Annotated in this window: 118 protein-coding genes and 1 tRNA gene (2 of these 119 only partly in view); 99 read left to right on the top strand and 20 right to left on the bottom strand. The window is 72.5% G+C overall.

Annotation, left to right across the window (positions count from 1 at the left end; genetic code table 11):
• Together ACP7BI_RS03865 and ACP7BI_RS03870 are read left to right on the top strand one after the other, a co-directional pair.
• A protein-coding gene (locus tag ACP7BI_RS03865) for a lysine--tRNA ligase (protein ID WP_425843872.1) crosses the window boundary here: on the top strand, positions 1–528 show its end. 1,218 nt of this gene lie to the left of the window's left edge; 528 of the gene's 1,746 nt are visible here — the last part of the coding sequence; its start codon lies off the left edge, out of view; its stop codon occupies positions 526–528.
• A 116-nt stretch (positions 529–644) separates the two neighbouring features.
• Entirely contained in the window at positions 645–908 is a 264-nt protein-coding gene (locus tag ACP7BI_RS03870; RefSeq protein WP_425843873.1) for a hypothetical protein, read from the top strand.
• Positions 909–950: 42 nt separating this feature from the next.
• On the opposite strand, the gene ACP7BI_RS03875 is transcribed toward ACP7BI_RS03870, so the two are convergent.
• From ACP7BI_RS03875 to ACP7BI_RS03885, 3 genes are read right to left on the bottom strand one after another with little or no spacing between them, the layout of a single operon-like run.
• Complete coding sequence (locus tag ACP7BI_RS03875) at positions 951–2,225, bottom strand: CPBP family glutamic-type intramembrane protease (protein WP_425843874.1); 1,275 nt, start codon at positions 2,223–2,225, stop codon at positions 951–953.
• A gap of 26 nt (positions 2,226–2,251) precedes the next feature.
• A complete protein-coding gene (locus ACP7BI_RS03880; RefSeq protein WP_425843876.1) occupies positions 2,252–2,500 on the bottom strand; it encodes a helix-turn-helix domain-containing protein in 249 nt (82 codons plus the stop codon).
• The gene (locus tag ACP7BI_RS03885; RefSeq protein WP_425843877.1) at positions 2,500–3,072 is read right to left on the bottom strand and encodes a hypothetical protein; all 573 of its coding nucleotides are present in this window, start codon (positions 3,070–3,072) and stop codon (positions 2,500–2,502) included. The genes ACP7BI_RS03880 and ACP7BI_RS03885 overlap by 1 nt, the downstream gene beginning before the upstream one ends.
• A gap of 82 nt (positions 3,073–3,154) precedes the next feature.
• On the opposite strand from ACP7BI_RS03885, the gene ACP7BI_RS03890 reads away from it, so the two are divergent.
• The 4 genes from ACP7BI_RS03890 to ACP7BI_RS03905 all read left to right on the top strand — a co-directional run bounded on the left by ACP7BI_RS03890 (position 3,155) and on the right by ACP7BI_RS03905 (position 7,694).
• Entirely contained in the window at positions 3,155–5,635 is a 2,481-nt protein-coding gene (locus ACP7BI_RS03890) for an ATP-dependent Clp protease ATP-binding subunit (RefSeq protein WP_425843879.1), read from the top strand.
• Between the two features lie 240 nt (positions 5,636–5,875).
• On the top strand, positions 5,876–6,427 hold the full coding sequence (locus ACP7BI_RS03895; RefSeq protein WP_425843880.1) for a dihydrofolate reductase family protein: 552 nt from the start codon (positions 5,876–5,878) through the stop codon (positions 6,425–6,427).
• Between the two features lie 51 nt (positions 6,428–6,478).
• Positions 6,479–7,009 carry an amino-acid N-acetyltransferase gene (locus tag ACP7BI_RS03900; RefSeq protein ID WP_425843882.1) on the top strand — a complete coding sequence of 177 codons (531 nt, stop codon included), beginning with the start codon at positions 6,479–6,481 and terminating at the stop codon, positions 7,007–7,009.
• A gap of 28 nt (positions 7,010–7,037) precedes the next feature.
• The gene (locus ACP7BI_RS03905) at positions 7,038–7,694 is read left to right on the top strand and encodes a hypothetical protein (protein WP_425843883.1); all 657 of its coding nucleotides are present in this window, start codon (positions 7,038–7,040) and stop codon (positions 7,692–7,694) included.
• 10 nt (positions 7,695–7,704) lie between these two features.
• On the opposite strand, the gene radA is transcribed toward ACP7BI_RS03905, so the two are convergent.
• Positions 7,705–9,063, bottom strand: a complete 1,359-nt coding sequence (gene radA / locus ACP7BI_RS03910) for a DNA repair protein RadA (RefSeq protein ID WP_425843884.1) — start codon at positions 9,061–9,063, stop codon at positions 7,705–7,707.
• Between the two features lie 103 nt (positions 9,064–9,166).
• On the opposite strand from radA, the gene ACP7BI_RS03915 reads away from it, so the two are divergent.
• The 3 genes from ACP7BI_RS03915 (at position 9,167) to ACP7BI_RS03925 (ending at position 10,186) form a co-directional block, all read left to right on the top strand.
• Positions 9,167–9,535, top strand: a complete 369-nt coding sequence (locus tag ACP7BI_RS03915) for a VOC family protein (RefSeq protein WP_425843886.1) — start codon at positions 9,167–9,169, stop codon at positions 9,533–9,535.
• The gene (locus ACP7BI_RS03920; RefSeq protein WP_425843888.1) at positions 9,532–10,044 is read left to right on the top strand and encodes a GNAT family N-acetyltransferase; all 513 of its coding nucleotides are present in this window, start codon (positions 9,532–9,534) and stop codon (positions 10,042–10,044) included. Before ACP7BI_RS03915 ends, ACP7BI_RS03920 begins: the two co-directional genes overlap by 4 nt.
• Positions 10,045–10,095: 51 nt before the next feature.
• A tRNA-Ser gene (locus ACP7BI_RS03925) sits at positions 10,096–10,186 on the top strand.
• Positions 10,187–10,340: 154 nt separating this feature from the next.
• Here the strand turns inward: ACP7BI_RS03925 and ACP7BI_RS03930 are convergent.
• Positions 10,341–11,027, bottom strand: a complete 687-nt coding sequence (locus ACP7BI_RS03930) for a LysR substrate-binding domain-containing protein (RefSeq protein ID WP_425843890.1) — start codon at positions 11,025–11,027, stop codon at positions 10,341–10,343.
• A gap of 52 nt (positions 11,028–11,079) precedes the next feature.
• Positions 11,080–11,694 (bottom strand): alpha/beta hydrolase, encoded by a 615-nt coding sequence (locus ACP7BI_RS03935; protein ID WP_425843891.1) that lies wholly within the window; start codon positions 11,692–11,694, stop codon positions 11,080–11,082.
• A gap of 70 nt (positions 11,695–11,764) precedes the next feature.
• On the opposite strand from ACP7BI_RS03935, the gene ACP7BI_RS03940 reads away from it, so the two are divergent.
• From ACP7BI_RS03940 to mgrA, 4 genes are read left to right on the top strand one after another with little or no spacing between them, the layout of a single operon-like run.
• On the top strand, positions 11,765–13,000 hold the full coding sequence (locus ACP7BI_RS03940; RefSeq protein WP_425843893.1) for a hypothetical protein: 1,236 nt from the start codon (positions 11,765–11,767) through the stop codon (positions 12,998–13,000).
• A gap of 60 nt (positions 13,001–13,060) precedes the next feature.
• Complete coding sequence (locus ACP7BI_RS03945) at positions 13,061–13,600, top strand: NUDIX hydrolase family protein (protein WP_211446748.1); 540 nt, start codon at positions 13,061–13,063, stop codon at positions 13,598–13,600.
• Between the two features lie 52 nt (positions 13,601–13,652).
• Positions 13,653–14,120: a 2-phosphosulfolactate phosphatase gene (locus ACP7BI_RS03950; RefSeq protein ID WP_425843894.1), complete on the top strand. Its 468-nt coding sequence runs from the start codon at positions 13,653–13,655 to the stop codon at positions 14,118–14,120.
• Positions 14,117–15,175: an L-glyceraldehyde 3-phosphate reductase gene (gene mgrA, locus ACP7BI_RS03955; protein WP_425843896.1), complete on the top strand. Its 1,059-nt coding sequence runs from the start codon at positions 14,117–14,119 to the stop codon at positions 15,173–15,175. The genes ACP7BI_RS03950 and mgrA overlap by 4 nt, the downstream gene beginning before the upstream one ends.
• A gap of 271 nt (positions 15,176–15,446) precedes the next feature.
• Here mgrA and ACP7BI_RS03960 read toward each other — a convergent pair whose 3' ends face one another.
• Entirely contained in the window at positions 15,447–16,370 is a 924-nt protein-coding gene (locus ACP7BI_RS03960) for an endonuclease domain-containing protein (RefSeq protein ID WP_425843898.1), read from the bottom strand.
• A 224-nt stretch (positions 16,371–16,594) separates the two neighbouring features.
• On the opposite strand from ACP7BI_RS03960, the gene ACP7BI_RS03965 reads away from it, so the two are divergent.
• Positions 16,595–18,067 (top strand): MFS transporter, encoded by a 1,473-nt coding sequence (locus ACP7BI_RS03965; RefSeq protein ID WP_425843900.1) that lies wholly within the window; start codon positions 16,595–16,597, stop codon positions 18,065–18,067.
• Here the strand turns inward: ACP7BI_RS03965 and ACP7BI_RS03970 are convergent.
• The 4 genes from ACP7BI_RS03970 to ACP7BI_RS03985 form a co-directional block, all read right to left on the bottom strand.
• Entirely contained in the window at positions 18,013–18,867 is an 855-nt protein-coding gene (locus tag ACP7BI_RS03970) for a spermidine synthase (RefSeq protein WP_425843901.1), read from the bottom strand. The genes ACP7BI_RS03965 and ACP7BI_RS03970 overlap by 55 nt on opposite strands.
• Positions 18,864–19,322 carry a SprT-like domain-containing protein gene (locus ACP7BI_RS03975; protein WP_425843903.1) on the bottom strand — a complete coding sequence of 153 codons (459 nt, stop codon included), beginning with the start codon at positions 19,320–19,322 and terminating at the stop codon, positions 18,864–18,866. The genes ACP7BI_RS03970 and ACP7BI_RS03975 overlap by 4 nt, the downstream gene beginning before the upstream one ends.
• Positions 19,323–19,399: 77 nt before the next feature.
• Positions 19,400–19,972 (bottom strand): hypothetical protein, encoded by a 573-nt coding sequence (locus ACP7BI_RS03980; protein WP_211446742.1) that lies wholly within the window; start codon positions 19,970–19,972, stop codon positions 19,400–19,402.
• Between the two features lie 196 nt (positions 19,973–20,168).
• The gene (locus ACP7BI_RS03985) at positions 20,169–20,966 is read right to left on the bottom strand and encodes a spermidine synthase (RefSeq protein ID WP_425844073.1); all 798 of its coding nucleotides are present in this window, start codon (positions 20,964–20,966) and stop codon (positions 20,169–20,171) included.
• 300 nt (positions 20,967–21,266) lie between these two features.
• Between ACP7BI_RS03985 and rpoB the strand changes: the two genes are divergently transcribed.
• The 30 genes from rpoB to ACP7BI_RS04135 all read left to right on the top strand — a co-directional run bounded on the left by rpoB (position 21,267) and on the right by ACP7BI_RS04135 (position 64,429).
• Positions 21,267–24,737, top strand: coding sequence for a DNA-directed RNA polymerase subunit beta (gene rpoB / locus ACP7BI_RS03990; protein ID WP_211446740.1), 3,471 nt, complete (start codon positions 21,267–21,269; stop codon positions 24,735–24,737).
• A 43-nt stretch (positions 24,738–24,780) separates the two neighbouring features.
• Complete coding sequence (gene rpoC / locus ACP7BI_RS03995) at positions 24,781–28,665, top strand: DNA-directed RNA polymerase subunit beta' (protein WP_425843904.1); 3,885 nt, start codon at positions 24,781–24,783, stop codon at positions 28,663–28,665.
• A 239-nt stretch (positions 28,666–28,904) separates the two neighbouring features.
• Positions 28,905–30,344: a hypothetical protein gene (locus tag ACP7BI_RS04000; protein ID WP_425843905.1), complete on the top strand. Its 1,440-nt coding sequence runs from the start codon at positions 28,905–28,907 to the stop codon at positions 30,342–30,344.
• Positions 30,345–30,520: 176 nt separating this feature from the next.
• Positions 30,521–36,673: an Ig-like domain-containing protein gene (locus ACP7BI_RS04005; protein ID WP_425843907.1), complete on the top strand. Its 6,153-nt coding sequence runs from the start codon at positions 30,521–30,523 to the stop codon at positions 36,671–36,673.
• 16 nt (positions 36,674–36,689) lie between these two features.
• Positions 36,690–37,670 carry an AAA family ATPase gene (locus ACP7BI_RS04010; RefSeq protein ID WP_425843909.1) on the top strand — a complete coding sequence of 327 codons (981 nt, stop codon included), beginning with the start codon at positions 36,690–36,692 and terminating at the stop codon, positions 37,668–37,670.
• Positions 37,667–39,043 carry a DUF58 domain-containing protein gene (locus ACP7BI_RS04015; RefSeq protein WP_425843910.1) on the top strand — a complete coding sequence of 459 codons (1,377 nt, stop codon included), beginning with the start codon at positions 37,667–37,669 and terminating at the stop codon, positions 39,041–39,043. Before ACP7BI_RS04010 ends, ACP7BI_RS04015 begins: the two co-directional genes overlap by 4 nt.
• Positions 39,040–41,346 carry a transglutaminase TgpA family protein gene (locus ACP7BI_RS04020; RefSeq protein WP_425843911.1) on the top strand — a complete coding sequence of 769 codons (2,307 nt, stop codon included), beginning with the start codon at positions 39,040–39,042 and terminating at the stop codon, positions 41,344–41,346. Before ACP7BI_RS04015 ends, ACP7BI_RS04020 begins: the two co-directional genes overlap by 4 nt.
• The gene (locus ACP7BI_RS04025) at positions 41,343–42,857 is read left to right on the top strand and encodes an RDD family protein (protein ID WP_425843913.1); all 1,515 of its coding nucleotides are present in this window, start codon (positions 41,343–41,345) and stop codon (positions 42,855–42,857) included. The genes ACP7BI_RS04020 and ACP7BI_RS04025 overlap by 4 nt, the downstream gene beginning before the upstream one ends.
• On the top strand, positions 42,854–43,681 hold the full coding sequence (locus ACP7BI_RS04030) for a PP2C family protein-serine/threonine phosphatase (protein WP_425843914.1): 828 nt from the start codon (positions 42,854–42,856) through the stop codon (positions 43,679–43,681). Before ACP7BI_RS04025 ends, ACP7BI_RS04030 begins: the two co-directional genes overlap by 4 nt.
• Positions 43,678–45,132 (top strand): FHA domain-containing protein, encoded by a 1,455-nt coding sequence (locus ACP7BI_RS04035; RefSeq protein ID WP_425843916.1) that lies wholly within the window; start codon positions 43,678–43,680, stop codon positions 45,130–45,132. The genes ACP7BI_RS04030 and ACP7BI_RS04035 overlap by 4 nt, the downstream gene beginning before the upstream one ends.
• Positions 45,129–46,619 (top strand): serine/threonine-protein kinase, encoded by a 1,491-nt coding sequence (locus ACP7BI_RS04040; RefSeq protein ID WP_425843917.1) that lies wholly within the window; start codon positions 45,129–45,131, stop codon positions 46,617–46,619. Before ACP7BI_RS04035 ends, ACP7BI_RS04040 begins: the two co-directional genes overlap by 4 nt.
• On the top strand, positions 46,612–47,352 hold the full coding sequence (locus ACP7BI_RS04045) for a hypothetical protein (protein ID WP_211446721.1): 741 nt from the start codon (positions 46,612–46,614) through the stop codon (positions 47,350–47,352). Before ACP7BI_RS04040 ends, ACP7BI_RS04045 begins: the two co-directional genes overlap by 8 nt.
• A 9-nt stretch (positions 47,353–47,361) precedes the next feature.
• On the top strand, positions 47,362–51,960 hold the full coding sequence (locus ACP7BI_RS04050) for an FtsK/SpoIIIE domain-containing protein (RefSeq protein ID WP_425843919.1): 4,599 nt from the start codon (positions 47,362–47,364) through the stop codon (positions 51,958–51,960).
• 105 nt (positions 51,961–52,065) lie between these two features.
• Positions 52,066–52,353 carry a WXG100 family type VII secretion target gene (locus ACP7BI_RS04055; protein WP_425843579.1) on the top strand — a complete coding sequence of 96 codons (288 nt, stop codon included), beginning with the start codon at positions 52,066–52,068 and terminating at the stop codon, positions 52,351–52,353.
• A gap of 159 nt (positions 52,354–52,512) precedes the next feature.
• Positions 52,513–52,821: a hypothetical protein gene (locus ACP7BI_RS04060; protein ID WP_425843920.1), complete on the top strand. Its 309-nt coding sequence runs from the start codon at positions 52,513–52,515 to the stop codon at positions 52,819–52,821.
• A 22-nt stretch (positions 52,822–52,843) separates the two neighbouring features.
• A complete protein-coding gene (locus ACP7BI_RS04065) occupies positions 52,844–54,061 on the top strand; it encodes a hypothetical protein (protein WP_425843922.1) in 1,218 nt (405 codons plus the stop codon).
• Between the two features lie 34 nt (positions 54,062–54,095).
• The gene (locus ACP7BI_RS04070) at positions 54,096–54,707 is read left to right on the top strand and encodes a hypothetical protein (RefSeq protein WP_425843923.1); all 612 of its coding nucleotides are present in this window, start codon (positions 54,096–54,098) and stop codon (positions 54,705–54,707) included.
• Complete coding sequence (locus ACP7BI_RS04075; protein WP_425843924.1) at positions 54,704–55,495, top strand: hypothetical protein; 792 nt, start codon at positions 54,704–54,706, stop codon at positions 55,493–55,495. Before ACP7BI_RS04070 ends, ACP7BI_RS04075 begins: the two co-directional genes overlap by 4 nt.
• Positions 55,496–55,544: 49 nt before the next feature.
• Positions 55,545–56,168, top strand: coding sequence for a hypothetical protein (locus ACP7BI_RS04080; protein WP_425843926.1), 624 nt, complete (start codon positions 55,545–55,547; stop codon positions 56,166–56,168).
• 262 nt (positions 56,169–56,430) lie between these two features.
• Positions 56,431–56,805 (top strand): 30S ribosomal protein S12, encoded by a 375-nt coding sequence (gene rpsL, locus ACP7BI_RS04085; protein ID WP_021010916.1) that lies wholly within the window; start codon positions 56,431–56,433, stop codon positions 56,803–56,805.
• A complete protein-coding gene (rpsG, locus tag ACP7BI_RS04090) occupies positions 56,805–57,275 on the top strand; it encodes a 30S ribosomal protein S7 (RefSeq protein ID WP_021010915.1) in 471 nt (156 codons plus the stop codon). Before rpsL ends, rpsG begins: the two co-directional genes overlap by 1 nt.
• Before the next feature lie 85 nt (positions 57,276–57,360).
• Entirely contained in the window at positions 57,361–59,475 is a 2,115-nt protein-coding gene (fusA, locus tag ACP7BI_RS04095) for an elongation factor G (RefSeq protein WP_425843928.1), read from the top strand.
• Between the two features lie 146 nt (positions 59,476–59,621).
• Complete coding sequence (gene tuf, locus ACP7BI_RS04100) at positions 59,622–60,815, top strand: elongation factor Tu (protein WP_026374192.1); 1,194 nt, start codon at positions 59,622–59,624, stop codon at positions 60,813–60,815.
• Positions 60,816–60,928: 113 nt separating this feature from the next.
• Positions 60,929–61,708 (top strand): hypothetical protein, encoded by a 780-nt coding sequence (locus tag ACP7BI_RS04105; protein ID WP_425843929.1) that lies wholly within the window; start codon positions 60,929–60,931, stop codon positions 61,706–61,708.
• Between the two features lie 39 nt (positions 61,709–61,747).
• Positions 61,748–62,173, top strand: a complete 426-nt coding sequence (locus tag ACP7BI_RS04110; RefSeq protein WP_425843931.1) for a DUF1801 domain-containing protein — start codon at positions 61,748–61,750, stop codon at positions 62,171–62,173.
• Positions 62,166–62,396 carry an SCO4848 family membrane protein gene (locus ACP7BI_RS04115; RefSeq protein ID WP_425843932.1) on the top strand — a complete coding sequence of 77 codons (231 nt, stop codon included), beginning with the start codon at positions 62,166–62,168 and terminating at the stop codon, positions 62,394–62,396. Before ACP7BI_RS04110 ends, ACP7BI_RS04115 begins: the two co-directional genes overlap by 8 nt.
• Positions 62,397–62,495: 99 nt before the next feature.
• Positions 62,496–62,849: a hypothetical protein gene (locus ACP7BI_RS04120; protein ID WP_425843933.1), complete on the top strand. Its 354-nt coding sequence runs from the start codon at positions 62,496–62,498 to the stop codon at positions 62,847–62,849.
• 81 nt (positions 62,850–62,930) lie between these two features.
• The gene (locus ACP7BI_RS04125) at positions 62,931–63,491 is read left to right on the top strand and encodes a hypothetical protein (RefSeq protein WP_425843934.1); all 561 of its coding nucleotides are present in this window, start codon (positions 62,931–62,933) and stop codon (positions 63,489–63,491) included.
• An 11-nt stretch (positions 63,492–63,502) separates the two neighbouring features.
• Positions 63,503–63,793: a hypothetical protein gene (locus ACP7BI_RS04130; protein WP_425843935.1), complete on the top strand. Its 291-nt coding sequence runs from the start codon at positions 63,503–63,505 to the stop codon at positions 63,791–63,793.
• A gap of 96 nt (positions 63,794–63,889) precedes the next feature.
• Positions 63,890–64,429 (top strand): OsmC family protein, encoded by a 540-nt coding sequence (locus ACP7BI_RS04135; RefSeq protein ID WP_425843936.1) that lies wholly within the window; start codon positions 63,890–63,892, stop codon positions 64,427–64,429.
• Between the two features lie 18 nt (positions 64,430–64,447).
• Here ACP7BI_RS04135 and ACP7BI_RS04140 read toward each other — a convergent pair whose 3' ends face one another.
• Complete coding sequence (locus ACP7BI_RS04140) at positions 64,448–65,248, bottom strand: IclR family transcriptional regulator (RefSeq protein ID WP_425843938.1); 801 nt, start codon at positions 65,246–65,248, stop codon at positions 64,448–64,450.
• 52 nt (positions 65,249–65,300) lie between these two features.
• Here ACP7BI_RS04140 and hutH point away from each other — a divergent pair, with 52 nt between their 5' ends.
• The 6 genes from hutH to ACP7BI_RS04170 all read left to right on the top strand — a co-directional run bounded on the left by hutH (position 65,301) and on the right by ACP7BI_RS04170 (position 72,855).
• Entirely contained in the window at positions 65,301–66,890 is a 1,590-nt protein-coding gene (gene hutH, locus ACP7BI_RS04145) for a histidine ammonia-lyase (RefSeq protein ID WP_425843939.1), read from the top strand.
• A gap of 103 nt (positions 66,891–66,993) precedes the next feature.
• Positions 66,994–68,652: a urocanate hydratase gene (gene hutU, locus ACP7BI_RS04150; protein ID WP_425843940.1), complete on the top strand. Its 1,659-nt coding sequence runs from the start codon at positions 66,994–66,996 to the stop codon at positions 68,650–68,652.
• Between the two features lie 2 nt (positions 68,653–68,654).
• A complete protein-coding gene (hutI, locus tag ACP7BI_RS04155) occupies positions 68,655–69,863 on the top strand; it encodes an imidazolonepropionase (RefSeq protein WP_425843941.1) in 1,209 nt (402 codons plus the stop codon).
• A gap of 33 nt (positions 69,864–69,896) precedes the next feature.
• Positions 69,897–71,042 (top strand): type III polyketide synthase, encoded by a 1,146-nt coding sequence (locus tag ACP7BI_RS04160; RefSeq protein WP_425843943.1) that lies wholly within the window; start codon positions 69,897–69,899, stop codon positions 71,040–71,042.
• A 2-nt stretch (positions 71,043–71,044) separates the two neighbouring features.
• Entirely contained in the window at positions 71,045–71,755 is a 711-nt protein-coding gene (locus tag ACP7BI_RS04165; protein ID WP_425843944.1) for a methyltransferase domain-containing protein, read from the top strand.
• Positions 71,752–72,855, top strand: a complete 1,104-nt coding sequence (locus ACP7BI_RS04170; protein WP_425843945.1) for an FAD-dependent oxidoreductase — start codon at positions 71,752–71,754, stop codon at positions 72,853–72,855. Before ACP7BI_RS04165 ends, ACP7BI_RS04170 begins: the two co-directional genes overlap by 4 nt.
• Here the strand turns inward: ACP7BI_RS04170 and ACP7BI_RS04175 are convergent.
• Positions 72,852–73,766, bottom strand: coding sequence for an arginase family protein (locus tag ACP7BI_RS04175; protein WP_425843946.1), 915 nt, complete (start codon positions 73,764–73,766; stop codon positions 72,852–72,854). The genes ACP7BI_RS04170 and ACP7BI_RS04175 overlap by 4 nt on opposite strands.
• 435 nt (positions 73,767–74,201) lie before the next feature.
• Here ACP7BI_RS04175 and rpsJ point away from each other — a divergent pair, with 435 nt between their 5' ends.
• The 23 genes from rpsJ to map all read left to right on the top strand — a co-directional run bounded on the left by rpsJ (position 74,202) and on the right by map (position 86,318).
• Positions 74,202–74,510 (top strand): 30S ribosomal protein S10, encoded by a 309-nt coding sequence (gene rpsJ / locus ACP7BI_RS04180; RefSeq protein ID WP_021010896.1) that lies wholly within the window; start codon positions 74,202–74,204, stop codon positions 74,508–74,510.
• 8 nt (positions 74,511–74,518) lie between these two features.
• A complete protein-coding gene (gene rplC, locus ACP7BI_RS04185; protein WP_211446675.1) occupies positions 74,519–75,169 on the top strand; it encodes a 50S ribosomal protein L3 in 651 nt (216 codons plus the stop codon).
• A gap of 2 nt (positions 75,170–75,171) precedes the next feature.
• Complete coding sequence (gene rplD / locus ACP7BI_RS04190; protein ID WP_425843947.1) at positions 75,172–75,855, top strand: 50S ribosomal protein L4; 684 nt, start codon at positions 75,172–75,174, stop codon at positions 75,853–75,855.
• Positions 75,852–76,148 (top strand): 50S ribosomal protein L23, encoded by a 297-nt coding sequence (gene rplW, locus ACP7BI_RS04195; RefSeq protein WP_021010893.1) that lies wholly within the window; start codon positions 75,852–75,854, stop codon positions 76,146–76,148. Before rplD ends, rplW begins: the two co-directional genes overlap by 4 nt.
• A 19-nt stretch (positions 76,149–76,167) precedes the next feature.
• The gene (rplB, locus tag ACP7BI_RS04200) at positions 76,168–77,007 is read left to right on the top strand and encodes a 50S ribosomal protein L2 (protein WP_021010892.1); all 840 of its coding nucleotides are present in this window, start codon (positions 76,168–76,170) and stop codon (positions 77,005–77,007) included.
• Positions 77,008–77,019: 12 nt separating this feature from the next.
• Positions 77,020–77,301, top strand: a complete 282-nt coding sequence (gene rpsS, locus ACP7BI_RS04205) for a 30S ribosomal protein S19 (protein ID WP_021010891.1) — start codon at positions 77,020–77,022, stop codon at positions 77,299–77,301.
• A 25-nt stretch (positions 77,302–77,326) separates the two neighbouring features.
• A complete protein-coding gene (gene rplV / locus ACP7BI_RS04210) occupies positions 77,327–77,695 on the top strand; it encodes a 50S ribosomal protein L22 (RefSeq protein WP_021010890.1) in 369 nt (122 codons plus the stop codon).
• Positions 77,695–78,429: a 30S ribosomal protein S3 gene (gene rpsC / locus ACP7BI_RS04215; RefSeq protein WP_021010889.1), complete on the top strand. Its 735-nt coding sequence runs from the start codon at positions 77,695–77,697 to the stop codon at positions 78,427–78,429. Before rplV ends, rpsC begins: the two co-directional genes overlap by 1 nt.
• Positions 78,430–78,431: 2 nt before the next feature.
• Complete coding sequence (rplP, locus tag ACP7BI_RS04220) at positions 78,432–78,851, top strand: 50S ribosomal protein L16 (RefSeq protein ID WP_211446671.1); 420 nt, start codon at positions 78,432–78,434, stop codon at positions 78,849–78,851.
• Positions 78,851–79,168 (top strand): 50S ribosomal protein L29, encoded by a 318-nt coding sequence (rpmC, locus tag ACP7BI_RS04225; protein WP_211446669.1) that lies wholly within the window; start codon positions 78,851–78,853, stop codon positions 79,166–79,168. Before rplP ends, rpmC begins: the two co-directional genes overlap by 1 nt.
• Positions 79,168–79,449: a 30S ribosomal protein S17 gene (rpsQ, locus tag ACP7BI_RS04230; protein WP_211446667.1), complete on the top strand. Its 282-nt coding sequence runs from the start codon at positions 79,168–79,170 to the stop codon at positions 79,447–79,449. Before rpmC ends, rpsQ begins: the two co-directional genes overlap by 1 nt.
• A gap of 25 nt (positions 79,450–79,474) precedes the next feature.
• Complete coding sequence (gene rplN / locus ACP7BI_RS04235; protein ID WP_425843948.1) at positions 79,475–79,843, top strand: 50S ribosomal protein L14; 369 nt, start codon at positions 79,475–79,477, stop codon at positions 79,841–79,843.
• Positions 79,844–79,846: 3 nt separating this feature from the next.
• Positions 79,847–80,218 carry a 50S ribosomal protein L24 gene (gene rplX / locus ACP7BI_RS04240; RefSeq protein WP_211446665.1) on the top strand — a complete coding sequence of 124 codons (372 nt, stop codon included), beginning with the start codon at positions 79,847–79,849 and terminating at the stop codon, positions 80,216–80,218.
• A complete protein-coding gene (rplE, locus tag ACP7BI_RS04245) occupies positions 80,211–80,771 on the top strand; it encodes a 50S ribosomal protein L5 (RefSeq protein WP_211446663.1) in 561 nt (186 codons plus the stop codon). Before rplX ends, rplE begins: the two co-directional genes overlap by 8 nt.
• A gap of 81 nt (positions 80,772–80,852) precedes the next feature.
• Positions 80,853–81,251 carry a 30S ribosomal protein S8 gene (gene rpsH / locus ACP7BI_RS04250; protein WP_425843950.1) on the top strand — a complete coding sequence of 133 codons (399 nt, stop codon included), beginning with the start codon at positions 80,853–80,855 and terminating at the stop codon, positions 81,249–81,251.
• Positions 81,252–81,257: 6 nt separating this feature from the next.
• A complete protein-coding gene (rplF, locus tag ACP7BI_RS04255; protein WP_211446660.1) occupies positions 81,258–81,794 on the top strand; it encodes a 50S ribosomal protein L6 in 537 nt (178 codons plus the stop codon).
• On the top strand, positions 81,794–82,165 hold the full coding sequence (gene rplR, locus ACP7BI_RS04260; RefSeq protein WP_021010881.1) for a 50S ribosomal protein L18: 372 nt from the start codon (positions 81,794–81,796) through the stop codon (positions 82,163–82,165). Before rplF ends, rplR begins: the two co-directional genes overlap by 1 nt.
• Entirely contained in the window at positions 82,162–82,872 is a 711-nt protein-coding gene (gene rpsE / locus ACP7BI_RS04265; protein WP_021010880.1) for a 30S ribosomal protein S5, read from the top strand. Before rplR ends, rpsE begins: the two co-directional genes overlap by 4 nt.
• A complete protein-coding gene (rpmD, locus tag ACP7BI_RS04270) occupies positions 82,869–83,057 on the top strand; it encodes a 50S ribosomal protein L30 (RefSeq protein ID WP_021010879.1) in 189 nt (62 codons plus the stop codon). Before rpsE ends, rpmD begins: the two co-directional genes overlap by 4 nt.
• Entirely contained in the window at positions 83,050–83,514 is a 465-nt protein-coding gene (rplO, locus tag ACP7BI_RS04275) for a 50S ribosomal protein L15 (RefSeq protein ID WP_425843951.1), read from the top strand. Before rpmD ends, rplO begins: the two co-directional genes overlap by 8 nt.
• A gap of 60 nt (positions 83,515–83,574) precedes the next feature.
• The gene (secY, locus tag ACP7BI_RS04280; RefSeq protein ID WP_208063914.1) at positions 83,575–84,906 is read left to right on the top strand and encodes a preprotein translocase subunit SecY; all 1,332 of its coding nucleotides are present in this window, start codon (positions 83,575–83,577) and stop codon (positions 84,904–84,906) included.
• On the top strand, positions 84,907–85,488 hold the full coding sequence (locus ACP7BI_RS04285; RefSeq protein ID WP_425843953.1) for an adenylate kinase: 582 nt from the start codon (positions 84,907–84,909) through the stop codon (positions 85,486–85,488).
• Positions 85,488–86,318, top strand: coding sequence for a type I methionyl aminopeptidase (map, locus tag ACP7BI_RS04290; RefSeq protein ID WP_425843954.1), 831 nt, complete (start codon positions 85,488–85,490; stop codon positions 86,316–86,318). Before ACP7BI_RS04285 ends, map begins: the two co-directional genes overlap by 1 nt.
• A 45-nt stretch (positions 86,319–86,363) precedes the next feature.
• On the opposite strand, the gene ACP7BI_RS04295 is transcribed toward map, so the two are convergent.
• Positions 86,364–86,783 carry an ImmA/IrrE family metallo-endopeptidase gene (locus ACP7BI_RS04295; RefSeq protein WP_425843956.1) on the bottom strand — a complete coding sequence of 140 codons (420 nt, stop codon included), beginning with the start codon at positions 86,781–86,783 and terminating at the stop codon, positions 86,364–86,366.
• Entirely contained in the window at positions 86,728–87,204 is a 477-nt protein-coding gene (locus tag ACP7BI_RS04300) for a helix-turn-helix domain-containing protein (RefSeq protein WP_425843957.1), read from the bottom strand. Before ACP7BI_RS04300 ends, ACP7BI_RS04295 begins: the two co-directional genes overlap by 56 nt.
• A gap of 156 nt (positions 87,205–87,360) precedes the next feature.
• Between ACP7BI_RS04300 and ACP7BI_RS04305 the strand changes: the two genes are divergently transcribed.
• The 20 genes from ACP7BI_RS04305 (at position 87,361) to rplQ (ending at position 100,796) form a co-directional block, all read left to right on the top strand.
• A complete protein-coding gene (locus ACP7BI_RS04305) occupies positions 87,361–87,564 on the top strand; it encodes a helix-turn-helix domain-containing protein (protein WP_425843959.1) in 204 nt (67 codons plus the stop codon).
• An 80-nt stretch (positions 87,565–87,644) separates the two neighbouring features.
• Positions 87,645–87,923 carry a hypothetical protein gene (locus ACP7BI_RS04310; protein WP_211446649.1) on the top strand — a complete coding sequence of 93 codons (279 nt, stop codon included), beginning with the start codon at positions 87,645–87,647 and terminating at the stop codon, positions 87,921–87,923.
• Positions 87,920–88,513 (top strand): stage II sporulation protein M, encoded by a 594-nt coding sequence (locus ACP7BI_RS04315; RefSeq protein ID WP_425843961.1) that lies wholly within the window; start codon positions 87,920–87,922, stop codon positions 88,511–88,513. Before ACP7BI_RS04310 ends, ACP7BI_RS04315 begins: the two co-directional genes overlap by 4 nt.
• A gap of 14 nt (positions 88,514–88,527) precedes the next feature.
• On the top strand, positions 88,528–89,088 hold the full coding sequence (locus ACP7BI_RS04320) for a hypothetical protein (protein WP_425843963.1): 561 nt from the start codon (positions 88,528–88,530) through the stop codon (positions 89,086–89,088).
• A complete protein-coding gene (locus tag ACP7BI_RS04325) occupies positions 89,085–89,486 on the top strand; it encodes a hypothetical protein (protein ID WP_425843965.1) in 402 nt (133 codons plus the stop codon). Before ACP7BI_RS04320 ends, ACP7BI_RS04325 begins: the two co-directional genes overlap by 4 nt.
• Positions 89,483–90,583 carry a hypothetical protein gene (locus tag ACP7BI_RS04330; RefSeq protein WP_425843966.1) on the top strand — a complete coding sequence of 367 codons (1,101 nt, stop codon included), beginning with the start codon at positions 89,483–89,485 and terminating at the stop codon, positions 90,581–90,583. Before ACP7BI_RS04325 ends, ACP7BI_RS04330 begins: the two co-directional genes overlap by 4 nt.
• Complete coding sequence (locus tag ACP7BI_RS04335) at positions 90,580–91,188, top strand: ABC transporter ATP-binding protein (RefSeq protein WP_425843968.1); 609 nt, start codon at positions 90,580–90,582, stop codon at positions 91,186–91,188. The genes ACP7BI_RS04330 and ACP7BI_RS04335 overlap by 4 nt, the downstream gene beginning before the upstream one ends.
• Entirely contained in the window at positions 91,185–92,075 is an 891-nt protein-coding gene (locus ACP7BI_RS04340) for an ABC transporter ATP-binding protein (protein WP_425843970.1), read from the top strand. Before ACP7BI_RS04335 ends, ACP7BI_RS04340 begins: the two co-directional genes overlap by 4 nt.
• Positions 92,072–92,836 carry a hypothetical protein gene (locus ACP7BI_RS04345; protein ID WP_425843971.1) on the top strand — a complete coding sequence of 255 codons (765 nt, stop codon included), beginning with the start codon at positions 92,072–92,074 and terminating at the stop codon, positions 92,834–92,836. The genes ACP7BI_RS04340 and ACP7BI_RS04345 overlap by 4 nt, the downstream gene beginning before the upstream one ends.
• A 90-nt stretch (positions 92,837–92,926) precedes the next feature.
• The gene (locus ACP7BI_RS04350; RefSeq protein WP_211446635.1) at positions 92,927–93,181 is read left to right on the top strand and encodes an HPr family phosphocarrier protein; all 255 of its coding nucleotides are present in this window, start codon (positions 92,927–92,929) and stop codon (positions 93,179–93,181) included.
• Between the two features lie 41 nt (positions 93,182–93,222).
• On the top strand, positions 93,223–94,821 hold the full coding sequence (locus tag ACP7BI_RS04355; RefSeq protein WP_425843973.1) for a PTS mannitol transporter subunit IICB: 1,599 nt from the start codon (positions 93,223–93,225) through the stop codon (positions 94,819–94,821).
• A gap of 8 nt (positions 94,822–94,829) precedes the next feature.
• On the top strand, positions 94,830–95,261 hold the full coding sequence (locus ACP7BI_RS04360) for a PTS sugar transporter subunit IIA (protein ID WP_425843974.1): 432 nt from the start codon (positions 94,830–94,832) through the stop codon (positions 95,259–95,261).
• Complete coding sequence (locus ACP7BI_RS04365) at positions 95,261–96,394, top strand: mannitol-1-phosphate 5-dehydrogenase (protein WP_425843976.1); 1,134 nt, start codon at positions 95,261–95,263, stop codon at positions 96,392–96,394. The genes ACP7BI_RS04360 and ACP7BI_RS04365 overlap by 1 nt, the downstream gene beginning before the upstream one ends.
• 120 nt (positions 96,395–96,514) lie before the next feature.
• On the top strand, positions 96,515–97,414 hold the full coding sequence (locus ACP7BI_RS04370; RefSeq protein WP_425843978.1) for a hypothetical protein: 900 nt from the start codon (positions 96,515–96,517) through the stop codon (positions 97,412–97,414).
• Between the two features lie 124 nt (positions 97,415–97,538).
• Positions 97,539–97,760, top strand: coding sequence for a translation initiation factor IF-1 (gene infA / locus ACP7BI_RS04375; RefSeq protein ID WP_021010861.1), 222 nt, complete (start codon positions 97,539–97,541; stop codon positions 97,758–97,760).
• Between the two features lie 67 nt (positions 97,761–97,827).
• Entirely contained in the window at positions 97,828–97,941 is a 114-nt protein-coding gene (gene rpmJ / locus ACP7BI_RS04380) for a 50S ribosomal protein L36 (RefSeq protein WP_211446625.1), read from the top strand.
• Between the two features lie 286 nt (positions 97,942–98,227).
• Positions 98,228–98,605: a 30S ribosomal protein S13 gene (rpsM, locus tag ACP7BI_RS04385; RefSeq protein ID WP_211446624.1), complete on the top strand. Its 378-nt coding sequence runs from the start codon at positions 98,228–98,230 to the stop codon at positions 98,603–98,605.
• A gap of 21 nt (positions 98,606–98,626) precedes the next feature.
• Positions 98,627–99,025, top strand: coding sequence for a 30S ribosomal protein S11 (rpsK, locus tag ACP7BI_RS04390; RefSeq protein WP_211446622.1), 399 nt, complete (start codon positions 98,627–98,629; stop codon positions 99,023–99,025).
• Between the two features lie 98 nt (positions 99,026–99,123).
• Entirely contained in the window at positions 99,124–100,113 is a 990-nt protein-coding gene (locus ACP7BI_RS04395) for a DNA-directed RNA polymerase subunit alpha (RefSeq protein WP_021010857.1), read from the top strand.
• Between the two features lie 35 nt (positions 100,114–100,148).
• Entirely contained in the window at positions 100,149–100,796 is a 648-nt protein-coding gene (rplQ, locus tag ACP7BI_RS04400; RefSeq protein ID WP_425843980.1) for a 50S ribosomal protein L17, read from the top strand.
• Positions 100,797–100,845: 49 nt separating this feature from the next.
• Here the strand turns inward: rplQ and ACP7BI_RS04405 are convergent, their stop codons facing one another.
• The gene (locus ACP7BI_RS04405; protein ID WP_425843982.1) at positions 100,846–102,642 is read right to left on the bottom strand and encodes a glycoside hydrolase family 15 protein; all 1,797 of its coding nucleotides are present in this window, start codon (positions 102,640–102,642) and stop codon (positions 100,846–100,848) included.
• An 87-nt stretch (positions 102,643–102,729) separates the two neighbouring features.
• On the opposite strand from ACP7BI_RS04405, the gene truA reads away from it, so the two are divergent.
• A complete protein-coding gene (truA, locus tag ACP7BI_RS04410) occupies positions 102,730–103,554 on the top strand; it encodes a tRNA pseudouridine(38-40) synthase TruA (protein ID WP_425843983.1) in 825 nt (274 codons plus the stop codon).
• Positions 103,555–103,566: 12 nt separating this feature from the next.
• Here the strand turns inward: truA and ACP7BI_RS04415 are convergent, their stop codons facing one another.
• Entirely contained in the window at positions 103,567–104,205 is a 639-nt protein-coding gene (locus tag ACP7BI_RS04415) for an HAD hydrolase-like protein (RefSeq protein ID WP_425843985.1), read from the bottom strand.
• Between the two features lie 104 nt (positions 104,206–104,309).
• On the opposite strand from ACP7BI_RS04415, the gene ACP7BI_RS04420 reads away from it, so the two are divergent.
• The 4 genes from ACP7BI_RS04420 (at position 104,310) to glmM (ending at position 108,202) form a co-directional block, all read left to right on the top strand.
• The gene (locus ACP7BI_RS04420; protein ID WP_425843986.1) at positions 104,310–105,707 is read left to right on the top strand and encodes a cell division initiation protein; all 1,398 of its coding nucleotides are present in this window, start codon (positions 104,310–104,312) and stop codon (positions 105,705–105,707) included.
• Between the two features lie 192 nt (positions 105,708–105,899).
• Entirely contained in the window at positions 105,900–106,346 is a 447-nt protein-coding gene (gene rplM / locus ACP7BI_RS04425) for a 50S ribosomal protein L13 (protein WP_211446613.1), read from the top strand.
• Positions 106,347–106,366: 20 nt separating this feature from the next.
• Complete coding sequence (gene rpsI, locus ACP7BI_RS04430) at positions 106,367–106,846, top strand: 30S ribosomal protein S9 (RefSeq protein WP_425843988.1); 480 nt, start codon at positions 106,367–106,369, stop codon at positions 106,844–106,846.
• 3 nt (positions 106,847–106,849) lie between these two features.
• A complete protein-coding gene (glmM, locus tag ACP7BI_RS04435; RefSeq protein WP_425843989.1) occupies positions 106,850–108,202 on the top strand; it encodes a phosphoglucosamine mutase in 1,353 nt (450 codons plus the stop codon).
• 22 nt (positions 108,203–108,224) lie between these two features.
• Here the strand turns inward: glmM and ACP7BI_RS04440 are convergent, their stop codons facing one another.
• Positions 108,225–109,616, bottom strand: a complete 1,392-nt coding sequence (locus tag ACP7BI_RS04440) for an APC family permease (protein ID WP_425843991.1) — start codon at positions 109,614–109,616, stop codon at positions 108,225–108,227.
• Between the two features lie 45 nt (positions 109,617–109,661).
• Positions 109,662–110,201, bottom strand: coding sequence for a CGNR zinc finger domain-containing protein (locus tag ACP7BI_RS04445; protein WP_425843992.1), 540 nt, complete (start codon positions 110,199–110,201; stop codon positions 109,662–109,664).
• Between the two features lie 68 nt (positions 110,202–110,269).
• Here ACP7BI_RS04445 and ACP7BI_RS04450 point away from each other — a divergent pair, with 68 nt between their 5' ends.
• Entirely contained in the window at positions 110,270–111,250 is a 981-nt protein-coding gene (locus ACP7BI_RS04450; RefSeq protein WP_425844075.1) for an EamA family transporter, read from the top strand.
• Positions 111,251–111,424: 174 nt separating this feature from the next.
• On the opposite strand, the gene coaA is transcribed toward ACP7BI_RS04450, so the two are convergent.
• A protein-coding gene (gene coaA / locus ACP7BI_RS04455) for a type I pantothenate kinase (RefSeq protein ID WP_425843994.1) crosses the window boundary here: on the bottom strand, positions 111,425–111,445 show its end. Its footprint extends 912 nt past the window's final position; 21 of the gene's 933 nt are visible here — the last part of the coding sequence; its start codon lies beyond the right edge, outside the window; the stop codon is at positions 111,425–111,427.

Here is a 111,445-nt window from a genome sequence, read left to right on the forward strand (position 1 = left end):
ACGCCGCGCCGGGTCGCCTACCGCACCCTCGCATCCGTGGTCGACATCACCTTCGGCGACGAGGCGCAGGTCCTGCGGATCCTGCGCGGCCTCGACGCCGACGACCCCATCACCGACCTCGACGAGCTGCGCCCGCGGCTCGACCGGGTCGAGGCGTGGGTCGCGACCCACATGCCCGCCGACGAGCACACGATCGTGCGCGGCGAGCCCGACCGCGAGGCGCTCGACGCGCTCACCGAGGGAGAGCGGGATGCGCTCCGGCTGCTGCTCGACGGCGGCGGGGGCCTGCCGCCGATCGAGGAGGCGTGGACGCTCGACGGGCTCACGAACCAGGCGTACGGCGTCGCGAAGGTGCAGCGCGGGCTCGAGCCCGACGCGATCGTGAAGGGCGACAAGGAGCTCTCGGGCGCGCAGCGCGCGTTCTTCGCGCTGCTCTACCGGCTGCTCGTCGGCCGCGAGACGGGCCCCCGCATCCCGACGCTCCTGCTCGCGATCGGCCGCGAGCGCGTGCGCGAGCTGCTCACGTAGCGGCCCCCGCCGCTATCCGTTTCGCAGGCGATCCGGGCCCGCCGAGGGGAATGCTCCCTCGACCGCCCCGGATCGCCTGCAGAACGGGTCGCGCGGCGGGCCGGTAGACTTGCCGCATGCCTGAGAGCTGGTGGGGGAACGCGATCTTCTCGCTCATCCCGACGATCGTGCTCGGGCTGCTGTTCTGGATGGTGCTGCGCTACATCATCCGCGGCGACCGCACCGCCCGGCTCGAGTACGACCGCATCGAGGCCGAGGAGCGCGCGAAGGCCGGTCTGCCGCCCCGGGGATCGGCGGATGCGTCCGCGTCCGCACCGAGCCCGGCTCCGGCCGAGCCGGCACCCGCGTCGACGCCGTCGCCCGACGACCCGGCCCGCTGACGCGCGGGCCGCGCCGCCGGCCACCGCCGACGTCGGACCGCGTCAGCGCATGACGGGTGCCGCGACCTGCGGCTCGAGCCGCGCTCGCGGCACGAGCAGCTCGGCCCCCGGCGCGCCCTTCGTCCAACGCTGCTCCTTGCGCAGGAAGAAGTGCACCGCGAGGTAGCTCGCGCCGAGCGCGAGCACGGCGATGCCGAGCGAGAGCCAGTCCTCGCCCGAGACGGGCTGCGACGAGAACGCCGACGTGCCGGTGAGCGCGAGCGGCACCATGATGAAGACGTTGTTCGCCGTGTGCAGCACCGACGCCGCCTCGAGGCCGCCGGTGCGGAACGTGAGCATCGAGCACGTGAAGCCGACGAGCGAGAGTTGCAGCGTCGCGGCGATCGACGCATGCATGTGCGCCGCGCCGAAGATGAGGCCCGTGAGCGCCCCGATGCCGATCGAGGCGACCCAGGGGTTCGCGATCCAGCCGCCGAGCATCTGGGTGAGGAAGCCGCGGAAGGCGAACTCCTCGCCCGTCGCCTGCAGCGGGGTCGTGAGCAGGATGATCGCGACGAGCCCCCAGTTGGGGTTCCACTGCCACTCGACGCTCGGGTCGAGCGTGAGCGTCGTGCCGATGTAGATCGCGAAGATCGGCAGGATGACGATCGCCGCGCGACCGACGGTGCCCCAGCGCCAGCGGCCGACGACGCTCGAGACGTAGCCGCCGGCGCCCTTGCCGAAGGCGGAGGCCGCGACGATCGCGCCTGGGATCATCGAGGCCCACGAGAGATTGACGCCCGCCATGCCGAGCGGCGAGCCGATGACCTCGAACAGCGCGTCGAAGGCCGCGGACTCCGGGTTGGTCGATGCCTCGGCGAGGTCGAGGTCCAGCAGCGCGTCGACGAGACCGGGCATGATGAGCGCGAGCATGACGATCTGCCCGGCGGCGAAGAAGCCGATCGCGATCGCCCAGGCGAGGAACCAGCGGCCGACGCGCTTGGTCAGCGGGCGGAACGCCGTCGCGTACGCCTGATCGGGCATCGGCAGCGCGGCCGGCAGCAGCGCCGGCTTCGAGGGCGGCGGAGCGTAGCCGTAGCCCTGCGGTGCGTAGCCGTAGCCCTGCGGCGGGTACGACGGCTGCCCGTAGCCCTGGGGTGCGGGCAGGCCGTAACCGCCGTAGCCGGGCTGGCCCAGTGGCGCCGGTGGGAGGACCGGCTGGCCGTACTGCGGCTGCGCAGCGCTCGGCTGCGGGTAGCCCTGCTGGGCAGGCTCGGGGCCGGTCTCGGGCTGGACGGGCTGCGGCTGCTCCCAGGGCTGGGCGGGCTGATCGTTCACCGGGCTCCTTCGACGTCGATCCGAGGCTATCGGGGCGAGCCAGGCGTTCCATGTGCGCGCACCTCGAACAGGTCGCCCGGCTGGCACTCGAGCGCATCGCACAGCGCGATGAGGGTGGAGAAGCGGATGGCCCGGGCGCGGTCGTTCTTGAGCACGGAGAGGTTGACGAGGCTCACGCCGACCGCCTCGGCGAGCGCGGTGAGCGTCATCCCGCGCGCCTCGAGCAGCTCGTCGAGGCGGCAGTGCAGGCGGGAGAGGTCCTCTTCCGCGGGCACTACACGAGCCCTTCGGTGTAGCGCCGCAGGCGGGCGCCGACGCCGAACGTGGTGACCGCGATCGCGACGACGAAGGCGATCGACAGGAGGGCGAGAGGCTCGACCGTGAACACGGCGCTGTCGAGGCCGTCCGCGGAGAGCTGGGCGATCGCATCGTTCGCGCCCACGGTCGAGCAGAGCGGCACGAGCCACGCGCCGAGGAGCGCGGCCGCGCCCGCGACGCCGACCAGCCTCGTGCTGGCGCGGCTGAAGACGCGGCCGCGCATGATGCTCGTCGCGATCGCGAGCAGGCAGCCGACGACAGCGAGCACGACGAGCCCGAGCAGCACCTGCCCGAGCACGAGCGGGACCACGGTCGTCATCGCCGGGTCGACGACGAGGAGATGCGCTGTCTCGACCTCGATCGGGAGCTCGGGTGCTCTCGCCTCGATGCGGGCGACCGCTTCGGTGCCCGCGAGCTGCGCGCGCACGCGCACCGGACCGCCCGCGACGAGCTCCGCGATCCGCCCGGCGGCCGTCCCGAGCGTCCAGCTCGCGATGCCCGCTCCGGTGAGCATGAGGAGCGCGCGCATCCGTCGTTCGTGCCCACAGCGAACACGGCCGCGGCGTCCCCCACCCCGCGGCTACGCTCGAGATCAACGAAGGGAGGCAGCGATGTTCGAGAGGTTCACCGACCGCGCTCGCCGAGTCGTGGTGCTCGCTCAGGAAGAGGCGAAGCTGCTCAACCACAACTACATCGGCACGGAGCACATCCTGCTCGGCCTCATCCACGAGGGCGACGGCGTCGCAGCCAAGGCCCTCGAGCAGCTCGGCATCTCGCTCGATGCCGTGCGCGCGCAGGTGCAGGACATGATCGGCACCGGCAGCCAGCAGACGACGGGCCACATCCCGTTCACGCCGCGCGCCAAGAAGGTGCTCGAGCTGAGCCTGCGCGAGGCGCTGCAGCTCGGCCACAACTACATCGGCACGGAGCACGTGCTCCTCGGCCTCATCCGCGAGGGCGAGGGCGTCGCCGCCCAGGTGCTCGTGAAGCTCGGCGCCGACCTCAACCGGGTGCGCCAGACCGTCAACCAGCTCCTCGCCGGCTACCAGGGCAAGGAGTCGACCACGGTCGGCGGTGACACGACGCAGCAGTCCGACGCCAAGGGCTCGCAGATCCTCGACCAGTTCGGGCGCAACCTCACGCAGGCCGCGCGCGACGGCAAGCTCGATCCCGTCATCGGCCGCGAGAAGGAGATCGAGCGGGTCATGCAGATCCTCTCGCGCCGCTCGAAGAACAACCCTGTGCTCATCGGCGAGCCCGGCGTCGGCAAGACGGCCGTCGTCGAGGGCCTCGCGCAGGCGATCATCAAGGGCGAGGTGCCCGAGACGCTCAAGGACAAGCAGGTCTACACGCTCGACCTCGGCAGCCTCATCGCCGGCAGCCGCTACCGCGGCGACTTCGAGGAGCGCCTCAAGAAGGTGACGAAGGAGATCCGCACGCGCGGCGACATCATCACCTTCATCGACGAGATCCACACGCTCGTCGGCGCGGGCGCCGCCGAGGGCGCGATCGACGCGGCCAACATCCTCAAGCCGCTCCTCGCGCGCGGTGAGCTGCAGACGATCGGCGCCACGACGCTCGACGAGTACCGCAAGCACTTCGAGAAGGATGCCGCGCTCGAGCGCCGCTTCCAGCCCATCCAGGTCAACGAGCCGTCGGTCGCCCACACGATCAACATCCTCAAGGGCCTGCGCGACCGCTACGAGTCGCACCACAAGGTGACGATCACCGACGGCGCGCTCGTCGCTGCGGCGAACCTCGCCGACCGCTACGTGCAGGACCGCTTCCTGCCCGACAAGGCGATCGACCTGATCGACGAGGGCGGCGCCCGCTTGCGGCTGTCGATCCTCTCGGCGCCGCCGGAGCTGCGCGAGTTCGACGAGCGCATCGCCGACGTCCGCTCCCGCAAGGAGGGTGCGATCGAGGGCCAGGACTTCGAGGCGGCTGCGCGCCTGCGCGACGAGGAGAAGGAGCTGCTCGGCGAGCGGCTGCGGCTCGAGAAGCACTGGCGCTCCGGCAACGGCGGCCACACGGGCATCCTCGACGAGGGCGTCATCGCAGAGGTGCTGGCGAACGCGACCGGCATCCCGGTGTTCAAGCTCACCGAGGAGGAGTCGGCTCGCCTCGTCTTCATGGAGAAGGCGCTGCACCAGCGCGTCATCGGCCAGGAGGAGGCCGTGAGCGTGCTCGCGAAGACGATCCGCCGGCAGCGCGCGGGCCTCAAGGACCCGCGTCGCCCCTCGGGGTCGTTCATCTTCGCCGGGCCCACGGGCGTCGGCAAGACCGAGCTCGCCAAGGCGCTCGCCGAGTTCCTGTTCGACGACGAGGACGCCCTCATCTCGCTCGACATGTCGGAGTTCAGCGAGAAGCACACCGTCTCGCGGCTCTTCGGCGCCCCTCCCGGCTTCGTCGGCTTCGAGGAGGGCGGCCAGCTCACCGAGAAGGTGCGGCGCAAGCCGTTCTCGGTCGTGCTCTTCGACGAGATCGAGAAGGCGCACGTCGACATCTTCAACTCGCTGCTGCAGATCCTCGAGGAGGGCCGCCTCACGGACGGCCAGGGCCGCGTGGTCGACTTCAAGAACACCGTCATCATCATGACCACGAACCTCGGCACGAAGGACATCTCGGGCGGGCCCGTCGGCTTCGTGCTCGAGGGCTCGAGCGAGAACGACTACGAGCGGATGCGCGGCAAGGTGCGCGACGAGCTGAAGAAGAACTTCAAGCCGGAGTTCCTCAACCGCGTCGACGAGATCATCGTCTTCCCGCAGCTCAGCCCGGACGAGCTGCTGCAGATCGTCGACCTGTTCGTCGGCCGCCTCGCAGAGCGACTGATGGACCGCGACATGACGATCGAGCTCACCGAGGCGGCCAAGCGCCGGCTCATCCACATCGGCCACGACCCGGCGCTCGGCGCTCGGCCGCTGCGCCGCGCGGTCCAGCACGAGGTCGAGGATGTGCTGAGCGAGAAGATCCTGCACGGCGAGCTGGGCTCGGGGGAGCACGTCACAGTCGACTTCGTCGACGACGAGTTCGTCTTCACCCACACGTCGCCGGAGCCGCACGAGCCGGAGCTCGCGCCCGCCGGGGCCTGACCCGTGCAGCGAGAGAGGGGATCCCGAGAGGGGTCCCCTCTTCCATGTCCGGATCGAGAACGGATGTTCACCGGACCTACACGGCCGTCGATCGTCGGTCGTCGCAAGGGGCTCGGGGGCGCTGCCGCACACGGCCGGGGAGGTCCCTCGCAAGCTGCGCAGGCGGCACGCTGCTGGTGCGCACAGGTGCAGCGCTGCTGCTCCGCCCGCGTGTGGGCGGTGCGCCCTAGCGTCCCGCGCATGGCACGCATCATCTTCGACACCGCGACGACCATCAACGGCTTCCTCGCCGACGACGAGCACTCGCTCGCGTGGCTCTTCGCCGTCGACGGCGGCACCGATCCCGACGACACCCTGCTGCCGGCCGACGCGACGGTGATGGTGCTCGGCTCACACACCTACGAGTGGCTGCTCCGCGAGTGGCACGCGACGTGGCGGGATCAGGAGTGGCGCGACTTCGCGGGCGCGCGGCCGGCGTTCGTCTTCACGAGCCGCGAGATGCCCGTGCCGGAGGGTTCCGACATCCGCTTCCTCCGGGGCTCGATCGCCGACGCGCTGCCGGAGCTGCGGGCGGCGGCCGGCGACGGCGACATCTGGGTCGTGGGCGGCGGCGACCTCGCCGGCCAGTTCCTCGACGCGGGCGCCCTCGACGAGGTCGCGATCTCGGTCGCGCCCGTCGCGCTCGCGAGCGGCGCGCCGCTCATGCCGCGCCGGGTCGAGTCCGACCGGCTCACGCTCGTCGAGGTGCGTCGGGTGGGGCAGTTCGCGCGGCTCGTCTATCGGGTCGCTTGAGCTCCAGCGCGCGGGTGGGCTCGAACGGGTAGGGGCGTAGGCTCGATCCCTATGGCCGACGCACCCGCTCCTGCCCCCGATCGCTCCGAGCTCACCGTGCGGGCCGCGCGCACGAGCGACGTGCGCGCGATGCGCGACCTCATCGAGCCCTACGTGCGCCGACGCATCCTGCTCGGCAAGGAGCTCGTGACGCTCTTCGAGGCCGTGCAGGAGTTCGTCGTCGCGGAGCGCGACGGGCACGTGGTGGGCTGCGGCGCGCTCCACGTCATGTGGGAGGACCTCGGCGAGGTGCGCACCATCGCCGTCGCGGAGGGGGCGCTCGGCAAGGGCGTCGGCCACGCGATGCTCGTCGACCTCGAGGAGCGCGCGCGGCAGCTGGGGCTCACGCGGCTGTTCTGCCTCACGTTCGAGACCGACTTCTTCGGCCGGCACGGCTACGAGGAGGTCGCCGAGCAGGTCGTCGAGCCCGAGGTCTTCGTCGAGCTGCTGCGCTCGGCCGACGGCGGCGTCGCCGAGTTCCTCGACCTCGCGCACGTGAAGCCCAACACCCTCGGCAACACACGCATGCTCAAGCGGCTGTGAGCCCGCGTCCGACGCCTACCCTGGATCGGTGAGCACGCCGATGACAGCCAAGCGCCGCGCCGCGGTGCGTCGGCGTCGCACGTTGCTCGGCCTCGTGCTCGTCATCGCGGTCGCCGCTGCCGCGCTGCTCGTCTGGCGGCCGTGGGCCGCGGACGAGGCCCCGCCGCCCGCGACCGCGCCGAGCGCGAGCGCGAGCGCCGCGCCCGCCGAGTCGGCGGCGCCCACGCCGACCCCGACGACGCCGTTCACGCCGATCGGTGGGAGTCCGAGCGCCGCGCCGGGTGAGCCGTGCGCGCCCGAGGCCGTGCGCATCACGCCGACGACCGATCACTCGACGTACGCGGCCGGCGAGCCCGTGCTGCTGTCGTTCACGATCGAGAACACCGGGGAGAGCGCGTGCTCGCTCAACGCCGGCACCGCCGTGCAGGAGTACGAGATCCGCACGGGCGATGAGGTCGTCTATCGCTACACCGACTGCGCCGCCGACGTGCAGGACAACATGGTGCAGCTCGAGCCCGCGACGCCGCAGTCAACCGTGCCGATCGAGTGGGACCGCACTCCGTCGTCGATCGAGACGTGCACGGCCGAGCGCTCGCAGGTGACGGCGGGCGGTGCCGCCTACAACCTCAACGTGCGGGTCGGCGACTACGCGAGCGCCGAGAGCCGGCAGTTCATCCTCGAGTGAGGCCCGCGGCTCAGAAGCCGGGGACCGCTTCGAGCGGGTCGTGCTGCCGCTGGCGGCGCCCTGCCGCGAGCGTCTCGGTGACGGCGCTGCGCACGAGTGCGACACCCTCGTCGACGACCCGCGCGTAGCCGAGCCTGCGCGCCTCGGCCGCTCGGCGCTTCGCCGCCGAGGCGGCCCGGATCTCGCCCGCGAGCGAGATCTCGCCGACCGCGGCGAGCTCGCGGGGCAGCGCGGTGTTGCGGAAGGCGCTCGCGATCGCGAGCGCGATCGCGAGGTCGGCGCCCGGCTCGGTGACGCGGATGCCGCCGACGGTCGAGACGTAGACGTCCTGGTTGCCGAGGGCGATGCCGGCGTGCCGCTCGAGCACCGCGATGACCATCGCGACGCGCGAGGAGTCGACGCCGTTCACGACCCTGCGGGGCTGGGCGGTCGACGCGGGCACGACGAGCGCCTGCATCTCGACCGGGAGCGCGCGGCGGCCCTCGAGCGCGATCGTCACGCACGTGCCGGCGAGCGGCGTCGCGGAGCGCGAGAGGAAGAGACCGGAGGGGTCGGGCACCTCGAGGATGCCCTCGCCGGTCATCTCGAAGCAGCCGACCTCGTCGGTCGGCCCGAAGCGGTTCTTCGACGTGCGCACGAAGCGCAGCGCCGTCTGCCGGTCGCCGTCGAAGTGCGCGACGACGTCGACGAGGTGCTCGAGCACGCGAGGCCCGGCGACCGAGCCGTCCTTCGTGACGTGACCGACGAGCAGCAGCGGCACGCCCGCATCCTTCGCCGCCCGCGTGAGCGCCGCGGCGACGTCGCGCACCTGGCTCGGCCCGCCCGCGAGCGATTCGTTCGCGGCGTTCGCGACCGTCTGCACGGAGTCGACGATCACGAGCTCCGGGGCGGTGTCGCGCAGCTGGCCGAGGATCGTCGCGAGGTCGGTCTCGCTCGCGAGGTAGAGCTGCGGCTCGAGCGCGCCCGTGCGCTCGGCGCGCAGCCGCACTTGCGCGATCGACTCCTCGCCCGAGACGTAGAGCACGCGGCGGCCGCTCGAGGCAGCGCGCGCGGCGACCGCGAGCAGCAGCGTCGACTTGCCGACGCCCGGTTCGCCCGAGCACAGCACGACCGCGCCCGGCACGATGCCGCCGCCGAGCACGCGGTCGAACTCGGCGATGCCCGTCGGCCAGCGCGGCGCCTCCGCCGTCTCGAGCGCGGTGATCGGCCGGGCCGCGCGAGACGCGGGCACCGAGGCCGCGGCGACGCCCTTCGCGGGCACGCCGACCTCCTCGACGGTGCCCCACTGCTGGCACTCCCCGCAGCGCCCGACCCACTTGAGGGTCGTCCACCCGCACTCGGAGCAGCGGAACGCGGGGGACTTGGCCATGCGATCGACGCTATCGGCCGCCGCCGACATGCCGTCGACGACGCGAGCGCGAGTGTGCACGATCGCGGGTCATGAGCCCCGTTCACCCACTACGCTCGCGGGCATGCTGACCGTCGGCTCGATCGTGATCCGGTGCAGCGACCTGGAGCGCCAGCTGCGCTTCTGGGCCGCGGCGCTCGACTACGAGCCGCGCGAGCCGATCGAGCCCGACTTCGCGCTGCTGCGACCGCGATCGGGAGGGGGACCCAACGTCTCCCTCGACGCGGTGCCGAGCGAGCGCATCCTGCCGCCGCGCATCCACCTCGACCTGTACGCCGACGACCAGCGGGCAGAGGTCGAGCGGCTCGAGGCGCTCGGCGCCCGTCGCGTCGAGTGGTCGAAGCGACCGCCGGACGCCGACTACGTGATCATGGAGGACCCCGAGGGCAACCGCTTCTGCGTCATCGACGCGGCACCGGAGGAGGCCGCATGACCGCGCACGTCCGCGACGCCACGATCGGCGACGCCGCAGGCATCGCGCGCGTGCGCATCGAGACCTGGCGAGCCGCCTACTCGGGGCTCGTGCCGAAGGAGGTGCTGGACCGCCTGGACGTGCAGCGCGAGACGGCGCACCGCGTCGAGCGGTGGGACGAGCACCACGCGGATGCTGGCAGCCACGACCTCGTCGCGGTCGCCGACGGCGAGGTGGTCGGGTGGGCGAGCGCCGGGAGGGCCCGCGAGCCGCTCGACGGCGTCACGGGCGAGCTCTACGCGATCTACGCGCACACCGAGCGCTGGTCGCGGGGCGTCGGCAAGGCGCTGCTCGCGGAGGTCGAGCGGCGGCTCATCGCCGATGGGCACCGCAGCGCCTACTTGTGGATGCTCGCGGGCAACGAGCGGGCCGCCGCGTTCTACGACGCGCGCGGCTGGCACCTCGACGGCGGGGAGAAGGTCGAGGAGGGGCTGCACGAGGTGCGCCGCGTGAAGGTGCTGCTGCCCTGACGGCAGGCGCCGGTTCGCGAGCGGCTCCGAGGCTGTGTACGATATCCCCTTGGTGACGTGTCCGAGCGGCCGAAGGTGCGACTCTCGAAAAGTCGTGTGGAGTAACCCTCCACCGTGGGTTCAAATCCCACCGTCACCGCCAGCGGGAGGCCCCGCGCTCAGCGAGAGCGCGGGGCCTTCGCCGTTCCTGCGCCGGGTGCCCGCAGAGTGCCGCCACTCTGCTGTTCTGCGGCGCTCAGCGCGCAGAGTGCCGGCACTCTGCGACGGCCCGGCGGGCGGGCGTCGCGCGGTTCGGGTCAGCGGCGGCCGCCGGGGCCCGGGCGACCGCCGCGGCCGTGGCCGCCGCGCTTGCGCGGGCGCTGGGCGGGCGAGGGCTTCGGCTTCGAGGGGCGGGGCTTCGCGCCGGTCGCGGCGTTGCCGGGCTCGACGCGGTGCTCGCGATCGCGGCCGCGGGAGGAGCCCGCGCGACGGCCCTTCGCGATGCCGATGAGCTCCTGGTGCAGCGCGGAGTCCGCGTGCTCGGGCCAGACGAGCGCGATCGTCGTGGTGGGCGCATCCGTCACCACCCGATGGCGGGTGTTCGGGCCGCCGACCGCTCGCGCGACCGACATCGGCACGATCGCGAGGCCGGCTCCGGCCGCGACGACCTCGAGCAGCTGCGCGGGGGAGAGGTCGCCCGACTCGAGCAGCCGCTCGCCCTCGAGGTCGGCGAGCGTGACGGTCTCGAACGCGACGATCGGGTGGCCGACGGGGGCGACGACGACGGCGAGCTCGTCGTAGAGCGGCACGCGGTGCATGCCCTCCGCCTCGACCGGCAGGCGCGCGAGGACGGCGTCGGCGCGGCCGTCCCGCAGCGCGGGCACCGCGTCGGCCTCGTCGAGCGCGACGAGCTCGATCGGCACGTCGGGCACGCGCTCGGCCCACACCCGCATCCACTTCGCGGGCGTCACGCCCGGCACGCCGCCCAGCCGGAACCGTTCCATGGCTCCATCCTGCCGCCCGCCGCCCGAGAGCCGGGACGCTCGATCGGCGCGCTCAGACCCGCCGCAGGAAGTCGACGACGTCGGCGAGCTCCTCGCCCACGATCGTGTGCGCGCGCCGATAGGTGCGCCGGTCGACGTCGAAGTGCGCGTCGAGCCACGGCGCCGAGCGGACGATCTTGTCCTTGTGGATGACGTCGTCGAGCTCGCCGATCGTCGCGAGCAGCGGCAGCCGCGGCTCGCGGGCAGCGAGCTCGGCGTCACCGGGCAGCTCGCCCGCGTGCACGAACGACGACAGGTGGGCGATCGACGCGAACCGATCCGGCGCGAGCCGCGCGAGCTGCACCGCCATGGCGCCGCCTTGCGAGAAGCCGAGCAGGTGCACGCGCGAGTAGCGCCGCTCGAGCCCGTCGAGCCACGCGAGCACGCCCTCGGCAGTGGCGTTGATGAGGGCGTCGTCGTCGCTGTCGATCGGCGAGAAGTCGAACCACGCGAATCCGCCGCCGTAGGGGATCGGCGCGCGCAGCGACGCGATCGTCAGCTCGGCCGGCAGGTGCGGGGCGAGCCCGAACAGGTCGCCCTCGTGCGAGCCGATGCCGTGCATGACCACGAGCAGCTCGTCACCGGTGCCGTCCCGCCACTGCACCGCATCCGCGTCGATCTGCTGCATCTCGCGCTCCTCTCGGGCGCCTGCCGCGCCGCTCCCCTCGACAGTAGCCTCGAAGCATGGAGGCGCACCCGTGACGAGCACATCGGCGACCACGCGCGTCATGCCCGCGGCCGGCGGGCGCGGCGGTCGCGGCCCTGCCCGGCGGCCGGCGCGCGGCAAGCGGATCGGCCGCGTCGTCTCGCTCGACGCCGCCCGCGGCCTCCTCGTGCTCGCGACCGTCGCGTGGCTCGCCGCGCCCCGGCGCCCGGTGCCCGCCTCGGAGCCGTGGGGCGCGATCGGGATCGACGCGCTCGCGATGCCGACGTTCGCGCTCATCGCGGGCTGCGCGTTCGCGATGGCGCAGCACCGCGACTGGACGTCGGGCGGCCGGGTCGCGCTGCGATCGCTGCTGCTCCTGGGCCTCGGCCTGCTGCTCTCGGCGCTCGCGGCGCTCATCGCCGGCGCCGCCGCGGGGGTGCCGTTCGACCCGGGCGCCGGCACCTTCGGCGGACTCGAGCGGATGCCCGTGACCGGCCCGCTCGTGCAGCTCGCGATCGCGATCGCGGCGCTCGGCTTCCTGGGGCGGCTCGCGCGCAGCTGGTCGGGGTGGGTCGCGGCGCTCGCGATCGTCGCGCTCATCGGCTCGGGCGCGCTGTGGCTCGCGAGCGGCATGTGCGGTGCGCTCAGCGACGTGTGCAGCCCCGCGACGCTCGTCGTCGGCGGTGTCGCGGCTGCCGCGGGCGCGTCCGCCGATCCGCTCGTCGTGCAAGCGGTCACGACGGTCGTCGCGGGCCTCGGCCTCGCGGTGCCCGCCGCGGCCGGCGCCGCGCTCGTGCACGGCTTCCTCCGCGCGCGCAGCGTCACGGGCCGCCAGCGGCCGCGCGTGATCGGCTTCGGGCTGCTCGCCGCGACGCTCTTCGCGGTGCTCGGCGTCATCGCCTACTTCACCCCCACGATGTGGGGGCAGCAGGCGCTCGAGCCGGCCGTCGCGGTCTGGACGCCGCCGCTCACCCTGGGCGTCGCGACGCTCGCCGCCGTGCTCGCGACGGTCGCGCATCCGGTCATCGACACCGACCTGCGCGGCGGCACCTCGACCCTCGGCGCCCTCGCCGAGCCCTTCGCGGCCGTCGGGCGCATCAGCCTGCTCGCGGTCGCGACGACGCTCGCGCTGCGCACGCTGCTCGAGGCGCTGCCCGACCCCGACCCGGTCGGCGCGTTCGCGCGGCTCGGCGACATCCCCTCGGTCGTGCTCGCGCTCGTCGTCGTCGCCGCCTGGTTCGCGCTCGCGCGCTGGGCCGACCGCTCGGGCCGGCGCCTGCGCCCGTAGCCGCCGACGCATCCGCCCCTCTCCGAGCGGCTGGAGGTCGGCCGGGGCACAATGGAGCGCATGGCCGTGCGCACTCCCGACCCCAACCCCGGATGGCTCAGCGACGAGGAGCTGCAGCACGCTCGCGAGCGCCTGCCGATCCTCTACGTCGAGGCGATCCCCGTGCGGCTCGACGGCATGGGGCAGGTGACGGAGGTCGGGCTGCTGCTGCGCATGAACGAGCAGGCCGTCATGACCCGCACGGTCGTCTCGGGGCGCGTGCTGCGCGGCGAGCGCGTGCGCGACGCGCTCTACCGGCACCTCGAGAAGGACCTCGGGCCGATGGCGTTCCCGCAGCTGCCCGCGAGCCCCGTGCCCTTCCACATCGCCGAGTACTTCCCGCTCCCGGGCGACGGCATCTTCTCGGACGAGCGCCAGCACGCGGTGTCGCTGTGCTACATCGTGCCCGTCACCGGCACGTGCGACCCCCGGCAGGACGCGCTCGAGCTCACGTGGCTGAGCCCCGAGGCCGCCGCGTCCGAGCTCGTCACGAGCGAGATGGAGGGCGGCCGCGGCAGCCTCGTGCGCGCGGCGCTCGCGCACTGCGGCGCGCTGCGCTGACTCGCGACCATTCCGAGCGGATGCGCAGGGTCGCGCTCCGTAGGCTGGGCGCATGAGCGCGCAGTACCAGGTGACCCTCGAGTGGGGCCCCGCCGGGATCGACGCGGCCGCGGCCGACGTCATCGTGATCGCGGACGCCGACCGGGGCCCCGAGTCGGCCGAGCTGCAGGATCGTGCGCCCCGCACGACGCTCGTGCTCGACGCGACGCTCGCGAACGCATCCGACATCGCCCAGGCGGCGCTCGACGAGCAGGTGCGGCTCGGCGACCGCGCCTCGATCGCGATCGTCGCGGCGGGGGACCGCTGGGGCGACGGCAGCCTGCGCCCGAACGCCGCCGACCTGCTCGTCGCGGGCCGCGTCGTCGACGCGCTCGCCGAGCTCGGCATCGACTTCCACAGCCCCGCGTGCGCGGCGGCGTGCGCGGCTGCCGTTGGCCTCCGCGGCGCGACGCGGTCGCTCGTCGCCGCCGAGACCGCCGCGCGCGCCGCGCTCGCCGAGCGCGAAGGAGCCGCACGATGAGCTGGCAGCCCGACCCCACCCGCTACGACACCGACGGACCCGGCGCGATGCAGTACCGCCGCGCCGGCTCCTCCGGCCTCAAGCTGCCGGCGCTCACGCTCGGCCTGTGGCACAACTTCGGCGACGACGTGCCGCTCGAGCGGCAGCGCGAGCTCATCCTCGGCGCCTTCGACCGCGGCGTGACGCACTTCGACCTCGCCAACAACTACGGCCCGCCCTACGGCGCCGCCGAGTCGAACTTCGGGCGCGTGCTCGCGAGCGACCTCGGCGCGCACCGCGACGAGATCCTCGTGACGACGAAGGCCGGCTGGGACATGTGGCCCGGGCCCTACGGCTTCGGCGGCAGCCGCAAGTACCTCGTCGCGAGCCTCGACCAGTCGCTGCAGCGCATGGGGCTCGACTACGTCGACATCTTCTACCACCACCGGCCCGACCCCGAGACGCCGCTCGAGGAGACGATGTCGGCCCTCGACCACATCGTCCGCACGGGCCGCGCCCTCTACGTCGGCGTCTCGAGCTACTCGGCCGACGAGACGCGCCGCGCGCACGCGATCCTCGGCTCGCTCGGCACGCCGCTCACGATCCACCAGCCGTCGTACTCGATGCTCAACCGCTGGATCGAGACGGATGGGCTGCTCGACGCCGCGGGCGAGCTCGGCATCGGGGTCATCGGCTTCACCGCGCTCGCGCAGGGCCTCCTGACGGGCAAGTACCTCGACGGGGTGCCCGAGGGGTCGCGGGCCGCGCTCGGCAGCGCGCGGGGATCGCTCGACGCGAGCCTCTCGCCCGAGGCGGCCGAGCGACTCCGCGGACTCGCCGGCATCGCCGAGTCGCGCGGGCAGTCGCTCGCGCAGCTCGCGCTCGCGTGGGCGCTGCGCGATGAGCGCATGACGTCGCTCACGATCGGCGCGTCGCGGCTCGAGCAGCTCGAGCAGAACATCGCGGCGCTCGGTGGCCTCTCGTTCAGCGCCGACGAGCTCGCGGCGATCGACGAGCTCGCGCGCGACGAGCCGGGCGTCGACCTGTGGGCGGGGGCGCGCGACTCGCGCGACTGACGCCGCGGCGGGCCGCCGCCGACCGGCCCCCTGCCGCGATGTGCACGCTCCTGCTGCTCGGCGGCGCCTCGAGCCGCAACAGCGTGCACATGCCTGCGGGGGTCGGTGGCGAAGTGCACGCTCTTGCTGCTCGGCGGCGTCTCGAGCCGCAACAGCGTGCACATGCATGGGCGCCACTCGGTGACTGCGGCCACGATGTGCACGCTCCTGCTGCTCGGCGGCGCCTCGAGCCGCAAGAGCGTGCATGTGGCTGCGTGGACACGGTCGAGCGCTACGCGCGACGGGCCAGCGCGGCGCGGACGCGCCTCGCGCAGCGGACTCCCGAGCCCGCGACATCGGCCTTCGTGATGCGGACCACGATCCAGCCGGCGGCTTCGAGCATCTCGTAGCGCAGGATGTCGTCGGCCCACCGCTTCGGGTCGAGGTGCCCCTCGCCCTCGTACTCGACGGCGATCCGCAGCGCGGGGTAGCCGAGGTCCGGGTGCAGTCGCACGCCGTCGATGACCACGAGCGGATGCACCTCGGGCTCCGGGAGCCCCGCGAGGACGATGACGCGGCGCGTGATGCTCTCGAAGCGGGAGTCGACGGCCGCGCGCGCATCGACAGCGGCGGCGCGCAGAGCGCGAGCGCCCCGCAGCCCGCGGCAGTCGTCGAGGAAGTCGAGCAGCGCCTCGATCGTCGCGTAGGGACGCTTCGGGAGGTCGAGGTCGGGGTAGCGCGTCGAGCCGGTCAGGAGCGCGTCGACGACGTGCACGAGCCGCTCGTGCGGGAGCTCGCGCGCGAGGGTGAGCGCGGTCGCCCCGGGAGCGAGGAGCCGCAGGCCGTGGTGCGACGCGCTCCGCAGCCGATCCGCGTCGATGGCGATGTGCCGCGTGCCGGCTGAGCGTCCGCGTGTGCTGCCGTTCGGCCGCGCGATCACGAGCGGCTCGTCGGCCGACCAGTCGTCGGGAAGCGGGAGCCCCCACAGCCGCGCGGCGGTCGTGCCGCCGTAGGAGTGGTGCGGCGGCATGCGCGTCGCGTAGGCGGCGGCGATCGACTGCAGGTCATCGGCGGCGTCGGCGCGCACGCCGCGGAACGGCGCGACGAGGTCGCGGGCGCGCACTCGCGCCGGGCTCACGCCCGCTCGCAGGGCGGCGCCGACGAGGAACGGTCGGCCGGCGAACGGCTCGGGGAGCGGCGCGGGCAGCGGCGGCATGCGCGCACTCTGCCTCGCCGCGGGTGCGCGCGCCGGCGGCGAGCGGCCGCCTGTGGAGAGCGCGCGCTTCATCGACGGCCACGTCGGCGCCCTCGCCACGAGCGATGTGCACGCCCCTGCGGCGCACCGCGGCGGGGAGCCGCAAGAGCGTGCACAAGCATGCGCGGCCCTCGCCGGCGACTCGCCGGTGTCGCGATGTGGGCGGCCGGGTCTAGCGTGCCCGCATGACCTCGATGACGAGGACGCAGGGCGAGCGCACGTTCCTCCACGTGCTGATCAACACCGCCCTCGCCAACCTGACCACGAGCTTCCTGTGGTTCGCGCTGACGTTCTGGGTCTACCTCGAGACCCGCTCCGTGCTCGCGACCGGCATCATCGGCGGCGCCTACATGCTGTTCGTCGCGTTCGGCAGCATGCTCTTCGGCACGATCGTCGACCACCACCGCAAGCTGCGCGTCATGCTGCTCTCGGGCACCGTCACGCTCGTCGCCTTCTCGGTGGCGGGCGTCTTGTACCTGCTGATGCCCGAGCCGATGCTGCTCGACCTCGGCGCCCCGTGGTTCTGGCTCTTCGGCGCGATCGTGCTCGGCGGCGCGGTCGTCGAGCAGATGCGCAACATCGCGCTCTCGACGACGGTCACGATGCTCGTGCCCGACGAGCGGCATGCGAACGCGAACGGCCTCGTCGGCACCGTGCAGGGCCTCGCCTTCATCGTCACGAGCGTGCTCTCGGGCCTCGCGATCGGGCAGCTCGGCATGGGCTGGACGATCGCGATCGCCGTCGCCCTCACGAGCGTGAGCCTCGCGCACCTGCTGACGCTCCGCATGCCGCAGGACGTCGTCGAGCTCGACGCCGACGACACCGCTCGGGGCGTCGACCTGCGCGGCTCGCTGCGCGCGGTGCTCGCGATCGGCGGCCTCTTCGCGCTCATCCTCTTCTCGACCTTCAACAACCTCATCGGCGGCCTCTACATGGCGCTCATGGACCCGTACGGACTCGAGCTGTTCTCGGTCGAGATGTGGGGCGTCGTCTTCGGCGCCGCCTCGACGGGCTTCATCGTCGGCGGCCTCGCGATCGCGCGCTTCGGCCTCGGCAAGCGCCCGATCCGCACGCTGCTCATCGTCGTGATGGCGATGGGCGCGCTCGGCGCGCTCTTCACGATCCGCGAGTGGTGGTGGCTCTACGCCAGCGGCATCTGGCTCTACATGTGCCTCATCCCGGCCGCCGAGGCCGCCGAGCAGACGATCATCCAGCGTGTCGTGCCGCTCTCGCGCCAAGGTCGCGTGTTCGGCTTCGCGATGGCGTTCGAGGCGGCGGCGGCACCGATCACCGCGTTCCTCATCGCACCGCTCGCCGAGTTCTGGATCCTCCCGTGGGCGCGCTCGAGCGAGGGCTCGGCGGCGCTCGAGCCGCTGCTCGGCACCGGCGTCGCGCGCGGCATCGCGCTCGTGTTCCTCATCGGCGGCGTCGTCATGATCATCGCCGCGGCGCTCGCGATGCTGTCGAAGTCGTACCGGCAGATCAGCGCCTCCTACGACGCCGCGGCGCCACCCGACGACGTGCCGCCCGCGGCGTCGAGCGCGGTCGACGTCGCGCCGGCCGAGGGTGCGGGGTGGGATGCGTCGGGCCGCCCCGAGCGGGATCAGTCGCCGTCGCGCTCGAGCAGCGACGGCGGCAGGGCGCCCGGCCCGAGGTAGGCCGAGCGGGACGGCGACGCGGAGTCGACCGCGGTCGCGTCGGTGATCGGCTCGGGCGCGGTGTCGGCGACGAACCGCTCGAGCCGCGACCAGGGGAGCACGGCGACGGGCGGAACCTCGCCGCGGAGCCGCTCGCGGATCGCGTCGAGGGGCAGCGGCGCGTCGCTCGCGAGCAGCACGACGTTGCCGAACCGCGCACCCGCGAGGGTCGAGCCGGTCGAGATGAGGGCGACGTGCGCGAAGACGGCCCGCACGGTCGCGAGCTGCGCGCGCACGAACGCGAGCGGCGGCCCGTCAGCGGAGTTGACGAGCAGCCCGCCGCCCGGCTCGAGCGCCGCGCGCGCGGCGGCGTAGAACTCGATCGACGTGAACGGTGCCGGCACGCTACCGCCGCCGAAGACATCCGAGAGCACGATCGAGACGGGCTCGGCCTGCGCCTCGAGCACGGCGCGGCCGTCACCGACCTCGAGCTCGACGCCGTCGGGCAGCGGCGCCTCGGCTCGCACGAGCTCGGCGAGCGCCGGCTCGAGCTCGACGACCCGCTGGGTGAGGTGCGGCAGCTCGTGCTGCAGCAGCCGCGGCAGGGTCGCCGCGCCGCCGCCGAGGTGCAGCGAGCGCCGCCCGCCGCCGGCGAGGCACTCGAGCGCCGCCGCGAGCATCCAGCGCGCCGAGGCGTGCCGAGGCGCGGTCCCGGGCGACGCGATGTGCGACTGCTCGATGCCGTCGATCACGAGCACGAGACCATCGTCAGCCGCCTCGAGCCGTGCCTCGCGGCCGCTCGAGAGCCGCCGCGACGTCACGCCGCCACCGGCCGGCGGCGCCAGCGGATCTCGACCACTCGCCGGGCCGAGCGCGAGCACGCCTTGCACGCGTAGCGCCCGCGTGGCGCGCGGAAGCGCACGTGCTCGTGGCCGCCCGGGCACTCGCCGAGCCAGCCGGCGCGCTCCGCCGCGATCTCGCCCTGGTGCGTGCGCCCGCCGACGTAGCCCAGCTCGCGGGCCGCGCGTCGCCACACCGGACCGTGGCCCGCGCCGGGCCCGACCATCGCGTGCGCCACCTCGTGCAGCAGCGTCTGGTGCACGTCGTCGTCATCCCAGCGGGCGGCGAGGTGCTTCGAGACGGAGATGCGCCGCGCGCGGAAGTCGGTGAGGCCCGCGCGCTTGACCGCGCGATCGAACTCGAAGCTCCACGACTCGTCGAGGTGCAGCCGGATGAGGGCCTCCGCCCACACCCGCACCCGCTCGAGCTCCGCCATCCGTCACCTCCCGCCGGCAGCGAGCATGCCAGCAGGGTGCCGCGCGGCGCGAACCGGCGAGGCGAGCCTGTGGAGGGTCAGCGCCCGCCCCAGATCGGGTGGCTCGCGCGCGGCACGTCCTGCTCGGCCCGCACCGCCTCGGTCTGCGCCCGGTCGGTCGCCACGAGCAGCGCGATCTCTGCGGCCTCGAGCTGCTCGGGCGGCAGGTCGGCCTCGCGGCACAGCTCGACGGCGACGGTGAAGTCGACGCACGCCTCCTGCCAGCGGCCGAGCGCGAAGTGCACGGTGCCGCGCTGCTGGAGCGCGTGCGCCCACAGCTCGACCCAGTCGTTCGAGCGCGCCTCGGCGATGATCGCGGTGCACTCGCGGAGCGCCGTCGAGAGGTCGCCGCGCGTCTGCACCACGGATGCGCGCAGCAGCCGGGCCTCGGCGGCGCGGTCGCGCGAGCCGGACGCGCGGGCGAGCGTCACCGCCTCGCTGGCGGCGGCGAGCGCCTCGTCGAGCCGCCCGATGCTCTCGAGCAGCCACGCGCGCTCCGAGACGGCGGCGAGCGAGCGCTCGCGCCCGAGCTCGCGGAGCCGGCGGGCGGCGGCCGCCACGTCGACGGCGTTGCGCAGCGCGGTCTGGTCGTAGCCGATCGACTCGCTCATCCCGACATCGTGCCGCAGGTTCGCGGATCCGCCGGGAGCCGCGCCGCGAACCGCTTCGCAGGCGATCGGGCGGGCCGAGGGAGCATTCCCCTCGAGCGGCCGAGATCGCCTGCAGAACGGGGTGCGCGGCGCGGCGCGCGTCGACACGTTCAGCGCGCTCCGCGCGCGGAGCGGCTCAGCGATCGGTGGGGGGCCGTCAGCCGAAGATGCCGCGGCTCGGTGCGGGGCTCGGCGTCGCGTCGGCGTCGCGCGCCGGTAGCGCGCCGCCGAGGAAGCGGCGGAGCTCCTCGCCCGCGACGACCTTCCCCGGCAGCGGGTCGCGGCGCAGCGCCCGGCCGATCGACTCGAGGTCGGGGAGCGTCGCGCCCGCGATGGCGACGACGTTGCCGAAGCGGCGGCCCTTGAGCATGCCGGGGTCGGCGAGCGCGGCCGCCTCGGCGTGCACCTCGAGCAGGGCCGCGAGCTGGCGCTTCGCGAACGCGAGCTGCCGGTCGTCGGCGATGTTCACCGCGACGACCCCCGCCGGGGCGAGCAGCTCGCGCGCGAGGGCGTGGAACTCCACGGTCGTCACGTGGGCCGGCGTCTGGGAGCCCGAGAACACATCCACGACCACGAGGTCGGCGGCGCCGACGAGCCCCTTCGGCAAGCGGGCGAGCTGCTCGCGCGCATCCCCGTAGCGCAGCCGCACGCTCGCGCCGCGGGGGAGCGGGGCGACCTCGCGCACGAGCTCGACGAGCGCCGGTTCGATCTCGATGACCTGCTGCCGGGAGCCCGGCCGGGTCGCGTCGACGTAGCGGGGGAGCGTCAGCGCGCCGGCGCCGAGGTGCACCGCGGTGATGGGGCCGGGCTCGAGCGCGTCGATGACGTGGCCGATCTGCTGCACGTACTCGTAGACGAGCAGCTGCGGGCGCTCGGGGTCGACGTGCGACTGCGGCGTGCCGTCGACGACGAGCTGCCAGCCGCCCGCCGAGGCGTAGCGCATCTCGGCGTGCATGCCGCTCGAGAGGCGGCGGCTCGGGGTCTCCACGCTCCCATCCTGTCGCTACCGCGAGCCGCCCGCGCGCCGCGCTAGCATCGACGTCCGGGCGAGCACCAGCCGACACGCCGCGGTGACTGGACACGCGGACGCGCGAGGCGTAGTGTGAATCCTTGCGCTCACAGACATCCCCTCTGCCTTCATATTGCGGTCGGCGCGCGCCCGGAGACCGGGCGCTTCAAGGGTGTTGACGAGTCTCTCACCGACGACACGATCCCGGGAAGACCCGCAACCCTTCCCGGCCCGGAGGTATCTGCCTTGGCTGAACTGAGCCCCAAGACCGGTCGGAACGCAAGCCGACTGAGCTTCTCCCGAATCCCGGAGACGCTCACCGTCCCCGACCTGCTGGCGCTGCAGACCGAGAGCTTCGAATGGCTCATCGGCGACGACGCGTGGAAGGCCCGCCTCGACGAGGCGACGGCCGCCGGCCGCGACGACATCCCCGCGCACTCGGGGCTCGAGGAGATCTTCGAGGAGATCTCCCCGATCGAGGACCTGAGCGAGAAGATGCAGCTCTCGTTCTCGGAGCCCGTCCTGGACGTGCCGAAGTACACGATCGACGAGTGCAAGGAGCGCGGCAAGACCTACGCCGCTCCGCTCTACGTCTCCGCTGAGTTCATGAACCACGAGACGGGCGAGATCAAGTCGCAGACCGTCTTCATGGGCGACTTCCCGCTCATGACCGAGAAGGGCACGTTCATCGTGAACGGCACCGAGCGCGTGGTCGTCTCGCAGCTCGTCCGCAGCCCCGGCGTCTACTTCGAGCGCACCCCCGAGAAGAACTCCGACAAGGACGTCTACTCGGCTCGCGTCATCCCGAGCCGCGGCGCGTGGCTCGAGTTCGAGGTCGACAAGCGCGACGCCGTCGGCGTGCGCATCGACCGCAAGCGCAAGCAGTCCGTCACGGTCTTCCTCAAGGCGCTCGGCCTCACCGCCGAGGACATCGCGCGCGAGTTCGCCGGCTACGAGTCGATCCTCGCGACGCTCGAGAAGGACGCGCCGATGACGAAGGAGGACGCCCTCCGCGACATCTACCGCAAGCTGCGTCCGGGCGAGCAGGTCGCCGCCGAGGCCGCCCGCGCGCTGCTCGACAACTTCTACTTCAACCCGAAGCGCTACGACCTCGCGAAGGTCGGCCGCTACAAGATCAACCGCAAGCTCGGCATCGACGTGCCCATGAGCGACTCGGTGCTCTCGGTCGACGACATCGTCGCGACCATCAAGTACCTCGTCGCGCTGCACAACGGCGACACGACCCTGCCGGGCGTCCGCAAGGGCGAGCCGGTCGACATCCGCCTCGACGTCGACGACATCGACCACTTCGGCAACCGCCGCATCCGCGCGGTCGGCGAGCTCATCCAGAACCAGGTCCGCACGGGCCTGGCTCGCATGGAGCGCGTCGTGCGCGAGCGCATGTCGACGCAGGACATCGAGGCGATCACGCCCCAGACGCTCATCAACGTGCGTCCGGTCTCGGCGGCGATCAAGGAGTTCTTCGGCACCTCGCAGCTGTCGCAGTTCATGGATCAGAACAACCCGCTCGCGGGCCTGACCCACAAGCGTCGCCTCTCGGCGCTCGGCCCCGGCGGCCTCTCGCGCGAGCGTGCAGGCGTCGAGGTGCGCGACGTGCACCCCTCGCACTACGGCCGCATGTGCCCGATCGAGACGCCTGAGGGCCCGAACATCGGCCTCATCGGCTCGCTCGCGACCTTCGCGCGCATCAACTCGTTCGGCTTCATCGAGACCCCGTACCGCCGGGTCGAGAACGGCGTCGTGAGCGAGAAGATCGACTACCTCACCGCCTCCGAGGAGGACGAGTTCGTCGTCGCCCACGCGAACAACCGCCTCGACTCGTCGCAGCGCTTCGTCGAGGAGCGCGTCGTCGCTCGTCGCAAGGGCGAGGAGGTCGAGCTCGTCGTCCCGACCGAGGTCGACTACATGGACGTCTCGCCGCGCCAGATGGTGTCGGTCGCGACGAGCCTCATCCCGTTCCTCGAGCACGACGACGCCAACCGCGCCCTCATGGGTGCGAACATGCAGCGCCAGGCCGTGCCGCTCGTCCGCTCCGAGTCGCCGTACGTCGGCACCGGCATGGAGGGCTTCGCCGCGATCGACTCCGGCGACGTCATCACGGCGGATGCGTCGGGCGTGGTCGCCGAGGTCTCGGCCGATCTGGTCACGGTGCAGCTCGACGAGGGCGGCACGCAGCAGTACTTCCTGCGCAAGTTCGACCGCTCGAACCAGGGCACGTCGTACAACCACCGCGTCATCGTCTCGGCGGGCGACCGCATCGAGGCCGGCGAGGTCATCGCCGACGGCCCCGCGACCGACCAGGGCGAGCTCGCCCTCGGCCGCAACCTGCTCGTGGCGTTCATGCCGTGGGAGGGCCACAACTACGAGGACGCCATCATCCTGAGCCAGAACCTGGTGAAGGAGGACGTGCTCTCGTCGATCCACATCGAGGAGTACGAGGTCGACGCCCGCGACACGAAGCTGGGCAAGGAGGAGATCACGCGTGACCTCCCCAACGTCGGTCCCGACCTGCTCGCCGACCTCGACGAGCGCGGCATCATCCGCATCGGCGCCGAGGTCGTGCCGGGCGACATCCTCGTCGGCAAGGTCACGCCGAAGGGCGAGACCGAGCTGAGCGCCGAGGAGCGCCTGCTGCGCGCGATCTTCAACGAGAAGAGCCGCGAGGTGCGCGACACGTCCCTCAAGGTGCCGCACGGCGAGCAGGGCACGGTCATCGCGGTCAAGCAGTTCCGCGCTGAGGACGGCGACGACGAGCTCGGCTCGGGCGTGCACGAGAAGGTCGTGGTCTACATCGCGCAGAAGCGCAAGATCACCGAGGGCGACAAGCTCGCCGGCCGTCACGGCAACAAGGGCGTCATCGCGAAGATCCTGCCCGAGGAGGACATGCCGTTCCTCGCGGACGGCACGCCGGTCGACATCGTGCTCAACCCGCTCGGCATCCCGAAGCGCATGAACTTCGGCCAGGTGCTCGAGACGCACCTCGGCTGGATCGCGAAGACGGGCTGGAAGGTCGAGGGCACCCCCGACTGGGCCGAGGGCCTCGACCCGCGCACGCTCGAGGCGCCCGCGAACACGAAGGTCGCGACCCCCGTGTTCGACGGCGCGACCGAGGAGGCCATCATCGGCCTGCTCGACGCGACGCTCCCGACGCGCGACGGCCAGCGGCTCGTCGACGGCTCCGGCAAGGCGGACCTCTTCGACGGCCGCTCGGGCGAGCCCTTCCCGTACCCGATCTCGGTCGGCTACATGTACATCCTCAAGCTCCACCACCTGGTCGACGACAAGATCCACGCGCGCTCGACCGGCCCCTACTCGATGATCACGCAGCAGCCCCTGGGCGGTAAGGCCCAGTTCGGCGGCCAGCGGTTCGGCGAGATGGAGGTCTGGGCGCTCGAGGCGTACGGCGCCGCCTACACCCTGCAGGAGCTGCTCACCATCAAGTCCGACGACATCGTCGGCCGCGTGAAGGTGTACGAGGCGATCGTCAAGGGCGAGAACATCCAGGAGCCCGGCATCCCCGAGTCCTTCAAGGTGCTCATGAAGGAGATGCAGTCGCTGTGCCTGAACGTCGAGGTGCTCAACGCCGCGGGTGACGTGGTCACCCTGCGCGACGACGAGGACGAGGCGCTCCGCACGGCCGAGGAGCTCGGCATCAACCTCTCGCGCCCCGAGATGTCGTCGATCGACGACATCTGATCCGGCAGCCGCAGAACAGAACTCGAAGACAAGAGGAAAAGCATTGATCGACGCAACCACGTTCGATGAGCTGCGGATCGGCCTCGCAACGGCCGACGACATCCGGGCATGGTCCTACGGCGAGGTGAAGAAGCCGGAGACCATCAACTACCGCACGCTGAAGCCGGAGAAGGACGGCCTGTTCGGCGAGCAGATCTTCGGTCCCAGCCGCGACTGGGAGTGCGCGTGCGGCAAGTACAAGCGCGTGCGCTTCAAGGGCATCGTCTGCGAGCGCTGCGGTGTCGAGGTCACGAAGTCGTCCGTGCGCCGCGAGCGCATGGGCCACATCGAGCTCGCCGCCCCGGTGACGCACATCTGGTACTTCAAGGGCGTGCCCAGCCGACTCGGCTACCTGCTCGACATGGCGCCGAAGGACCTCGAGAAGGTCATCTACTTCGCCGCGTACATGATCATCCGGGTCGACGACGAGGCTCGCCACGAGCGCCTGCCGGCGCTCGAGCAGGAGCTCCGCCTCAAGATCGGCGAGATCGAGAAGCGCCGCGACGCCGACATCGCCGAGCGCCTCGCGCAGCTCGAGACGGATGTCGCCGAGCTCGAGGAGGAGGGCGCGAAGGCCGACCAGAAGCGCAAGGTCCGCGACGCGGGTGAGCGCGAGATGGCGCAGCTGCGCAAGATCGCCGACGACCAGATCGCCCACATGGAGCGGGTCTTCGACGACTTCCGCTCGCTCAAGGTCGGCGACCTGAAGGCGGAGGACGCGGTCTACCACGACCTCGTCGACCTCTACGGGGAGTTCTTCGAGGGCCACATGGGCGCCGAGGCGATCAAGCTGCGCCTGCTCTCGTTCGACCTCGCGGCCGAGTCCGAGGACCTGCACCAGCAGATCGCCGAGGGCAAGGGCCAGCGCAAGATCCGCGCGATCAAGCGCCTCAAGGTCGTCAACTCGTTCCTGCAGACGGGCAACAGCCCGGCCGCGATGGTGCTCGACGTCGTCCCGGTCATCCCGCCGGAGCTGCGCCCGATGGTGCAGCTCGACGGTGGCCGGTTCGCGACGAGCGACCTGAACGACCTGTACCGCCGCGTCATCAACCGCAACAACCGACTCCGCCGCCTGCTCGACCTCGGTGCCCCCGAGATCATCGTGAACAACGAGAAGCGCATGCTGCAGGAGGCGGTCGACGCCCTGTTCGACAACGGCCGCCGCGGCCGCCCCGTCACGGGCACGGGCAACCGCGCGCTCAAGTCGCTCTCCGACATGCTGAAGGGAAAGCAGGGCCGGTTCCGCCAGAACCTGCTCGGCAAGCGCGTCGACTACTCGGGCCGCTCGGTCATCGTCGTGGGCCCGCAGCTGCAGCTGCACCAGTGCGGCCTGCCGAAGCAGATGGCGCTCGAGCTGTTCAAGCCGTTCGTCATCAAGCGCCTCATCGACCTGGGCCACTCGCAGAACATCAAGCACGCGAAGCGCATGGTCGAGCGGTCGAAGCCGCAGGTGTGGGACGTGCTCGAGGAGATCATCCGCGAGCGCCCCGTGCTGCTGAACCGCGCGCCCACGCTGCACCGCCTCGGCATCCAGGCGTTCGAGCCGCTCCTCGTCGAGGGCAAGGCCATCCAGCTGCACCCGCTCGTCTGCTCGGCGTTCAACGCCGACTTCGACGGCGACCAGATGGCTGTGCACCTGCCGCTCTCGGTCGAGGCGCAGGCCGAGGCCCGCGTGCTCATGCTCGCGTCGAACAACATCCTGAAGCCGTCCGACGGCCGACCGGTGACGCTCCCGACCCACGAGATCGTCTCGGGCCTCCACCACCTCACGTCCGTCAAGGCGGATGCGGTGGGCACGGGCCGCGCGTTCTCCTCGGTCGCCGAGGCCATCATGGCCATGGACCAGGGCACGCTCGACCTCAACGCCGTCGTGCGCATCCGCCTGTCGGGCCTCGTCTTCCGGGACCAGGACCGTCCGGAGGGCTTCGTCGACGGTGAGCCGTTCCTGCTCGAGACGACCCTCGGCCGCGCGCTCTTCAACGAGCTGCTGCCGGCGGACTTCCCGTTCGTCGCGGAGGTCGCGGCGAAGCCGGTCATCTCGCTCATCGTGAACGCGCTCGCCGAGCGCTACCCGAAGACCGTGGTGGCGGCGACGCTCGACAAGATCAAGGACGCGGGCTTCCACTGGGCGACCCGCTCCGGCATCACGGTCGCGCTCTCCGACGTCATCACCCCTGCGCGCAAGGACGAGATCGTCGGCGCCGCGGAGGAGGCGGCCCGGAAGATCCAGGACAAGTTCGAGAAGGGCCTGCTGACCGACGCCGAGCGTCGCAGCGACCTCACCGAGCTCTGGACCCGCGCCACGAACGACGTGCAGAAGGCCACCCAGGAGGCGTTCGACGAGGGCAACTCCATCTACCGGATGGTGACCGCCGGCGCGAACGGCAACTGGATCCAGGTGCGCAACATCACCGGCATGCGCGGTCTCGTGACGAACCCGAAGGGCGAGGTCATCCCGCGCCCGATCATCTCCTCGTACCGCGAGGGACTGACGGTCGCCGAGTACTTCATCGCCACGCACGGCGCGCGCAAGGGCTCGGCCGACACCGCGCTCCGCACGGCCGACTCGGGCTACCTCACGCGTCGCCTCGTCGACGTGTCGCAGGACGTCATCATCCGCGAGGACGACTGCGGCACCGAGCGCGGCCTCGACGTGCCGATTGCCGAGACGATCGACGGGCAGCTCGTGCTGCACGAGAACGTCGAGTCGGCCGCCTTCGCCCGCAACCTCGCGGTCGACGTCGTCGCCTCCGACGGCACGGTGCTCGCCACCGGCGGCTCCGACATCGGCGACCGCGAGATCCGCGCGTTCATCGGCGCCGGCGTCGAGACGGTCAAGGTGCGCTCGGTGCTCACGTGCGAGTCGGCGGTGGGCGTGTGCGCCCACTGCTACGGCCGCTCGCTCGCGACCGGCAAGCTCGTCGACATCGGCGAGGCGGTCGGCATCATCGCCGCCCAGTCGATCGGCGAGCCCGGCACGCAGCTCACGATGCGCACGTTCCACACCGGTGGATCGGTCGGTGCGAGCGACATCACGCAGGGTCTGCCCCGCGTGACGGAGCTCTTCGAGGCTCGCACCCCGAAGAACGCCTCGCCCATCGCGGAGGTCGCCGGTCGGGTGCGCATCGAGGAGGACGAGAAGTCGAAGCGCGTCGTCATCACGCCCGACAACGGCGACGAGGAGCTCACCTACCAGGTGCTGCGCCGCGCGACGCTCGAGGTCGGGGACGGCGACCACGTCGAGCAGGGCCAGCAGCTGCAGGTCGGCTCGATCGACCCCAAGGAGGTGCTGCGCGTGCGCGGCGTCCGCGAGGTGCAGAAGCACCTGGTCTCGGGCGTCCAGGACGTGTACCGCTCGCAGGGCGTGCCGATCCACGACAAGCACATCGAGGTCATCGTGCGGCAGATGCTGCGCAAGGTCACCGTCGTCGACCACGGCGAGACCGACCTGCTGCCCGGTGAGCTCGTCGACCGCTCGCGGTACAACGAGCTCAACCGCGCCGCGCTGACCGAGGGCAAGAAGACCGCTTCGGCCCGCCAGGAGGTCATGGGCATCACGAAGGCGTCGCTCGCGACGGAGTCGTGGCTCTCGGCCGCCTCCTTCCAGGAGACGACGAAGGTGCTCACCGAGGCGGCGCTCGCCGGCAAGCGCGACCCGCTGCTCGGCCTCAAGGAGAACGTCATCATCGGAAAGCTCATCCCGGCCGGCACCGGCCTGGCGCGGTACCGCGACGTCACGGTCGAGGCCACCGAGGAGGCGAAGGCGGAGCGCTACCCGAACCGCCTGTTCGCCGACGCCGGCGGCGTCGACGAGTCCGACCTGTCGTACCTCGACTTCGACGCCTTCACGGGCGGCGAGCTCGGCGAGGAGCCGGGTCAGTACGTCTGAGTGCGAAGCGCTCAATGCGACGCAGTCGCGTTGAGCGCGGAGCACTCAGGATCGAGTAGCGCGCGGCGAAGCCGCACGCGTATCGAGATCTCACACGAGGAGGGCCGTTCCCGAGGGGAGCGGCCCTCTCCGCGTCCCTGGGCGATTCGCCCGCTCGCGGTGCGCCGCCCGATCCCTGCCCCGCCTCGCCCCTAAGATCGCCCCGACCCGGCACCGTGCCGGCGCAGGAGGTTCCACCCATGAGCGACCAGCAGTCCACGTCGTGGCGCGACCGCTTCTTCGGCACCGCGCCGCTCGCCAAGGCGGCGCCCGACGAGCGCGCCGACGCGACCGGCGGCACCGACGCCGACGCGTCCGGGGTCTCTGAGGCGCACTCCGCGGAGCTCGCGCCCGACTCGACCGAGGCGGCGACGACGACGGTCGACGAGCACGACGCGCACCAGCCGCTCGTCGAGCACGAACCCGATGCCGACACCGCGGTGCTGGAGCGGCCCTCCGCGAGCGACAGCCCGATCGAGCCCACGGTCATCGCGCCCTCGACGCTCCGCGGACCCTCGCACTCCGCGGCGCACCCCGACGACTCCGCTCGCCCCACCCCCGAGCAGGTGCACGGCGACGCCGCATCGAGCTCGCTCGAGAGCGAGCCGGTCGCGGAGCCCACCGAGCCGCCCGCGCTCGTCGAGCCGCGCCGTCCCTCCTTCGGCCTCCGCCGCCTCGGCGACGAGGCCGCGCCCGGAGCGGGCATCGCCGGTCTCACCGAGGCGAGCGTCGCGGCCGGCGCCGCGAGCGGCGATGGCGACCGGCGTGAGTTCGTCGAGCCCGAGCCCACCCAGGCCCTCGACGCGCAGCGCCACGACGACGACGCCACTCGCGCGATCGACATGACCGACGAGCGCGACTCGACCCCGGCCGACGACGCACCCACCCGTGCGATGGATGCGCACGCGGAGGAGCCGACCCAGGCGCTCGAGCAGCAGCAGCCGCTCCGCGACCGCTCGAACCGCTTCGGCATCGTGCGCGACGACGTGCGCGACGAGGTGCCGGCCTCGGCGATCGGCGGGGACGCCGCGACGTCCGGCGCCGCTGCCGGCGGTTCGCCCATCGTGCTCGTGGAGGAGCCCGTGCCCCCGCGCCGCAAGGGCGCGCGCGGCGTCGGCGTCGCGGTCGTGCTGCTCGCGACGCTCGTCTTCGGGCTCCTGCACGCCGCCGCCTTCTTCGCCGTCGGTTACCTCTTCGACCGGCAGTTCGACGCCGCCGAGACGCTCCAGTCGCTCTGGCTGCGCCCCTCGTACCTGCTTCCCGTCGTCGTCTTCTTCGTCGGCTACCTCATCCTCAGCCTCATCGCGAACCGCGCCGGCTGGTGGGCCCACGTGCTGGGCGGCTTCGTCGTCGCGCTGCTCACCTACGCCGCCCACATCGCGGGCGCGTTCATGGAGTCGGAGGGCGGCTGGGGCAGCTTCACCGCCGTCCTCGGCATCGACGCCGCGTCGCTCGGGCAGCTCCTGCTCGCGCCGCTCTCGGTGCTCGCCTTCGTCATCGCCCGCGAGGTGCCCATCTGGATCGGCGGCATCCAGTCGCGTCGCGGCCGCCGGGCGAAGGAGCGCAACCGCCAGGCGATGGACGAGTTCAACAGCGAGCACGCCGAGCAGCTCGCCGCGTACGAGCGCGCACGCGGCTGAGTCGAGCGGCGCTGAGGGGCGGCCGGATCGGTCGCCCCTCGCTCGTATCCCGCGCCGATACCCAGCATTCGACGCCGTCGCTCATCAGGCGATTGGCGCTTGCTCAGGTCTGGCACAATGGGGCCGCCGTCCCCCAGCGGGGTACGGCTACCCGTGCCGTCGGAAGGGGCAGCCCTGTGCTCAGGTCTCTCTCGCGCCATCGCAAGTCGACGGCCGCCGGAGCCCTCATCACCGCCGTCTCCGTCGCACTGGGCATCGTCGCCTTCACGCACGAGGGATTCACGACGACCGATGTCGACCTGAACGACGGCGGCGTCTGGGTCACGAAGCAGTCGTCCCAGCAGCTCGGCCGCATCAATGTGCAGGCGGAGGAGCTCGACGCCGGGCTCATCTCGCCGACCGCGACGTTCGACGTGCTGCAGGACGGCGACGACGTCCTCCTCCACAACCAGGAGGCATCCGTCGCCCTGCTCGTCGACCCGACGCAGGTCGTCACCGGCACCGCGGTGCAGCTGCCCCCGCAAGCGGGCATCGCGCTCGGCGGCGGTGTCGTCGCGATCGTCGACCCCGCCGACGGCGCGCTGTGGGCGATGCGGTTCGCCGACATCGGCGGCTTCTCGCCCGAGCACACCGATCCCGTCGCGGAGCTCGGCGCGGGGGCGGCCGTCACGGTCGGCCGCGACGGCACGGTGCACGCGGTCTCGATCGCCGACGCGCAGGAGCTGACGCTCCCGCTCGTCGACGGCGCGATCGGCGAGGCGGAGCTGCGCGGTCGCGACGAGCTCGGCGCGATGGAGGAGCCGATCGTCACGACGGTGGGCGACCGCGCGGTCGTGCACGACGGGGCCACGTCGACGCTGCTGCTGCCGGGCGGCGCGGTCTCCACGCCCGAGGGCGCCGCGGTGCAGCTCGACGGCGACCGCTCCGACCGCGTCATCCTCGCCACGCCCGACAGCCTCATCCGCCAGCCGCTCGGCGGCGGCGACGCCGAGGTCGAGGGGATCGCGGGCGGCGGCGAGGCGGTGCGGCCCGTGCAGCTCGGCGGATGCGTCTACGGCGTCTGGCCCGGGAGTGCCCAGTTCGTGCGCGACTGCGACGACGACGCGCGCGACCTGCGCGCGCAAGTGCCCGAGATGGACGGCTCGCCCGCGAAGTTCCGCGTCAACCGCGACGCCGTCGTGCTCAACCAGTTCGTCGAGGGCGCATCGTGGTTGCTCTCGGACACGCTCATCCTCGTCGACAACTGGGAGGACCTCGTGCCGCCGCAGGACGAGAGCCGCTCCGACGAGGAGGACTCGGAGTCGACCGACGACCTGCTGACGAACCAGCCGCCGCCCATCAACGAGGAGAACACCGAGCCGAACGCCGAGGACGACCGCTTCGGCGCGCGCCCCGGCACCTCGACCCTTCTCCCGGTGCTCTGGAACGACGTCGACGCCGACGGTGACGTGCTCACGGCGCGCGTCGTCGGCGACCTGCCGACGGGCGTCTCGGTGGCGCCGGTCGCGAACGACTCCCAGCTGCAGGTGCAGCTGCCGCTCGACCAGGCGGCTGGCACCTTCACGTTCGGCTACGAGATCCACGACGGCCGCGAGGGCCGCGATCAGGCGACGGTCACGCTCACCGTGCGCGGCGAGGGCGAGAACGACGTGCCGGAGGCGCTCCGCGCGCAGGCGTTCGCCGTCGAGCAGGGCGGGGAGTACGAGTACCAGGTGCTCGCCGACTGGGTCGACCCCGACGGCGATGACATGTACCTCGTGGGTGCGACGACCGACTCCGGCGACACGATCCAGACCGACCCCTCGGGCAGGCTCGTCTACACCGCGACCGGCGAGATCGGCCTCCAGAGCGTGTCGATCACCGTCTCCGACGGGCGCTCCGAGACGACGGGCGAGATCACGGTCGACGTGCGTGAGCGCGGCACGGCGAACCCGCTCGCGAACGCCGACTTCATCACGACGATCGAGGGCCGCGAGGCCACGATCCGGCCGATGCTCAACGACTTCTCCCCGTCGGGGCGGCCGCTGCGCCTCGCGTCGGTCGAACCGGCCGCGAGCCTCGACATGACGTGGGACGCGACGACGGGCACGGTCAAGGTGCAGGGCGGGCCGGTCGGCACGCACTACTTCACCTACCTCGTCGCCGACGGCGCCCTCTCGAGCCAGGGCCGCGTGCGCGTCGACATCCGCACTCCCGACGAGGAGGCCCGGCCCGTCGCGGTGCGCGACATCGCGCTCGTGCCGCAGCAGGGCACGGCGCTCGTCGACCTGCTCGCCAACGACGTCGACCCTGCGGGCGGCGTGCTCGTCGTCCAGCAGTTCGAGATCGAGAACGGCGCGCCGATCAGCGTCGAGCTGCGCGACCGCCGGATCGTGAGCATCGTCGACAACCGCGGGCTCGAGTCGCCCTTCCAGTTCACCTACACCGTCTCGAACGGCCGCTTCTCCGAGACCGGCACGGTCGAGGTCATCCCCGTCGTGCCGCCCGCGCAGCCGCGCGCGCCGAAGGCCGTCGACGATGCGATGACCGTGCGCGCGGGCGACTACGGCACCATCGACGTCATCGACAACGACTTCTCGCCCGACGGCACGCCGTTCTGGGTCGCCGAGCGCGTCGTCTCGACGAGCTTCGCCTCCGAGGCGGAGGGCGTCGCGTTCATCTCCGAGGGCCGGCTGCGCGTGCACGCGCTCGAGGGCGGCCCGACGCGCGCGACGGTGGTCTACGAGGTCGAGGACGACTTCGGCAACCGCGACTCCGCGACGGTCGCGGTGACGATCGTGCCGCGCGACGCGGAGTCGAACTCCTCGCCCGCGCCGCAGACGGTCACGTCGCGCGTGCTCGCGGGCTCGACCGTGCGCATCCCGATCCCGCTCGACGGCATCGATCCGGACGGCGACGGCGTCGAGCTCGTCGGCTACGACACCGCGCCCGAGGGCGGCCGCATCCTGCCGACCGTCGGCCCCGACTACTTCGACTTCGAGGCCTTCCCCGACAGCGCCGGCACCGTCGAGTTCACCTATCGCGTGCGCGACCGCTGGGGCGCCGAAGGCACGGCGACCGCGATCATCGGCATCGCGCAGGCCGCCGACATCAACCAGACGCCCTTCGCCCAGCCGGACTACGTCGACGTGCGCCCCGACCGGCGGATCGCGATCCCGGTGCTCGAGAACGACTCCGATCCGGATCAGGATGCGCTGAGGCTCCTCGTCGACGGACTCGAGGGCACCGAGCAGCTGCCCGACGCCGAGGTCAACACCGAGCGCGACACCGTCGACCTCCGCTCGCCCTCGGAACCGGGCACCTACCAGTTCACCTACTCGGTCGTGGATGCGCGCGGCGCGAGCGCGACGGGCTCGGTCATGCTCACGGTCACCGAGGACGCGGAGCTGCTGGCGCCCATCGCGCGCGACGACCCGCTGCCGCGCGACCAGGTGGAGCTCGGCCAGGCGTTCGACGTGCCGGTGCTCGACAACGACCTCGACCTCGACGGCGACCCGAGCGAGCTCGAGCTCTCGATCGTGACGGGGGAGGCGGATGTCGTGCGCGGCACCGTGCAGGTCGTCCCGACCGAGGCGTTCCAGGTCGTCACCTATCGCGTGACCGACATCGACGGACTCACCGCCGAGGCGTTCGTCGCGGTGCCCCCCGTGCGCGACCGCGCGCCCTTCCTCTCGAAGACCGAGCCGGCGCAGATCGGCTCGGGGCTGCCGCTCGAGCTGCCGCTGCGCGACTACGTCACGACCTCGAACGGCGCGGCGCCCCGCATCACGACGGGTGACAGCGTCTCGGCGGTCAACCACGACGGCTCCGAGAGCATCGTCGACGAGCACACGCTGCGCTTCCAGTCCCCGCAGGGCTACGTCGGTCCCGCATCCATCACGTTCGAGGTGACGGACGGCACCGGCCCGGACGACCCGAACGGCAACACCGCGGTGCTCACGATCGCGATCGAGGTCACGCCCTCGAGCGTCGTCGCACCGACCTTCGCCGGCGCGATCCTCCGTCCCGAGGCGGGGGAGCAGGCGGCGGTCTTCGACCTCCGCGACGCGACGCGCGACCCCGACCCCGGTGACCTCGAGGCGATGGTCTTCGAGCAGCGCGGCGGGTCGATGGCCGGCGTCTCGGTGTCGCTGCAGGACGGCGTCTTCACCGCGACCGCTGACCTCACGACGCCGCCCGGCACGAGCGGCTCGTTCCAGATCGTCGCGATCGACCCGCACGGCAACGAGGCGCCCGGCACGGTCGTCGTCGAGGTCGTCGCCACGACGCGGCCGCTCGCCGAGGCGCGCCCCGACAGCGGCGAGGCGACGCAGGGCATCGCGCTCACGACCGACGTCATCGCCAACGACTTCAACCCCTTCGCCGATCGCGGCGAGCCGCTGCGCGTCATCTCCGCCGAGTCGGTCGCGGGGCAGGGGCAGGTCTCGCACAACGACCGGGAGGTGACCGTCACCCCGGGCGCCGACTTCCACGGCGTGCTCACCGTTCGCTACACGGTCGAGGATGCGACCGAGCTCACCGCGCGTCACGTGACGGGCACGCTGACGCTCAACGTCAAGGGCCGCCCCGACGCGCCGCCGCGCCCGAACGTCGACGCGACGGGCGACTCGCAAGTGACGCTCACGTGGGGTGCCCCGCCCTCGAACGGCGCGCCCATCACGGGCTACGTCGTCAAGTCGGTCGACGGCGCGATCAGCTTCCCGTGCCCCGCGACGACGTGCACGGTCACCGGCCTCACGAACAACGTGACCTATCGCTTCCAGGTCGTCGCGCAGAACGAAGTCGGCGACTCCGACCCCTCGGCGGCCTCGAACGAGGCGCGCCCCGACGTGCGCCCCGAGCAGCCGGCGCCGCCGGCGATCACGCGCGGTGACACCCAGGTATCGCTCGCGTGGGTGCCGCCGGCCAATCGCGGCTCGCCCATCCAGGAGTACCGCATCGAGATCTCCCCGCCCGCGCCGGGGGGCGTCGTGCAGCAGACCGTGAGCGGCGGCAGCTCCAGCTACACGTGGACGGGCCTCCTGAACGGCACGTCGTACACGTTCCGCATCCAGGCCGTGAACCTCGCCGACGAGCCGAGCGACTTCTCTGCATATTCGCAGGCTGTCACGCCCGCCGGCCCCCCGATGCAGATGGCGGCACCGAGGGCCGAGCGGAACGCCAGCATCCCTGGCGACGTTCAGATCGACGTCACGTGGAGTGCCCCGAACAACAACGGCGCTCCGATCGAGTACTACACAGTGACCCCTCACTACAACGGTGCGCCACAAACCGAGCGGGCGATCACTGTGCGGGGTGAAGGCAGCGCCCGCACTAGCTTCCGAGGTGGCGTCAACGCAGCATCCTCCGCCGGCAGCTACACATTCGTGGTGACGGCAACGAACGACGCGGGTACTTCCCAGCCCAGCGCGGCGTCCGCGGCGGTGCGCGACGCCACTACACCCGATCCGCCATCCATCGCTCACGTCAGCGACAACGATCGCTCAGTGACGATCGACGTCTCGCCCGGGTCCACCAACGGAGCGCGTGCCAACGAGATCCAGTACTTCGCGGTGGTCGACGGAAACCGAAGGGAAGCGCCCCTAGGGACTGGACGGCAGCAGATCGGGTCCCTCGCGAACTCAGATACGGGCTACAGCGTCAGCGTGGTCGCAATCTCGGTGGTGGACGGATTCACTTATTCGAGCTCCGCCTCGAACGTGGTGCGAGCACGGCCGTACGGGCCGATCGGGTCGCCGACTGCGGGAGCCGTTGCGGCCGTGGAGCAGGTGACGGTCAATTGGGACGCTCCTGCCGCGAATGGGCGCCCGATTTCAGTTCAGATCCAGATCAACGGAGGCGGCTGGCGGGATGTTGGCCGCTCGGGGCGCGAGACCCACCGGGTTGGAGGCGGACAGTCTGTCCGTATCGATGTGCGAGCGACAACGGGGCAACCAGGCGAGGGACAGACGACGACCGCGACCGCGCAGGCCACGGCGCAGGAGCGGCTGCGCCCGAGCGTCTCGCTCAGCGACGGCGGCGTCGCGCACGCCGGCTCGTGCCAGGGCGCGAACGGCGAGCAATGCCGGTGGTACCGCCTCAACTGGACCGACTTCGAGCCGGGCATCTACAGCTTCAGCTGCCACAACACCGGTTCCGGCAACGGTGCGGGGAACGCGTTCGAGAGCGGGCGCGTGAACATCACGAGCCGCAACGGCAGCACGATCAGCGAGTACCAGGGCGAGGCGGGCGACAACAACACCTGCTACTCCGGCTTCAGGGGCCAGGCGTGGATGCGCGTCTGGGGCAACGGGATCGACCTCGAGACCTCGAGGGTGAACTGGCCATGACCAAGATGGGAACACGATGACGAGCACCATGACCCGCGAGCAGGCCGCTTGGTTCGCCGAGACGTTCACGCGCCTCGTCGACAACGTCGGCAGCGTCGTCCTCGGCAAGGAGGACGTCATCCGGCTCGCCTTCACGGCGATGTTCTCCGAGGGGCACCTGCTGCTCGAGGACGCGCCGGGCACGGGCAAGACGCAGCTCGCCAAGTCGATGGGCGCGACGGTGCAGGGCACGAACCACCGCATCCAGTTCACGCCCGATCTGCTGCCCTCCGACGTCACGGGCGTCACCGTCTACGACCAGAAGACGGGCGAGTTCGAGTTCCACAAGGGCCCGATCTTCGCCTCGATCGTGCTCGCCGACGAGATCAACCGAGCGAGCCCGAAGACCCAGTCCGCACTCCTCGAGGTCATGGAGGAGGGCCGCGTCACGGTCGACGGCACGCCCTACTCGGTCGGGCGCCCCTTCATGGTCATCGCGACGCAGAACCCGATCGAGCAGGCCGGCACCTACCGGCTGCCCGAGGCGCAGCTGGACCGCTTCCTCATGAAGACCTCGATCGGCTACCCCGGCCGCGAGCAGACGGTGCGCATCCTCGCTGGCGCCTCGAACCGCAACGCCTCCTCGGGCGTGCAGCCCGTCATCACGACGAGCGCGATCGCCGAGATGATCGACCTCGCCGCGACCGTCCACGTCGACGACGCGGTGCTCGACTACGTCGCGCAGCTCTCGGAGCACACGCGCGACTCGAAGGACACGCGGCTCGGCGTCTCGGTGCGCGGCGCGATGGCGCTCATGCGCGCCGTCAAGGTGTGGGCCGCGTCGAAGGGTCGCGCGTTCGTGCTGCCCGACGACGTCAAGGAGCTCGTGCAGCCGGTGTGGGCGCACCGCGTCGTCATCGATCCCGAGGCGGAGTTCTCGGGCGTCACGGGCGACCGCATCATCGACCGCGCGCTCGCCGACACCTCGGCCCCGCAGGACCGGCAGCACGCTGCGTGACCACGGCGCCCGAGCGGGCGACCCCGACCCCCGCACCTGACCCAGACACCGGCTCGACGACCGGCACTCGCCCGGCGTCGGAGACGACGCGGCTGCGCCGTGCCGTCGAGCGCGAGCGCACGCCGTGGCAGCGCTTCGCCGCGCGCTTCGTCGGCGACGAGTCGGCTGCGGCCGACTGGCTGCGCCGAGCGGGCCGCGTGGTGCGCGAGCGCATCTGGCCGGCGATCGAGCCGATCACGGGCTTCGGCTGGGCCGTGCTCATCGCGACCGCGCTCGCGCTCGCGGCCGGGATCGCGCTCGGCTGGAAGGAGCTCATCGTCATGGGCATCGCCGGCGCGCTCCTGCTCGGCGCCGCGATCGCCTTCATCGTCGGGCGCAACCGCTACCGGATCGAGCTCGACCTCGCCTACACGCGCGTCGTCGTGGGGGAGCGGGCGCTCGGCCGCATCGAGATCCACGCCGCCTCGACGAAGCCACTGCTGCCCGCGACGATCGAGGTGCCCGTCGGCAAGGCGCTCGCCTCGTTCCACCTGCCGCGCATGCAGCCGGGCGACGTGCACGAGGACGTCTTCGCGATCCCCACGAGCCGCCGGACGATCCTGCAGGTCGGTCCCGTGCGCTCCGTGCGCGGCGACCCCGTCGGGCTCCTCCGGCGACAGGTGCGGTGGACGGATCCCGTCGAGCTCTACGTGCACCCGAAGACGGTGCAGCTCGACGAGACCGCGCCGGGCCTCATCCGCGACCTCGAGGGCATCACGACCCGCGACCTCACGAACAGCGACATCGCCTTCCACGCGCTGCGCGACTACGTCGCGGGCGACGACCGGCGCTACATCCACTGGAAGTCGTCGGCCCGCACGGGCCAGCTCATGGTGCGGCAGTTCGAGCAGACCCGCCGCAGCGTGCTCGCGCTCGGGCTCTCGACCTCGCCGGACGACTACGCCGACCCGTCGGAGTTCGAGACCGCCATCTCGATCCTCGGCTCGCTCGGTCTGCAGGCGATCCGCGACGAGATGGACGTCGCCGTGCAGACCTCGCGCAGGACCGTGCCCGCGAGCACCGGCAAGCGCCTGCTCGACGCGCTCTCGGGCGTCGAGTGGTCACCGCGCGACGACCGCTTCCTCGACCTCGCCGCGACGATCGCGCGCGACCACGCCGGCGCATCCGTCATCGTGCTCCACGCGGGCGCCCCGATCGACGCCGCCCTCGTGCGCCGCGCGCGCACCCTGCTGACGCCGCAAGCGCGGGTCATCGTCTTCTCGGTCGTGCAGGGCGCGAGCCCGCGGCTGCAGCCGATCGGCGACGTCTCGCTCGCGACGATCGGTACGGTGAGCGACCTCCCGCGCGTGATGCGAGGGGTGGCGCTGCAATGACCGACGAGCGCATGCTGCCCCGCACCCCGCGGCAGGCCGTGATCGACTGCGCGGCCGTCTTCGCGGTCATGCTCGCGGCGACCCTCTCCTTCGGCCCCGTCTTCGGCGGCACCGCCTACCTCGTCGCGGGGCTCGGCGGCGCGATCCTCGGGATCGCCGTCGGCGTCGCGACCTCGCTGCGGCCGCTGCGCGGCTGGCTCATGACGGCGGCGGGGTTCGTGCTCGCGCTCGTCGTGTTCGGCCCCGCGCTCGCGGTGCCGCGGCGGACGATCGGCGGCGTCATCCCGACCCTCGAGGGATGGCGCGAGCTGCTGCTCGGCGTCGTGTTCTCGTGGAAGGGCCTGCTGACGGCCGAGCCGCCGGCCGAGGGGTTCCCGAGCCTGCTCGTCGTGCCGTTCCTCACCACGCTGCTGTGCGCGACGATCGCGACGGTGCTCGCCCTGCGGCTCGACCGCGGCGCCCCCTTCGCGATGGTGCCCGGCATCGTCGCCCTCCTGGTCGGCATCGCCTTCGGCACGAAGATCGCCTTCTGGCCCGCTGCGCTCGGCGCGCTCGTCGCGGGCGTCATCCTGGCGTGGTGCGCGTGGCGGCGCGCGACGTGGCGCACGGGGCGGGGCGAAGAGGTCGAGGTCACGAACGACAGCCGCTTCCGCGTCAAGGCGCGCAAGCAGCGCGCTCGCGGCGCGATCGCGATGATCGCCGGCGCCATGCTCGTCGCGGGCCTCGTCAGCATCCCGGTGCAGCCGGCGAGCCGCGCGGTGCTGCGCGACGCCGTCGAGCCGCCGATCGAGCTCGCCGAGTACCCGAGCCCGCTCGCCGGCTTCCGCAACTGGCACAAGAACTTCGAGGACGAGACGCTCCTCACCGTCAGCGGCATGCCCGAGGGGTCGCGGCTGCGGCTCGCGACCTTCGACCACTACGACGGCAGCGTCTTCGCGGTCGCCGGCTCCCAGCAGTCGAGCGGCTCCGGCTCGTTCGCCCGTATCGGCGACGAGGTGCTCGTCGCGCAGTCGGGGCAGACCGCGTCGGTGCGGGTCGAGGTGCAGGACTACTCCGGCATCTGGGTGCCCGACGTCGGCTACATGCAATCGCTCGCCTTCGAGGGCGAGCGCGCCCCGGGTCTGCAAGGCTCGCTGCACTACAACGGCCAGACGGGCACCGCGATCGCACTCGACGGCCTCGGCGCCGGCGACGCGTACGAGCTGCAAGCGATCGTGCCCCCGCAGCCCTCGCACGAGGAGCTCGAGAGCGTGCCCATCACGCGCGTGCAGGTGCCTGAGCCCGCCGTCGTCCCCGACCTGCTGCAGGCGTGGGTCTCGCAGCACGGCGCCGGCGGCCAGAGCGCCTTCGAGAACCTCGAGACGATGCTGCGGCTCATGAACAACGGCAGCTTCAGCCACGGGCTCGAGGGCGACATCCCCTCGCTCGCCGGGCACGGCGCCGCGCGCATCCAGGACATGTTCGACCAGGAGGTGCTGCTCGGCGACGACGAGCAGTACGCGACCGCGTTCGCGCTCGCGCTCTCGCGCATCAACGTGCCCTCCCGCGTCGTCATGGGCCTCTACCCCGACGACGGCTTCAGCGGCAGCTCCGAGCCGGTCGAGCTCACCGGCAGCGACGTGCACGCGTGGGTCGAGGTGCCCTTCGAGGGCCACGGATGGGTGCGCTTCGACCCGACGCCGCCCGAGGACAACGACGAGATCCAGCCGGAGCCCGAGCCGCAGCCCGAGCCGAAGCCCCAGGTGCTGCAGCCGCCGCAGCCGCCGGAGGAGCCGGCCGAGATGTCGCCCGACACCGTCGCCGACGAGGGCCAGGAGGAGGACGACGAGGAGCCGGAGGACCGCTCGTGGGTCGTCTGGCTGTGGGTCGCGGGCGGCGTGCTGCTCGTGCTGCTCTTCCTGCTGCTCCCCTTCATCGTCGTCGGCGCGCTCAAGGCGGCGCGGCGGAAGCGGCGCCGCAGGGCCGAGCGCGAGAGCGACCGGCTCTCGGGCGGGTGGCACGAGGTCGTCGACGAGGCGGTCGACCTCGGGCTGCCGGTGCCCGCCGGCGTGACGCGGCGCGAGGTCGCCCGTGCGGTGGCAGATCGCTACCCTCGATCGAGAGCGACCGACATCGGCGACTTCGTCGACGAGGGCGTGTTCGGGCCCGGCGAGCCGGATCCGGCGGACGTCGACGCCTTCTGGCTCGACGTCGAGCGGAGCGTGCAGGGCATGCGTGCCGAGGCCACACCGCGGGAGCGCCTGCTCGGCAGGCTCTCGCTGCGGTCGTTCGCCCGGCGGAGGCGAGAGCGGAGACGACGGTGATCTGGGAGATCGACGAGGGGCGGAAGCGCATCGAGGGCCTCGACGAGGCCGGGCGGCCCGACCCCGCTTACGCGGCAGCGCTCGGGCTCCGCCCGGCGCCCCTCGGCCGTCGCGCGCTCGCGTCGATCATCGAGTTCGCCCTCTACGCCCTGCTGCAGCTGCCGTACTGGATCGTCGCGATGCCCTCGCTCGTGCGGCTCGCGACCGGCGCCCTCCAGCCCTACGGCCTCGCGACGCATCCGAACCTCGTGTGGATGATCGTCGCGACCGCCGTCTCGTTCGTGCTCTCGACCGCGTTCGTGATCGTGCAGATCGTGCTCCACGGCCGCAAGGGCGTCACGCTCGGCAAGGCGTTCACGGGCATCCGCTCCATCCACGTCGCGACCCTCGAGCGGCCCGGCATCAAGCGCTCGCTCGGTCGCGCGCTGCTGCTCTACGCCTTCTTCCTCGTGCCGATCGTGGGGCCCGCGCTCGCGTTCTGCTCCGTCTGGTTCGACAGCGAGAAGCGCGGCCGCAGCTGGCTCGACAAGGCTGCGCGCACGTGGTTCGTCGACGTGCGCCGCGGCCTCGACCCGTACCACGAGAAGAAGATGCGCATCGCGCGGAAGACGGTGCAGGCCGAGCCCGAGACCGCCAAGGCACCGCTGCCCTCGCTCGCGACGCCGGCGGACGCGGCGGCCCGCGCCTATCGGCCCGGTGCCCGCACGAGCTCGGGCGTCGTCGGCGCGGCCCGGCCGCAGCAGCCGGGGGCGCAGCAGATCGGGCTCGCCTCCTCGGCCGCGGAGCCCACCCCGACGCACACCGTCCCCGGCATGCCCGCGGGGGGCGCGCGCCTCGGCGGCTACCGGCCGGGCGAGCTGAGCGGCTCCGCGCCGGCGCAGTCCGCTCCTCGACCGAGCGCGCCTGCCGCGCGCGAGCCGCAGCAGCCCGCCGCGCCCCGCTTCGCCCCGTGGATCGGCGGCATCGTCGACAGCGTGCCCGGCCGCACGCCGGCGCAGCCTGCCGCGTCAGCCGCGCCAGCCGCGCAGATCGACGAGCAGACGATCATCGAGCCGGATCTCGAGGCAGGCTTCGAGGTCGAGTCCGACGACGGCGACGCGATCGACGACCGCACGGTGCGCCGCATCGAGATCGCCGAGCCCGACGAGGAGCTCGAGGCCACCCGCGCCCGCCCCTCGTCGCGGGCCGCGGTCGCGACGCTCGCCTTCGACACCGGCGACCGCTTCGCGATCACGGGCGCGGCGCTCATCGGCCGCAACCCCGCCCCGAGTGCGGGAGAGGTCGTCGAGCACCTGCTGCCGATCGCCGACGACACGCGCTCGATCTCGAAGACCCACCTGCTCCTCACCGCCTCGCCGCTCGCGGCGGTCGACCGTGCCTCGACGAACGGCTCGAGCGTCGTGCGCGCGGGCGCCGAGACGCCGCTCGAGCCGGGCCGCGCCTTCTTGCTCCAGCCGGGCGACGTCGTGCGCTTCGGCGACCGCTCCCTGACGGTCGAGGCGGCGTCGTGAGCGCGATCGGCGAGTTCCGCTTCAGTCACCCGTCGATCGCGCTGCGATGGGCGGCGACGACGCACCCCGGGATGCGCCGGAGCGTCAACGAGGACTCGGTGTTCGCATCCTTCCCCGTCTTCGTCGTCGCTGACGGGATGGGCGGCCACGCCTCGGGCGATGTCGCGAGCGCGCTCGCGATCGAGGCGTTCCGCGGGCTCAAGGGCCGCACGCTCGCGGATGTCGAGTGCGTCGAGACGGCCGTCGAGCACGCCTTCGAGAGCGTGCACGCCAACGCGGTCGGCGAGCGTGCCGGCGGCTCGACCCTCTCGGGCACCGTGCTCGTCGACGTCGACGGCGTCGCGCACTGGCTCATCCTCAACGTCGGCGACTCTCGCACCTACCTCTACGAGCAGGGCAGGCTCGAGCAGGTGACCGTCGACCACTCGATGGTGCAGGAGATGGTCGAGACGGGCGCCCTGCGCCGCGCCGACGCGCGCCGGCACCCGAACCGCAACGTCATCACGCGCGCGCTCGGCGCGGGAGAGCGGCAGCCGGCCGACGTCTGGCTCCGCCCCGCCGAGCGCGGCCAGCGGCTCGTCGTCTGCTCCGACGGCCTCACGGGCGAGGTCGACGACCACGAGATCGCCGAGCTGCTCGGCGACGTCTCCTCTCCCGCCGCGGTCGCGGCGCTGCTGCTGCGCCGCGCGCTCGACGCGGGCGCGCCCGACAACGTCACGGTCGTCGTCGTCGACGTGGATGCCGTCGCGCTCGCCGACGAGGAGCTGCACGACACGCACGCCCGCACGATCGACGACACCATCCCGAGAGAGGCCCTGCGATGAGCGCACGCCTGGAGTACGCGCCCGGCGAGGCGTGGTGCGTCGCGGCGGGTGCCGCGGTGGTCGTGTGCGAGCGGGACCTGCCGCTCGTGCGGGCTCGTGCCCTCTACGACGCCGCGGCGACCGTCGCCGACGCCGCGGGGCTGCGGAGGCTCCTCGAGCTCGAGCCCACCGCGCTCACCGGGCTCGTCGACACCGCGGATGCGCGCGTGCTGCTGCGCCGCCACGGCGTGCCGGCGACGGCGGACGACGACGCGCTGCCCGACCGCTTCGGGCCCGAGTGGGCGCTCGACGAGACCCCGCGCGATGCGATCGTCGACGCCGGCGGGCTCGCGACGCTCGCCGGCCAGACGCTGCCGCTCGAGGGCGGCGTCGCGCGCGTCGCCGCCGTGCGCATCGCCCCGGGGCGAGCGGATGCCGTGCGGGAGCCGGCCGTGCCGGCGCCGGTCGTCGAGACCGAGGGCGACGACGCGCGCTTCGGCGCCTTCGGCCAGACGCTGCCGCCCCGCGCGGTCGCCGCCGAGCGCGCGGCGCCGCGGCCCGCGAGCGCGCCCGCTGCCGAGCCCGCTGCGGCATCGGCGGCGTCGAGCGCTCCCGCTGCCGAGCCGGCTGCGCCGGTCGAGCCCAGTGCGCCCGCGCCCGCGCGCGAGGCAGAGGGGCCGATCGGCGGGCTCATCGACTCGGTGCCCGGGTTCATCAAGCCGGCGGTCGACGTGAGCGAGATCGCGCCGGCGCCGCGCGCCGACGCCCCCTCTCGCGAGGCGGCCGAGTCGTCGCCCGCGCCCGGCGGCGCCGAGGGCGCGGCGACGCGGCCCGTCCCGCTCGCGCAGCCAGCCGCATCCGCCCCCGTCCCCGTGGACGCGGGCGACCACGACGGCATGACGATCACCGCGGAGCAGGCGCGCAGGCTCCAGGCCGAGCGCGCCGCGGCCGCGCAGGCGGCGGCACCGGCGGAGCCGGCCGGGCCGCCCGCGACCGGTCCGCTCGTGCTCTCGTCGCTGTGCGGGTCGGGCCACGTCAACGCGCCCGGCACGACGGCGTGCACGACGTGCGGCGCGCCGGTCGACGACCGCAGTACCGCCCAGCGCCGCCGGCCGGAGGTCGCCGTCGCCGTGCTGCCCTCGGGCGAGCGCGTGCCGCTCGGCCGCGGCGTCGTGCTCGGCCGCCGGCCGCGCTCGCGGCGCGTCGAGGACGGCCGCGTGCCGAGGCTCGTGACGGTCGAGAGCCCGAGCGAGGACATCTCGCGCAGCCACCTCGAGCTGCGCGTCGACGACTGGAACCTCGTCGCCGTCGACCTGTCGTCGACGAACGGCACGCTGCTGCTGCGCGAGGGCTCGGCGCCCCAGCGGCTGCGGCCCGAGGCTGCGACGATCCTGCAGCTCGGCGACCGGCTCGACCTCGGCGACGGCGTCGTGGTCGCGATCGAGCCCGCTCGCGCGGAGGACGCGCAGTGAGCCCGAAGCGCGCCCCCTCCGCCCCGCCTGAGCTGCCCGGCTACGAGTACGCCTCGCTGCTCGGCTCGGGCGGCTTCGCCGACGTCTTCCTCTACCAGCAGCTGCTGCCGTCGCGGCAGGTCGCGATCAAGGTGCTGCTGCCCGACGCCGTCAACCGCGACCTGATCGAGAACTTCCGCCACGAGGCGAACGTCATGGCGCAGCTCTCGACCCACCCGTCGATCGTGACGATCTACGGCGCCGCCGTCGCCCCCGACGGGCGCCCGTACCTCGCGATGGAGTACTGCTCGAAGCCCAACCTCGGCGTGCGCTACCGCCGCGACCGCTTCGCGGTGCCGGAGGTGCTCTCGCTCGGCGTGCAGATCGCCGGCGCGGTCGAGACCGCCCACCGCGCGGGCATCCTGCACCGCGACATCAAGCCCGCGAACATCCTCGTCACCGCCTACAACCGGCCGGCGCTCACCGACTTCGGCATCGCGACGAGCGCGGGCGGCGCCGACGACGCGAGCGGCATGTCGATCCCGTGGTCGCCCCCCGAGGCGTTCCAGGACCCGCCCAGGTCGACCCCCGCATCCGACGTCTTCTCGCTCGCCGCGACGCTCTCGACGCTGCTCGCCGGCAGGACGCCCTTCGAGCTGCCCGGCGGCAGCAACACGAGCGTCGACCTCATCGACCGCATCCAACGCGGCGAGATCTCGCCGCTCGCGCGCCACGACGTGCCGCCGCGGCTCGAGGCCGTGCTCGCCTCGGCGATGGACCCGGACCCGTCGCGCCGCTACGCGACGGCGATGGCGTTCGGCCGCGCCCTGCAGCAGGTCGAGGCGGAGATGGCGCTGCCCGTCACGCCGCTCGACGTGCTCGACGACTCGCTCGACGCGGGCTCGGTCGACGAGGAGGACGGCGGCGCGACCCGCATCCGCGGCGTCGTCTCGATCGACCCGCACGCGGGCGAGCCCGCGCCCGCGACGCCGCCCGGCGCTGCGGCGCCCGACGCGACGATCCGGCGGCCGCGGCCCGGCCAGGCGGCGGGCGCGCCCGCCGCCGTCGCGCCGGAGGCGGAGGCGGCGGCACCGGATCGACGCCGCCGCACGATCGCGTCGATCGTCGGCGCCGCGCTCGTCGTGCTCGTCGGCGGCGGGATCGTGTGGCTGGCGGTCGCGGGGAGCGCGCCGACGCAGCCGCCCGCGAACCCCAGCCAGACGATCGCGGCGCCCGCCGCGCCGCAGCGGCCCCCGGCGCCCATCAACGTCGTCGGCACCGTCGAGGGCGACTCGGTCACCTTCACGTGGGTCAACGCGCAGCCCCAAGCGGGCGACAGCTTCCGCTACCGCTACGAGCCGAGCGACGCCGACCCGACGATCGCGACGGCCGCGGGCGAGACGGTCACCGTGCAGCGCGACAGCGACGGCGAGTCGTGCATCCTCGTCACGCTCGTGCGCTCGGACGGTCGGCAGTCGAACGATGCGAAGGGATGCGTCAATGGTTGAGCAGGCACAGGCTGAGCAGGCGCCGAGGCTCCAGCTCGAGTTCGCGGGGGAGTGGTTCACGCTCGACCCGGCGCGGCCGTTCGTCATCGGCCGCGAGGGCGACCTCACCGTCGACGACAACCAGTACCTGCACCGCGCGTTCCTCGAGGTGCACCACCGCGACGGGCTGTGGTGGCTCGCGAACGTCGGCTCGCGCCTCTCGGCGACCGTCTCGAGCGCCGGGGGCGCGGTGCAGTCGTGGCTCTCGCCCGGCGCGCGGCTCCCGATCGTCTTCTCCGACGCATCCATCGTCTTCACCGCCGGCCCCACGACCTACGAGATCGGCGCGCACATCGACGACGCGTCGTTCTCGCTCTCGACCGAGCACCGGCGGCGCTCGTCGGGCGAGACGACCGTCATGCCCGTCGGGCTCACCGAGCTGCAGAAGCTGCTCATCGTCGCGCTCGCCGAGCCGATGCTGCGCCGCGACGGCGTGGGCGTGAGCGAGCTGCCCTCGAGCGCCGCGGCCGCCGACCGGCTCGGCTGGACGATGAGCCGCTTCAACCGCAAGCTCGACAACGTGTGCGACAAGCTCGACCGGATGGGCGTACAGGGCTTGCGGGGCGGCATCGGGAAGCTCGCGAGCAACCGTCGCGCGCGGCTCGTCGAGTACGCCGTCTCGTCGCAGCTCGTCACCCGGGCCGACCTCGCCCTGCTCGACGACGCAGCCCTGCGCGAGACCGACGAGGACTGAGGACGACGCATGAAGGTCAAGCTCACCCTGCACCGCCCGACGACCGAGGCGACCGACGTCGTCATCACGGCCGACTCGACCGCGACGGTCGAGGACGTCGCGCGGCAGATCGCGCTCGCCGACCCCGCGCGCTCGATCTCCTTCACCGAGGGCGACACCCTCTCGCTCGCCGTCGCCCCGCCGACCGAGCAGCAGCTCGTGCAGCTGCAGCCCGACGCGCTCATCGCCGAGGCGCCGATCGGCAGCGGCTTCCACACGCAGGTCGTCAACCTCGGCGCCGACGCGCGCCGCCGCGGCGGACCCGCGGGCAGCGCGCTCGAGGCGATCGCGGTGCTGCGGGTCATCGCCGGACCGCTCGCGGGCCAGGAGTTCCAGCTCGGCCGCGGCCACGCGTCGATCGGCCGCGATACGGCGAACGACATCGTGCTCGCCGATCCGCTCGTCTCGAAGCGCCACGCGCGCATCGAGGTCGGCACCCACATCGAGGTCGTCGACCGGGGCTCGGCGAACGGCGTCGTCGTGGACGGCGCTCCTGTCTCGCGCTTGCGCGTCGTGCCCGGCGCGCCCTTCACGCTCGGCGACTCGACGCTCGCCGTCTGGCTCGTCGGCGCCTTCGACGCCTCCGGCCCCGATCCCGTGCTCGAGCGCGGCGGCGCGCTCATGTTCAACCGCTCGCCGCGCGTCGAGGCGCGCTACCCCGGCACCGCCTACAAGGGCCCGCGGCTGCCGAAGGAGATGGTCGAGCGCATCTTCCCGTGGCCCATGCTCGTCACGCCGATCCTGCTCGCCGGCGCGTTGTTCGCGATGACGAACAACCCGCGCTCGATCCTCATCGCGCTCATGACGCCGCTCATGCTGCTCGGCAACTTCGTCAACATGCGCACCCAGAACGGGCAGAAGCGCAAGCTCGAGACGCAGCTGTTCGAGACCCGCTACGAGGAGCTCGAGGAGACGCTCTACCGCGAGAAGCCGGTCGAGGAGCGGATCCGCGGCCTCGAGGTGCCGCCCGTGGCCGAGGTCTTCGAGCACGCGATGCGGCTCGGGCCAATGCTCTGGACCCGCAGGCCCGAGCACTGGAACTTCCTCTCGGTGCGGCTCGGCACGTGCCGCGCGGAGTCGCGCAACTCGATCAAGGACGAGGACTCGCAGGACGGGCTGCCCGAGTACATCGAGCGCGTCGAGCGGCTCCGCGAGCGCTACCGCTACGTCGACGACGTGCCGATCGTCGAGTCGTTCGCGACCGTCGGCTCGATCGGCATCGCGGGCCCGAAGTCGCTCGCCTCGGACGCGCTGCGCGGCATCGCCGTGCAGCTCTACGGCCTGCACGCCCCGAACGAGGTCGTGACCGTCGCGATCTGCGACGCGGAGTGGACCGGCGAGCTCGAGTGGATGAAGTGGCTGCCCCACACGACGAGCGAGACGAGCCCGTTCAAGGAGATGCCGCTCGCCGACTCGGCGACCGCGGGCGCCGCGCTGCTGAGCGCGCTCGAGGAGCTCGTGCTCGGGCGCTCGAAGCAGGCGGCCGCCGACCGCAAGACGCCGTTCGACGAGGACTGGCACCCCATGCGCTACGGCTCCGACGTCGAGCGCGCCGCGAAGGACACCGTCACGAGCGTGCAGACCTCCGTCGTGCTCGTCGTCACGAACGACGCCCCCGTCGACCGGCCGCGGCTCACGCAGATCCTCGAGCGCGGCGCCGCGGTCGGCGTCTACGGCGTCTTCGTCGCGCCGACCGTCGAGTCGCTGCCCGCGGTGTGCCGAAGCTACATCGACGTCTCGGCCGGCCTCGAGGACGCGAAGGTTGGCACCGTGCGCTCGGGCGTCGAGTACGAGGGCGTCAAGGTCGAGGGCGTCTCGAGCGAGTACATGGACATGCTCGCGAAGCGCCTCGCGCCCGTCGTCGACGCGAGCATCGTCATCAACGACTCCTCCGACATCCCCGACTCCGTCATGTTCCTCTCACTCGTGGGCCCGGAGCTCGCGGAGGACCCGAACGCGGTCATCGACCGCTGGCGGCAGAACAACACGATCCTCGACCGCTCGGGCGAGCCGAAGCCGCGGCTCAAGAAGGCCGGCAACCTGCGCGCGATCATGGGCCAGGGCGCGAGCGACGCGATGACGCTCGACCTGCGCACGCAAGGCCCGCACGCGCTCGTCGGCGGCACGACCGGCGCGGGCAAGTCGGAGTTCCTGCAGGCGTGGGTGCTCGGCATGGCGAGCGCGCACAGCCCCGACCGCGTGACCTTCCTCTTCGTCGACTACAAGGGCGGCTCGGCCTTCGCCGACTGCGTTGAGCTGCCGCACTGCGTCGGGCTCGTCACCGACCTGAGCCCCCACCTCGTGCGCCGCGCGCTCACGAGCCTGCGCGCCGAGCTGCACCACCGCGAGCACCTCTTCAACCGCAAGAAGGCGAAGGACCTGCTCGAGCTCGAGAAGCGCCAGGACCCCGAGACGCCACCCGCGCTCGTGCTCGTGATCGACGAGTTCGCGGCGCTCGCGGGAGAGGTGCCCGAGTTCGTCGACGGCGTCGTCGACATCGCCCAGCGCGGCCGCTCGCTCGGCATCCACCTCATCATGGCGACGCAGCGCCCAGCGGGCGTCATCAAGGACAACCTGCGAGCCAACACCAACCTGCGCGTCGCGCTCCGGATGGCCGACGAATCCGACTCGAAGGACGTCGTCGACGACCCCGTGGCGGCGTCGTTCCCGCCCTCCATCCCCGGCCGCGGCATCGCGAAGACGGGACCGGGCCGGCTCGTGCCGTTCCAGTCGGCCTACGCGGGCGGCTGGACGCGCCCCGACGAGGTCGAGGCCGCCGACGTCAAGGTCGCCGAGCTCCGCTTCGGCTCGGTGCAGCGCTGGGAGCCGGATGCGGCGCCCGAGTCCGACTCGCACGACGAGGACCTCGGCCCGAACGACCAGAAGCGCATCGTCTCGACGCTCATCCGCGCGACCGAGCGAGCGGGCATCCCCGCGCCCCGGCGGCCGTGGCTCGACGACCTCGAGACGACCGTCGACCTGCGCGAGCTCGCGATCGAGGGCGACAGCCGCATCGTGCTCGGCAAGGCCGACATCCCCGAGCGCCAGCGGCAGGACCCGGTCTACTTCCACCCCGACCGCGACGGCTCGATGCTCGTCTACGGCACCTCGGGCTCCGGCAAGTCGACGCTGCTCAAGACCATCGGGATCGCCGCGGGGATGCGCCCAGAGCTCGGCAGCGCGGAGGTCTACGGGCTCGACTTCGCCTCCGGGGCGCTCAAGTCGATGGAGCAGCTGCCGCACGTCGGCTCGATCATCGCGGGCGACGACGCCGAGCGCGTGCAGCGGCTGCTGCGCTCCCTCGGCCGCGAGCTCGACCGGCGCGGCAAGGCCTTCGCCGAGGCGAACGCCGCGAGCCTCACCGAGTACCGCGAGCTCGTCGACCCGAAGGCGACCCGCATCTTCCTGCTGCTCGACAACTTCCCGCAGTTCAAGGCCGACTGGGAGGTGACGAGCGCCCGCTCGCCGTTCTACCAGGTCTTCATGCGCATCCTCGGCGAGGGCCGACCGCTCGGCATCCACGCGATCGCGACCGCCGACCGCTCGGGCGCCGTGCCGACCGCGGTCAGCTCGAACGTGTCCCGCCGCGTCGTGCTGCGCCTCTCGGACGAGTCGGGCTACATGCTCGTGGGCGCCCCGAAGGACGTGCTCGACGACCAGTCGGCGCCCGGTCGCGCGATCATCGACGGCTTCGAGTTGCAAGTCGCGACCCTCGGCGGCACGCCGAACGTCGCCGAGCAGACGAAGCTCATGGGCCAGCTCGCCGACGCGCTGCGCGCGCAGGGCGTGCGCGACGTCGAGGAGATCGGCGCGCTGCCCACGCGGCTCGAGCTCGGGCAGCTGCCCGCGCGCGTCGACGACTTCCCCGTCATCGGCGTCGCCGAGGATACGCTCGCGGCGCGCGACTTCGACCCCATCGGCACCTTCATCGTCGCGGGCCCGCCCGGCTCGGGCAAGACGAACGCGATGAAGGCGCTCGTCATCGCGATGGAGCGCTTCGATCCGGAGGTCAAGCTCTTCCACTTCGCCGGCCGACGCTCGGTGCTCGCCGGCTTCCGCCCGTGGGTGCGCAGCGCGACGAGGCCCGACGACGCGAAGGCGCTCGCGACCGAGCTCGCCGAGATCGTCGCCGACGAGTCGATCCCCGGCCGCATCATGATCGTGATGGAGAACGTGCCGCAGTTCGCCGACTCCGACGCGGAGCGCGCGCTCAAGGGCCTCTTCCAGGCGATCAACCGCAGCGACCACCTGCTCGTCGGCGACGCCGACGTCACGCAGGTCACCGGCGGCTTCGGCTTCATCGGCGACTTCAAGGCGGGCCGCAAGGGCATCGTGCTCAAGCCGGATGCGTACGACGGCGACTCGGTATTCAAGGTGCCGTTCCCGAAGGTCAAGCGCTCGGACTTCCCCGAGGGCCGTGGCATCTTCGTGCAGCAGGGCCGCGCGGTCACCGTGCAGCTGCCGCTCGTGCCCGACGACGAGGCGCGGCCGCCGGCGCCCGCGTCGGCGCATGCGTCCTCGGCGCCGGCGCCGGAGCCCGCAGCCGCGCCGGTGGGCGCGGAGGGCTGACCCATGGGGACTCCTCCCCATTGAGCGCCCGGGCCCGCTTTCGTACCGTGGCTCCAGAGCGGCCCGCAGCGGGCCCGCGAACCAGACCTCGAGAGGATCAGATCCATGAGCGATTTCGGCGCATCGTATGCAGAGATGGAGTCCGTGGCGGGCAAGCTCGACACGGGCAAGGAGGACATCTCGGGTGTCCTGAAGGACCTGAAGGGCCAGGTCGACACCCTGCTGGGCGAGGACTTCAAGACGCAGCACGCGTCGGGCAAGTTCGGTGAGGGCTACGAGGAGCTCACGACGGGTCTCGAGCAGGCGATCGAGGGCATCTCTGAGATGGGCGAGGCGCTGCGCGGCATGATGCAGGCGATCCAGTCGCTCGACGAGCAGCTCGCCGGCAGCTGATCGACCGCTCGAGAGGGGCTGGCCGCGAGGCCGGCCCCTCTCGGCGTCCGCGGCCGCGAGCCGAGCGGGTGGGGGAGTCCTCCCCATCGCCCTCGAGGCATCCGCCGCCTACGTTGAGGAGCAGGAGCGGTGCGGCCGCTGACGGACTCGAGGAGAGACATGGATGACGTGCTCATCACCTTCGACGAGCTGCTCGCGCTGCGGCAGCGGCTCGACGAGATCATCGTCGAGCTCGAGAGCGCGGGTGACCGGTCGAGCGAGCTCGAGGCGGCGATCGGCGCCCCCTACGGCCGGTGGGAGCTGCGCTCGGGCGCGGGCGACTTCGAGAGCCGCTGGAACGACAAGCGCGTCGACCTCGCGCGCGACATGACGAAGGTGCGCGACCACGTGCAGGGCGTGCTCGAGGGCTTCGCGGAGTTCGACGAGGAGGCCTCGCTCGAGCTCGAGGCCGCAGACGCCGCGAGCTGACCAGGACGACGAGGAGACGACGATGCACGCAGGACCGCAGTCGCCGAGGGGCCGCTGGATCGACTACGTGGAGGGCGACCCCGAGGGGATCGTCGCGCGCGGCGAGGCGATCGCGTCGCTCGGGCGGGCGATGACGGCGAGCGCGGCGACGCTCGAGCAGGTCAAGAGCGGCGCCGACGGCCAGAAGGGCCTCGCGGTCGCGAAGCTGCGCGAGGTGGTCGGCGACTCCCACGGGCTGCTCCGGCAAGCGGGCGAGCTCTACGAGCCGACCGGTCCCGTGCTCGTCGCCTACGGCGAGGCGCTCGCCGACGTGCAGCCGAAGATCAAGGCGCACGTCGACACGTGCGCAGCGCTGTGGTCGACGTTCTCTGCGCTGCCGGGCTCGGTCGAGCCGCGCGGCACGGGCGGCTGGTTCCAGCCCGAGCCCGACAGCCCCGAGGCTGTGCAGCAGGCGGAGGAGGATGCCGCGAAGCTCGCCGCCTACCGCGCGTGGGAGGACGAGGCGGGCTGCTGGGACGCCGACTACGACACCTGGGAGGACGCCTTCGAGTCCGCCGCGAGCGGCATCGGCGACGTGCTCGAGGGCAAGGTCGAGGACGGCTTCTGGGACAACGTCGACGGCTTCGTCGCGGGACTGCAGAAGGCGCTCAGCTGGGCGGGGCTCGCGGTGGGCATCCTCGCGATCATCTTCGGCGGCCCGATCCTCGCCCTCATCGGCGGCATCATCGGCCTCGTCGCCCTCGGCTTGACGATCTACCAGAAGATCCGCGGGGACGCGGGATGGCTGCAGCTCGGGCTCGCGATCGCGGGCGTGCTGCCGTGGGGCAAGCTCGGGAAGATCGCGAGCGGCAAGTTCAGCGTCGCCGACGACATGTTCGGCGGCGTGCTCGGCGCGACCGCGTGGCGCAACGCCGGCTCGCAGGCGAAGGAGCTCGGCTTCGCCTACCTCTTCCACGGCCGCGGCGCGAGCGGCGCGCTCGGGAGCCTGCGCCAGCTCGCGACCGGCAACAACCCGAACGGCTTCGGCGACGTGCTCCTGCGCCTCATGACGGGGAAGGACGTCGCGGCCTTCGAGAAGCTCGGCGACGTGACGACCGGCGTCCTGCCGGCGCTCGCCACCGCATCCGACCTCCTGCACGGCCTCTTCGCCGTGCCCCTCAAGTACGACGGCTGGATCTCGAAGTTCACGGGCCACGAGACGGTCAAGGAGAAGGTGCCCGCCTTCGACATCGTCTGGTGATCGAGGCGCGCTCGAGCGACGAGGGATGTGATCGGTGACGGCCACGTGGCGGATCTCCGCGAGCTCGGCCGCTCCCGGCTGGCTCGGCATGCCGCCGCTCGGCGCCGACGACGGCGACTGGGTCGCCGAGAGCACCGCGGCGCTGCGCGCCGCGTTCGGCGAGCGCTGGAGCGATGACCTCGACCGCGCCGTGCCGGCGCTGCTGCGAGCGGGGCTCGAGCGCCGTGAGGCCGACGACCTGCTCGCGTGGCAGCTGTGGCCCGTCGCGCTGCCCGTCTTCTCGATCGTCCGCGCGCGCGTCGTGCCGAGCGCCGCGCTGCCCGGCTTCCACGCGGCGGGCGCGGCCGTGCAGCCGATCGAGAGCTCGACCCTCGGCCCGGGCGTGCAGGTCACCGCGCGCGTGCGGCTCGAGGAGGCGAACGCGTCGGCGGCGGTCGCCGTGCTCGCCTTCGACGACGGCGAGGCCGCGTTCGCGCTCTCGATCGACCCGACCGTCGCGGAGGTCGCCGACCGCTCGGCGCCCGCGCTCCTCGACCTCGTCGACCGCATCGAGCTCGAGCGGCCCGACGGCTCCGCGTTCCGCGCCGAGCCGCCCGCGGGCCTCGTCGCCGACGAGGCGGGCTGGAGCCTGGGAGGCGCGGCGTGAGCCTCCGCCACGACAGCGCCCTCGCGTGGGCCGACGACCTCTCGGCCGCCGCCGAGCCGCGGCTCGGCATCCTCGAGGCCTACGCCCTCCAGCGCTACCCCGCCGCGCTCGAGCACATGGGCGACGACGGCGCCGGGCTCGCGCGCGTCGCGGGCGCGAAGGGCAGCGGCATGGCGGGCCTCTGGCTGCTGCTGCCGCTCCTGCTCGCGGTCATCGCGCCCGTCATCGGCTTCGCCGCGCTGCTGGGCGACCCGCTCGGCTACCACCGCCTCGACGGCGAGGTGTCCGTGCCCATCGCGGGCGCGTGCTTCGGCGTTGCCGCCGTCGTGCAGGTCGTCGCCGCGGTGACGTGGCTGCGCGGGCCGCGCCTGCGCGACCGGCAGCTGCTGCTGCTCGGCTTCGGCACGGCGGTCTTCGCCGCGCTCAGCTGGTGGGTCATGGGCTCCGCCGCCTCGCTCGCGTCGGTCGCCGGCGTCGGCGGATGGCGCAGCGCCGTGCTCGTCGCCGGCGTGCTCGGCCTCGTGCTCGGCGTGCTCGTGCTCGCCCTCGGCCGCGGCGCCGCCGCCGTCACCGCCGCCCCGGAGGACGCTCGCGCGCATCGCGACGTGCTCGCCGCCGTGCTCGCGGGCATCCCCGACCACGAGCTGCGGAGCATCCGCGACGACCGCGACGCGGCGATCGCCCTGCTCGCCGAGCGCGGCAGGCTCGAGCCGAGCATCGCCGAGCGCGCCCGTCGGGCCGGGCTCGGCACGCTGCACCGCCTCGACGCCGAGCAGCGCGCGCAGTGACCGCGCCCCGCTCGGACGAGCCCCGGGCATCCATGACCGAGGAGGACGCATGAGCGAGCAGACCGACCTGCGCGCGGAGCTCGGAGCCGCGCCCGACCCCGAGTTCGAGCTCGAGCTGCCGCCCGGCTGGGCGCGGCACGCGCCGGATCGCGCCACGCAGGACGCGATGGCCGCCGGCATCCGCCAGCGCATGCTCCGCGCCCACCGGCCCGACCTCTACGCGCAGGCGCAGCGCATGCTCCAGGACTCGTTCGAGGCGATGCAGCGCAGCGACGTCGTCGCCTTCTTCACGCCCACCGAGGAGGGCGACGACACGCTGTGGCTGTCGTCGTCGATCCTCGCCTCCATCCGCCGCGCGCAGCCCGACGTCACGCTCGACGAGGCGGTGCGCCACGCGATCCTCGAGTACGACGCGGCGCCGCTCGACGAGTCGAAGCGCATCGTGCGCTTCGAGCGCGACCGGCTCGAGACCGTGCAGGGCGAGTCGCTGCGGGTGCTCACCGTCGTCTACCTCACGCCCGTCCCCGGCACGCAGCGCCGGCGCGCGCTGCAGCTGACGGCGACCATCAACCGGCCGGTCGACGTGGACGTCGAGGATCCGCTCGTCGACGGCCAGCGCATCCTCCTCGACGCGTGCGTCTCGACGCTGCGCTGGCGGCGCCCGCAGCCCTGACGCCCGCCCTCGCGACCGACGCTTGACCGTGCATGCGCCGTGCCCCTAACATTGACCGGGTGTGCGCACACGCGCGCCCTGCCTCATGCGCGGGGAGCGGGCGGGCAGCACTCGGGCAGCGGACACCGGTCCGCGAGCCCCCACGGCATATCCACCACCTGAGAAGAGCGCGCGGAAGCGCGTGCGGTGGATCACCGATGGAGTCGGCCGGGCCGACGAACCACATCGAAATCGCTGTCACCGTGCAGCAGGAAGAAGCAACGTGCCCACCATCCAGCAGCTGGTCCGCAAGGGTCGGTCGCCGAAGGTCTCGAAGACCAAGGCGCCGGCGCTGAAGGCGAACCCCCAGCAGCGCGGCGTCTGCACCCGCGTCTACACCACCACCCCCAAGAAGCCGAACTCGGCGCTCCGCAAGGTCGCGCGCGTGAAGCTCTCGAACGGCACCGAGGTCACCGCCTACATCCCCGGTGAGGGCCACAACCTCCAGGAGCACTCGATGGTGCTCGTGCGCGGCGGTCGAGTGAAGGACCTCCCCGGCGTGCGCTACAAGATCGTGCGCGGCGCGCTCGACACCCAGGCCGTGAAGAACCGCAAGCAGGCTCGCAGCCGCTACGGCGCGAAGATGGAGAAGAAGTAATGCCTCGCAAGGGTCCCGCTCCCAAGCGCCCGGTCGTTGCTGACCCCGTCTACGGCGCACCGATCGTCTCGCAGCTCGTCAACAAGATCCTCCTCGACGGCAAGAAGGGCCTCGCCGAGCGCATCGTCTACGGCGCGCTCGCCGGTGTCGGCACCAAGTCGGGACAGGACGCCGTGACGGTGCTCAAGAAGGCGCTCGACAACATCCGCCCCACCCTCGAGGTGAAGTCACGCCGCGTCGGTGGCTCGACCTACCAGGTGCCCGTCGAGGTCAAGCCGCACCGCGCGAACACGCTCGCGCTGCGCTGGCTCGTCTCGTACGCCAAGGCGCGTCGCGAGAAGACCATGACCGAGCGCCTCATGAACGAGATCCTCGACGCCTCGAACGGCCTCGGCGCCGCCGTGAAGCGTCGCGAGGACACGCACAAGATGGCCGAGTCGAACAAGGCCTTCGCGCACTACCGCTGGTGACAGCCAGAGCCGAGGGCGGGGCCCGACCGGCCCCGCCCTCGGCTCACCAGACCAACCCGCTCCATCCACTCATCGGAGGAACCCTGTGGCACAGGACGTGCTCACCGACCTGAACAAGGTCCGCAACATCGGCATCATGGCCCACATCGATGCCGGCAAGACCACCACGACCGAGCGCATCCTGTTCTACACGGGCGTCAACCACAAGATGGGCGAGACGCACGACGGCGGCGCGACCACCGACTGGATGGAGCAGGAGCAGGAGCGCGGCATCACGATCACGTCGGCCGCCGTGACCTGCTTCTGGGACAAGAACCAGATCAACATCATCGACACCCCCGGCCACGTCGACTTCACGGTCGAGGTCGAGCGCTCGCTCCGCGTGCTCGACGGCGCGGTCGCCGTCTTCGACGGCAAGGAGGGCGTCGAGCCCCAGTCCGAGACGGTGTGGCGCCAGGCCGACAAGTACGACGTGCCGCGCATCTGCTTCGTCAACAAGATGGACAAGCTCGGTGCCGACTTCTACTTCACGGTCGACACGATCGTGAACCGCCTCGGCGCGCGCCCGCTCGTCATCCAGCTGCCGATCGGCGCGGAGAGCGCCTTCGAGGGCATCGTCGACCTGGTCGAGATGAACGCGAAGACCTGGCGCGGCGACGCCAAGGGTGACGTGAAGATGGGCGCCGAGTACGCGATCGAGGAGATCCCGGCCGACCTCAAGGAGAAGGCCGAGGAGTACCGCGCGGCCCTCATCGAGACGATCGCCGAGAGCGACGACACGCTCATGGAGAAGTTCTTCGAGGGCGAGGAGATCTCGGTCGCCGAGATCAAGGCCGCCATCCGCAAGATGACGATCAACTCCGAGCTCTACCCCGTGCTGTGCGGTTCCGCGTTCAAGAACCGCGGCGTGCAGCCGATGCTCGACGCGGTCGTGGACTACCTGCCCTCGCCCGTCGACGTGCCGGCCATCCCCGGTCGCGACGTGCGCGACGAGGAGGTCGTCATCGAGCGCCACGCCGACCGCGACGAGCCGTTCGCCGCCCTCGCGTTCAAGGTCGCCGTGCACCCGTTCTTCGGCCGCCTCACCTACGTGCGCGTCTACTCGGGCCACGTCGACTCGGGCGCCGCCGTCGCGAACTCCACGAAGGGCAAGAAGGAGCGCATCGGGAAGATCTTCCAGATGCACGCCAACAAGGAGAACCCGGTCGACTCGATGACCGCGGGCCACATCTACGCGGTGATCGGCCTCAAGGACACGACGACGGGCGACACGCTGAGCGACCCGTCGAACCAGGTCGTGCTCGAGTCGATGACGTTCCCCGCGCCCGTGATCGAGGTCGCGATCGAGCCGAAGACGAAGGCCGACCAGGAGAAGCTCTCCACGGCCATCCAGAAGCTCGCCGAGGAGGACCCCACCTTCCGCACCGAGAACAACCCCGAGACGGGACAGACCGTCATCAAGGGCATGGGCGAGCTGCACCTCGACATCCTCGTCGACCGCATGAAGCGCGAGTTCAAGGTCGAGGCCAACGTCGGCAAGCCGCAGGTGGCCTACCGCGAGACGATCAAGGGCACGATCGAGAAGTACGACTACACCCACAAGAAGCAGACGGGTGGCTCCGGCCAGTTCGCCAAGGTGCAGATCAAGCTCGAGCCGCTCGAGATCACCGCGGAGCAGACGTACGAGTTCGTGAACGCCGTCACGGGCGGTCGCGTGCCGCGCGAGTACATCCCCTCGGTCGATGCGGGCATGCAGGACGCGATGCAGGTCGGCGTGCTCGCCGGCTTCCCGACGGTCGGCGTGAAGGCGACGCTGCTCGACGGCGCCGCGCACGACGTCGACTCGTCGGAGATGGCGTTCAAGATCGCCGGCTCGATGGCGTACAAGGAGGCCGCGCGCAAGGCGCAGCCGGTGCTCCTCGAGCCGCTCATGGCGGTCGAGGTGCGCACGCCCGAGGAGTACATGGGCGACGTCATCGGCGACCTCAACTCGCGTCGCGGGCAGATCCAGTCGATGGAGGACGCCCAGGGCGTGAAGGTCGTCAAGGCCCTCGTGCCGCTGTCGGAGATGTTCGGCTACGTCGGCGACCTGCGGTCGAAGACGTCTGGCCGTGCCGTCTACTCGATGGAGTTCTCGACCTACGCCGAGGTGCCGAAGGCCGTCTCGGACGAGATCGTCCAGAAGAGCAAGGGCGAGTGAGCTCGCGGGGCGGCGAGAGCCGCCCCGGCCCACCGCCCTGCCGCGGTTTTCGATGAGACCGCGGCGCAAGTACCATAGATCAACACCACCGAACGCTCTGCCGCGAAGCGGCGGTGCACTCATGAGAACAGTCCTAGGAGGACATAGTGGCTAAGGCCAAGTTCGAGCGGACCAAGCCGCACGTCAACATCGGAACGATCGGTCACGTCGACCACGGCAAGACGACGCTGTCGGCTGCGATCTCCAAGGTCCTGGCAGACAAGTACCCGTCGGCGACCAACGTGCAGCGCGACTTCGCCTCGATCGACTCGGCTCCCGAGGAGCGCCAGCGCGGCATCACGATCAACATCTCGCACATCGAGTACGAGACGCCGAAGCGCCACTACGCGCACGTCGACGCGCCGGGTCACGCCGACTACATCAAGAACATGATCACGGGTGCGGCCCAGATGGACGGCGCGATCCTCGTGGTCGCCGCCACCGACGGCCCGATGGCGCAGACCCGCGAGCACGTGCTGCTCGCGAAGCAGGTCGGCGTGCCGTACCTCATGGTCGCGCTCAACAAGTCGGACATGGTCGACGACGAGGAGATCCTCGAGCTCGTCGAGCTCGAGGTCCGCGAGCTGCTCTCGAGCCAGGACTTCGACGGCGACAACGCCCCGGTCATCCGCGTCTCGGCGCTCAAGGCGCTCGAGGGCGACGAGAAGTGGACGCAGGCCATCCTCGACCTCATGCAGGCCGCGGACGACAACATCCCCGACCCGGTGCGCGACCGCGACAAGCCGTTCCTCATGCCGATCGAGGACGTCTTCACCATCACCGGCCGTGGCACGGTCGTGACGGGCCGCGCCGAGCGCGGCACGCTCGCGATCAACTCCGAGGTCGAGATCGTCGGCATCCGCCCGACGCAGAAGACCACGGTCACGGGCATCGAGATGTTCCACAAGCAGCTCGACGAGGCATGGGCCGGCGAGAACTGCGGTCTGCTGCTCCGCGGCACCAAGCGCGAGGACGTCGAGCGCGGCCAGGTCGTCGTGAAGCCGGGCTCGGTCACGCCGCACACGAACTTCGAGGGCACGGCGTACATCCTCGCCAAGGACGAGGGCGGCCGCCACAACCCGTTCTTCACGAACTACCGCCCGCAGTTCTACTTCCGCACCACCGACGTCACGGGCGTCATCTCGCTGCCCGAGGGCACCGAGATGGTCATGCCCGGCGACACCACCGACATGACGGTCGAGCTCATCCAGCCGATCGCCATGGAGGAGGGCCTCGGCTTCGCGATCCGCGAGGGCGGCCGCACGGTCGGCGCCGGCACGGTGACGAAGATCATCAAGTAGTCTCCGGACTGCCGAACGGGGGCTCCTGCATTCGCAGGGGCCCCCGTTCTCGTCGTGCGACGTGCTGCTGCGGGCCTGCGGCGGGGATGACCGCTCATCGATATCGTGCACGAATGCAGCCGAACGACTACGCCGCGCTCTCGGAGGCGCTGACCGGGTGGGCCGCTCAGGCAGACGGCGTGCTCGGCCTCGTGCTCGTCGGCAGCACTGCCGACGGTGCCCGCTCGCCCGACGCGTGGAGCGACCACGACTTCTTCGTCGTCGCCGCTCCGGGGACGGCCGAGCAGCTCCGGGCGAGCAGCGCGTGGTTGCCGTCGCGCGGCACCCGGATCGTGGTGCACGAGCGCGACACCGAGCACGGCGCGTGGGTCGTCTTCGATGACGGGCACCTGCTCGAGTACGCCGTCTTCACGCCCGAGGAGCTCGCGCTCGCCCGCGCTGACGCATACCGGATCGCCGTCGACCGCATCGGCGGCCTCGAGGCGCGGCTGCGCCACTCGCTCGAGCCGGCCCGTTGCGATGCGCGTGCCGCCGCGACCCGGCTGCACCGAGCGCTCCTCGTCGGCGGCGGCCGTGGCGCGCGCGGCGAGCGGCTCGCGGCGCGCAGGCACCTGCTCGACGCCGGCGGCGCGCTCCTCGAGCTCGCGGCAGCGCTGCCCGCGAGCGGGACGGACGCCGACGCGCTCGGCCCTCGTGATCCGCACGATCCGTGGCGGCGCGCCGAGGCAGCGCAACCGGCGATCGCCGCCGAGCTCGAGGCGGCCCTCGCCCGCTCCGACCTCGACGCCGCGGTGGCGATCGCCGACCTCGCCGCGCGCGTCGCCGGGACTGCGCCCTGGTGGCCCGCGTCGCTCGCGACCGCCGTGCGGGATCGGCTCGCGGCCGGGCTGTGAGGAGCGCGCACTCGCGCGTGCGGCGACTAGCCTGTCGTCATGGCAGAGCCGAAGACGAAGCCGACCGACGCGAGCGTCGCCGACTTCCTGGACGCCGCGCAGCCCGCGCGGCGCGCGGAGGACGCGAAGCGGCTCGTGGCGATCATCCGCGAGGAGACGGGCGCCGAGCCCGTCATGTGGGGGCCGTCGATGGTCGGCTTCGGCTCGTTCCGCTACGTCTCCCCGTCCGGCTCCTCGACCGGCGACTGGCCCAAGGTCGCGCTCTCGCCGCGGAAGGCTGCGCTCACGCTCTACGGGCTCAAGGACCGCCCGGAGGGCGAGGCGCTGCTGCCGGAGCTCGGCGAGTACACCGAGGGCGCGGGGTGCCTGTACGTCAAGCGCCTCGACGGCATCGACGAGGACGTGCTGCGCAGGCTCGTCCGCATCGCTTGGCGTCGCGAGGACGACGGGACGCGCGATGCCTGAGGCTGTCGGCACGCTCGGCGCGATCCTGCTGCTCGTCGGCGCCGCGTTCAGCGTCGTCGTCTGGCCCGCCTTCCTCCGGCGCGTCGCGCGCGACGAGCGCGCCCGCGACTCGGCGGGGCGGCCGACGAGGTTCCTCACCGTGCACGTGACCCTCGTCGCGATCGCGATCGTCATCGCGATCGCGCAGGCGGTCGCCGGCATCTGGTGGCTCGCCGTCTCCTGAGCCCCGCCGTCCCCGAGCGCGGGGAGCGCGCTCCCAGCCGCGTCGGGTTGGCTGGTCGCAGCGACCGCGATCGCGGCCGCGCGAGAGGAGAGCTGCAGCATGGCTGGATTCGAGGACCTCGCCGACGAGGCGCGCGAGCAGCGCGACGACGAGATGCCGGGCACGCGATCGCCCGCGAACGAGCTCATCGGCGCTGACGGCACCGGCTCGGACGAGACGAGCACCGACCCGAACGTGCCGAGCGCGGACACCGAGGCGACGAGCGGGGCCTGGGCCGCCGCTGATCACACCGGCTCGGAGGAGGGCGGCGACGGCTTCGGGCCCGAGGGCACCCGCTCGCCCGCGACCGAGCCCGACGCGCTGGGCACGGGCGAGGCCGGCGATGCCGACGTCGACGCGAGCGGCTTCGGCGACCCCTTCGACGGCGGCGCCGTCGACGTGCGCGGCGACTGACTGATGCCGCTCCCAGCCGGCGGTGCTTGGCTGGGAGCGGAGCCGGCGCACCGGTGCCGGCCTTGACCTGGAGGTGCGAGCATGGCAGACAGCCCCATCCGTGACGGCGGCGACCAGCCCCTCGACGACGAGCCCAAGCGCCCCGACGGCACCGACCCGCTCGACACGGTGCCCGTGCGCCGCGGCGGCGACCACCCGCCGGAGGACGACCGCCAGCTGCCCGCGGGCGGTGAGCCCGGCCTGCCCTATCCGAACGCGGATCGGGATGGGCAGTCGGACTTCGTCGCCGATGCGACCGGCGAGCGATACGAGCGCACCGTCGACGAGGGCCTCGAGCGCATCGACGAGCATCGCGCGCGCATCGAGGAGCTCGAGGCCGAGCAGCCCGGCGCGGCCGTCGGCTCCTCCGGCTCGTCGCTCCAGCCGGGCCCCGGCGCGCCCGACGTGCCGGGCGGGCCTGCCGGCTCCGGCGACGCGGGCGTCGCGGAGCCCGACCCCGCCGCTCCCGATCCGACCGCACCCGGCGCGCCCACGGCGCCCGCGGCGCCGCAGGGCCCCGGCACGCTCGACCCCGCCGCGCCCGTCGGCGACCCGGCGGGCGACGCGAGCGCGCTCGACGACATCGACAGGGCGCAGCCCTGAGAGGGGGAGACGTGCAGCACGACGACATCGAGCCCATGGAAGGCTTCGAGGACATCGAGGAGCCGGAGCGCTCCCGCGACGACGACGAGGCGCCCGAGCTCGCGCTCGACGCCGACGCGCCGGAGGGCGTCTCGGGCGACCTCTCGGGACGCTCGTACGACGAGCTCTCGGACCTCGCCCGCGCGGCCATCGAGCGCGACGACGCGACGGCCAACGCCGAGCTCGAGCCCGACGACGCCGCCGCCGCGGTGGTCGAGGGCTCCGAGCCGCCGGGTCCTGACGCCGACGAGCGACCGGTGTGACGCGCGGCGACGCGGTGTGACGCGGTGTGACGCGGCGGGCTGCTCGGCCCGCCGCGTCCGTGCGAGCGTGTAGATCCCGAACCGAAGGAGCACCGCATGTCCGTCACCACCGCATCCCCCGTCGTCGTCTCCGCCGCCGATCGCGCGGCTCGCCTCGAGAGCGCCGAGCGTGCCTGGGGTGACCGGCTCGCAGCCGACCCTGGCAGCGCGCGCCTCGCCGTGGCGGTCTCGGGCGACCCCGAGGGCGCCGTCGCGACGCGCATCACCGCGGGACGGCACTCGTGGCTCATCGACGAGCCCGCCGGCCTGGCGGGTGACGACGCCGGGGCGAGCCCCGTCGAGGCGGCGCTCGGCGCGCTGCTCGCGTGCCAGACGGTCGTCTACCGCCTCTACGCCCAGCGCCTCGGCCTGACGATCGATCGGCTGGAGCTGCGCGCGGAGGGCGAGCTCGACGTGCGCGGCCTCTTCGGGGCCGACGACGTGCGCCCGGGCTTCGCGGGGGTGCGCGTCGTGGTCGACATCGACGGGCCGCACGAGCGCGAGCGCTTCGAGGAGCTGCGGCGCGTCGTCGACGCGCACTGCCCCGTGCACGACCTGCTCTCGAACCCGACGCCGATCGAGACGCGCCTCGCCTGACCGGGTCGAGCCCCCGGCTCAGCCGCCGCCGAGCCTCCGCGTGAGCTCGGCGGCGGCGTCCGCGCAGCGCGCACCGAGCGACGCCCAGTCGTGCGACTCGGCGTCGGCGAGCCGGAACGTGAGCCCCACTGCTGCCGCCGGGTGCCCCGCAGCGTCCCGCGCGGCGGCCGCGACCGAGCCGTACGTCGCATCCACCTCGCCCTCCTCGATCGCGAAGCCGCGCCGGCGGACGCCTGCGAGCATCGCGGTGAGCGCCGCGCGCGTCGCCGGCCGCTCGCCCTCGAGGTCGCGGTCGTGCGGCAGCAGCGCCCGCACCTGGTCGGGACCGAGCGCCGCGAGCATCGCCCGGCCGGTCGCGGTGCGCACCGCCGGGAGCCGCACGCCGACGCGCGAGACCGTCGCCGGCGAGCGCCGACCCTCGCCGCGCCCCGCGTAGGCGACGTCGCGGCCCGCGAGCACCGCGAGATGGCTCGTCGCCGGGAGGCCGGCGGTCGCGACGAGCCGGTCGAGGATGGGCTGCGCGAGCCGCTCGAGCCGCGTCGCGGCCGCGACCCGGGAGCCGAGCTGCTGCACGCGTGCGCTCGGCCCCCACGCGCCGAGCTCGGGGTAGTGCACGAGGAAGCCCTCGTCGCGCATCACCTGCAGCAGCTGGTACGCGCTCGAGCGCGGCAGGTCCAGCTCGCGCGCGATCGTCGCCGCCCGCACGGGGCCGGCCTGCTCGGCGAGCAGCGCGAGCACCCGCAGGGCGCTGCGCGCCGCGGGCATCCTGGGCGCTCCCACCGTGCCGCCTCCCGCATCCGAGTCTGAGATCTCAGACACCAGTATGCGCCGAGCGGGTGCGGCGCGGCACCGCACACGCTGGGATGGGGCCATGGCAGTGGTCATCGGTGACAATCCCCTCACTCGGCGCGAGGTCGTGCAGGTCGCGCGCTTCGACGCCCCCGTCGAGCTGAGCGTTGCGGCGCTCGCGCGCATCGACGCGGCGCGCGACGTGATCGACGCGCTCGCGGCCGACGACCGGCCCCACTACGGCATCTCGACCGGCTTCGGGGCGCTCGCGAACACGGCGATCGCGCCCGGCGACCGCGCGCGCCTGCAGCAGTCGCTCATCCGCTCGCACGCCGCCTCGAGCGGCGAGGCGGTCGAGCGCGAGGTCGTGCGCGGCCTCATGCTGCTGCGGCTCCAGACGCTCGCGACCGGCCGCACGGGCGTGCGCCGCGCGACCGCCGAGCTCTACGCCGGCATGCTGGGCGCCGGCATCACGCCGATCGTCGGCGAGTACGGCTCGCTCGGCTGCTCTGGCGACCTGGCGCCGCTCTCGCACGTCGCGCTCGCGGCGATGGGGGAGGGCGTCGTCGAGTACGGCGGCGAGGTGATGGATGCGTCGACCGCGCTCGAGCGCGCCGGCCTCACTCCCGTCGTGCTCGCCGAGAAGGAGGGGCTCGCGCTCGTCAACGGCACCGACGGCATGCTCGCGATGCTGTGCCTCGCGCTCGCCGACCTCGACAAGCTGCTCGACGCCGCCGACCTCGCCGCGGCGATGAGCGTCGAGGGGCTGCTCGGCACCGACGCGCCGTTCGCGCCCGAGCTCATGGCGCTGCGCCCGCACCCCGGGCAAGCCGCGAGCGCCGCGAACATCGCGGCACTGCTCGCGGGCAGCCCGGTCGTCGCGAGCCACAAGGGGCCCGAGGACACGCGCGTGCAGGACGCCTACTCGCTGCGCTGCGCGCCGCAGGTGCACGGCACCGCGCGCGACACCGCCGCCCACGCCGCGCGCGTCGCCGAGATCGAGCTCGGCAGCGCGATCGACAACCCGGTCGTGCTGCCCGACGGCCGGGTCGTCTCGAACGGCAACTTCCACGGCGCGCCGATCGCGGCGGTGCTCGACTTCCTCGCGATCGCCATCGCCGACGTCGCCTCGATGAGCGAGCGCCGCTCCGACCGCTTCCTCGACCCGGCGCGCTCGTACGGGCTGCCGCCGTTCCTCGCCGACGACCCGGGCGTCGACTCGGGCCTGATGATCGCGCAGTACACGCAAGCGGGCATCGTCTCCGAGCTCAAGCGGCTCGCGGCGCCCGCCTCGGTCGACTCGATCCCCTCGAGCGCGATGCAGGAGGACCACGTGTCGATGGGCTGGGGCGCCGCGCGCAAGCTGCGCCGCGCGATCGACGGGCTCGGCCGCGTGCTCGCGATCGAGGTCATGACAGCCGCGCGAGGCATCGAGCTGCGCAGCGACCCGCCCGGGCCCCGGACCGGTCGGGTCATCGAGCAGCTGCGCAGTCGCGTGCCGGGCATCGGGCCCGACCGCTTCCTCGCCCGCGACATCGAGGCATCCGTCGCCTTCGTCGTCGGCGGCGGAGCGCTCATCGCAGCGGGGATGGTGCGCGGCGGCGAGGCATGGACCGCCGACGGCGGCGACGCGTGGATGTCGCACGACCACGCCCCGCCCGCCCGGCGATGACGCTTCGCAGGCGATCCCGGCCTCTCGAGGGAGCATTCCCCTCGGGTCGGCCGGATCGCCTGCACAACGGAAACAGCACGACCGACACACGGAGGAGGACGCCATGGAGGGCGCACGAGAGGTGAGGGCGCACCGCGGCACCGAGCTGCACGCGAAGGGCTGGCCGCAGGAGGCGGCGCTGCGGATGCTGCAGAACAACCTCGACCCCGAGGTGGCCGAGCACCCCGACGAGCTCGTCGTCTACGGCGGCACCGGGCGCGCGGCGCGCGACTGGCGCTCGTTCGACGCGATCGTGCGCGAGCTCGAGGCCCTCGAGGCCGATGAGACGCTGCTCGTGCAGTCGGGCCGCCCGGTGGGCGTCATGCGCACCCACGAGTGGGCGCCGCGCGTGCTCATCGCCAACTCCAACCTCGTCGGCGACTGGGCGACGTGGCCCGAGTTCCGCCGGCTCGAGGCCGAGGGGCTCACGATGTACGGCCAGATGACGGCCGGCAGCTGGATCTACATCGGCACCCAGGGCATCCTGCAGGGCACGTTCGAGACCTTCGCGGCCGTCGCCCGCTCGCTCGGCCGCGACTCGCTCGCCGGCACGATCACCCTCACCGCGGGCCTCGGCGGCATGGGCGGCGCGCAGCCGCTCGCGGTGACGATGAACGACGGCGTCGCGATCTGCGTCGAGGTCGACCGCTCGCGCATCGCGAGGCGCATCGAGCACCGCTACCTCGACGTCGAGGCGGAGGACGTGACGGATGCGCTCGCTCGCGCGATCGAGGCGAGGGACGCCGGGAGGGCGCTCTCGATCGGCCTGCACGCGAACGCCGCCGACGTCGTGCCGGAGCTGCTCGCGATGGGCGCGCCGATCGACATCGTCACGGATCAGACCAGCGCGCACGACCCGCTCGCGTACCTGCCGAGCGGCGTCGCGTTCGAGGACTGGGTCGCCGAGCGCGAGCGCGATCCGGCCGGCTTCACCGAGCGCGCCCGCGCGTCGATGGCGCGCCACGTCGAGGCGATGGTCGGCTTCCAGCGCGCGGGCGCCGAGGCCTTCGACTACGGCAACTCGATCCGCGCCGAGGCGCAGCTCGGCGGCTTCGCCGACGCCTTCGCGTTCCCCGGCTTCGTGCCCGCCTACATCCGGCCGCTGTTCTGCGAGGGCAAGGGCCCCTTCCGCTGGGCGGCGCTCTCGGGCGACCCCGAGGACATCCGCCGCACCGACGAGGCGATCCTCGAGCTCTTCCCCGACGACGCCCACCTCCACCGCTGGATCCGCATGGCGCAGGAACGCGTGCACTTCCAGGGGCTCCCCGCGCGCATCTGCTGGCTCGGGGCCGGCGAGCGCCACCGCGCAGGGCTGCGCTTCAACGAGATGGTCGCCGACGGCACGCTCTCGGCGCCGATCGTCATCGGCCGCGACCACCTCGACTCCGGCTCGGTCGCGAGCCCCTACCGCGAGACCGAGGCGATGCGCGACGGCTCCGACGCGATCGCCGACTGGCCGCTGCTCAACGCGCTCGTCAACACCGCCTCGGGCGCGAGCTGGGTCTCGATCCACCACGGCGGCGGCGTCGGCATCGGCCGCTCGATCCACGCGGGGCAGGTCTCGGTCGCCGACGGCACGTCGCTCGCCGCGGAGAAGCTCGAGCGCGTGCTCTCGAACGACCCCGCGATGGGCGTCATCCGCCACGCCGACGCCGGCTACGACGAGGCCGAGCGGTTCGCGCAGCTGCAGGGCATCCCCATCCCCATGCGCCGAGGGGCGTGACGATGGCGACCCTCGTGACCGGCATCGGCGAGCTCACCACGAACGACGACGAGCTCGGTCGGATGCGCGACGCGGCCCTCGTGCTCGACGGCGAGCTCGTGGCGTGGGTCGGGAGCGCCGCCGAGGCACCCGCCGCCGACGACGCGGTCGACGTCGGCGGGCGCGCGGTGCTGCCCGGCTGGGTCGACAGCCACACGCACCTCGTCTTCGCGGGCGACCGCACGGCCGAGTTCGAGGCCCGCATGGCCGGGGAGCCCTACGCCGCTGGCGGCATCGCCGCGACCGTCGCCGCGACGCGCGCGGCGAGCGACGCCGAGCTCGCCGCGAACCTCGACCGGCTCGCCGACGAGGCGCTCCGCGGCGGCACGACGGCGCTCGAGGTGAAGACGGGCTACGGCCTGACCGTCGCCGACGAGGCGCGCTCGGCGCGCATCGCGCGCGGCCGCGCCGACGCCGTCACGTTCCTCGGCGCGCACCTCGTGCCCGACGGGGCGGAGGCGGACGGGTACGTCGACCTCGTCGCGGGCGAGATGCTCGAGGCCGTCGCGCCGCTCGTCGACGCCGTCGACGTGTTCTGCGAGCGCGGCGCCTTCGACGAGGCGCAGTCGAGGCGCGTGCTCGAGGCCGCGAGGGACCGCGGCCTCGCGATGCGCGTGCACGGCAACCAGCTGGGGCCCGGCCCGGGCGTGCGGCTCGCAGTCGAGCTCGGCGCGCTGAGCGTCGACCACGTCGCCTTCGCCGACGACGACGAGGTCGCGCTGCTCGCAGGCTCGTGGCACGGCGGCCGCGGCACGGTCGCGACCGTGCTGCCCGCGTGCGACCTCTCGACGCGCATGCCGCTCGCGCCGGCGCGCCGGCTGCTCGACGCCGGCGCCGTCGTCGCGATCGCAAGCAACTGCAACCCGGGCTCGAGCTACACGACCTCGATGGCGTACTGCGTCGCGACGGCGGTGCTGCAGATGGGGCTCACGGTCGAGGAGGCCGTGCGCGCCGCGACCCTCGGCGGTGCGGTCGCGCTCGACCGCGACGCGCCCCGCTTCGACCGCCACGGCGCACCGCTGCCGCCGCTCGGCCGCCTCCGCCCCGGCGCTCGCGCCGACCTGCAGGTGCTCGACGCGCCTTCGGCCACCCACCTCGCCTACCGGCCGGGCGTGCCGCTCGTGCACGCGGTGTGGCGGCGCGGCGAAGCGGTCCTCCGCCCGCGCTCCTAGGTTCCTCAGGGCGGCGCGCCATAGTCTCGCGCCATGACGGTGCGACTTCGCGGCCTGTCGACGGCGGTGCCGGCGACGCAGCTCCAGCAGACCGAGGTCGCGGAGGTCTTCGGCGCGCAGCCGGGCCTCAGCCGGCTCGCGCAGCGCATCGTCTCGACGTCCTTCGGGCTCTCGGGCATCGAGCACCGCTACACCGTGCTCGAGGAGCTCTCGACCCACGGCCCCGAGGTCGCGGAGCCGGAGTTCTACGACCGCTCGCGGGGCCTCATCCTCGACCCGGGCACGCGCTTGCGCAACGACCGCTACGCCGAGCACGCCACGCGCCTCTACGTCGAGGCCGGCCGGGCGGCGCTCGCGGCGACGCCGGGCATCGACGCGGGCGACGTCACGCATGTCATCACCGTCTCCTGCACGGGCTTCTACGCGCCGGGCCCGGACTTCGTGCTCGCGCGCGACCTCGCCCTGCGCGCGGGCGTGCAGCGCTACCACCTCGGCTTCATGGGCTGCTACGCGTCGATGCCGGCGCTGCGGCTCGCCGCACAGCTGTGCGAGGCGGATGCGTCGGCGGTCGTCCTCGTCGTGAGCGTCGAGCTGTGCACCCTGCACCTGCGCACCTCCAACGACCCCGACACGATCGTCGCGACCTCGCTCTTCGGCGATGGCGCGGGCGCCGGCATCGTCTCGTCGCGCGCGCTCGAGGCGGGGGAGCGCGCGCTGCGGCTCGACCGCTTCGCGACCCGCACGACGCCGCAGGGCGAGGGCGACATGGCGTGGCGCATCGGCGACCACGGCTTCGAGATGGTGCTCTCGAACGCGGTGCCCTCGCTCATCGGCGAGCACGTGACCGGCGCGATCGAGCCGCTGCTCGAGCCCGAGCGGCCGCTCGTGGATGCGCTCCGCGGCGGCGCCGTCGGCGGCTCGATCGAGCACTGGGCCATCCACCCCGGCGGCCGCAGCATCCTCGACCACGTCGAGTCGACGCTCGCGCTCTCCGAGGCGCAGCTCGAGCCCGCGCGCGACACGCTCCGCGACTTCGGCAACATGTCGAGCGCGACCGTGCTGTTCGTGCTGCAGCGCATCCTCGAGGGCGACGCCGCGCAGGACGGCGACCGGATCGCCGCGATGGCCTTCGGCCCCGGCCTCACCGTCGAGTCGGCGCTCCTGACCGTCGAGGGCTGAGCGTGCTGCCGTGCCTGCGCTCGCGCGACCCCGACGTGCGGGAGGAGATGGACGACCCCGCGTGCGATCCCGCGACGCTCGAGCGCACCTACGCGCGCTTCGGCCTCGTGAACGCGATCGTCTCGGCGCCCCGTGCCGTCTACCGCGAGTGGGTGCGGCCACGCCTGCGCGCGGGCGGCGCCGTGCGGCTGCTCGACGTCGGCACCGGCGGCGCCGACCTGCCGCGCCGGCTGCTGCGCTGGGCGGCCGCCGACGGCGACCTCCGCGTCGTGGCGATCGATCCCGACCCGCGCTCGATCGCGTACGCGCGCTCGCTGCCGCCCGTGCCGGGCCTCGAGCTGCGACAGGCGACGACCCTCGACCTCGCGCGCGCGGGCGAGCGCTTCGACGTCGTGCTCTCGAACCACGTGCTCCACCACCTCTCGGGCGTCGAGCTCGGGGCGATCCTCGCCGATTCGGAGGCGCTGCTGCGTCGCGGCGGCGTCGCGGTGCACGGCGACATCGCGCGCTCGGCGCTCGCCTACGCGGCCTTCGCGGCCGCCACGGCCCCGTTCGAGCCGACGCTCCTGCGCGGCACCTTCATCCGCGCCGACGGGCTCGCGTCCATCCGCCGCAGCCACACGGCGCGCGAGCTCGCCGCCGCCGCGCCGCCCGGCTGGTGCGTGCGCCGCGGCATCCCCTACCGGCTCGAGCTCGTCCGGCGAGTCCCGTGACCGAGCGCCACGACGTCGCGATCGTGGGCGGCGGCGCCGTCGGGCTGCTGCTCGGCTGCCTGCTCGCGCAGCGCGGCCTCGACGCCGTCGTGCTCGAGCGGCGGTCGACGCCGTCGCGGAGCTCGCGCGCCATCGGCATCCATCCGCCGGGCCTCGCGGCCCTCGACGCGGTGGGCGTCGGCGGGCGCGTGCGCGCCGAGGGGGAGCGGATCCGCGGCGGCATCGCGCTCGCGGGCGGCCGGCAGCTCGCGCGGCTGCGCTTCGACGACCTCATCCACACGCTGCCGCAGCACCGCACCGAGGCGCTGCTGCGCGAACGGCTCGCGGCGCTCGCGCCCGGGGCGCTGCGGCAGGGCACCGAGGTGACTGGCCTCCGCGCCGTGCCGGGCGGGGTCGCGATCACCGCCGAGGGCGCTCGGCTCGAGGCGCGCTGGCTCGTCGGTGCCGACGGCATCCGCAGCACCGTCCGCCGGCTCGCGGGCATCGGCGTGTGCGAGCGCCGCGGCAGCGGCCCCTACGCGATGGCCGACGGACCCGACGGCACCGGCGCTCGCGGCATCGCCCTCCTGCACCTCGAGCGCGACGGCATCGTCGAGTCGTTCCCGCTGCCCGGCGGCGAGCGGCGCTGGGTCGCGCGGCTGCGCGATCCCGAGCCCGCCATGAGCGCCGAGCGGCTGCAGGCGATCCTCGCCGAGCGCCTCCCGGAGCCGCCACGGCTGCCGCAGAGCGCCCCCGCGAGCGCGTTCATCGCGCGGCAGCGCATGGCGACGACCTTCGCGCGCGGCCCGATCGCGCTCGTGGGCGACGCGGCGCACGAGGTGAGCCCGATCGGCGGGCAGGGCATGAGCCTCGGCTGGATCGACGCGCTCGAGCTCGATTCCGCGATCGGGTCGGCGACCGGCGAAGAGCCCTTCGCGGGCTACGCCGCGGCGCGGCGCCGCGCTGCGCTGCGGGCCATGCGGCGCGCGGCGTGGAACATGGGGATGGGCGCGCCGGTGCCGCCCGCGGGACGCGCCGCGCGGCTCGCCCTCACGCGCGTGCTGGGGCTGCCGCCCGCGCGCGGCGCGCTCGCCGCCGCGTTCACGATGCGCGGGCTCTAGGCCGCGCTCGCCGCGGGCCGCGAAGCGAGGCCCGCGAGCGCCTCGAGCACGCACACGGCGACGAGCCGCACCGTGCGGCCGTCGGGAGTGTCGGCGGATGCGTCGACCTCGGTGAAGTCGATCGAGGTCACCTCGGATGCCGACGCGAGCGCCCGGACGAGCTGCCGCAGCTGCCACGCGGAGAGGCCCCCGGGGAGCGACGCGGGGCAGCCGGGCGCGGCGGCACGGTCGCACGCGTCGACGTCGACGTCGACGTGCACGGGGCCGCCGGCCGCGGCGGCGATCGCGATCGCGCGCGCGGCGATCTCGCGAATCGGCGCCTCCTCGCACGCGTCGCGGCGGATGACGGTGATGCCCGCGTCCGCCGCCCGGCGGGCGTACGCATCCGAGTTCGCGAAGTCCTGGATGCCGATCTGCACGACCCGGCGGCCGTCGAGCCCCGCCTCGAGCAGCCGCCGCACGGGCGAGCCGTTGCTGCGGCCGTCGCGCAGGTCGTGGTGCGCGTCGATCGTGATGAGCCCCGCGGTGCCGATGCGCTCGCCCCACGCGCCGAGGGCGGCCGGCACGGTCGCGGCGTTGTCGCCGCCGATGCCGAGCACGAGCCGGGCACGCGCGGCGGCGCGCGCGACGAGCGCTGCTGCGGCCGGCTCGTCGCCGTCGGGATCTGCGGCGTCGCCCGCATCGGCGAGCCGCAGCGCCGCGAGGTCGACCCCCGCCGCGTGCGGGGAGGAGCGGCGGAGCGCCGCGCGCACGGCCGGGGGAGTGCCGTGCGCCGCGGTGGGGCTGATCGAGGTCGCGTGGGTCCCGAGCCCGACGAGCACGGCGTCGAGCGGGCCGTCGGCCGAGCCGAGCGCGGGCCAATCGCCGGCGCGCGGCCAGCTCGGGTCGTGGGGGAGAGCGGCGTCGGTCATGCCGCGACGCTAGCAAGCCCCACCGGGCTCCCAGCCTGCGCGCCGCGCGCTGCGCTTGCGTGGATGCCCGTCGCCGCGATGGGCGCGGCGCACCGATCCAGGAGGAGGCGCGCCCCACCGCATCCGCCCGAGTCCCGCTGAATGACGCGGCTCACGGCGCGACACGCCCGGGTTGCACGTACCTTCGCATCCGTGCGAGAATCGTGAGGTTGCAAACGCGGCGCTACCGCCGCTCACTGCCCTGCAGTGCACAGGACGATCGAGATCCTGGGCCGCGGGCAGCCAACGAAGAACTTCGCCGTTGCAGAGCAGGGCATGTCCATGCTCTGCGGCGGCGCGCGCTCCGCGAGGGGCATTGACAGAAGAACAGCGGTGCACTGACAGGTGCGTTGCGAGCAGCCGTAGAACGCTGCGTCGACAGGAAGAGAGTCAGCCATGGCGGGACAGAAGATCCGCATCCGACTGAAGTCGTACGACCACGAGGTCATCGACTCGTCGGCGCGGAAGATCGTCGACACCGTGACCCGTGCGGGCGCGACGGTGGTGGGCCCCGTGCCGCTGCCGACCGAGAAGAACGTGGTCGTCGTGATCCGTTCGCCCCACAAGTACAAGGACAGCCGCGAGCACTTCGAGAAGCGCACGCACAAGCGTCTCATCGACATCATCGACCCGACGCCCAAGGCCGTCGACTCGCTCATGCGCCTCGACCTGCCTGCTGACGTCAACATCGAGATCAAGCTCTAAGGAACGCCATGTCGAAGATCATGACGACGCGGGGCCTGCTCGGCACGAAGCTCGGGATGACCCAGGTGTGGGATGAGCAGAACAAGCTCGTCCCCGTCACGGTGCTCGAGATCACGCCGAACGTGGTCACGCAGATCCGCACGCCCGAGAAGGACGGCTACGCCGCGATCCAGATCGCTGCCGGCCAGATCGACCCGCGCAAGGTCAACCAGCCCGCGGCCGGTCACTTCAACGCCGCCGGCGTCACGCCGCGCCGCCACCTCGCCGAGGTCCGCACGGACAACGCCGGCGAGTACGAGCTCGGCCAGGAGCTGAGCGTCGACCTCTTCGCCCCCGGGCAGAAGATCGACGTCGTCGGCACCTCGAAGGGCAAGGGCTTCGCCGGTGTGATGAAGCGTCACAACTTCGCCGGCGTCTCCGCATCGCACGGTGCGCACCGCAACCACCGCAAGCCGGGCTCCATCGGCGCCTCGGCCACGCCCAGCCGCGTCTTCCGCGGCACGCGCATGGCCGGCCGCATGGGTGGCGCTCGCGTGTCGGTGATGAACCTCACGGTCCACTCGATCGACCTCGAGCAGGGCCTCATGCTCGTCAAGGGCGCCGTCCCCGGCGCTCGCGGCCGACTCGTGTTCGTCCGCAACGCTGTGAAGGGAGCCTGAGCATGACCGCACAGGTCGCCATCGTCAACGCCGAGGGCAAGCAGGCCGGCTCTGTCGAGCTGCCCGCCAGCATCTTCGACGTGCAGACGAACGTTCCGCTGATCCACCAGGTCGTCGTCGCGCAGCTCGCCGCCGCACGCCAGGGCACGCACTCGGTCAAGGGCCGCGGCGAGGTCTCGGGCTCCGGCGCGAAGCCCTTCAAGCAGAAGGGCACCGGCCGCGCGCGCCAGGGCTCGATCCGCATGCCGCAGCACCGCGGCGGTGGCATCGTCCACGGCCCCGTGCCGCGCGACTACGCGCAGCGCACCCCCAAGAAGATGATCGCCGCAGCCCTGCTCGGCGCCCTCTCCGACCGCGCCCGCGGCGGCCGCCTCCACATCGTCGAGGCCTTCGGCGCCGTCGAGACGCCGAGGACGCGCGTCGCCGTCGAGACGCTCAAGGCGCTCGGCGTCGCGAAGAACGTGCTGCTCGTGCTCGACCGCTCGGAGGAGAACGGCTTCCTGTCCGTGCGCAACCTCCCCGAGGTGCACGTGCTCGCATGGGACCAGCTCAACGCCTACGACGTGCTCGTGAGCGACGACATCGTCTTCTCCAAGACCGCCTACGACGCGTTCGTCGCGGCGAAGACCAAGGGCGAGGCGCCTGTCGCCGCGGCCGACGAGGCAGACAAGGACGAGAACCGATGAGCGGCAACAAGGACCCTCGCGACATCATCATCCGACCCGTCGTGTCCGAGAAGAGCTACGCGCTCATCGACATGGGCAGCTACACCTTCGAGGTCGACCCCCGCGCGTCCAAGACCGAGATCAAGCTGGCGATCGAGAAGATCTTCGGCGTCAAGGTCGCCCGCGTGAACACCCTCAACCGCGTCGGCAAGGCGCGCCGCACCCGCTTCGGCATCGGCAAGCGCAAGGACACCAAGCGCGCCATCGTCAAGCTGAAGTCCGGCTCGATCGACATCTTCACGGCTGTCGGCTGAGGACGGAAGGAACAAGAGCATGGCAATCCGCAAGTACAAGCCGACGACCCCCGGTCGTCGTGGCTCCTCCGTCGCCGACTTCGCTGAGATCACCCGGTCGACGCCCGAGAAGTCGCTGCTGCGCCCGCTGCCCAAGACCGGCGGCCGCAACAACACCGGTCGCATCACGACCCGCCACATCGGCGGCGGTCACAAGCGCCAGTACCGCGTCATCGACTTCCGTCGCAACGACAAGGACGGCGTGAACGCCCGCGTCGCGCACATCGAGTACGACCCGAACCGCACGGCGCGCATCGCGCTGCTGCACTTCGAGGACGGCACGAAGCGCTACATCCTGGCCCCGAACAAGCTCTCGCAGGGCGACGTCGTGGAGTCGGGCGCAGGCGCCGACATCAAGCCGGGCAACAACCTGCCGCTGCGCAACATCCCCACGGGCACCGTCGTGCACGCGATCGAGCTCCGCCCCGGTGGCGGCGCGAAGCTCGCGCGCTCGGCCGGCGCCTCGGTGCGCCTCGTCGCCAAGGACGGCCCCTACGCGCAGCTCCGCCTGCCGTCGGGCGAGATCCGCAACGTCGACGCGCGCTGCCGTGCCACGATCGGCGAGGTCGGCAACGCCGAGCAGTCGAACATCAACTGGGGCAAGGCCGGCCGCAACCGCTGGAAGGGCATCCGCCCGACGGTCCGCGGTGTCGCGATGAACCCGGTCGACCACCCGCACGGCGGTGGCGAGGGCAAGACGAGCGGTGGCCGCCACCCCGTCAGCCCCTGGGGCCAGGCCGAGGGCCGCACGCGCCGCCCGAACAAGCCGAGCGACCAGCTCATCGTCCGTCGCCGCCCCACCGGCAAGAAGAAGCGCTAGTAGGAGAGTCCGATGCCCCGCAGCCTCAAGAAGGGTCCGTTCGTCGACGACCACCTCCTCACCAAGGTGGTTCGGCAGAACGAGGCCGGCAGCAAGAACGTCATCAAGACGTGGTCGCGCCGCTCGATGATCGTGCCGGCCATGCTCGGCCACACGATCGCCGTGCACGACGGTCGCAAGCACATCCCGGTCTTCGTCACCGAGACGATGGTCGGCCACAAGCTGGGCGAGTTCGCGCCCACCCGCACCTTCCGCGGTCACGTGAAGGACGACAAGAAGGGCCGTCGCCGCTGACGCGGCGACGGAGAAGGAGAAGGCAATGGTTGAGTCGATCGCTCGCGTTCGTCACATCCGCGTGACCCCTCAGAAGGCCCGCCGCGTCGTCGACATGATCCGCGGCAAGCAGGCCGAAGAGGCCCTCGCGATCCTGAAGTTCGCCCCGCAGGGCGCCTCGGAGCCCGTGTTCAAGCTCGTCGCCTCGGCGATGGCGAACGCCCGGGTCAAGGCGGACCAGGCGAACGAGTACCTCGACGAGCAGGACCTCTACGTGGCCCGCGCGTTCGTCGACGAGGGCACCACGCTCAAGCGGTTCCAGCCGCGTGCACAGGGTCGCGCGTTCCGCATCAACAAGCGGACGAGCCACATCACCGTCGTGCTCGCGACGCCGACCACGGAGGACGAGAAGTAATGGGACAGAAGGTCAACCCGTACGGCTTCCGCCTCGGCATCACCACCGACCACGTGTCGCGCTGGTTCGCCGAGTCGACGAAGCCGGGGCAGCGCTACGCCGACTACGTCGCCGAGGACGTCCGCATCCGCAAGATGCTCAAGACGAGCCTCGACCGCGCCGGCGTCGCCCGCATCGAGATCGAGCGCACCCGTGACCGGGTCCGCGTCGACATCCACACCGCCCGCCCGGGCATCGTGATCGGCCGCCGCGGCGCCGAGGCCGAGCGCATCCGCGCCGACCTCGAGAAGCTCACCGGCAAGCAGATCCAGCTGAACATCCTCGAGGTCAAGAACCCCGAGGCGTCGGCCCAGCTCGTCGCGCAGGGCATCGCCGAGCAGCTCAGCGCTCGCGTGGCGTTCCGCCGCGCGATGCGCAAGGGCCTGCAGTCGGCGCAGCGCGCCGGCGCCAAGGGCGTGAAGATCAAGGTCTCGGGCCGCCTCGGCGGCGCGGAGATGAGCCGCAGCGAGTCGTACCGCGAGGGCCGCGTGCCCCTGCACACGCTCCGGTCGAACATCGACTACGGCTTCTACGAGGCCCGCACGACCTTCGGCCGCATCGGCGTGAAGGTCTGGATCTACAACGGTGAGCTCACCAACCGCGAGCTCGCTCGCGAGCAGGCGAACCAGAAGCCGCAGCGAGAGCGTCGGGGCCCCCGTCGCGACGCGCCGGCCGCAGCAGGAGTCGAGGCGTAATCATGCTCATCCCCCGTCGAGTCAAGCACCGCAAGCAGCACCACCCGAAGCGCTCGGGCCAGGCGACCGGTGGCACGAAGGTCAGCTTCGGCGAGTACGGCATCCAGGCGCTCACGCCTGCGTACGTCACGAACCGGCAGATCGAGTCCGCGCGAATCGCGATGACCCGCCACATCAAGCGTGGCGGCAAGGTGTGGATCAACATCTACCCCGACCGTCCCCTCACGAAGAAGCCCGCCGAGACCCGCATGGGCTCCGGCAAGGGCTCGCCCGAGTGGTGGGTCGCCAACGTCAAGCCGGGTCGCGTCCTCTTCGAGGTCGCCGGTGTCGACGAGCAGCTCGCGCGCGAAGCGCTGACGCGAGCCATCCACAAGCTGCCGCTCAAGGCACGCATCATCAAGCGCGAGGAGGCTGACGCATAATGGCGATCGGTTCCAAGGAGCTCATGCCCGCCGAGCTCGCCACCATGGACGACGAGCGACTCGTCGTCGAGCTGAAGCGAGCCAAGGAGGAGCTGTTCAACCTCCGCTTCCAGTCGGCCACCGGCCAGCTGGACTCGCACGGCCGCCTGCGCGCCGTCAAGCGCGACATCGCGCGGCTGTACACCGTGATCCGCGAGCGCGAGCTCGGCATCAGCGCCTCGCCGGCGCCGGTCGAGAAGGCTGCGGACAAGAAGAAGTCGAAGAAGGCCGACGAGGCCGCGACTTCTGAGAAGGACCAGAAGGCTGAGGACAACTGATGGCTACCGAGCAGAAGGACGAGAGCGTCCAGCGCGGATACCGCAAGTCGCGCATGGGCTACGTCGTCTCCGACAAGATGGAGAAGACGGTCGTCGTCGAGGTCGAGGACCGCGTGAAGCACCCGCTGTACGGCAAGGTCATCCGCAAGTCGTCCAAGGTCAAGGCGCACGACGAGCAGAACGCAGCCGGCATCGGCGACCGCGTCCTGATCGCAGAGACCCGCCCGATGAGCGCGACCAAGCGGTGGCGCATCGTCGAGATCCTCGAGAAGGCCAAGTAGGCCTCGGCCTCGAAGGAGATCCACAATGATCCAGCAGGAATCCCGCATCAAGGTCGCCGACAACACCGGCGCCAAGGAGCTCCTGACCATCCGCGTGCTCGGCGGCTCCGGCCGTCGCTACGCGGGCCTCGGTGACACCATCGTGGCCACGGTCAAGGACGCCATCCCCGGCGGCAACGTCAAGAAGGGCGACGTCGTCAAGGCGGTCGTCGTCCGCACTGTGAAGTCGACGCGCCGCGCCGACGGCTCGTACATCAAGTTCGACGAGAACGCAGCGGTCATCCTGAAGAGCGACGGCGACCCCCGCGGCACCCGCATCTTCGGTCCCGTCGGTCGCGAGCTCCGCGACAAGCGCTTCATGAAGATCGTCTCGCTCGCACCGGAGGTGATCTGACCCATGGCCAGCATCAAGAAGGGCGACCTCGTCGTCGTCATCGCAGGCGCGCGCGAGTCGCGCGGCGGCGACCGGGGCAAGACCGGCCGCGTGATCGAGGTGCTGCGCGAGCAGAACCGCGTGATCGTGGAGGGCGTCAACCTCGTCACCAAGCACATCAAGGTCGGGCAGACCAACCGCGGCACCCGCACGGGCGGCATCGAGACCCACGAGGCCCCGATCCACGTGTCGAACGTCGCGCTCGTCGACCCCGAGACCAAGAAGCCCACCCGCGTGCGCCGCGAGGTCAAGACCGCCGAGAAGAACGGCGTCACGACCACGACGAAGGTCCGCGTCGCGACGAAGTCGGGCAAGGAGATCAAGAGCAATGACTGACACCGCTGTGCGCCTCCCGCGGCTCAAGCAGCAGTACCGCGAGACGATCATCCCGACGCTCCGCGAGGAGTTCGGCTACGCCAACGTCATGCAGGTGCCGGGGCTCACGAAGATCGTCGTGAACACCGGCGTCGGCGAGGCCGCGCGCGACTCGAAGGTGATCGAGGGCGCGATCCGCGACCTCACCCAGATCACCGGGCAGAAGCCGATGGTCACGAGCGCCCGCAAGTCGATCGCGCAGTTCAAGCTGCGCGAGGGCATGCCGATCGGTGCGCACGTCACGCTGCGCGGCGACCGCATGTGGGAGTTCCTCGACCGTCTGCTGACGCTCGCCCTCCCGCGCATCCGCGACTTCCGCGGCCTGAGCCCGAAGCAGTTCGACGGCAACGGCAACTACACCTTCGGCCTCCAGGAGCAGTCGGTGTTCCACGAGATCGACCAGGACAAGATCGACCGCGTCCGCGGCTTCGACATCACCGTCGTCACGACGGCGAAGAACGACGACGAGGGTCGCGCGCTGCTCAAGGCGCTCGGCTTCCCCTTCCAGTCCTGACCCCATCGGCGCCGCCGGCGCCGAGCAGATTCAAGGTCGCTGTCCGCGGAACGGGCAGCGAAACCAGAACGGAGAACATCCATGACGATGACCGATCCGGTCGCCGACATGCTGACGCGTCTGCGCAACGCCAACACGGCGATGCACGACGAGGTCACGCTGCCGTCGTCGACCCTGAAGGCGAACATCGCCGAGATCCTCGAGCGCGAGGGCTACATCACGGGCTGGAAGGTCGAGGACGCACGCGTCGGCAAGACCCTCACGCTCGGCCTGAAGTACGGCCCCAACCGCGAGCGGGCGATCGCCGGCATCAAGCGGGTCTCGAAGCCGGGCCTGCGCGTCTACGCGCGCTCGACCGAGATCCCCCAGGTGCACGGCGGCCTCGGCGTCGCGATCCTGTCCACGAGCTCGGGCATCCTCACGGACCGTGAGGCCGAGCAGAAGGGCGTCGGCGGGGAAGTCCTCGCCTACGTGTGGTGAGCTGACATGTCACGAATCGGACGTCTCCCCATCGACATCCCCGCTGGTGTCGAGGTCACGGTGAACGACGGCGTCGTCACCGTCAAGGGCCCGAAGGGCGAGCTGCAGCTGCAGGTCGCGCAGCCCATCGAGGTCGAGGTCGCCGACGGCCAGGTGCAGGTCACCCGGCCCGACGACGAGCGCGAGTCGCGCTCGCTGCACGGCCTCACCCGCACCCTCATCGCCAACGACATCGTCGGCGTGACCGAGGGCTACTCGAAGTCCCTCGAGGTCGTCGGCACCGGCTACCGCGTGCAGGCCAAGGGCACCGGGGTCGAGTTCGCGCTCGGCTACTCGCACCCGATCAACGTCGACCCGCCCGCCGGGATCACGCTCACGGTCGAGGGCAACAACAAGGTCACCGTCAGCGGCATCTCGAAGCAGGCCGTCGGCGAGGTGGCTGCGAACCTCCGCAAGCTGCGCAAGCCGGAGCCCTACAAGGGCAAGGGCGTGCGGTACGCGGGCGAGCAGATCCGCCGCAAGGCTGGAAAGGCTGGTAAGTGATGGGCATCGGTACCCGAGGCAAGAGCAAGTCGGCTGCCCGCGGTCGTCGTCACGCACGCCTGCGCAAGAAGATCGTCGGCACCCCGCTCGTGCCGCGCCTCGTCGTCACCCGCTCGGCACGCCACGTGTTCGTGCAGGTCGTCGACGACTCGCAGGGCGTCACGGTCGCATCCGCGTCCACGATGGAGGCCGATCTCCGCGCCTTCGACGGCGACAAGACGGCGAAGGCCAAGCGGGTCGGCGAGCTCGTCGCCGAGCGCGCCAAGGCTGCCGGCATCGAGTCGGTCGTCTTCGACCGCGGCGGCAACCGCTACGCCGGCCGAGTCGCGGCGATCGCCGACGGCGCACGAGAGGCAGGGCTGGGACTGTGAGCGAAGAGAACAAGGACACGCAGGTGACGGACACCACGCAGCAGCCTGCTGCTGAGGCCGCGACGACGGCCGACCACCGCGACGAGCCGCGCGAGCAGCGCCGGGGGAGCCGCGACCGCGGCACCCGCAACGAGCGCGGCCGCCGCGACGACCGCACGGAGAACCAGTTCCTCGAGCGCGTCGTCACGATCAACCGCGTCTCGAAGGTCGTCAAGGGCGGCCGCCGCTTCAGCTTCACGGCGCTCGTCGTCGTCGGCGACGGCGACGGTCTCGTGGGCGTCGGCTACGGCAAGGCCCGCGAGGTCCCGACGGCGATCTCGAAGGGCGTCGAGGAGGCGAAGAAGAACTTCTTCCGCGTCCCCCGCATCGGCCGCTCGATCCCGCACCCCGTGCAGGGCGAGGCCGCTGCCGGCGTCGTGCTGCTGCGTCCCGCTGCCGCCGGTACCGGTGTCATCGCGGGTGGCCCCGTGCGCGCCGTGCTCGAGTGCGCCGGCATCCACGACGTCCTGAGCAAGTCGCTCGGCTCGTCGAACTCCATCAACATCGTGCACGCCACCGTGGCGGCGCTGCGGATGCTCGAGGAGCCCCGCGCCGTCGCCGCTCGTCGTGGCCTCGACCTCGACCGCGTGCTGCCCAAGCAGCTCGCGCGCATCCAGGCCGAGTTCACGAAGCACGAGGCCGAGATCGCGAAGGCGGCATCCAAGTGAGCAAGCTGAAGATCACGCAGATCAAGTCCGTGATCAGCGAGAAGCAGTACCAGCGCGAGACGCTCCGCTCGCTGGGCCTCAAGCGCATCGGCCAGTCGGTCGAGCGCGAGGACAACGAGCAGAACCGCGGTTACGTCAACACGGTTCGGCACCTCGTCAAGGTCGAGGAGATCCAGAATGACTGACAAGAACGAGTCGACCGAGCTGCCGTCGCTCAAGGTGCACCACCTCCGGCCCGCGCCGGGCGCGAAGACCGCGCGCACGCGCGTCGGCCGCGGTGAGGCGTCGAAGGGCAAGACGGCCGGTCGAGGCACCAAGGGCTCGAAGGCCCGCTACCAGGTGCGCGCGGGCTTCGAGGGCGGGCAGCTCAACAGCGTCATGCGCGCCCCGAAGCTGCGCGGGTTCAAGAACCCGTTCCGCACCGAGTACCAGGTGGTCAACGTGGGGCAGCTGCAGTCGCTGTACCCGAACGGCGGCGACGTCACGGTCGCCGATCTGGTGGCCAAGGGCGCCGTCCGCAAGAACGAGCTCGTGAAGGTGCTCGCCGGCGGCGAGCTCTCCGTCGCGCTGACGATCGACGTCGACAAGGTGTCGGCGGCGGCCGAGCAGAAGATCGTGGCCGCTGGCGGCTCCGTCAAGTAAGTAGGCTGAGGGGCGGTCCGTGCGCGGACCGCCCCGATTGCCATTTCCGGAAGGCTGCACGTGTTCAGTGCCATCGCACGCATCTTCAAGACGCGCGACCTGCGTCGGAAGATCCTCTTCACGCTCGCGATCGTCGCGATCTTCCGGCTCGGGTCGTTCATCCCCGCGCCGTTCGTCGACTACAGCAACGTGCAGCAGTGCATCGCGGCCAACTCCCAGGCGACCGGGCTCTACCAGCTCGTCAACCTCTTCTCCGGCGGCGCGCTGCTCCAGCTGAGCATCTTCGCGCTGGGCATCATGCCCTACATCACCGCCGCGATCATCGTGCAGCTGCTGCGCGTGGTCATCCCGCACTTCGAGACCCTCTACAAGGAGGGCCAGCAGGGCCAGGCGAAGCTCACCCAGTACACGCGCTACCTCACGATCGCGCTCGGCGTGCTGCAGTCGACGACCCTGATCACCGTCGCCCGCTCCGGCGCCCTCTTCTCGGCCACCGGCGGCCCTTCGCTCCCGCAGTGCCAGAACCTGCTGACGAACGACTCCTGGTGGTCGATCGCGCTCATGATCATCACCATGACCGCCGGCACGGGCCTCATCATGTGGCTCGGCGAGCTCATCACCGAGCGCGGCATCGGCAACGGCATGTCGCTCCTCATCTTCACCTCGATCGCGGCGACCTTCCCCGGCGCCCTCGGCATCATCTTCGAGACGCAGGGCGTCAACACCTTCATCATGGTGCTGCTCGTCGGCGTCCTGATCATGGGCCTCGTCGTCTTCGTCGAGCAGTCCCAGCGCCGCATCCCCGTGCAGTACGCGAAGCGCATGGTCGGCAGGCGCATGTACGGCGGGCAGTCGACCTACATCCCGATCAAGGTCAACATGGCCGGCGTCGTGCCCGTCATCTTCGCCTCGTCGCTGCTGTACCTCCCGGCGCTCGTCGCGCAGTTCAACATGCCGGCCGACGGCACCGCGCCCGCCGACTGGGTGCTGTGGGTGCAGGCGAACTTCACGACCGGCGACCACCCGCTCTACATGCTGGTGTTCTTCCTGCTCATCGTCGGCTTCACGTACTTCTACGTCGCGATCACCTTCAACCCCGAGGATGTCGCCGACAACATGAAGAAGTACGGCGGCTTCATCCCGGGCATCCGCGCGGGCCGCCCGACGGCCGAGTACCTCGACTACGTGCTCACCCGCATCACCTTCCCCGGATCGCTCTACCTCGGGCTCATCGCGCTCATCCCGCTCATCGCCCTCGCGACGGTCGGCGCGAACCAGAACTTCCCGTTCGGCGGGGCATCGATCCTCATCATCGTCGGCGTCGGCCTCGAGACGGTCCGCCAGATCGACGCGCAGCTGCAGCAGCGCCACTACGAAGGGCTCATCCGCTAAATGGCGAACCTCCTCATCGTCGGCCCGCCCGGAGCGGGCAAGGGCACCCAGGCAGCTCGGCTGGCCGCGGCACTGCGCGTGCCCGCGGTCTCGACCGGGGACATCTTCCGTCAGAACATCAAGGACCAGACCGAGCTCGGCAAGCGGGTCACGGCGATCCTCGACGCGGGGGAGTACGTGCCCGACGAGCTCACGAACGAGCTCGTCGACGACCGGCTCGCGCAGCCCGATGCCGAGGGCGGCTACCTGCTCGACGGCTACCCTCGCACGGCGGGGCAGGTCGAGTACCTCGACGGCGTGAACCTGCGCCGCGGTGAGCAGCTCGACGCGGTCGTGCGCCTCGTCGCCGACACCGACGAGGTCGTCCGCCGCCTCACGGCCCGCGCCGCCGAGCAGGGCCGCAGCGACGACACCGAGGAGGTCATCCGCCACCGCCTCGACGTCTACGAGCGCGAGACCGCCCCGCTCATCGCGATCTTCGAGGAGCGCGGCCTCGTCGTCGAGGTCGACGGCATCGGCGCGGTCGACGAGGTGACCGAGCGCATCCTCGCGGGTCTCGCCGCACGCGGCGTCGAGGCCTGATGCGCGGCCGCGGCCCCTACAAGTCGCGCCGCGAGCTCGCCGGCATGCGCGAGCCGGGCCGCATCACCGCGCTCGCGCTCGAGGCGGTCGAGCGCGCGATCGCGCCGGGCGTGACGACGCTCCAGCTCGACGCGATCGCCGAGCGCGTCATCCGCGAGCACGGGGCCGTGCCGAACTTCCAGCTCGAGCCCGGCTACGAGCACACCCTCTGCACGAACGTCAACGACGTCGTCGTGCACGGCATCCCGAACGACACCCCGCTGCAGCCGGGCGACATCGTCACCGTCGACTGCGGCGCCACGATCGACGGCTTCCACGGCGACGCCGCGATCTCGGTCGTGGTGCCCGGCGGCGACCCCGCGGTGACGGATGCGAGGCAGCGGCTGAGCGACGTCACGCACGACGCGCTGTGGGCCGGGATCGCCGCGCTCGCCGGGGCGAAGCAGCTCGGCGAGGTCGGCGTCGCGATCGAGGACCACATCGACGCGCACAGCGACTACGGCATCAGCGAGGACTACATCGGCCACGGCATCGGCCGCGCGATGCACGAGGAGCCGCCGGTCTTCAACTACCGCACGCGCGTCATGGGACCCGCGGTGAAGCCGGGACTGTGCGTCGCGATCGAGCCGATCATCCACGCGAAGGGCACCGCGACGACCGTCGACGCCGACGGCTGGACGGTGCGGAGCGCCGACGGCTCCGACGCGTGCCAGTGGGAGCACTCCGTCGCCGTCCACTCGGGCGGCATCTGGGTGCTCACCGCGCTCGACGGCGGCGCCTCGCGCCTCGCGCCGCTCGGCGTCGAGCCGGCGCCCATCCCCGACCGCTGAGCGCTCCACGGATCGTTCGTGGCTGAGCGCCGCCGGGCGACGCGCTCAAGCGGCGCGCCGACTGCCCAGCTGCTCCCGGTAGCTCTGCACGATGTCGACCGTGACGCCCAGCTCGTCGGCGAGCTCGACGTCGTCGCGCGCCCACCTGCACGCCGCGGCGAGCGCGCCGGGGTCGATGAGCACGCGGGCCGCGAAGCGCTGAGCCGCTCGCTCGTCGGCGCTCGACGAGCCGACGTGCATGAGCAGGGCATGCCCGAGCTCGTGCGCGAGCACCGACCGCTGCTCGACGGGGGTGAGCCCGCGGGCGAGCAGGATGCGCTGCCGCTCGTGGTCGAAGGCGCCGAGGAAGCCCTGCGGCAGTGCTGCGATGTGCACCTCGAGGTGCAGTTGCCCGCACAGCCGCTCGAGGTCACTCAGCGTGGGGCTCGTCCCTTCGAGCGATGCCGCGCCGCGCTGCAAGTCCATGGATGTCGCGCTCCTCGAGTCCGCCGTCGTCGTGGATGGCGGTGACCCTAGAGCCGACCGCTGACACCTCGCCGGCTCGCACGTGCGCGGCGAGCGTCGCGATCGCAGCGTCGGCCGCGAGGTGGCGACGGTCGGCGGGCACGCTCGAAAGCAGCTCCGACATCACCGCGATCCACAGCTCCACCTCCGGATCGCGCGGCTGCGCATCGGTCGCGAGCCCGAGCGCGGCGAACAGCCGTCGCAGGACATCCTCCTGCGGCGCGCCCGCGCCTCGCTCGATGTTGCTCACGGTGGTCCGGTCGACCTCGGCGAGGCTCGCGAGGGTCTGCTGGCTCAGCCCTCGGCGCAAGCGGGCGGGGCGGACGAGCTCGGCGTAGTGGGCGCGCTCGGCGGCGCTCGCGCCGCGAAGGTGGATGGACATCGCTCGACCCCGTTCCTGCTCTCACCGACCATTATCCGCACGAGTGCCGTTGCCCAGGGGCAGTCTTCGACGATCGTTCGACAACCAGCGCAGCTTTTCCACCGGAGCATCGACAGATGGTTGCGCATGTGTCGAAGACCTGGCATGCTTTGCGACATGCCGGTCGAATCTCGCGCGGGGGCGTCACTCGCAGCCCTGCGCGCACATGCGGGCATGTCGCAGCAGGCACTGGCCGATCGCGCCGGCGCGCCGCTCAGCACGGTCGTGGGCGTCGAGCAGGGAGCGATCGAGCCTCCGGCGTCGCTCGTGGCGCGCTTCGCGGCCGCCATCGCGGCCCAGCTGCGCGAGGAGGGCGAGTGACCGCGTCGAGAGCGACGCCCACGAACTCGTGCCGCCCGGCACGGGCACCCGACGAACGGGTGGGACGAAGGAGTCAACTCATGCAGATCGAAACCAGGCGCGGCCGTGCGGCCGTGTGGACGGCGTCGGCGACCGTGACGGTCGTCGGCTTGGCTGCGGCAGGCGTGTCGCTGTCGTGGCTGATGGCCAGCTTCGGGCTGTCTGGCATCGCTGCGGCGCAGGTCGTCGCGGCGATCGAGATCGGCGGGGCGGCGATCGCCGTCGTCGCCGCGCTCTTCTCGGGCGGCCTGCTCGGCGCCGTCATCTCCACGGTCACGTGGTACTTGAAGCGGAAGCTCCGCACGCTGGCCATCCGATGAGGCGCGGCACGGCCGACGCCGCGCTCGAGCGGCCGCAGCTGCAGCTCGCGCTCGCGGTGTCGGCCGTGCTCGCTTGCGGACTCCTCGCCGCGACCGCGGTCTCCACCGCCGCGGCGTCCGCCGGCGTCGCGACCGCGAACGCCGCCTCGGTCGCGCGGGGCTCGATCGACTCGAGCGTGCTCTCGACCGACGGCAGCGCGCTCGGCATCGCTGCGAGCAACCTGGCGGCGCTCGCCCTGCTCGCCGCAGGGGCACCGGTGCTCGGCTCGCTCACGCTCGTGGGCATCGCGCTCATCGGGATCGGCGTCGGCGTCTCCGCTGCCTCGGTCGTCGCCGCGCTCGGGGCGGCGGAGACGCTCGCGCGCATCGCCCCGTACATCGTCTTCGAGGCTGCGGCGGTGCTCCTCGCGGCGATCGCGGGGCTGCTCCCCACCGCGCACGCCGTCACGGCGTGGCTTCGCACAGGCCGGCAGCCCGGTCGCGCGTACGCGGACGGACTCGGCTACGGTCTGCGGCTCACGGCAGCAGCAGCGCTCCTCGTCGTGCTCGGGGCGCTCATCGAATCGATCTGCGTCGCTCGCGGCGCGTGACGGAAGGGAATCCCATGGACACGCATGTCGAGTCGCGAGCGGTTCACCCCGCGCTCGAGCGGCCGACGACCTCGCCCGTCGTGTGGGGCGTCGTGCTCGCGCTCGCGACGGCGCTGCTGCTCGGGCGACTGCCGCTCCTCGTCGAGGTCGCCGCCGCGGCGGGGGACGAGGCCGCGGAGTCGCTCGACGACCCCGCGCTCGCCGCCGCCGCGACGACGGTCGGCGCGGTCGGCGCCGTCGTGCTGCACGTGCTCGTCCTCGTCGTCGTCGCCGTGCTGGCGACGCTCCTGGAACGCTGGCTCGGTCCCGTCGCGCTGCGTCCGTCGCGCGCGAGCGGCACGCTCCGGCTGGGCGTGGCCGGGCTCGTGCTCGCGGTCCTCGTGCTCGGGCAGCAGGGCGCTGCGGTCGTCCTCGGGGTCGCCGCCGTCCCGCGCGGGTGGCAGCTGTGGGTGGCGGCGATCGCCGTCGCCGTCGTCGCGCCGCTCGCGTTCCCGGTGGCGCGCCGCTCCGCGCGCACCTACCTGCGGGCGCTCACCGCGGCGGCCGCCACGGGGGTGCTCCTGTGCCTGGGATGACGCCGCCGACGTTCCGCATCCCCGAGCTGGGCATCGCGCTGCCGCTCTCGCGCGCCGGCGTCCGAGGCATCGCGCTCGCGCAGCTGCTGCTCGTCGCGGGCGTGCTGAGCACCGCCGCGTGGGCGGAGGTCGCACCGGCGCTGCGCTCGGCGTGCACGTGGCTGACGCTCGCAGCCTCCACCTGCGCGCTCGCGACCACGGTGCCCGCGCTCCTCGACGGCCGGTTCCGGTTCCGCCTCGCGGGCATCGGCTCGATGGCGACGGCCCTCGTCGCGATGGCGCTCGTCGGTCTGCTGCGGGTGTGGCCCGCGCACCTCTTCGGCTGGCCGCTCCTCGCCGTCTCCATGCTCGCCGTCGCCTACCACCTGGTCGGCGGAGCGCGAGTGCCGGGGCGATGAGCCTCTCGCGCGGACCATCCCGCGCCGTCGCGATCGCCGAGGCGGGCTGGGTCGTCGCGCACCACGCGCTGCCCGGCTGGCTGCTGACCGCGCTATCGACGACCCTGCGGGTGCCGCTGCTCGTCGGCTCGGCGAGCGCGCTGCTCGGCGCAGCTGCGGTGCTCGCGGCGACCGTGCACCTCGCCGTGCGGCTCGAGCCCGAGCTCGCCGTGCCCGTGCTGGCGCTCGCGCTCGCCCTCGGTCCGCTCGCGCGCGCCGCGATCGGCGCGACGCCACCGCTCGTCGCGTCGGTCGCCGCCGTCGCGCCCCTCCTGCGCGCGCTCGAGCTCGGCGGCGTCCGAGCCTCGGGAGCGCTCGCGGCGATCGCGCCGGTGCTGCTGGGGTCCTTCGTCGTCTCGGGAGCTGCGGCGCTGTCGCTCGCGACCGCGGGCGATGCGCGCGCGGCTGTCGTGGTCGCCGCCGCCGGTGCCGGCCTCGGCGCGGCCGGCGTGCTCGCCGCGCTGCGCGGCGGACGACCGCTGCTGTCGGGCCTCCCGGCACGGCTCGCGGGAGTGCTGGCGGCCGGGGCAGCAGCCTGGGCTGCGCTCGGGGTCCTGCGCGCGGCACTCGTCCGCGTCGATGCGATCGGCGCGATCGCCGCGGCGCCGGCGCCGCTCGTGCTCGCCATCGCCGCGGCACCAGCGCTGTGGGTGGCCGGCGAGCTGCTCGCGCGCGACGCGCGGCCGCTCGTGCAGCTGGTGCGAGAGCTCGTCTCGTGCGGGGCTCCCGCTGCCGCCCCCGCCGGGCTGCTCGCCGCCGGGATCCTGACGATCGGGATCGCTCCGGCCCCGATCGCGGCGGCGCTCGCGACCCTCACCGGCGGCGACCTCGCCCTGGCGGCCGTCGCGATCGCCTGGTTCGTGGTCGTGGCCGCGAGCGCGGTCGTGCTCCTCGAACCTGGCTCCGAGCGCGCCGCCGTCCGCGTCGTCGCCTTCGCGATGCTGCTGACGCCGCCCTTCCTCGTCGCGACGGGCGCCGTCGCCGTCGCGTGGCTGCCCGTGGCCGGCGCCGCAGTCGCGGCGGCGGGCGTGACGCTGCCGCTCGGCAGGCCGCGATGACGAGCGTCGACATCGAGGGCGTCGGGAGCGTGACGATCGGCGGCGCGGTCGTGCGCGTGCCCGACCTGCATGCTCGAGCGCCGCAGCTCGTGCGCCTCACCGGCCGCAACGGCGTCGGCAAGAGCACCGTCGTCGAGCTGCTCGGCGGCTCCGTGGCACCTCGCCGAGGCCGCGTGCTCGTCGACGGACGGGTCGCGAGCGGCAGGCTCGCGCGCGGCGCCCGCACCGTGACCCGCAGCGAGCCGGCGCTCCTGCCGGCGGTGAGCCTCGAGCGCCATGCGCGCCTCTTCGCGAGGGCAGCGGGCGTCGACGCCGACCACGCGCTCTCCGCGCTGGTCGGCGCGGGGCTCGGCGATTGCCTCGCTGTGCGAGCCGACGTGCTCTCGACCGGCCAGCGGCGCAGCGCGTGGGTCGTCCTCACGACGCTCCGCGAGGCGCGCGTCAGGATCCTCGACGAGCCGTTCCTCGGCCTCGACGACGTGGCCGCGGGCCGCCTCGCCACCGCCATCGAGGGATGGGCGGCGACGGGGCTCGTCGTGCTCGTCGACCACGGGGCGCGGCCGCTGGCCGCCGAGACGACGGTCGCCCGGATGGAGCCCGCGTGAGGCCCGCGATCGAGGTCGCCATGCTGCGCCGCAGCTTCGGCGGCCGCGCGGTGCTCGACGGCGTGACGTTCCACGTGCCGTGGGGGAGCGTGACGGGCTTCGTCGGGGTGAACGGCGCCGGCAAGACGACCACGCTGCACTGCCTGCTCGGGCTCGAGCGCGGCGAGGGGAGCGCGCGGATCGACGGCGCCGCGTACAGCGCGCTCCGCGAGCCGCTGCGCACGGTCGGGTTCTGCCCCGATGCGCTCGGCGCGGCGGCGGGCGCGAGCGCGCGAGCCCACCTGCTGCCGATCGCGCTGCGCGCGGCGGTCGCGCCTGACGCGATCGACCAGATGCTCGGAGCGGTGGGTCTCGCGGGTGCGCGCGGGCAGGTGCGCTCGTTCTCGCTCGGCATGCGGCGCCGCCTCGCGATCGCGGGAGCCCTGCTGGCGAGCCCGCGCATCCTCGTGCTCGACGAGCCGTTCGACGGGCTCGATCCCGCCGGACGCCGCTGGCTCTCGGCGCTCCTGCGCGCGCACGCCGACGGCGGCGGCGCCGTCCTCCTCTCGGCGCACGCGCTCGACGAGATCGAGCCGCTCCTCGACCGGCTCGTCTGCCTGCACGACGGACGGACGAGGTTCGAGGGCGACGCGGATGCGTTCCTCCGTCGTCACGCCGCACCCGTCGTCATCGTGCGCTCGCCCGAGCCCGAGCGCCTCGGCGCTGCGCTGCGCGAGGCGGGCGCCGTCGTGCACGGCCGACCGGCGGGCGCGCTCGCCGCCCGTGGGCTCGACCCCGAGCGCGTCGCCCGCATCGCCGTGCGGGAGGGTGTGCTCGTGACCGAGCTCTCGCCTCGGCGGCTCTCGCTGAGCGCAGCCTTCGCCGCGGCGATCGGGGAGGGCGGATGAGCGCGGTCCTGCGGGCGGGGAGGGCCGAGCTCGCGGCGATGCTCCTGGGCCGCCGTCTGTGGATCGCGGTGGCGATCGCCGTCGTCGGCTCGGCGCTCGCTGGGCTCGCGGTCGGCGGGCTGCTCTCGCGCGCAGCCGCCTCGAGCGACCTCGAGGCCGCGACCGCCATCGTCGCGCGCGGCTCGGCGGCACAGCTCGCGATCGTCGTGCTCGCGAGCCTCGGCGTCGCCGGCCCCTACCGCGATGGCGCCTGGATGCACGCGGCGCTCGCGCACCCGCGGCCGGCGCGGCGGCTGGCGCTGACGGCCGTGCCGATGCTCGTGCCTGCGCTGCTGCTCGCGGCCGTCTCGAGCGCGGCGGCGGTGGCGGGCGCCGCGGTGCTCGTGCGGCCGAGCCTCGGCGCGATCCTGACGGCGACCGGCGTGCACCTGGCTGCGTCGACCGCCTGGGCGGCGTGGATGGCGGCGCTCGCCCACGCGACGCGCTCGCCCATGCTCGTGCTCGCGGTGGGCCTCGCGCTGCCGCTCATCGTGGAACCGGCGATCAGCGGCGCGCTCGTCGCCGCGGGCCTCGACGGCCTCAGATGGCTCCTGCCGTGCCACGCCCTCCGAGCGCTCGCGGAAGGGATCGTCGCCGACGGCGCCGTGCTGGCTCCCATCGGCGACGACGCGGTCCGCGTGGCGGCCTCGGCGGCGATCGGCTGGACCGCCATCGCGGTGCTCGGGGCATGGGCTCGACTGCGCGGCACCCGCCCCCGCTGACGGCGTCCCGCCGCCTTGCCGACGCCCGGGGAACCGGTGATACCGTGAGCGCCACCCGGCGTCCAGCCGGATGGATCCTCAAGGAGCAGCATGGCTGAGCGCACCGTCACCGTCGAGTCGTCCCACGGTCTGCACGCGCGGCCCGCCTCCCTGTTCGCCCAGGCCGCCGCCAGGGCATCCGCCCCCGTCACCGTCGCCGTCGGCGACAAGCAGGTGAACGCGGCGAGCATCCTGTCGGTGATCTCGCTCGGCGTCAACAAGGGCGACACCGTGACGATCGCCTCCGACGACGAGGCTGCGCTCGACGAGCTCGAGCAGCTGCTCTCCACCGACCACGACGCGTAGGCGTCGCGAGCCCTGATCCGCCAGCGAGCACAGGAGCCGAGATGACCACCTCCACAGCAGCGACGGCGTCCGGCAGCGGCGCCCGCGTCCGCGTCCAGCGGTTCGGCACGTTCCTCTCGGGCATGATCATGCCCAACATCCCCGCGCTCATCGCGTGGGGCATCGTCACGGCACTCTTCATCGCCGACGGCCCGTTCCCGAACGAGGGCCTCGCGTCGATCGTGGGGCCGACGATCCACTACCTCCTCCCCATCCTCATCGCCGCGACCGGTGGACGGATGGTCTACGAGGCCCGCGGCGCGGTCGTCGGCGCATTCGCGACGCTCGGCGTCATCGCCGGCTCCGACTGGCTCATCGCGCAGTTCAACGCCGCCAACCCGCCCGCCGAGGGGCAGGGCGAGCTCGGGCAGGTGCACATGTTCATCGGCGCGATGATCATGGGCCCGCTCGCCGCGTGGGTGATGAAGAAGCTCGACGCGCTCTGGGACGGCAAGATCAAGGCCGGCTTCGAGATGCTCGTGAACATGTTCTCGGCGGGCATCGTCGCGTTCATCCTCGGCATCGGCGGCTTCTACCTGCTCGCCCCGGTCGTCAACTGGATCATGGACGTCATCGGCGGTGCCGTCGGCTGGCTCGTCCAGACGAACCTGCTGCCGCTCGCCTCGATCCTCATCGAGCCCGCGAAGGTCTTCTTCCTCAACAACGCGATCAACCACGGCGTGCTCACGCCGCTCGGCATCACCGAGGCGGCGGCCGACGGCAAGTCGATCCTCTTCCTGCTCGAGGCCAACCCCGGCCCGGGCCTCGGCGTGCTGCTCGCCTTCACGTTCTTCGGCGTCGGCGCCGCGCGCGCGACCGCGCCGGGCGCTGCCGTCATCCAGTTCCTCGGCGGCATCCACGAGGTCTACTTCCCCTATGTGCTCATGAAGCCCGCGCTGCTGCTCGCGGTCGTCGCCGGTGGCATGACGGGCGTCGCGACCAACATGCTGTTCGCGACGGGCCTGCGGGCCCCCGCGTCGCCGGGGTCGATCTTCGCGGTCCTCGCGCAGACGGCGGGCGACAGCTACCTCGGCGTCATCCTCTCCGTCGTGCTCTCCGCCGCGGTCTCGTTCGCGGTCGGCGCGGTCATCCTGCGGCTCGGGCGCAAGCGCGACCTCGAGCGCGAGGCGGCCGGCGACGACGCGCTCGGCGCTGCAGTCGCGCAGACGCAGGCGAACAAGGGCAAGTCGTCGGAGGCGCTCGCGGGGCTCGCGGCTGCCGGTGGCGCCGGCGCGAGCGCGACGCGCGGCGCGACCGCGCTGACGACCGAGCCCGACCGCCCGACGGCCCAGCCCATCCGCTCGATCGTGTTCGCGTGCGACGCGGGCATGGGCTCGAGCGCGATGGGCGCGAGCGTGCTGCGCAACAAGATCAAGAAGGCCGGCATCGAGGGCGTCGACGTCAAGAACGTCGCCATCGCGGCGCTCGCGACCGACGTCGACCTCGTCATCACGCAGCAGGAGCTCACCGACCGCGCCCGCGAGCGCACGCCTGGCGCCACCCACGTCTCGGTCGACAACTTCATGAACAGCCCCAAGTACGACGAGGTCGTCGAGATGGTGCAGCGCGCCAATCGCGACGACAGCGACACGACCGCCTAAGGAGCGCGATGCCCGTCCTCACCCTCGAGCAGATCACCACGAGCCCGCGAGCGACCACGAAGGACGAGGCCATCCAGGAGGCGGCCGACATGCTCGTCGCCGCCGGGGCCGTCACGCCCGACTACGGCGACGCGATGCGCGCGCGCGAGGCGAGCGTGTCGACCTACATGGGCAACCTGCTGGCGATCCCGCACGGCACGAACGAGTCGAAGGACTCGATCCTGACGTCGGCGCTCTCGGTGGCGCGCTACGAGGCGCCGCTCGACTGGGACGGCAACCCGGTGAAGTTCGTCATCGGCATCGCCGGCAAGGACGGCGGCCACCTCGAGATCCTCTCGAAGATCGCGATCGTCTTCTCCGAGCAGGACGACGTCGCGAAGCTCGAGGCGGCGCCCGACGCGGCGGCGATCCTCGAGCTGCTCGGCGACGTCAACGAGTGATGCGCGCCGTCCACTTCGGCGCGGGCAACATCGGCCGCGGCTTCGTCGGGCTCATCCTGCACCGCGCGGGCTACGACGTCACGTTCGTCGACGTCAACCCCGAGCTCATCGGGATGCTGCAGGCGGCGGATGCGTACCAGGTGCGGGAGGTCGGGCCCGAGGCCCGCATCCACACGGTCACCGGCTTCTCGGGCATCGACTCGAGCGCCGACCCGAAGGCCGCGGCGCGCGCCGTCGCGGAGGCCGACGTCGTGACGTGCGCCGTCGGACCGACCGCGATGCGCTTCATCGCGCCCGCGATCCGCGCCGGCCTCGAGCAGCGCGAGGGCGCACCGGTCGTCGTGATGGCGTGCGAGAACGCCATCGGCGCCTCCGACACGCTCCGAGAGCATGTGCTCGACGGGGCGCCGGAGCTCGCCGACCGCGCCGTCTTCGCCAACACCGCCGTCGACCGCATCATCCCGCCGCAGGACCCGCACGGCCTCGACGTCGTCGTGGAGGACTTCTTCGAGTGGTCGATCGACCGCACCGCCTTCGAGCGCCGCGGGGTCGCGGCGCCCGAGATCGGCGACGCGCACTTCGTCGACGACCTCGAGCCCTACATCGAGCGCAAGCTCTTCACCGTCAACACCGGCCACGCGACGACCGCCTACGCCGGGTGGGTCGCCGGCATCGACACGATCGCCGCGGCGCTCGAGCTGCCCGAGATCCGCGCGGCCGTCGAGGCGGCGCTCGCCGACACGTCGAGGCTGCTCGTCGCGAAGCACGGCTTCGACGAGGCCGAGCACGCCGCCTACGTCGCGCGGGCGATCGCCCGCTTCGAGAACCCGGCGCTGCCCGACACGTGCGAGCGCATCGGGCGACAGCCGCTCCGGAAGCTCTCGCGCCACGAGCGCTTCGTCGAGCCCGCCGCGCAGCTCGTCGAGCGCGGCGAGCCCGCCGACGCGCTCATCGCGGCCTTCCGCACGGCGCTGCGCTTCGACGCGGCGGGGGACGAGCAGGCGGTCGAGCTCCAGGAGCTGCTGCGCTCGCTCGATCCCGCGGCGTTCGTCGCCCGGGTGACGGGGCTCGACGAGGATCACCCGCTGACCGCGCGGCTCGTCGGTGCCGTCCGCGAGGCGCAAGCGCACTGAGCGGCGGCGGCGCCTCATCGGCGAGAATGGCACCGTGGCGATGGATGCGGTGGCGATGGATGCGGTGGCGGCGGATGCGGTGGCGGCGGATGCGGTGGCGATCGAGCGGCGGCAGCGGTGGTGCTGAGCACCTCCCGGCGTCGCGGCCGCTCGAGCGCGAACCCGAGGCAGCGACTGCTGCACGGCTGGGACTGGGCGGATGCGCGGATCGAGCTCGACGAGCTGCGCCCCGCGAGCCGCGTGCTCGCCTCCGCGGGCGCCGGGGAGGTCGTCGCGGAGCTCGCGGCTGCGGGCCACCGCGTCTCGGCGATCGCCTCGAACCGCACGCAGCTCGACTACGCGCGCAGGCGCGTCGCCGGCGGCGCCTTCGAGCCGGGTGCCGCTGAGCGGCTCTTCGACATCGGCCGCGGCATGGTCCGCGCTGCGAGCCCCGAGTGGAGCCGCCGTCGGATGCGGCAGTTCCTGCAGGAGCAGGATGCGCTCCGCGCCGCGGAGCACTGGCGGTCGCGCCTCGACAACCGCACGCTCGCGTCGATCCTGAAGACCATGCTCGGGCCCGCTGGCGCGCTGTCGGCGCTCGTGCTGCGCGACTTCTCGACGCCGCTGCCGCCGCACTTCGACGAGGCGATCCGCGGCCGCATCGGTCGCGCGCTCCGCAAGCACCCGCCGAGCGGCAATCCCTTCGCGTGGCGGCTGCTGCTGGGGGAGGAGATGCCCGGCCACGCCCTCCCACGCGTCGACGACGATGCCGTTGCGTGGATCGACGAGCCGCTGCTCGACCACCTCGAGCGCGCGGAGCCCGGCTCCTACGACGCGATCACGATCTCGAACGTCGTCGACGGCGCCGACGAGCGCTGGGTGCGCGACGTCCGGAAGGCCGCGGTCCGCGCGCTCGTGCCCGGCGGCCCCCTCATCGCGCGGTCGTTCGCGACGACGATGGATGACGACGCCGCGAAGCGGGCGCGGCGCGACCGCGCGATGCTGTGGGGGTCGATCGTCGTGCAACACGCAGCGCCGTAGCCGCAGGGCGACACGCCCGGCTTGCACAAACCGCTGCGCCGCGCGTAGGCTTGATCGTTGGTGTCGTGCGCCCTCTGCGCACGCCACTCGCATGACTGGCGACCAGGAACTTGTAGAAGAGGATATGGCCAAGAAAGACGGCGTCATCGAGATCGAAGGCTCGGTGAGCGAGGCGCTCCCCAACGCGATGTTCCGCGTGGAGCTCTCGAACGGGCACATCGTGCTCGCACACATCTCCGGCAAGATGCGGCAGAACTACATCCGCATCCTGCAGGGCGACCGAGTGATCGTGGAGCTCAGCCCCTACGACCTCACCCGCGGTCGCATCGTCTACCGCTACAAGTAGCCCCCGGTCGCTGGATAAGGAACGGCTCGCGCGTCCGCGCGAGCACGAGGCCAGCGAGGAAGCAGACATGAAGGTCAACCCCAGCGTCAAGCCCATCTGCGGCAAGTGCAAGGTCATCCGCCGCCACGGCCGCGTGATGGTCATCTGCCAGGACCCCCGCCACAAGCAGCGGCAGGGTTGAGCGCACGGCGCGCAATGCGGCTCCGCCGCGTTGCGCGCGGAGCGCTCAAGATCGAGTAGCGCGCGACCGAAGGTCGCGCGCGTATCGAGATCCGAAGCACAGCAAGACCCCACAACTGAACACGCACCGAGACCAGGTCTCGATACGCCGGCTCCGCCGGCTGCTCGACCACCGGGACTGCGGTGCACATCCCAGCAGCGGTAAGAGCCCATCCGGGTGACACCTTGGGGAGAGGCCCAGGCACCTCCGCTGCTCCACACCTCTCATACTCCTGAGGAGACACACGATGGCACGCATCGCAGGTGTCGACATCCCGCGCGAGAAGCGCGTGGAGATCGCACTGACGTACATCTACGGCGTCGGCCGCACCCGGTCGGTCGCAACGCTCGAGGCCACCGGCATCGACCGCAACACCCGCGTCAAGGACCTGACCGACGAGCAGCTCGTGACGCTTCGCGATCACATCGAGGGCACGTTCAAGGTGGAGGGCGACCTGCGCCGCGAGGTGGCCGCCGACATCCGCCGCAAGGTCGAGATCGGCTCGTACGAGGGCATCCGCCACCGCCGTGGTCTTCCCGTGCGCGGACAGCGCACCAAGACGAACGCGCGCACCCGCAAGGGCAAGAAGCAGACGGTCGCCGGCAAGAAGAAGGCCGGCCGCTAGGCCGCGTGGAGGTAGAGAAACATGGCAGCTCCCAAGTCCGCGGTCCGCAAGCCGCGCAAGAAGGACAAGAAGAACGTCGCCGTGGGCCAGGCCCACATCAAGTCGACCTTCAACAACACGATCGTCTCGATCACCGACATCACCGGCGCCGTCATCACGCAGGCCTCGGGTGGCGCGGTCGGCATGAAGGGCTCGCGCAAGTCGACGCCCTACGCCGCCCAGCTCGCCGCCGAGTCGGCTGCGCGTCAGGCGCAGGACCACGGCATGAAGAAGGTCGACGTCTTCGTCAAGGGCGCCGGTTCGGGCCGTGAGACGGCGATCCGCTCGCTCCAGGCCGCCGGCCTCGAGATCGGCGCGATCCACGACGTGACGCCGCAGGCGCACAACGGCGTTCGCCCGCCGAAGCCGCGCCGCAACTAGTCGCTCCTGCCGGGCAGGCGATCCTCGCCTGCCCGGCATTCCGCCGTCACTGAACACGCGAGTCATATAGCGGACTCGCGACCGAAAGGAACCGACACGTGCTGATCGCCCAGCGCCCCACTGTCTCCGAGGAGTCCATCGCCGAGCACCGCTCGCGGTTCACGATCGAGCCGCTCGAGCCCGGCTTCGGCTACACCCTCGGCAACTCGCTCCGCCGCACCCTCCTGTCGTCGATCCCCGGCGCAGCCGTCACGAGCATCCGCCTCGACGGCGTGCTGCACGAGTTCTCGACGATCGCCGGTGTCAAGGAGGACGTCACCGAGATCATCCTGAACATCAAGCAGCTCGTCGTCTCGTCGGAGCACGACGAGCCCGTCGTCGCCTACCTCTCGCGCCAGGGCGCGGGCACGGTGACGGCCGGTGACATCACGACGCCCGCCGGTGTCGAGATCCACAACCCCGAGCTCGTGCTCGCGACGCTCAACGACTCGGCGAAGCTCCAGCTCGAGCTGACCGTCGAGCGCGGCCGCGGCTACGTGTCCGCTGCCCAGAATCGCGACGAGTTCGCCGAGGCCGGGGTCATCCCGGTCGACTCGATCTACTCGCCCGTGCTCAAGGTCACCTACCGCGTCGAGGCGACGCGTGCCGGTGAGCGCACCGACTTCGACTCGCTCGTCGTCGACGTCGAGACGAAGCCGGCGATCTCGCCGCGCGACGCCATCGCGTCGGCCGGTCGCACGCTCGTCGAGCTGTTCGGCCTCACTCGCGACCTGAACGCCGAGGCCGAGGGCATCGAGATCGGGCAGGCGCCCGCCGAGGCCATCGGCTCGGGCGAGCTCGCCACGCCGATCGAGGAGCTCGACCTGTCGGTGCGCTCCTACAACTGCCTCAAGCGCGAGGGCATCAACACGGTGTCGGAGCTCGTCGCGCTCAGCGAGACGCAGCTCATGAACATCCGCAACTTCGGCCAGAAGTCGGTCGACGAGGTGCGCGACAAGCTCACCGAGCTCGGCCTCTCGCTCAAGGATGCGGTGCCCGGCTTCGACGGCGCGCACTTCTACAGCGGTTACGACGAGGACGCTCGCTGACGCGGGCCGATTGACGATCAAGGGATAGACGAACCATGCCCAAGCCCACCAAGGGTCCCCGCCTCGGAGGCGGTCCGGCGCACGAGCGCCTGCTGCTCGCGAACCTCGCGGCCGCGCTGTTCACGCACAAGTCGATCAAGACGACCGAGACGAAGGCCAAGCGCCTCCGCCCGATCGCTGAGCGCCTCATCACGTTCGCCAAGCGCGGCGACCTGCACGCGCGTCGTCGCGTGCTCGCCGTGATCGGCGACAAGGGCGTCGTGCACGAGCTCTTCACCGAGATCGCGCCGCTCGTCGCGGAGCGCGAGGGCGGCTACACCCGCATCACGAAGCTCGGCTACCGCAAGGGCGACAACGCCCCGATGGCGCAGATCGAGCTCGTGCTCGAGCCGGTCGCGAAGAAGCCGTCGAAGTCGAAGGCCGCCGCTGCCGCGTCGACCGCCGCTGCCGACCAGGAGGCCGCCGAGGCGAAGTCCGCCGAGGCTGCCGAGGAGGAGGCCGAGGTCGAGTCGACCGACGCCGAGACCGAGGTCGCCGAGGCCGATGCCGCCGAGGCGCAGGAGTCGACGGTCGAGGGCGAGCAGGTCGCCGCCGAGGCTGCCGACGCCGCTGCCGCCGATGCCGCGAACGCGACGCAGGACGCCGCGACGCAGGCCGAGGCGCAGGCGCGCGAGAACAAGTAGCCGCATCGCACGAGCGAGGGGCCCCGCGAGAGCGGGGCCCTTCGTCGTGTCACGATCGTGCTTCGGCCGCTCGCGCGCGCTCGATGTCGGTCGCCGCGAGCACGAGCCCGAGGTGCGAGAACGCCTGCGGGAAGTTGCCCCAGTGGCGACCGGTCGCGGGGTCGACCTCCTCGGCGAGCAGGCCCACGTCGTTGCGGAGCGCGACGAGCCGGTCCATGAGCGCCGTCGCGTCGGCGAGCCGACCGGCGCCGGCGTAGGCGCTCACGAGCCAGAAGCCGCACAGCACGAAGGGGTGCTCGTCGCCCGGGAGCCCGTCGAGCCCCGTCGTCCGGTAGCGCAGCGGCAGCCCGTCGACGAGCAGCTCCTGCTCGATGCGCGCGATCGTGCCGAGGAAGCGCGGGTCGGTCGGCTCGACGATCCCGATCGTCGGCAGCTGCAGGAGCGAGGCGTCGACGTCGCTCGTGCCGTAGTGCTGGCGGAACGACCCCGTCGACTCGTCGAAGCCGCGCGTGAGCACCTCCTCGCGGAGCGCATCCCGCAGCTCGGCCCAGCGGCTCGCATCGCCGTCGCACCCGCCCTCGACGGCGCGCACGCCGCAGTCGAAGGCCGCCCACATCATCGCCCGCGAGTGCGTGAAGAGCTGCGGCTCGCCGCGCATCTCCCAGAGCCCGTGGTCGGGCTCGCGCCAGTGGGTCGCGAGCTCGTCGAGCAGCGCGCGCTGCATGTGCCACGAGTCGTGGCTGTCGGCGATGCCGAGCTCCCGGAGCCGCTGGAGCGTGAGCATGACCTGCCCGAGCACGTCGTGCTGCCGCTGGTCGGCGGCGCCGTTGCCGATGCGCACGGGCCGTGCCCCGCCATAGCCCGGCAGGTGCGGCAGCTCGCGCTCGATGAGGTCGCGACCGCCGTCGCGGCGGTACATGATCCGCATGTCCTGCGGGTCGCCCGCGATCGCGCGCAGCAGCCAGTCGCGCCACAGGCCGACGCGCTCGACGAGCCGCACGGCGAGCATCGCGTCGACCGTGAGGGATGCGTCGCGCAGCCACGTGAAGCGGTAGTCCCAGTTGCGCACGCCACCCGGATCCTCGGGCAGCGACGTCGTGGGGGCGGCGAGGATCCCGCCCGTCGCATGGTCGGTGAGCGCGCGCAGCACGAGCACGCTCGACTGCACCGCCTCGAGGTAGGGGCCGTGATAGTCGAGCTCCGCGAGCCACTCCGCCGACTCCGCGATCGTCGTCGCGACCACCTCGGGCTCGCCGACGGGCTCGGCGATCGGCAGCCAGGAGTGCTGCCAGCAGAGGTCGAGCACGAGCCGCTCGCCGGCGCGCACCGTGAACCTGCCGCGGTGCGCGTGGTGCTGGCTGCGCGGCAGCGGGGCGCCGCGCAGCACGAGCCGGTCGGGGCCGGCGATCGCCACGAGCACCTCCTCGCCGCGGTCGCGCACTCGGCGCACCCACGGGGGCACTGCGCCGTAGCCGAAGCGCACGACGAGCTCCTGCTCCATCTCGACCTCGCCCGCGACGCCCTCGATGATGCGCACGACGTCGGCGCGGTCGTCGCCCGTGGGCATGGCATCCGTCACCCGCACCGTGCCGCCCGCCACCTCGTGCGTCGTCTCGAGCACGAGGCTCCCGGGCAAGTAGCGGCGCGTGGTCGTCGCGGGCGCCGCGGGGCCGATGCGCCAGTGGCCGTTCCGCCGATCGCCGAGCAGCGCGGCGAAGCACGCGTGGGAGTCGAAGTGCGGCAGGCAGAGCCAGTCGATCGAGCCGTCGAGGCCCACGAGCGCGGCGGTCGACCGGTCGCCGATCATGGCGTAGTGCTCGATGGGAGAGGGCTGCGCGGCGGGCATGGCGAGAGGCTATCGAGGCGACCTCCGTGCCCGGTGGGCAGATGGCCGGAGCACCGGGGCGGCCGCGCGCCTGCATAGGCTGAGCGCATGCCCCGCCTCCGCCTCGACCTCGCGTACGACGGCGGCGGCTTCGCCGGCTGGGCGGCGCAACCGGGGCCGCGCACGTGCCAGGGCGTTGTCGAGCGTGCGCTCTCCACGATCGCGCGGGAGCCGATCCGGGTGACGGTCGCCGGCCGCACCGATGCGGGCGTGCACGCGAGCGGGCAGGTCGCGCACGCCGACGTGCCTGACGCGCTCGCAGCCGACGCGACCGAGCGGGCCGAGCGGGTCGCCCACCGGCTCTCGCGGCTCGCCGCCCCCGAGGGCGACCTCGTCGTGCGCGCCGTCTCGCTCGCGCCGCTCGGCTTCGACGCGCGGTTCTCGGCGGTCTCGCGGTCCTACCGCTACCGCATCGTCACCGGTCCAGCCGATCCGCTCGAGCGCCGCACCGCGGCGCACGTGCCGCACGCGCTCGACGTCGAGGCGATGCGCCGCGCCGCGGAGGCGCTCGTGGGCCTGCGCGACTTCGCGGCCTTCTGCCGGCCACGCGAGGGCGCGACGACGATCCGAGAGCTGCGCGAGTTCTCGTGGGAGCGGCAGGGACAGCTGCTGACGGCGTCGCTCACCGCCGACGCGTTCTGCCACTCGATGGTGCGAGCGCTCGTCGCGGCGTGCGTGCGGGTGGGGGAGGGCCGGATGGGGCTCGCCCAGGCCGCGGCGCTGCTCGACGAGCGGCAGCGCTCACCGCTCACGGGGCTCATGCCCGCGCACGGGCTCACGCTCGTCGCGGTCGGCTACCCGCCCGACGAGGGGCTCGCCCAGCAGGCCGAGCGCGCCCGGGCGCGACGGAGCGCATCCGACCTCGAGGAGTGAGGCTCGGCCGGCTCAGCGCAGCGCGTCGCGCAGCTCGTCGACCGAGCCGACCACCCGCCACGCGCCCGCGGCCTCGAGCTCGGCGCGCGAGCCGTAGCCGTAGGCGACGCCGATGCCCCGGATGCCGAGCTCGGCGGCCGAGGCGATGTCGTGCTCGCGATCGCCGACCATGACGACGTGGGATGCGTCGAGGCCGACCGACGCGACGGCCTGCTCGATCACGGCCGCCTTCGAGTGGCCGAGCAGCTCGGGGCTGCGGCCGTGCACGCCGCGGAACCGGTGGCCGAGCCGGTAGTGCTCGATGACGCGCTCCGCGTCGGGCTGCACCTTGAAGGTCGCGACGGCGAGTGGTGTGCCGTCGCGGTCGAGGTCGGCGAGCAGCGCATCGATGCCGGGGTAGAGCTCGCTCTCGAACAGCCCGGTCTCGAGCCGGTCGCGGAACGCCGAGAGCGCGCGCTCGACCGTCGCGTCGTCGTGGCCGGCCTCCTTGAGGCTCTGCCCGACCGGCGGGCCGAGCCACGCCTGCAGCGCGTCGTCGGTGGGCTGCTCCCACCCGAGCACCGCGTGCATGTGCCGGAGGCTCGCGAAGAGCCCGGGCTTCGAGTCGGTGAGCGTGCCGTCGAGGTCGAAGATGATGCCGTGGGGTGCCATGTCCGTCCATCGTCCCAGAGCACCGCTCGGGCGGGCCAGGCGGGTTCGCGCCCGGCGTAGGATCGGAGGCGGCCGCACCCGAGTGCGCCAGTCGAGGAGTGGTGATGACGGAGCAGTCGTCGTTCGATCAGGTCTTCCGCGGGTACGACCGCGAGCAGGTGGACGGCGCCCTCGCGGCGCTGCGCGCCGAGCTCGACGAGGTGCGGCGCGCGGCCGAGGCGCGGAGCCTCGAGGCGGAGGCCCGCGCGCAGCACTTGAGCGAGGACCTCGACGCGGCCGTCGCGCGCGCCGACCAGGCCGAGGCGCGCATGCTGCGGCTCGCGCAGCAGGTGCAGACGCTCGACGAGGACGCCGAGGACGCCGACGAGGACGACTCGAAGGAGGGCCGGCAGACGCGCGTGCGCTTCGCCGAGATCCTGCGCGTCGCCGAGGACCAGGCGTCGTCGCTCGTGGAGAACGCCTCGAGCGCCGCGCAGCGGATCCTCGACGAGGCGAACGCCGACCGCGACCGCATCCGCCGCGACGCCCAGGAGGAGGCGGCGCGCGTGCTGCAGGAGGCGCAGCACGAGGCGGAGCTCGTGCGTCGCCGCAGCGAGACGGAGCAGACGGCGCACCGCGCCCGCATCGAGACCGAGCTCGGCTCGATCGGAGAGAAGGTCGCGCAGGCCGATCGCGAGGCGCAGGTGCTCCTCGGCGAGGCCGAGCGCGCTGCCGCGGCGCTGCGCGCGCAGGTCACCCGCGAGACCGACGACCTCAAGCTCGACGCCGACCGCATCGTGCGCGAGGCGAAGGCGCGCCGGGTCGAGCTCGACGCGGCGCTCACCCGTCGGCAGGACGACGCGCAGCAGGAGTTCCTGCGGCTGCACAACCAGGCCGTCGCGCACGCCGAGCGCATCACCGCCGACGCGAACGAGAAGGTCGCCTCGGCGCTCGCGCACGCCAAGCACGTCGCCGAGCAGTCGGAGGCCTACGAGCAGCTCTCGAAGGCGCAGGCCGCGCAGATCGAGGCGAGCGCGAAGGCGCGCGCGTCGGCGATGCTCGACGAGGCGCGGCAGCGCTCGCAGGCGATCGTCGACACCGTCACGAAGCACACGAAGGACGTGCTGCGCGACGCCGAGGACCGCGCTCGAGGCCTGCGCTACCAGCAGACCCAGCTCACCGGCTTCATGGCCGAGGTGCAGTCGCTCATGCACGTCGCCGACGCCGCCGACCCGCGCACGTGGAGCAGTGCCGGCGCCGAGGACCGCGGCGCGGGGGCGGATGGCTCCGGCTCGTCGGCGGATGCGTCCGGCTCGGCTGTGCCGACGGTCGCGGCCGAGGACCGGGCCCTCGTGCCCGACGCCTTCACCGCATCCGCCGCCGTCGTCGACCCGCTCGAGGGCCTCGAGCTCGGCTCGCCGGTCGAGGCGGAGGCGATCGAGGAGCCCGCGACGCGCGAGGAGGTCGTCGAGGTCGTCTGGCACGAGGACGACGAGGAGTACGACCCGGCGGTCGACCGGTGAGCCCGCGCGCGCGCTGACCGGCGCCGTCGACCTGGCGGTTGACCGGCCGAGGATCGAGCCGCTATGCTCGATCCTTGGTGCGCACGCCTGTGCCCACCCGAATGAGCCCTCCACCGGATGGTTGCCCGGCATCGCCGCGACAACACCTCGGAGCGGGATTCACGACCATCCATTCGATCAGTGAGGCAACCAATGACTCGCACGTATTCGCCCAAGGCGGCGGAGGTCCAGCACGACTGGATCGTCATCGACGCCACCGACGTGGTGCTCGGCCGCCTGGCCAGCCACGCTGCCGCGATGCTCCGCGGCAAGCACAAGCCGACGTTCGCCCCCCACATGGACATGGGCGACTTCGTCATCGTCGTCAACGCCGAGAAGGTGGCCCTCACGGGCCAGAAGCTCGCGAAGAAGGTCGCGTACCGCCACTCGGGTCAGCCCGGTGGCCTCAAGGCGGTCGGCTACGAGGAGATGCTCGAGCGCTTCCCCGTCCGCACCGTCGAGAAGGCGATCCGCGGCATGCTGCCGAAGAACTCGCTCGGCCGCGCCCAGATCAAGAAGCTCAAGGTCTACGCCGGCCCCGAGCACCCGCACGCGGCGCAGCAGCCGACCCCCTACACGTTCGACCAGGTCGCCCAGTAGGGCGCGAGGAGACACCAGACATGGCGAAGATCGCAGACTCCATCGAGGCTCCCGAGAGCTTCTCGACCGAGACGCCGGCGGCTGAGGCTCCCCGCGCGCCCCGCGTCGTCAACATCGGCGGCCAGGCCGTCGGCCGTCGCAAGCAGGCCATCGCCCGCGTGCGGCTCGTCCCCGGCTCCGGCTCGTTCACGGTGAACGGCCGCACGCTCGAGGACTACTTCCCGAACAAGCTGCACCAGCAGCTCATCAACGACCCCTTCGCGCTCCTCGAGCTGCAGGGCTCGTACGACGTGATCGCCCGCATCTCGGGCGGCGGCCCCTCCGGCCAGGCCGGTGCGCTCCGCCTCGGCATCGCCCGCGCGCTCAACGAGATCGACGCCGAGAACAACCGCCCGGAGCTCAAGAAGGCCGGCTTCCTCTCGCGCGACGCGCGCGTCATCGAGCGCAAGAAGGCCGGCCTCAAGAAGGCCCGCAAGGCACCGCAGTACTCGAAGCGCTGATCGATGTCGCGCCTCTTCGGCACGGATGGCGTTCGGGGTCTCGCAGGCCTCGACATCACGGCAGAATCGGCGCTGGCGCTGGCACAGGGCGCCGCACTCGTGCTCGGGCGAGCAGCCCGGCAGGAGTCGCGGCGCCCTGTCGCCGTCGTCGCGCGGGATCCGCGGGTCTCGGGTGAGTTCATCGCCGCGGCCGTCTCGGCGGGGCTCGCCTCGAGCGGCGTCGACGTGCTCGACGCCGGCGTGATCACGACCCCTGCCGCCGCCTACCTCGTGCAGGACATCGACGCCGACTTCGGCGTCATGGTCTCCGCCTCCCACAACCCCGCGCCCGACAACGGCATCAAGTTCTTCGCCCGCGGCGGTCGCAAGCTGCCCGACGCGGTCGAGGACGAGATCGAGCTCGCGCTCGCCGGGGCGCCGCTGCGCCCGATCGGCGCCGAGGTCGGCACGATCCGTCGGTTCTCGGACGCCGAGGACCGCTACCTCGTGCACCTGCTCGGCACGCTCGACGTGAGCCTCGAGGGGCTCCACGTCGCGCTCGACTGCGCGCACGGCGCCGCCGCGGGCGTGAGCCCGCGCGCGTTCGCCGACGCGGGGGCGCGCGTGACCGTGATGGGCAACGACCCCGACGGGCTCAACATCAACCGCGAGGTCGGCTCCACCCACCTGGAGCAGCTGCGCGAGCTCGTCGTCTCGTCGGGCGCCCACCTCGGCATCGCCCACGACGGCGACGCCGACCGCTGCCTCGCGGTCGACGCCGACGGGAACGTCGTCGACGGCGACCAGATCATGGCGATCCTCGCCCTCTCGGGCAAGCGCCGGGGCCGCCTCACCGACGACACGCTCGTCGCGACCGTGATGTCGAACCTCGGCCTGCGGGTGGCGATGGAGCGGCACGGCATCGAGCTCGTGCAGACCGCCGTGGGCGACCGATACGTGCTCGAGGCGCTGGGGGAGTACGGGCTCGCGCTCGGCGGCGAGCAATCGGGACACATCATCTTCTCCCGCTATGCCACGACCGGCGACGGCATTCTGACGGGGCTCCAGGTCGCGGCCGAGATGGTGCGCACCGGCAAGCCGCTCAGCGAGCTCGCCGCCGTGATGGAGGTCTACCCGCAAGTGCTCGTGAACGTCTCGGGCGTCGACCGGCTCGGCCTGCGCGGCAACCAGCCGATCGCCGACGCCGTCGCGCGCGCCGAGGCGGAGCTCGGCTCGAACGGCCGCGTGCTGCTGCGCCCATCGGGCACCGAGAAGATGGTGCGCGTGATGGTCGAGGCGCACGAGCGCCACGTCGCCCAGTCGATCGCCGACGAGCTCGCGGAGCTCGTGCGCTCGGAGCTCGCGGTCAGCGCGTAGCGCCGGTCGCGAGCTCCCCGCGTCAGTCGTCGGACGCGATCGGCCGCTCGAGCCGCAGCTCGCGCGTCGGCTCGGACGTGCCCTGCCGGTGCTCGCGCCGGCGGGCCGCGCGTGCGATGAGGAACAGGATCGTGCCGACGACGACGTAGCCTCCCGCGATGAGCCATGTCTGCAGGCTCTGCTGCGTCAGCAGCGCGATCGACGCGATGAGCGCGAGCACCGAGACGATGCGCGGCGTCGTGAAGTGCTTGTGCGCGACGACGTCCTTCTTCAGCACGAGCACCGAGACGTTGGCCGAGATGAAGACGAGGACGAGCAGCAGCACGGTCGTGTCGGCGAGGGTGCCGACGTCGCCGATGAGCGACATGGCCATCGTGACGGCGCCGACGACGACGATCGAGACCCACGGCGTCCGACGGCGGGGGAGCACGGCGCCGAAGGCCTTCGGCAGCAGCTTCGCCTCGGCGAGCCCGTAGGTCGCGCGCGAGGCCATCACCATGAACAGCAGCGCCCCGTTGCCGATCGCGACGAGCGCGATGAGGGCGAAGAGCCACGACGGGAAGGCGAGGCCCGACGCCTCGATGACCTCGAGCAGCGGACCCTCGGAGGTCGCGAGCTGGTCGAGCGGCACGACGACCGCCGCGCCGATCGCGATGAGCAGGTAGACGACGCCGGCCGTGAGGATGGCGCCGAAGAGCGCTCGCGGGTACGAGCGGCTCGGGTCCTTGACCTCCTCGGCCATGTTCGCGGCAGCCTCGAAGCCGAGGAAGGAGAAGAACGCCGTGATCGTCGCCGCGAAGGCGCCCGAGATCGGCGTCACGCCCTCGGCGAAGGTCGTGAGGCGCGCGGGCTCCCCGCCGCCGGAGCCGAACACGATCGCCGCGACGACGATGATGATGATGAGACCGGTCATCTCGATGAGCGTCGCGCCGACGTTCGCCATGAGCGACTCGCGCACGCCCCGGAGGTTCACGAGCACGAGCAGCGCGATGAAGCCGATCGCGACCGGGATCGTGGGGACGTTCGGCACGAGCGCCTGCAGGTAGTCGCCCGCGAAGGCGTTCGCGAGCGCCGCGGCGGTCGTGATGCCTGCGGAGAGCATGAGGAAGCCGATGAGGAACGTCATGTAGGGCTTGTCGAAGGCGCGCTCCGCGTAACGGGCGGCGCCGCCCGCGTGCGGGTACTTCGTGATGAGCTCCGCGTAGGTCCCCGCGGTGAGCAGGGCCAGCACGAGCGCGAGGATGAGCGGGACCCACAGGACTCCGCCGACGTCGGTCGCCATCGTGCCGACGAGCGTGTAGATGCCTGCGCCGAGCGTGTCGCCGACGATGAAGAAGAAGAGCAGCAGCGTCGTGATGCCGCGCTTCAGCTTCGTCGAGTGACCCGCCGGCTCCTCGGTCGTGGTCGTTGCCATGCGCGACAGGATGCTCCTGGCAACCTGGGAGGCCGCCCGCGCTCGCTACACCTCGAGCGCTCGCGCCCGGAACGCCGCGACGTTCGTGCGTGACTGGCAGCGCGTCGAGCAGAACCGGCGCGAGCGGTTGCGCGAGAGGTCGAAGAACATCCGCTCGCACCGCACGTCGGCGCAGCGCCGGCACCGCTCGAGGTCGTCGAGGCGCACGAGGTCGCCGAGCGCCATCGCCGCGTCGACCGCGATCGCGTCGGCGAGCGACGCGCCCTGCGGCAGCCCGTGCAGGTGCCAGTCGAAGTCGTCGTGGCGCACGAGCCGCGGGCGGGCGTTCGCCTCCTCGAAGATGCGGTTCACCATCGTCGCGACCGCGTCGCGCTCGGCGTCCCACATGCGCTCGACCTGGTCGATCCTGCGCCACGTCGCCTCGAGGTCGGCGCGCGTCGCGCCGCTCGCGCCCGGGAAGCGCCACGAGGCGCACACCTCGCGCAGGCTCACGGCGGTCTCGAGCTCAGCGTCGCGGCGCCGGTTGCAGACGTCGGCGATGAACTCGAGCGAGCGCACGAGCTCCTTCGGATACGGCAGCGACACTGGGTGACCTCGGTTAGGATCGCGACTGTCAGGCCCGACGGTCGTGACACCGTGCCGTCGTGAGCACGATGCTAACCGAGACAGGGGCCCCGCCGATGCACGCTCGTCGATCGATCGGCCTCGCGTTCGCGCTCGCGAGCGCCGCGTCCTTCGGCATCTCCGGCATCCTCGCCTCGTCGCTCCTCGACGCGGGGTGGACCTCCGGCGCCGTCACGACCGTGCGCATCTCCGGCGGCGCGCTCGTGCTGCTGGGCCCGACGCTGTGGCTGCTGCGCGGTCGGTGGGATGCGGTCGCCCGGTCGTGGAAGGAGGTGCTGGTGCTCGGCGTGCTCGCGATCGCGCTGTGCCAGCTCGCCTTCTTCAGCGCCGTCGCCTACATCCAGCCCTCGCTCGCGCTGCTCATCGAGTTCCTCGGCCCGGTGCTGCTCGTCTTCGCCACCTGGGCGGTCACGCGTCGCGCCCCGGCGTGGCTCACGCTCGCGGGCGCCGGGGTCGCGCTCGTCGGCCTCGCGCTCATCTCGGGCGTCGGCGGCGACGCGCTGCACCCGATCGGCGTGCTGCTCGCGCTCGGCTCGGCGATCGGCAACGCGGCCTACTGGGTCGTCGCGTCGAAGCCCGACTCCGAGCTGCACCCCATCGCGCTCGCGGGGCTCGGCATGGTCGTCGGCGCCGTCGTGCTCGGCGCCGCGTCGCTCACGGGGCTGCTGCCGTTCGAGGCGAACGCCGAGCCGGTGGTGCTCGCGGGTGCGATGGTGCCGATGTGGGTCGTCGTCGCGCTCGTCGTGCTCGTCTCGACCGCTGCCGCGTACGTGCTCGGCATCCTCGGCGGACGCCGGCTCGGCGCGACCCTCGCGAGCTTCGTCGGCTACTCCGAGACGATGTTCGCGATCGTCTGGACCGCGCTGCTGCTGTGGATCCTGCCGACCCCGCCGCAGCTGCTCGGCGCCGCCGCGATCATCGCGGGCGTCGTGCTCGTGCGACTCGGGCAGAGCGGCCGCTCGCGCGCGGCGCGATCGCCGAACGTGGTGGAGGGGGTCCCGGCGCCGTAGCGCGCGGCCTCGAGCGGTCACTTCCGCGCGTGAGGGGTCACTTCCGCGCGTGAGGGGTCACTTCCGCGCGTGAGGGGTCAGCTCGCGGAGCTCGGTCTCGGTACGCCGCCTTCGGCGGCTACTCGACCTGTAGCGCTCCGGGCTCAACGCCCTTCGGGCATTGAGTCCTCCGCGCTACACCTTCCGCAGCAGCAC

This window comes from Agrococcus sp. TSP3-2-1 (assembly GCF_049897585.1).
Lineage (GTDB): Bacteria > Actinomycetota > Actinomycetes > Actinomycetales > Microbacteriaceae > Agrococcus.

Bases quoted from the DNA above. Each gene is read 5' to 3' on its own strand.
- ACP7BI_RS04330 (WP_425843966.1), top strand. From the start codon at position 89,483: ATGAGCCTCTCGCGCGGACCATCCCGCGCCGTCGCGATCGCCGAGGCG.
- rpsQ (WP_211446667.1), top strand. From the start codon at position 79,168: ATGGCTACCGAGCAGAAGGACGAGAGCGTCCAGCGCGGATACCGCAAG.
- ACP7BI_RS04305 (WP_425843959.1), top strand. From the start codon at position 87,361: ATGCCGGTCGAATCTCGCGCGGGGGCGTCACTCGCAGCCCTGCGCGCA.
- ACP7BI_RS04335 (WP_425843968.1), top strand. From the start codon at position 90,580: ATGACGAGCGTCGACATCGAGGGCGTCGGGAGCGTGACGATCGGCGGC.
- ACP7BI_RS03975 (WP_425843903.1), bottom strand. From the start codon at position 19,322: ATGGCGGAGCTCGAGCGGGTGCGGGTGTGGGCGGAGGCCCTCATCCGG.
- ACP7BI_RS03980 (WP_211446742.1), bottom strand. From the start codon at position 19,972: ATGAGCGAGTCGATCGGCTACGACCAGACCGCGCTGCGCAACGCCGTC.
- hutH (WP_425843939.1), top strand. From the start codon at position 65,301: ATGGCAGTGGTCATCGGTGACAATCCCCTCACTCGGCGCGAGGTCGTG.
- ACP7BI_RS04360 (WP_425843974.1), top strand. From the start codon at position 94,830: ATGCCCGTCCTCACCCTCGAGCAGATCACCACGAGCCCGCGAGCGACC.
- ACP7BI_RS04110 (WP_425843931.1), top strand. From the start codon at position 61,748: ATGGCAGAGCCGAAGACGAAGCCGACCGACGCGAGCGTCGCCGACTTC.
- rpsC (WP_021010889.1), top strand. From the start codon at position 77,695: ATGGGACAGAAGGTCAACCCGTACGGCTTCCGCCTCGGCATCACCACC.
- ACP7BI_RS03950 (WP_425843894.1), top strand. From the start codon at position 13,653: ATGAGCGCGCAGTACCAGGTGACCCTCGAGTGGGGCCCCGCCGGGATC.
- radA (WP_425843884.1), bottom strand. From the start codon at position 9,063: ATGGCCAAGTCCCCCGCGTTCCGCTGCTCCGAGTGCGGGTGGACGACC.
- ACP7BI_RS03930 (WP_425843890.1), bottom strand. From the start codon at position 11,027: ATGGAACGGTTCCGGCTGGGCGGCGTGCCGGGCGTGACGCCCGCGAAG.
- rplR (WP_021010881.1), top strand. From the start codon at position 81,794: ATGGGCATCGGTACCCGAGGCAAGAGCAAGTCGGCTGCCCGCGGTCGT.
- ACP7BI_RS04295 (WP_425843956.1), bottom strand. From the start codon at position 86,783: ATGGACTTGCAGCGCGGCGCGGCATCGCTCGAAGGGACGAGCCCCACG.
- rpmJ (WP_211446625.1), top strand. From the start codon at position 97,828: ATGAAGGTCAACCCCAGCGTCAAGCCCATCTGCGGCAAGTGCAAGGTC.
- map (WP_425843954.1), top strand. From the start codon at position 85,488: ATGCGCGGCCGCGGCCCCTACAAGTCGCGCCGCGAGCTCGCCGGCATG.
- ACP7BI_RS04285 (WP_425843953.1), top strand. From the start codon at position 84,907: ATGGCGAACCTCCTCATCGTCGGCCCGCCCGGAGCGGGCAAGGGCACC.
- rplV (WP_021010890.1), top strand. From the start codon at position 77,327: ATGGTTGAGTCGATCGCTCGCGTTCGTCACATCCGCGTGACCCCTCAG.
- rpmC (WP_211446669.1), top strand. From the start codon at position 78,851: ATGGCGATCGGTTCCAAGGAGCTCATGCCCGCCGAGCTCGCCACCATG.
- ACP7BI_RS04080 (WP_425843926.1), top strand. From the start codon at position 55,545: ATGAGCGAGCAGACCGACCTGCGCGCGGAGCTCGGAGCCGCGCCCGAC.
- rplE (WP_211446663.1), top strand. From the start codon at position 80,211: ATGACTGACACCGCTGTGCGCCTCCCGCGGCTCAAGCAGCAGTACCGC.
- ACP7BI_RS04355 (WP_425843973.1), top strand. From the start codon at position 93,223: ATGACCACCTCCACAGCAGCGACGGCGTCCGGCAGCGGCGCCCGCGTC.
- rpsM (WP_211446624.1), top strand. From the start codon at position 98,228: ATGGCACGCATCGCAGGTGTCGACATCCCGCGCGAGAAGCGCGTGGAG.
- ACP7BI_RS04325 (WP_425843965.1), top strand. From the start codon at position 89,085: ATGACGCCGCCGACGTTCCGCATCCCCGAGCTGGGCATCGCGCTGCCG.
- ACP7BI_RS03915 (WP_425843886.1), top strand. From the start codon at position 9,167: ATGCTGACCGTCGGCTCGATCGTGATCCGGTGCAGCGACCTGGAGCGC.
- ACP7BI_RS04350 (WP_211446635.1), top strand. From the start codon at position 92,927: ATGGCTGAGCGCACCGTCACCGTCGAGTCGTCCCACGGTCTGCACGCG.
- ACP7BI_RS04115 (WP_425843932.1), top strand. From the start codon at position 62,166: ATGCCTGAGGCTGTCGGCACGCTCGGCGCGATCCTGCTGCTCGTCGGC.
- rplF (WP_211446660.1), top strand. From the start codon at position 81,258: ATGTCACGAATCGGACGTCTCCCCATCGACATCCCCGCTGGTGTCGAG.
- ACP7BI_RS04050 (WP_425843919.1), top strand. From the start codon at position 47,362: ATGAAGGTCAAGCTCACCCTGCACCGCCCGACGACCGAGGCGACCGAC.
- ACP7BI_RS04055 (WP_425843579.1), top strand. From the start codon at position 52,066: ATGAGCGATTTCGGCGCATCGTATGCAGAGATGGAGTCCGTGGCGGGC.
- ACP7BI_RS04300 (WP_425843957.1), bottom strand. From the start codon at position 87,204: ATGTCCATCCACCTTCGCGGCGCGAGCGCCGCCGAGCGCGCCCACTAC.
- ACP7BI_RS04045 (WP_211446721.1), top strand. From the start codon at position 46,612: ATGGTTGAGCAGGCACAGGCTGAGCAGGCGCCGAGGCTCCAGCTCGAG.
- ACP7BI_RS04405 (WP_425843982.1), bottom strand. From the start codon at position 102,642: ATGCCCGCCGCGCAGCCCTCTCCCATCGAGCACTACGCCATGATCGGC.
- ACP7BI_RS04010 (WP_425843909.1), top strand. From the start codon at position 36,690: ATGACGAGCACCATGACCCGCGAGCAGGCCGCTTGGTTCGCCGAGACG.
- ACP7BI_RS03935 (WP_425843891.1), bottom strand. From the start codon at position 11,694: ATGCAGCAGATCGACGCGGATGCGGTGCAGTGGCGGGACGGCACCGGT.
- rpsH (WP_425843950.1), top strand. From the start codon at position 80,853: ATGACGATGACCGATCCGGTCGCCGACATGCTGACGCGTCTGCGCAAC.
- ACP7BI_RS04020 (WP_425843911.1), top strand. From the start codon at position 39,040: ATGACCGACGAGCGCATGCTGCCCCGCACCCCGCGGCAGGCCGTGATC.
- rpsK (WP_211446622.1), top strand. From the start codon at position 98,627: ATGGCAGCTCCCAAGTCCGCGGTCCGCAAGCCGCGCAAGAAGGACAAG.
- ACP7BI_RS04125 (WP_425843934.1), top strand. From the start codon at position 62,931: ATGGCAGACAGCCCCATCCGTGACGGCGGCGACCAGCCCCTCGACGAC.
- rplO (WP_425843951.1), top strand. From the start codon at position 83,050: ATGACTGACAAGAACGAGTCGACCGAGCTGCCGTCGCTCAAGGTGCAC.
- rplB (WP_021010892.1), top strand. From the start codon at position 76,168: ATGGCAATCCGCAAGTACAAGCCGACGACCCCCGGTCGTCGTGGCTCC.
- mgrA (WP_425843896.1), top strand. From the start codon at position 14,117: ATGAGCTGGCAGCCCGACCCCACCCGCTACGACACCGACGGACCCGGC.
- ACP7BI_RS03895 (WP_425843880.1), top strand. From the start codon at position 5,876: ATGGCACGCATCATCTTCGACACCGCGACGACCATCAACGGCTTCCTC.
- ACP7BI_RS03870 (WP_425843873.1), top strand. From the start codon at position 645: ATGCCTGAGAGCTGGTGGGGGAACGCGATCTTCTCGCTCATCCCGACG.
- ACP7BI_RS04135 (WP_425843936.1), top strand. From the start codon at position 63,890: ATGTCCGTCACCACCGCATCCCCCGTCGTCGTCTCCGCCGCCGATCGC.
- glmM (WP_425843989.1), top strand. From the start codon at position 106,850: ATGTCGCGCCTCTTCGGCACGGATGGCGTTCGGGGTCTCGCAGGCCTC.
- ACP7BI_RS03885 (WP_425843877.1), bottom strand. From the start codon at position 3,072: ATGCGCGCGCTCCTCATGCTCACCGGAGCGGGCATCGCGAGCTGGACG.
- rplP (WP_211446671.1), top strand. From the start codon at position 78,432: ATGCTCATCCCCCGTCGAGTCAAGCACCGCAAGCAGCACCACCCGAAG.
- ACP7BI_RS04320 (WP_425843963.1), top strand. From the start codon at position 88,528: ATGGACACGCATGTCGAGTCGCGAGCGGTTCACCCCGCGCTCGAGCGG.
- rplX (WP_211446665.1), top strand. From the start codon at position 79,847: ATGGCCAGCATCAAGAAGGGCGACCTCGTCGTCGTCATCGCAGGCGCG.
- rpsG (WP_021010915.1), top strand. From the start codon at position 56,805: ATGCCTCGCAAGGGTCCCGCTCCCAAGCGCCCGGTCGTTGCTGACCCC.
- infA (WP_021010861.1), top strand. From the start codon at position 97,539: ATGGCCAAGAAAGACGGCGTCATCGAGATCGAAGGCTCGGTGAGCGAG.
- ACP7BI_RS04365 (WP_425843976.1), top strand. From the start codon at position 95,261: ATGCGCGCCGTCCACTTCGGCGCGGGCAACATCGGCCGCGGCTTCGTC.
- ACP7BI_RS03900 (WP_425843882.1), top strand. From the start codon at position 6,479: ATGGCCGACGCACCCGCTCCTGCCCCCGATCGCTCCGAGCTCACCGTG.
- ACP7BI_RS03920 (WP_425843888.1), top strand. From the start codon at position 9,532: ATGACCGCGCACGTCCGCGACGCCACGATCGGCGACGCCGCAGGCATC.
- ACP7BI_RS03945 (WP_211446748.1), top strand. From the start codon at position 13,061: ATGGCCGTGCGCACTCCCGACCCCAACCCCGGATGGCTCAGCGACGAG.
- ACP7BI_RS04000 (WP_425843905.1), top strand. From the start codon at position 28,905: ATGAGCGACCAGCAGTCCACGTCGTGGCGCGACCGCTTCTTCGGCACC.
- rpsJ (WP_021010896.1), top strand. From the start codon at position 74,202: ATGGCGGGACAGAAGATCCGCATCCGACTGAAGTCGTACGACCACGAG.
- ACP7BI_RS04120 (WP_425843933.1), top strand. From the start codon at position 62,496: ATGGCTGGATTCGAGGACCTCGCCGACGAGGCGCGCGAGCAGCGCGAC.
- hutI (WP_425843941.1), top strand. From the start codon at position 68,655: ATGGCGACCCTCGTGACCGGCATCGGCGAGCTCACCACGAACGACGAC.
- ACP7BI_RS04420 (WP_425843986.1), top strand. From the start codon at position 104,310: ATGACGGAGCAGTCGTCGTTCGATCAGGTCTTCCGCGGGTACGACCGC.
- hutU (WP_425843940.1), top strand. From the start codon at position 66,994: ATGGAGGGCGCACGAGAGGTGAGGGCGCACCGCGGCACCGAGCTGCAC.
- ACP7BI_RS04315 (WP_425843961.1), top strand. From the start codon at position 87,920: ATGAGGCGCGGCACGGCCGACGCCGCGCTCGAGCGGCCGCAGCTGCAG.
- rplN (WP_425843948.1), top strand. From the start codon at position 79,475: ATGATCCAGCAGGAATCCCGCATCAAGGTCGCCGACAACACCGGCGCC.
- rpsS (WP_021010891.1), top strand. From the start codon at position 77,020: ATGCCCCGCAGCCTCAAGAAGGGTCCGTTCGTCGACGACCACCTCCTC.
- ACP7BI_RS04175 (WP_425843946.1), bottom strand. From the start codon at position 73,766: ATGACCGACGCCGCTCTCCCCCACGACCCGAGCTGGCCGCGCGCCGGC.
- ACP7BI_RS04440 (WP_425843991.1), bottom strand. From the start codon at position 109,616: ATGGCAACGACCACGACCGAGGAGCCGGCGGGTCACTCGACGAAGCTG.
- ACP7BI_RS04035 (WP_425843916.1), top strand. From the start codon at position 43,678: ATGAGCGCACGCCTGGAGTACGCGCCCGGCGAGGCGTGGTGCGTCGCG.
- ACP7BI_RS04105 (WP_425843929.1), top strand. From the start codon at position 60,929: ATGCAGCCGAACGACTACGCCGCGCTCTCGGAGGCGCTGACCGGGTGG.
- truA (WP_425843983.1), top strand. From the start codon at position 102,730: ATGCCCCGCCTCCGCCTCGACCTCGCGTACGACGGCGGCGGCTTCGCC.
- ACP7BI_RS03985 (WP_425844073.1), bottom strand. From the start codon at position 20,966: ATGCACGCCGAGATGCGCTACGCCTCGGCGGGCGGCTGGCAGCTCGTC.
- ACP7BI_RS04345 (WP_425843971.1), top strand. From the start codon at position 92,072: ATGAGCGCGGTCCTGCGGGCGGGGAGGGCCGAGCTCGCGGCGATGCTC.
- rpsI (WP_425843988.1), top strand. From the start codon at position 106,367: ATGGCGAAGATCGCAGACTCCATCGAGGCTCCCGAGAGCTTCTCGACC.
- rplQ (WP_425843980.1), top strand. From the start codon at position 100,149: ATGCCCAAGCCCACCAAGGGTCCCCGCCTCGGAGGCGGTCCGGCGCAC.
- ACP7BI_RS04160 (WP_425843943.1), top strand. From the start codon at position 69,897: ATGACGGTGCGACTTCGCGGCCTGTCGACGGCGGTGCCGGCGACGCAG.
- ACP7BI_RS03960 (WP_425843898.1), bottom strand. From the start codon at position 16,370: ATGCCGCCGCTGCCCGCGCCGCTCCCCGAGCCGTTCGCCGGCCGACCG.
- rplC (WP_211446675.1), top strand. From the start codon at position 74,519: ATGTCGAAGATCATGACGACGCGGGGCCTGCTCGGCACGAAGCTCGGG.
- ACP7BI_RS03890 (WP_425843879.1), top strand. From the start codon at position 3,155: ATGTTCGAGAGGTTCACCGACCGCGCTCGCCGAGTCGTGGTGCTCGCT.
- rplW (WP_021010893.1), top strand. From the start codon at position 75,852: ATGAGCGGCAACAAGGACCCTCGCGACATCATCATCCGACCCGTCGTG.
- ACP7BI_RS04060 (WP_425843920.1), top strand. From the start codon at position 52,513: ATGGATGACGTGCTCATCACCTTCGACGAGCTGCTCGCGCTGCGGCAG.
- ACP7BI_RS04065 (WP_425843922.1), top strand. From the start codon at position 52,844: ATGCACGCAGGACCGCAGTCGCCGAGGGGCCGCTGGATCGACTACGTG.
- ACP7BI_RS04450 (WP_425844075.1), top strand. From the start codon at position 110,270: ATGCTAACCGAGACAGGGGCCCCGCCGATGCACGCTCGTCGATCGATC.
- rplD (WP_425843947.1), top strand. From the start codon at position 75,172: ATGACCGCACAGGTCGCCATCGTCAACGCCGAGGGCAAGCAGGCCGGC.
- ACP7BI_RS04415 (WP_425843985.1), bottom strand. From the start codon at position 104,205: ATGGCACCCCACGGCATCATCTTCGACCTCGACGGCACGCTCACCGAC.
- rplM (WP_211446613.1), top strand. From the start codon at position 105,900: ATGACTCGCACGTATTCGCCCAAGGCGGCGGAGGTCCAGCACGACTGG.
- ACP7BI_RS03965 (WP_425843900.1), top strand. From the start codon at position 16,595: ATGACCTCGATGACGAGGACGCAGGGCGAGCGCACGTTCCTCCACGTG.
- ACP7BI_RS04310 (WP_211446649.1), top strand. From the start codon at position 87,645: ATGCAGATCGAAACCAGGCGCGGCCGTGCGGCCGTGTGGACGGCGTCG.